Raw genomic sequence first — 115,343 nt, 5'->3', positions numbered from 1 at the left:
GAGTTTGCTAAGAACAGTGTCTTCCAAGGTGTCAAAATAAGCATGAGGAACAGTAAACCCATGCGATGATATTCTAGATTTTAATTTAGACTGATGAAAAATGTTTTCTTCTAAATTACTAAAATATCCTTCGGGAGTTTTAAATCCTGATGCTTTGTTTTTATGTAAATCGTTTAACTTCATTTGTGTTTTAGACTTTCTAAACTGTTAAAGGTTTAATCGTTAGATAAATACTCTTCAATTTTTTTTACCGCCAGATGGTAGGAGGCTTTCAGAGCTCCTTCGCTGGTGTCTAATATATCAGACATGTCTTTGTACTTAATATCCTGAAAATAGCGCATATTAAAAACCAATTGTTGCTTTTGGGGTAACCTGGCAATGGCCTTTTGTAATTTTAATTGTATGTCGCTACCTTCAAAATAAATATCGCTTGTTAAATTATTTATAGCCAGTTCCTGTACTTCTTCATTCGATATTTGTAGCCGTTTTGCTTTCTTATTTAAAAATGTAATTGCTTCGTTGGTGGCTATGCGGTACATCCAGGAAAAAATTTTACTGTCTCCTTTAAATGTATTTATATTTTTATAGACTTTTAGAAATGTATTTTGTAGTACATCGTCTGTGTCCTCGTGAGATTTTACAATGCTTCTAATATGCCAGTATAACCGCTCTTTGTGTAAACTGATGAGTTCTCGAAAAGCAGATTCTTTAGTTACACCAGATTGTAACTGCTTTAAAAGTTGAGGTTCATCAATCATGTAAACAATTTAATTGTTAGACTGTAAAAGGTAGGAAAAGTTTAATTGCGATTTAAAATTTTTTTTATAATAATGCTAAAAGCGTTAAGATGAAAGGTTGTTTTTTATCGATTAAACGCTTGTTTTATTGTGGGTTAGGATTTTTTAGTATATGTTTAAGGTATGTAACCTACTAAAATTCACAATGTCCCCATAATGAATTCCATGAAAAAGGCTAAACAGTATTATGTTTAGCTTTTTTTATGTAGAGGTCTTTCTATGGTTTTATTCAAAACTTTGCATGGCTACTAGCTTTTTATAAGCACCATCTTTTTGTAAGAGTTCCTCATGTGTACCTTGTTCTACAATTTCGCCTTTTTGCATTACAACAATACTGTCAGCATTCTGAATCGTTGATAATCTGTGCGCGATAACTATAGATGTTCGGTTTTTCATCATGTTTTCCAAAGCACTTTGTACCAATCGTTCGCTTTCTGTATCCAGAGCAGAGGTGGCTTCGTCTAAAATCATGATAGGTGGATTTTTAAGTACGGCTCGAGCAATACTTAATCGTTGTTTTTGTCCTCCCGATAATTTGTTTCCTGAATCCCCGATATTGGTGTCAATACCCTTGGGGAGGTCTTTAACAAATTCCCAGGCATTAGCTATTTTTAGGGCTTCAATAATGTCTTTATCACTGGCGTCTTCTTTACCTAAAAGGATATTTTGTTTTATGGTGTCATTAAATAGTATGGAGTCCTGAGTAACAAGTCCCATAAGGCGGCGAAGCGATTGCTTTGTTAAATTACGGATGTCTTCACCATCGATAGAAATTTGTCCGTCTGTTACATCGTAAAATCGCGTAACTAAATTAGCGATTGTACTTTTACCACTACCGGATTGTCCTACCAAAGCCACACTTTTTCCTTTAGGTACGGTTAATGAAAATTGTTTTAAAACAAGATCGTCTTCGTATTTAAACGATACATTTTCCAAAGAAATTGCAGTGTTAAAATCAGTTTTGGTTATCGCGTCAGGTTTGTCTTTTAAAGGTGATTCTGTATTGAGAATTTCCAAAACCCGTTCGGCAGCAGCATTTCCTTTTTTTACTCCGTAACTCGCTTTACTTATAGCTTTGGCCGGAGTAAGAATATTATAAGCCAGTCCCATGTAAACTATGAATAAACCTGCTTCTAAAGAGTTTTCATTTAACACCATTTGACCTCCATACCATAATAAAATGGAAATAACAGTAATCCCTAAGAATTCACTTGTTGGCGACGCTAAATTCTGTCTGTTTAACAAGGTGTTGGAGTAGTTATAATATCTGGTAGTGGAAGCTCTGAATTTATTGCTGAAAATAGGTTCGGATGTAAATCCTTTAATAACTTTTAAACTACCAAGAGTTTCTTCGACTACAGATAAAAAGTAGCCTTGTTCTCGTTGAACGCGATCAGATTTTTTCTTTAGAGATTTTCCTATAAGAGAAATGATAAACCCACTCAGCGGGATAAAAATGAAAACAAAAATCGTAAGTTTTACACTAATTAAGAACATGGCAATTATTGTAAACACAATCATTAATGGTTCTCTTACAATAAGTTCTAATATCGATAAAAAAGAGGTTTGTATTTCCTGAACATCGCTGGAAATTCTTGCAATACTGTCTCCTTTTCGTTTTTCAGAGAAAAAAGAAAGCGGAAGTTCCAGATATTTGTCGTACAAGGTATCTCTTATATCTTTAAGAACGCCATTTCTTAAAAAGGTAATAAAATACATGGCCAGATAGTTAAAGAAGTTTTTTAATAAAAACATACTTACAACCAAAATAACCATAAAAATAAGGACATCGTCGTGTCCCTGACTTGCCTTTTGAGTTACAAAATAATTTAAATAATCTTCGGCGTAATCTTTTATACCAGCCAATCCGTTCCAAACCGGCTTTGTATTAATCTGTTTTGTTTTATCGAACAAAACATTTAGCATAGGGAATAAAGATACCATTGCTAAAGTGCCGAAAAGTGCGTAAAAAATATTACATATAATATTTAGAATCGCATAACCTTTGTAAGGTTTTGCGAATCTAAATACTTGTTTAAAATAGTTCATTAACTAAGTTTCATGTCTTTAATAATAGATTCTATTTTAGTTTCCAGAATCTGTTGTGCTGCGTCAAAATTTCCGGTAGAATCTAAAGTTGTATTTACACTAATGTAAAATTTAATTTTAGGCTCTGTACCACTCGGTCTCAATGCAACTTGTGTGCCATCTTCGGTGTAATAAATAATTACATTCGATTTTGGAATATCTATTGTTGTCTCTGTACCTTCAACCAGATTTTTGGCAACAGAAGATTGGTAATCTTCAACTTTAATTACTTTAGAGCCTCCAATTTCGGTCATCGGGTTTTCGCGGGCGTCAACCATCATCTGGTTTATCTCCTGAGCGCCTTCTATACCTTTTTTAGTTAAAGAAATTAAACGTTCTTTATATAAGCCGTGGGCTACATACAGGTTTAATAATTCCTGGTAAAATGAACTACCATTGGCTTTGGCTTGAGCAGCTATTTCGCAAGCTAAAAGGGTAGAGGTTACGGCGTCTTTATCGCGAACAAAATCACCAACCATGAAACCAAAACTTTCTTCTCCTCCTCCAACAAAGTCTTGTTCAGGGAAGTCTTTTATCATTTTAGCAATCCATTTAAAGCCGGTAAGTCCAATTTTGTAGTCTACATTATAAGCTTTAGCCAGCTGGTGCATCATAGGTGTTGAAACTATGGTAGATGCAATAAATTCATTGCCTTTTAGTTTGTCTTTAGCTTTCCATTGTTTTAATAGAAAATCGGTCATTAATAACATGGTTTGATTTCCGTTAAGTAAAATCATGTTATTATCTAAATCGCGCACAGCGATTCCTAAACGGTCACTGTCAGGGTCCGTACCAATTACGATGTCTGCCTGAGTGTCTTCAGCAAGATCTAAAGCCATTTTTAGAGCTTCCGGTTCTTCCGGGTTAGGCGATTTTACAGTCGGGAAATCACCATTAGGTGTTTCCTGTTCTTTTACTATATGAACATGTTTGTATCCGGCACGCTTTAAAGTTTCCGGAATGGTTGTAATTGAGGTACCGTGTAATGGTGTAAATACTATTTTTAAACCGTCCCTGGCTTCATCTGTTGTAAAAGATCCGGTTTTTACAGAGGCGTTTACAAAGGCATCGTCGACTTCTTTTCCAATAAGATGGATTAAATCATCGTTTTCTTCAAATTTAATTTCAGAATAGTCTAAAGCGTCAATTTCTTTTATGATTTCTCCGTCTTGAGGCGGAACTAATTGACCACCGTCCTGCCAGTATACTTTGTATCCGTTGTATTCCGGTGGGTTATGAGACGCTGTTAAAACAATACCACAATGACACTCTAAATGTTTTAAGGCAAAAGATAATTCTGGTGTAGGGCGTAAGTCTTCAAAAAGATATACTTCTATATTATTAGCAGAAAATACATTGGCTACCACTTTTGCTAAGCTTTTACTATTGTGTCGGCAATCGTAAGCTATTGCAACTTTAATGGTTTCGTTAGGGAAACTTTTATGAAGGTAATTGCTTAAGCCCTGCGTGTTTTTACCTAAGGTGTATTTATTGATTCTGTTGGTTCCTATGCCCATTACACCGCGCATTCCTCCGGTCCCAAACTCAAGGTCTTTATAAAAACTCTCTTTTAATTCGGTAGGATTACTGGCTATTAAATCTTTAATATGTGTTTTTGTGTCTTCGTCGAACGTTTCTGTTAACCAGGTGTTTACACGTTCTAATAGTTGTGGTTCAATGTTAATCATATCTTAGTGTTAATATCGTGAACAAAAATAAGGAATTCGTATAAAGTTAAGGATTAATCCCACGTTAAATTCCTGTGTGTTAATTTAAATTGAGTGTGCTTTTTACAGCGTATCTGTTTCGATCTGGTTTCGATCTTAAAATCAATTCCCCTAAAAATCCGGCAACAAAAAATTGCGTTCCAATGATCATAGTTGCGAGGGCAATAAAAAATTCGGGACGTTCTGTAATTAAGCGACCTTTAGGGTTGATGAATAATTTATCGATACCAAGATACGTGGCGAATCCAAAGCCGATAGCCAGCATTAAAAAACCTAAAGCGCCAAAGAGGTGCATAGGTCTTTTGCCAAATCTGGATAAAAACCAAATGGTAATTAAATCAAGAAAACCATGAATAAAACGGTCCATCCCAAACTTGGTAATACCATATTTTCTGGCCTGGTGTTGGACAACTTTCTCTCCAATATTACTAAAACCGGCATTTTTAGCCAGAACCGGAATGTAGCGGTGCATTTCGCCGTTTACATCGATATGTTTTATAACTTCATTTTTGTAAGCTTTTAGCCCGCAGTTAAAGTCATTCAGTTTTACTCCCGAAGTTTTTCTCGCCGCCCAGTTAAACAGTTTAGACGGTAGGTTTTTAGAAATTACCGAATCGTACCGTTTCTTCTTCCAGCCCGAAACCATATCAAATTGGTCGTTTACAATCATGTTATACAGTTCTGGAATTTCTTCCGGATTGTCTTGTAAATCGGCATCCATGGTTATAACAACATCGCCTTCGGCCTGAGCAAAACCAGCGTGTAAGGCCTGAGATTTTCCAAAGTTTTTTATAAAACGTATACCTTTTACCTCGGGATGTTTTTCGGAAAGTTTAGAAATCAGTTTCCAGGAATTATCAGTGCTACCATCATCTATAAAAATGATTTCATAAGAAAAACGATTGGAATGCATAACACCGGCAATCCAATCGTAAAGTTCATTTAATGATTCGTGTTCGTTGAGTAGTGGTATGACTACTGATATATTCATCTATGGAATTTAAATTTTAAAACGTCAAAAATACTATAATTAATTAGCTTCCGGGTCGTTTTTTTTCAATATGAATGCAATTATAAGGCCTATTACAGCATAAAACACTAGTTGCATGGCTAAAGATTTAGCTTGATTTAAGAGATCAAATTGATTTTGATTTCGAATATCGGCTATAGCTTTATCTATAGCTTCCTGAGGCGTACCAAAATTTTCCATCATTTTGGTGGTTTTTATAATAACCTGCTCCTGTAAAAAATCGGCAGCATCAGGGTCTATATAATTAAAAAGAATAATGCTTACCACAGAACTAATTAAAACGCCTATTACAACGGTTTTAAAGTAAGCCGTAAAAGCTTCTTTGAAACTGATAAAGCCTTGTGATAATTTTTTTGTTTTAACGATGGAGATAATTCCAAAAATTAAAATAACGATAAATAGCCCTATACCAACTCCCATGCTGGTTAACCATTCTAAATTAATGACATAAGCCAGAATTGTAACAGAAGACAATAATAAAGCCAAATAAATACCGTAGGTAACAGCAATTGATTTTGAAGAATTTTCCATAATTTGTGATTAGTTTTTAAGTTTAGTACTGTTAGTAAACAAATATAGGAAAAGGTTACAAAAATAAGTTGGAATAAAAATCAAAAAAAAATTGCGTGATAATAAAAAATGCGTAAATTTGCAGTCTCAAAATTTGATAAGATTAAAACGCATTAGTGATGAAAAAAGATATACATCCAGAAAATTATAGAGTAGTAGCATTTAAAGACATGTCTAACGACGATGTATTTTTAACAAAATCTACTGCTAATACAAATGAAACTTTAGAAGTTGATGGTGTTGAGTATCCTTTAATTAAAATGGAGATTTCAAGAACATCACACCCGTTTTACACAGGTAAATCTAAATTAATCGATACTGCAGGTCGTATTGATAAATTCAAAAACAAATACGCTAAATTCAAGAAGTAATTTAGTTACAATATATTTTATCAAAGCCTTTCATCTAATGAAAGGCTTTTTTATTTTTACTCAAAATTTCAATCATGAACTACATTCTTTTTGATGGCCCTTCTCGTAATAGTTTGTTGCCATTTACGTATACAAGACCTGTTGCAGATCTTAGAATTGGTATACTAACCATTCGCGAAAAATGGGAAAATTATTTGGGATATACCACGACGACCATAACGGAAGATTATTTAGCAGAGAAATACCCTATGGTGGAAATGGATGAGAATGTAATGATTAATGCTTCATTTTTACCGAATTACGAATTAGTAGAACTGGTTAAAGGTCTTGAAGCCAATCAGGCAATTTTTAAGGATGATGAGGTGATTGCTTTTTTTGCTACGGAGAATCAGGATGATATTAATTTTGAGGACTATGAGGCTATTGAATTTGATGATGATGTAATAAAAATAGAACACACCTGGGATATTTTTTCAAAAAATGGAGAAGCTATTCAGGAAGATTTCGATCTGTTAACTAAAGGAAGAACGTCCCAACCTATTCCTTCAACAGTAAATACTATTGCTGCCGATAATATTTTTATTGAAGAAGGCGCTGAATTGCATTTTGTGAATTTAAATGCTTCGAATGGCCCAATTTATATAGGAAAGGACTCGCTAATAATGGAAGGTACTTCTATTCGAGGCCCTTTAGCGCTGTGCGATAATGCTATTGTTAAAATGGGAGCAAAAATTTATGGCCCGACTACAATAGGTCCGTTTTGTAAAGTAGGGGGTGAGGTGAACAATGCTGTTATGTTTGCAAACTCCAATAAAGGACATGAGGGCTATCTTGGGAATTCTGTGTTAGGAGAATGGTGTAATCTGGGAGCAGATACTAATAATTCTAACCTTAAAAATAATTATGCAGAAGTAAGACTTTGGAGTTACGAAACCGAAAGCTTTGCTAAAACAGGCTTACAGTTTTGTGGATTAATGATGGGAGACCACAGTAAATGCGGAATAAACACCATGTTTAATACGGGGACAGTCGTAGGGGTAAGTGCTAATATTTTTGGCTCTGGCTATCCAAGAAATTTTGTACCTAGTTTTAGCTGGGGTGGAAGTAGTGGTTTTACAACTTACTTGCCAAAAAAAGTTTTTGAGGTGGCCGAAGTTGTAATGAAAAGACGTCAAATAGAGCTTACTGATACAGATAAGGCTATTCTGGAGCATGTCTTTGAAGAAACAAAAAAGTACAGACGCGATTAAGTTATCTTAATTTCTTAACCTGTTTTAATTCTAATAAGTTGATGGGGTTTATGCCAAGATTAGAAACGTTTTTTCTGGTAAACCTCACAACTTCATCATAAAAAAGTGGAACAACCGGCGTTTTAGAAATAACCAGAGAATCCATTTTACGATATAGTTGAGCTCTTACTTCAGGGTTGCTTTCTGTAAAAGATTGCTCATACCAGGAATCAAATTGCTCATTTTTAAAATGAGAATAATTAGGACCGTTTGGCGCAAAATTTTTGCTGTAAAACAATGAAAGATAATTTTGAGCATCGGGATAATCTGCTACCCAACTTGCCCGAAACAAATCCAGTTTACCATTGGCTTTGGCGTCTTTTAGAGCCGAGGGCGGAATAACATTTATGTTCACCAGTAACCCTGTTTTTTGAAGTTCACGTTGAATATACTCACAAAAACTTAAATAGTTGCTGGTTGTGGTTATGGTTATTTCAGGAGATTGGTTTCCACTTTCCTGTTTATATTGCTGGATTAAGGCTTTTGCTTTCTCTGGGTTATAATTGAAGCCGATACTTGCGTTATAGCCCGGTAATCCTTTGGGAATAAATCCGCCATGAGCAGGAATGCCTATACCGTTGCGCAAATATATCATCATTTTTTTTCGGTCGAAACCATAATTTATAGCTTGTCGTAATATTTCAGATTGTATTACCTGTTGCTCAGAATCCATAAAAAAAGATAGGTATTCTGTGTTTAAATAGGGGCCACGGATTATGTTTACTTCATTGGTATACTGTGATCTTAATTCTCCGTTTGCTGTTAAAATTTCGTCTTTGTACGAGGCATCCAAACCAGAAACAAAATCGATATTACCTTGAGCAAATTGTAAAAATTCACTTTGTTTGTCGGGTAGAAATGTAATGGCCACCGCTTCAAGATATGGTAAAGTTGTACCATCTTTGTCTTTTTCAAAATACATCTTGTTTTTTCTAAAGACTAATTTTATGTTTTCTTCCCAGCGTTTAAAATAAAAGGGACCTGTTCCAATAGGATGAGATCTAAAGTCGGTCCCGTAGTTTTCCACAATTTCCTTTGGTACTACCGAGCAGTATTTCATGGTGAGTAAGCCTAAAAAGGCGGGGAAAGGCTGCTTTAATGTTATAGAAAATACGCTATCGTTAACAGCTTTAAATGTTTCGACTTTATTTAAAACCCAACGGCCGGGAGAACCTAATTTTTTGTCTAAAAGCCGGTTTAAACTAAATTCAAAGTCATGTGCCAATACTGTTCTGGTACTGTCTTTTCCGAAAAGTTTGTGTTTGTGGAACCAAACATCATTCCGTAATGTAAAATCATAAGTCAAACCATCATCCGAAATTTTCCAGGATTTAGCAATACATGGCTGCACCTGCATACTATCGTTCATTTGTACTAAACCGTTAAAAAGTTGGTTTGTAGCCCAGATATCTGAAATGTCTTTAGAAAAAGCAGGGTCTAAAGAACCAATATTTTTGTGTTCGTTATAGCGGAAAACCAAATGATCTTTTTGCTTTGCCTGGTTAGAATTACAGGAGTGTAATAAAACAAAACCGATACAAAGGGAGAGAATTCGATACATGGATTTATAAAGGGCATTTAAATAACTCATATGGTAATTCGGGATATATTTGGCTTATACACTTTCAAAAATAAGGGTATTATGTTGTTTTACATGGTGTATTTTTTAATTTCTTCTCTTTTATAACGGGTAGAATATTTAATAGCTTAGGTATTAGGATGCTTTTAACGAATAACACGTTGGTTTTTTGTAAATTTGCAGCGTTTTTAGAATATCAACTATGAATCGACAAAAAGTAGCATTTTATACCCTGGGTTGTAAGTTAAATTTTTCCGAAACTTCTACAATAGCAAGAAGTTTTAAGGATGAGGGATTTGACCGCGTAGATTTTTCTGAACCTGCAGATATTTATGTAATAAATACCTGTTCGGTAACAGACAATGCCGATAAGCGATTTAAAACTATTGTGAAGCAGGCGCAAAAAGTAAATCCGGATGCTTTTGTTGCGGCGGTAGGGTGTTATGCGCAATTAAAGCCACAGGAACTGGCAGATGTCGATGGAGTAGATTTGGTATTAGGAGCTACCGAGAAGTTTAAAATTACAGATTACATCAACGATTTATCTAAAAACGATTTTGGAGAAGTACATTCCTGTGAAATAGAGGAAGCCGATTTTTATGTAGGTAGCTATTCTATTGGTGATCGTACCAGAGCTTTTTTAAAAGTACAGGATGGCTGCGATTATAAATGTACCTATTGCACCATTCCGTTGGCACGAGGTATTTCCAGAAGCGATACTTTGGAAAATGTGCTTAAAAATGCCAAGGAAATCTCTGAACAAAATATTAAAGAGATTGTTCTTACCGGAGTTAATATTGGCGATTATGGTAAAGGAGAGTTTGGAAATAAGAAGCATGAGCATACTTTTTTCGAATTGGTTCAGGCTTTGGATCAGGTAGATGGTATAGAGCGTTTAAGAATCTCTTCAATAGAGCCGAATTTACTTAAAAACGAAACGATAGATTTTGTGTCTCAAAGTAGGACTTTTGTACCTCATTTTCATATACCCTTACAAAGTGGTAGTAATACTATTTTAAAAGCTATGAGACGCCGTTATCTAAAGGAATTGTATGTAGACAGGGTAACTCGAATTAAAGAAGTTATGCCTCACGCTTGTATTGGAGTTGATGTGATTGTAGGATTTCCGGGTGAGACAGATGAATTGTTTCTAGAGACCTACCAATTTTTGGCAGATCTGGATATTTCGTATTTACATGTGTTTACATATTCTGAGAGAGATAATACTCTGGCTGCTAATATGGACGGTGAAATCCCTAAAAATGTAAGATCTAAGCGGAGCAAAATGCTTCGAGGGCTTTCAGCTAAGAAGCGTCGTGCATTTTATGAAAGTCAGCTTGGCTCAAGAAGAACTGTATTGTTTGAAGGTGAGAACAAAGAAGGGTATATTCACGGATTTACAGAAAATTATGTGAAAGTAAAAGCGCCATGGAATCCGGAATTGGTAAATACTTTACACGAGGTAGACTTAACAGGGATAGATGAAGATGGTTTAGTACGTTTTGAGGTTATATCTGTAGAAGCAGAATAGGATTTTACATTAATTACATAAACATAAAAAAAGCTGATTCGATTTAAGAATCAGCTTTTTTTGTGTTAAACTGTAGTAGATGGTTATCTTGTATAGGTTTCTGTAATTACGCCGTCCAGAGTTATGTTGTATTCTATTACCAACGTATCTTCTGTTAATTCGGTAATTTTAATATACATGGTTTCCATATCCTTGTAGGCACCTTGCCAGTCTATAGTTAAAACACCTTCGTTGATTTCGTAGGTTGCCTCTCTGATTATATCCTCACCATTATCTCCATATCCGATATAGGTGAATTCAGCAAGGTTTTCAGCATTAAAATTAATTACATAATTTTCAGGAGATCCAAAGTCTACGCCATTGTATGTACTGGCAACACCATGCCATTCTCCAACTAAGGTAGGTTCTTCTTTTACTGTTTCTTCAGTCGTGCTATCATCATCACTAGAACAGGAGGTAATGAAAAGCATCGATAAAACAAATAAGCAGGTTAGTTTCAAGGTTTTCATAATATTTAAGTTTTAAATTGTTCATTTGGGTTGAAGTAAATATAGAAAACAAATCTAAATAATCGTTAAAAAGTTTAATTTTTTCGATGAAATGCATTTATTGGAAAGTTTGATACTCAGTTTAATACTCAGTTTAATACAGTGTTTTTTACGTGTACTAAAAAGAGAAATACTACGGAAAGAATAGAAGAATTTGAGATTTTATATGAATATAGAAGGAAAAAAAGCAGGAAATAAAAGGAAGGTGAAGTTAATAATTGGCAAAAAAAAACCGCTGATAGTCAGCGGCTGTATATTTATATTCTAACTCCAATAGGGAGCAGACTCTTATATTGCCTGTTTTTTCGAATAAATTTAGCTACGTCCGGACTGGTTGGAACTACACTTAAGTTGCGTTCTTCAATAATTTCGAATACTGCACTTAAAAATTCTTCCTTAAATTCACTGGAAGTTATGGTTTCCGGAATTATGAGCTTAGTTAAAAATATCTTTCGTTCTTGTAAAGAGTATTCAATTATTGCTAATTCATCATTAACTTTGTACTCGAATTGACGTAAAAAATCGTTGTCTATTACTTCTGCGGTTTCAATCATGATTATCTTTATTAACGAATGAGGAAGTGAAAATAGGGTTAACTATTTCATATTATTATATGTTATAAATTTACGAAAATTTTCAAAAAAAATGAAACGTTTTAACAATTTAATGGCTTATGAATCAGGAAATCATTCATGTCTATTTTATGCCGGGAATGGCAGCAAATCCAAGTATTTTCGAATATATTAAATTACCGGAAAGGCGGTTTAAAATACACTGGTTAGAATGGCGAATTCCAAAGGCTGATGATACGCTGGAAAGTTATGCCAAAACCATGTGTCTTGAAATAAAAGAAAAGCAGGTAGTGTTGGTCGGCGTATCTTTTGGAGGTATACTGGTTCAGGAAATGAGCAAATATATAGACGTTAGAAAAGTTATAATTATATCCAGTGTTAAAACCAGAAATGAACTGCCCAGACGCATGAAGCTGGCTAAAGCAACCAAAGCCTATAAGTTAGTGCCTACTCAGTTATTAGGGGATATAGAATTGCTTGCTAAATATGCCTTTGGAGAAACCGCTACAAAACGTGTCGATCTTTATAAGAAATATTTGTCTGTTAACGATAAGTGGTATCTCGATTGGGCTATAGAGCAGATTATCTGCTGGACACAGGAGGAGCCTTTGCCTAATACCATTCATATACATGGCGATAAAGATGCTGTTTTTCCACATCAGTATGTAAAAGATTGTATTACAATTAAAGGCGGTACGCACGTCATGATAATTAATAAATTTAAGTGGTTTAATGAAAACCTCCCTAAATTAATTTTAGATGAAAATATGGCTTAAAATTTGATGCACATTTAGTACATTTAACCAAAAACTTATTAAATATGAAGCGCATCCAAAAGGGACTAGTGTTTGTGGGATTATTAAGTTTATCGGCATTATTTATTAATGCAGTGCAAAACCCTCAAACCAATGAGAATTTCGAGAAACAATTAATAAACGATTATAATGTTTATGCTTTGCAAATACCGGAGCATTTAGAGTTTGCTGGCGAGGCATTACCATTAAACGATCCGGATATTCATGAACGTATGGATCGGGAATTACTGGTAAATACCTATTGGCAGTCTAATGGTTTGTTATTGTTTAAAAGAGCGCATAAATATTTCCCTGTTATCGAACCAATTTTGAAAAAACACGGAATTCCGGATGATTTTAAATATCTGGCTGTTATAGAAAGTGGTTTAACAAATGCTGTGTCTCCTGCCGGTGCAAGAGGTGTTTGGCAAATTATGAGTGCTACAGGCAAAGAATACGGGTTAGAGGTTAATGATAATGTGGATGAAAGATACCATCTAGAAAAAGCCACAGAAGCGGCTTGTGAGTATTTTAAAAAGTCTAAAGAAGAATTTGGTTCTTGGACCTTAACAGCAGCGGCCTATAATGCAGGTAATGCAGGGGTTAAAAAACAGCTGGAGCGTCAAAAAGTGAGCGATTATTACGATTTACTTTTAGGTGAGGAAACCGGAAGATATGTGTTTAGAATTGTGGCTTTAAAAGAGATTTTAAACAATCCGTTAAAATATGGATTTAATTTTAGAGATAAGGATTTATACAAAAATATACCTACTTACAGTGTAAAGGTCGATACAGCAGTGACCGATTTTGCTGATTTCGCCAAAGGTTTTGGTATCAATTATAAGGTACTAAAGATTCACAATCCATGGTTGCGTGAGTCGTTTCTGAATAATAAATCCAGAAAATTATACGAAATTGAAATTCCTAAAGATGGATACTACAATTAGTAGTGTTTTAAATAAAATAAAAAAAAAGGCCGGTAAGAGAATTACCGGCCTTTTTTATGATATAGTGCTGTATTAAAAAATATCGTTTAACACTTTAGCTAATCGAATACCTCCTTTTTGCAATTGTGTTCTTACCGTTTTAAAGTGGTCGTAAGAATAACGATAACCCAGATTATCTTCGTTTTTAACGTCTTTATATAAACTCATGGCCAGCGTATGCGATTCGTTTACCCAATCGACAACCGAGCCAGATTCAATACTCTTAATCTGTTCTTTAGATAAAGCATCCGCATTAAGAGCCAGTTCTGTATAAGCCATATCGAACGAATTAATCATATCACTGTCCCAAACCCGGTGTAAATTTGTGTTTTTCCCCATCCATTTTACCTTTATATCATTTCCGCCTTTATCATCCGCTAAACCTGCATGCATCGGCTGGTGTATGTCACCTATTAAATGGATTAGTAGTTTCAGATAAAATGCTTTGTCGGCATCGGTAGCGGTTTTGTCTTGAATTACAGCAATACAATGGTTAATTCCTGTTACAATATCGCCTTCCGGATTTTTTGTGGAGGCTTCGTAAGTCTGGTCTGCTTCCATGTTTACATAATGCCATGCGTAAAACTCAGCATAACGTTTATCCGCTTTTATTTCATCGGCATAGGTTGATACAAAGGCCAGAGTATGATTTTTAAGTAGTTTTTTAATGGCGCGTTTTGTGCTTCCTTTAAGGTAGCTGTCTGCTATTTTTCCAACAACACGATGTCCGGTAGGGCCCCATTCTGGTGATGGTTTTACATTGGCTTGTATCGAAAATGTCATTAAAAAAACAAGTATAAGAATGGCTGTAGATTTTAACTTCATTGGTTTTTGTTCTGGTTATTTTTTACGTTTATTTTTTTTATTGTAGTTTTTGTCGCCTCTGGTTTTAGGCTTTTTGTATTTTTTAGCGATTTCCCTGCGATAAGAACCACCCAGATTTTCTTTTTTATTTTTGTCTTTCTTTTCATGAAAAGCAGGGCCGGGCACATCTTCAGTACTACGTTTAATCGGGTTGTTCCGCTCTTTTATTTTTACACGTTCTTCTTCCAGTAATTCTGTTGAAATTTCAACATCTTCCGGAAACTCGTTTAGAGGAATTTCCATTTGCATTAATTTCTCAATGCGTTCCAGGGCGTCCTGCTCCTTTTCAGTAGAAAACAAAATAGTATGTCCTTTGCGTTCTGCACGACCTGTTCGTCCGATACGGTGAATATAATTTTCAGGGAAATCTGGAGTGTCGAAATTTATAACATGAGACACGTTATCTATATCCAATCCACGAGCCATAACATCGGTGGCAACCAGAATACGATTAAAGCCATTTCTAAATTGTTCGATACTACGAAGTCGGTAATTTTGCGTTTTATTAGAGTGGATTACGCAGCTTTCTTCACTAAACGTTTCGTCCAGAGCTTCAAAAAGACGATCGGCCATTTTCTTTAAACCAACAAAAATAATCACTTTGTTAAAGGTGTCTTTGTCTTGAAGTAAAGTATTTAGAAGGTTGACTTTGGTATGGAAGTTAGGAACATCGTAGCGCTCCTGTAAGATATTTTCCAGCGGTGTACCGGAAACAGCTATCGAAACACGCTCTGGAGAAATGAAAAAGTCGGTTATAAGTTCGTCTACATCCTGAGTCATCGTAGCGGAAAACATAATATTCTGGCGACGTTCCGGCAAAATGTCGAAGATGTTTATAAGCTGATGTCTGAATCCTAAATCGAGCATGACATCAACTTCATCGATTACCAGTTTTTGTATGGATTTCAACTGTAAAACTCTGCTTACGGCTAAATCGTACAAGCGCCCCGGGGTTGCTACTAAAATGTCGAGTCCCTGAGCGACTTGCTGTTTTTGTGTATTAATATTTGTACCCCCGTATACACCCAAAACGCGAGTGTTTATGTACTTTGAAAGTTTTTCGATTTCGTCTACAACCTGTACAACAAGTTCCCGTGTAGGTACCAGAATAAGTACTCGAGGATTGTCCTGCTTTGAAAATTTTAAATTTTTAAGAATAGGCAGCATATAAGCAAAGGTTTTACCAGTACCAGTCTGTGCTATTCCTACAACATCTTTTCCCGAACTAACCACATTAAAAGCTTCCGCTTGAATTGGCGTTGGTGTAGTGAAGTTTAAATCTTCTAGGGCGTTGTATAGCGGAGTGTTTAAATTAAGATCTTGAAAAGTCACGTTTTGTAATTTAATTTGCAAAGTTAAAGTTATTATTCCTTTTAAACTAAATGCTTAGGGTCTATTTCAATACTGTACACGGCATTAAAAGATTCTCCGGCTTTTAAAGTCTGAATACCTTCTTTTTTAGTAAAATCCTGATCGTGATCTTCGCTGTCTGCTATTCCTATCCAGGGTTCTATACATACATAATCGGCATGTGGTTTTGCCCAGATGCCAAGAAACGGAAATCCGGGAAAATCGACGGTTAAAATAGTACCAGATGTGTTGCTTTTTAAACTTACTTTTCGCGATTTTAAATCTTTAAATACCAGTGCGTCTTTGTTAAATAAGTCGTAATGTAAATCAATCTTATTTCGGTTTATAATTGAAAAGGATTCAGACTTAATCAATCCATTATCCATATTTATTAAATAGGATTCCGACGTTTCGTTATGTTCGAATTCCAAATAATAATCGGAGTAAGATTCGCCTTCAACTAGGGGGCATTTAAAAGCAGGGTGACCACCTACCGAAAAATACATGGTTTTATCATCTAAATTTTTTACCGTATGGTTTATGCTTATGCGATTATCTTTTAAGGTAAAACTTATTATAAATTCAAATTTATAGGGATAAATCTCCAAAAGTTCCTGATTGTATTTCAGACTAAATACCAGCTCGTTTTCTGATTTTGATACCAATTTAACATCCGAATTACGACGTGTAAAACCGTGTTTCGGGATGTTATAAGGTTTACCTTCAATAATAACCTGGTCGTTTTTTAAAGAACCAATTACAGGAAACAGGTTGGGTGCATAGCTGCCCCATACATTGGGATTGGCATCCCACATAAATTGTAAACTGTTTTTAACGCTGCTAATTTCGCATAATTCTGCGCCGGTTTCATTAACCACAATCTTTAGAAGATTATTTTGAATACTGTACATGAAAAAAGATTTAAACTATACTACAAAAGTCTTACTTTTTTAAAGAAACTAGCTAACTTTGCAGCGAAAATTCACAGCATTGCGGGTTACAACAACAAAACGTATAGACAATCTTGAACAGTTTAAACATCAGCTATTAGCCTGGAGTTTGCAGTTTGAAGAGGTTGTCTGGATGGATTCCAATCAACATCAATCGTCCTATTCCAGTTTCGATGCCATACTGGCGGTAGATGCCTTTACCAGTATACAGACCGATTATTTTGAAGCTTTTGAAAAATTAAAGGATTATCAGCAAACCACTGCCGATTGGATATTTGGGTACTTAACTTACGATGTGAAAAACGGACTGGAACAGCTTAAATCTGAAAATTTCGATGGGCTTGAGTTTCCCGATTTATTTTTCTTTCAGCCCAAAAGGTTGTTTTTATTTAAGGGAAATCAGGTGGAAATTCAATATTTAAATATGGTTGATGACGAAATGGAAACCGATTTTGAATCTATTTGTAATTCAGAACCGGAATACCAAACTGCTTCTAATCCTATAAAAATAAAGTTGCGGATTCATAAAGATGAATATTTTCAAAAAGTAAATGCTATGTTGGGGCATATACATCGTGGCGATATTTATGAGGCTAATTTTTGTCAGGAATTCTATGCAGAAGAGGCAGACATAAATCCACTGGAGACCTATAAAAAGTTAAATAATGTATCTAAACCACCTTTTGCAACATTTTTAAAGCAGGGCGATAAGTATGTATTATCGGCTTCGCCAGAACGCTACATAAAAAAAACAGGGCAGGATATAATATCTCAGCCTATAAAAGGGACAGCAAAACGGGCCGAAAACCCTGAGGAAGACAACAGGTTGAAACATAATCTGGAGCACAATATGAAAGAGCGAAGCGAAAATATAATGATTGTGGATCTGGTAAGAAACGATTTGTCTAAAACCGCAATCAGGGGAAGTGTCAAAGTAGATGAATTATGTAAAGTATATACCTTTCCTCAGGTACATCAAATGATTTCAACTGTAAGTTCTCAAATTTTAAAAGAAACGAACCCCATAGATGTTTTGAAAACTACTTTCCCTATGGGGAGTATGACCGGTGCACCAAAACTATCAGCAATGAAAATCATTGAAGATCTGGAAGAAACCAAGCGCGGATTGTATTCTGGTACCGTAGGGTATTTTACTCCTGATGCTGACTTCGATTTTAATGTTGTTATAAGAAGTATTTTATACAATGCATCTAAGCAATACGTTTCTTATTCTGTAGGTGGAGCTATAACGGCAAAAAGCGACCCTTTGGGAGAATATGAGGAATGTCTGATTAAAGCCAAAGCCATGCGCGATGTTTTAGAGGCTTAAATAATGTGTTTTCTGAAACGCTTTTTTACGTTAACCAAAATGTTCTCTATGCGGCTTACCTCAATCTTTTTAATTCGGGAAATATCTTCGAAAGGCAAATTCGCAAAAACATATAAATCGACAACATTCGAAATTCGTATTGGTAACCAGCCATAGAACTTGCTTACAATTTGTCTGTTTTTAGATGGTTTGTCAGTTTTTAGTTCCAGAGCATTCATGATTTTTGCATTATTTTCATCAAAAACAAACACATCGCTTTCCTGTTTATTTTGTTTGTATGATATGTCGTCAAGTTCATCCAACATTACGAAATCCATGTCGCCGTCTATAGTGTAAGGCTCTTCGAGTCGATCCAGTTCTTCCTGTAATAGACTATTTGTGCTAATGGTATTTTGATGATGGCCTTCTTTTATAAACAGCTCTTCAAGATAAATGTCTACAATTCTAAATAATTTTATTTTTAAATCATGAGTGGGCATGTCTATATCGTAGCCCTTTTCGTAAAGTCGGATTATGCAATCGTCTATAACGCCATTGGAATGGTATAAATTTTTAGGCAAAATACCTACAGATTCTCCTATGTGCAGACGGTGTTTAACATAGGGTTGCAGACTTGGAATAATATGGAGTAGTTTTTTATTGAAGGCAGATTGAAGGTCTTTTTCTGAGTGTGTTTTTGAGGTTTCCATATGCGAAAAATTTAGAAGTCTACTGTCTTAAAGATACTAAATTTAATCGTGTAAAAATGTTAATTAATTAGATTTAATAGCCTGTAAGGGCGCTTAAAACACATATAAATAAATTATATTTGAAGCATGTTAGACCGCTTAGATAAACATATAAAAGAGGAACTTTCGTTTCTTGATGGAAAGAAATTATTAGTTGCCATTTCTGGGGGAATTGATAGCGTTGTACTGATGCACGCCTGCCATGAATTAGGACTAAATATTGCTCTGGCCCATTGCAATTTTAATTTAAGAGGAGAAGAAAGTGATACTGATGAAGCTTTTTTAATTGATCTGGCCGATGAATTAAATCTCGAGATCTTTATAGAGCGTTTCGATACCGAAGTCTATGCAGAAACATCAAAACAATCCATTCAGATGGCTGCCAGAGCCTTAAGATATCAGTGGTTCGATGAGTTGGTTACGCTGTTGAAATTCGATTATGTCCTTGTTGCACACCATGCAGACGATAATCTGGAAACCTTTTTAATTAACTTAATTCGCGGGACAGGACTTGATGGGCTAACAGGTATTCCTCAGGTTAATAATTATATTGTTAGACCGTTGTTGCCGTTTTCAAGAGCTGAAATTCAAAATTATGCTAAGGCAAACAATCTACAATGGCGAGAGGATAGCAGTAATAGCTCAACCAAGTATTTAAGAAATAAATTACGACATGATGTAATTCCGGAATTAAAGCAAATTAATGCCGGGCTGCTCAAAAACTTTAGTACAACGCAACAGCATTTAAATCATTCAAAAACCTTGGTGGATGATTATATGGCTCATATTTCTAAAGCGGTTATTTCAAAAAAGGAAGATACTGTGGTAGTAAATATTCCTAAGTTATTGAATTACCCAAATACCAAGGCTTGTTTATACGAATTATTAAAACAGTATAATTTCACAGCCTGGGAGGATATTTATAATTTATTACAGGCTCAATCGGGGAAACAGGTGTTCTCGGAAACGCATCAGATTTTAAAAGACCGAGATGTTTTAATTGTTAAGTCAAATACCTTAAACCCTGAAAATTCAGAAACAGATTTCATCATTCCTGTTGAATCTAAGGTTTTTAATGCGCCATTTGGAATAGTTTCTTTTAAAACTGTTGAGTCTCTTGAAGATACAGATTCTGATAAAATATTTGTAGATCAGGATAAACTGAAATTTCCACTCGCATTAAGAATATGGGAGCAAGGCGATGTGTTTTATCCATTTGGAATGCGTGGTAAAAAGAAGTTGAGTAAATATTTAAAAGACGAGAAAGTTTCGGTTTATGATAAAGAAGATGTTTGGGTATTAACCTCCGATAATGATATTGTTTGGGTTATTGGTCGACGATCTGATAACCGATTTAAAGTAACTACAGAAACAAAATCTATACTAGAAATTTCTATAGAATAATTGATTTTTAAGTGTGTTTTTTCATTAAGGAAAACTTGAAATTTAATTTTAAGTGCTTTTATTTTAGTTAGTTAGTTGGTTTTTCTTACTTTTAAGTAAACTAACCACCATGTTAAAGAAAGTTTTTGGTAGTTCTGTATTTGGAGTAGACGCCACAACCATAACTGTTGAGGTTAATGTAGACTCAGGAATAGGCTATCATTTAGTAGGACTTCCAGACAATGCTATTAAGGAGAGTAATTTTAGAATTGCTGCTGCTCTGCAAAATAATGGTTATAAAATTCCTGGTAAGAAAATAATAATTAATATGTCTCCGGCCGATTTACGTAAGGAGGGTTCTGCTTACGATCTCACTTTGGCCATTGGTATACTTGCTGCAACCAAACAAATACCAGCAGAGGGTCTCGAGGATTATGTAATTATGGGAGAGCTGTCATTAGATGGCACTTTACAACCTATTAAAGGCGCTTTGCCAATAGCCTTAAAAGCTCGAGAGGAAGGATTTAAAGGTTTTATTCTACCCGAAGAGAATGCCCGGGAAGCGGCTATAGTAAATAATCTTAAAGTTTATGGCGTGACTTCTATACAGCAGGTTATTGATTTTTTTAAATCGGGAACACCTCTGGAAGAAACAGTTATCAATACCCGGGAGGAATTTTATAAACATCTGGATTTTCCAGAATTCGATTTTGCCGATGTAAAAGGGCAAGAAAGTATTAAACGCTGTATGGAGATTGCCGCCGCAGGAGGGCATAATATTATTTTAATTGGGCCGCCAGGTTCAGGAAAAACAATGTTGGCTAAACGACTACCGTCCATATTACCACCTATGACCTTACATGAAGCTTTGGAAACAACAAAAATACATTCGGTAGTTGGTCGTGTAAAATCGAATACGGGTTTAATGTCTCAACGCCCGTTTAGAAGTCCACATCATACCATTTCCAATGTTGCTTTGGTAGGAGGAGGCAGTTACCCGCAGCCCGGGGAAATATCCTTATCGCATAACGGGGTTTTGTTTTTAGATGAATTACCCGAGTTTAAACGCGATGTGCTTGAAGTGATGCGACAACCTCTGGAAGATCGTGAAGTAACTATTTCAAGAGCTAAATTCACGGTAACTTATCCCAGTAGTTTTATGCTGGTTGCCAGTATGAATCCGAGTCCGAGTGGTTATTTTAACGATCCCGATGCTCCTGTAACATCTTCTCCGGCAGAAATGCAACGCTATTTAGGGAAAATTTCGGGGCCTTTATTAGATCGAATAGATATTCATATTGAAGTTACTCCAGTGCCTTTCGAGAAATTATCAGAGGAACGCACAGGTGAAGCTTCTGTAGAAATCAGAAAGCGGGTATCTCATGCGAGATCTATCCAAACCGACCGGTTTAAAGATTATGATAATCTCCATTATAATGCCCAAATGGGGAGTAAGCATATCAGAACGTTTTGCAAATTAGACGCAGGGTCTTTACAATTATTAAAGACTGCAATGGAACGTTTAAATTTATCGGCCAGAGCCTACGATCGTATTTTAAAAGTGGCCAGAACCATAGCCGATCTGGAAAATGAAAGCGATATACAAGGACACCATATAAGCGAAGCGATTCAGTACAGAAGTCTGGACCGTGAGGGCTGGTTAGGATAAAATATTAAAACAAAGTAAAACCAATAAAAACCAATACAAATGAAAAAACTAGCATTAATTTTATTAGGGGTGTTAATAGGTGTGATTGCTTCGCATTTATTTAAGCCAGAAACTACAAATGAGGTTGTAACCCCTGTCGTTCCAGAAAAAAATATGGAAGAACAAGACAATCTTTTTACCATGGAAGTTCCCGAAAAATGGCCAATAGATACTATAAGCGTAAAAGATGCTGAAAAATTTTGCAATCTTTATAAAAATCCAGGAAAACTAGGAGATTTAGAAGGGAAACCTAATAACAGATCTGTATGGTTTTCAACAGACACTTTATTGGAGTACATTGTTTATGCGCAAGAACAATCTAAAAAAGCAGATAATAATATGGGGCCTATGACGGGATTACGTATTTATTTTGCGGCCTATCCGGAAAACTACAAGGATAAGGAAAAAGCGGGATATAATACAGTTTTTCTGGCGCCAACCTATCATGCTTCAGAGTCTAAAAGCAGTGTAATATCAACGAATGCAATTTTAAAAGAAGCAGATATTTTAGGAACACCTCCTTTAAACGAAGGATCTATAGGCAACCCTCCAGGAGCAGTGTATCCCAATAATTAGGATATTTATTAATACATGATAGATTTTTTACTTTCTAATTATAGTTTAATTACTAAATCGGTAGAGTTATTTGCTTTTTTGGCAGGTTTTGTTATGTTAAAAAAATTTAAACACACCCCTGTAGTATTTTTTATTTTCTTCTTACTCTATACTATAGTTGTTGAAAATGTTGGGAGTTACATGGGCAGTGTTTTTCTTGAAGGCGGGATTCTTGAAAATTACACCTATCTAAAAAAATATCCTTTCCATAAGAATTATTGGTGGTTTGGCATTTTCTGGACTATAGGTAGTGTACTCTTCTGGTCGTATTTTTATCAGAAAATAATAACGAATACTTTATATACTAAAGTTTTGAATGTTAGTACATATATATTTATACTTTGTGTAAGTGTTTATACTTTATTTCATATTAACGCATTTTTTAATACGGTTTTAATTTTTAATAAATTACTGGGGTCTATAATTATTTTAATGGCTATTGTGTTTTATTTTCTGGATGTACTGCAAAGTGATAATATTTTAACTTTTTATAAGTCTATTTACTTTTACATAAGTATGGCCTTGTTCCTTTGGTGGATTATAACCAACCCTCCTTATTTTTATGAACAAATATCAGTAGTTAATAATACTGAATTAAGAAAGATATTGTCGTTAATACGTTTGTTCTCCAATATTTTTATGTACTCTACTTTTGGTATAGCCTTGTTGTTGTGTAAGTCCGAAAAACCTTTGTATCAATGATGTTTAGTATAATACAAGATACAGAAATGGAAACCTATTTGGTTACCGATGCTCAGAGGTATTTAATTATTTATATGATTAGTATTTTGGTAGTGGTAACAGGGCTTGTTATTTTGTTTTTTCTTGTCTTTCAAAAGCGAAAGAATAAACTTTTGTTAGATCGTGTTAAACAGAAACAGTTGTTTGAAGAAGAGCTGGCCCAAACGCAAATAGAGATTCAGGAGCAGACCTTAAAAAATATAGGGCAGGATTTGCACGATAATGTGGGGCAATTACTATCGGTTGCCAATATGCAATTAAGTATGTTGTCTAAACAGGTGTCGTCGGATTTGGAAGAAACTTTTATTGAAACTAAGGGCATAGTAAAAGAAAGCCTGCGTGAGGTCAGAGCCTTGTCCAAGTCATTAAACAGCGATGTTATTGTGCATCGCGGGTTTCAGGAATCTGTGAGTAATGAAGTAGCGCGTCTTAATAAACTTGGGATTATTGAAGCTGAATTGACGGTTGAAGGTGATGCTGAACTATTTCAAAAAACAAAAGACAGTATTATACTTTTCAGAATTGTGCAGGAGTTTTTTTCGAATACAATAAAGTATTCCGAAGCGTCTCATTTAAATGTCTCCATTCAGTATTTTCCAGAATATATGGAAGTAAAGGTTAATGACGACGGGATAGGATTTGATAAAAATGAAATAGAACAGGGGGCAGGTTTAATTAATATGGAAAGCAGAGCAGCGCTTATTAACTCCGAATTAAAACTGTATTCAAAGCCAAAAGAAGGTGTGCATTTGGAGATAAAATATCCGTATCGGGATAAAGAACTGTTATAAACAAGCGTTCCAAAGGGCATCTTCAGGTAACGGCGCAGTAATGTTTAATTCGTCTTTAGAAACCGGGTGTATAAATGTAATATGTCTGGCATGTAAATGTATGCTTGCATCCTTGTTACTGCGATCGGCGCCGTATTTTAAATCACCTTTAATGATGCAGCCAATATTGGAGAGCTGACTTCTGATTTGATGATGTCTTCCGGTTTCCAGGTTAATTTCTAAAAGAAAATATCGTTCCAACGATTTTAATAATTCATAATGCAGTATGGCCTTTTTGCTATCGGGCACTTCTTTACTGTAGGCAGTAGATTTGTTGTTTTTAGGATTTTTTTTCAGCCAGTTTACTAAAGTGTCCTTTACTTTTGGAGGTTTAGTATTCACCAAAGCCCAATAGGTTTTCTGTACGTCTTTTTTAGCAAACATTGTGTTTAAGCGCGATAAGGCTTTCGATGTTTTAGCAAAAATAACCAGACCGGTTGTTGGCCGATCTAATCGGTGTACCACCCCTAAATAGACATTTCCGGGTTTATTATATTTTTCTTTAATATATTCTTTAACGACTTCACTTAAGGGCTGGTCTCCGGTTTTATCTCCCTGAACTATATCTCCGGCCCTTTTATTGATTACAATAAGGTGATTGTCTTCAAAAAGTATCTGTAAGTTCGACTTGGTCGACAAAACTTTAGACATGATGAATTATTAAAGAAATTAAATTTAAGAACAAAGTGCGGTTTTAATACTGTTCAGAATCGTTAGGGAAATCCCGGGTTTTTACATCGTCTACATATTGAGATATAGCAGAAGTCATATCTTCAAATAAATTCATATAGCGACGTAAAAATCGAGGGTGAAATTCGTGAGTCATACCCAGCATGTCATGAACAACTACCACCTGACCATCTACACCGTTTCCTGCTCCAATACCTATAACCGGAATGTTCACACTTTCGGCTACTTCTTTTGCTAATTTGGCAGGAATTTTTTCCAGTACGATTGCAAAACAACCAGCCTTTTCCAACATTAAAGCGTCTTCCTTAAGTTTTTTAGCTTCTTCTTCCTCTTTTGCTCTTACTGTATAAGTTCCGAATTTGTAGATAGACTGAGGTGTTAGACCTAAATGTCCCATAACAGGAATACCAGCATTTAGAATACGTTTAATCGATTCTTTTATTTCTTTACCACCTTCAAGTTTAACAGCATGCCCACCACTTTCTTTCATAATTCTGATAGCCGAACGCAGGGCCTCTTTGGGATCACTTTGGTAGGTTCCAAAAGGTAAATCTACAACAACTAAAGCACGATCTATACCGCGAACTACAGAAGATGCATGATATATCATTTGGTCTAAAGTTATAGGTAACGTCGTTTCGTGGCCTGCCATAACATTACTGGCAGAATCTCCTACTAAAATAACATCCACTCCAGCACCATCAACAATTTTAGCCATGGTGTAGTCGTACGCTGTAAGCATCGAAATTTTTTCCCCTTTAGTTTTCATGTCGATAAGGGTCTTTACCGTAATTCTTTTGTAATCGTTTTTAGCTACAGACATACCTATTATGTTTTTAATTGTAGAGTAATATTTTCTTATCACAAAAGTAACAAGATTAGTTGTATTGTTAAACTTTTGTGAGATTTAGATGTAAATGATTAAGTATTATTATTTTAGACGAAAAACTAACCTTATGATACGAATTTTACTTTTGTTAGCATTATTGATAACAAATTCAGTTAAAGCTCAGGCTTTAGATGAAAAAGCTGCAGTAAAAGCAGCAGTAGATACTTTTTTTGACGGATTTCACAAAGGAGATACCACAACTATGCGAACGGTTTTAAACTCTGAAGTGAAATTATTTACAGTATTTAAAAACAAAGCCAGCGAAGACGAACTGGTTACAGGTACCGTTGAGGATATGCTAAAAGGCATTGCTCAAAAACCTGCCGGCCAGAAATGGGATGAGCGTTTACTGGATTACGACATCAAAATCGATGGAAGTATGGCAAATGTCTGGACACCGTACGAGTTTTATTATAATGATGCCTTTTTACACTGCGGTGTGAATTCTTTTCAGTTATTTAAGGAAAATGACAAATGGAAAATTGTTTTTATAATGGATACCAGACGTCTTACAGGCTGCGATAACCACCAGTAAATTAACAATCGGATAAATGGACACCAATAGCCAGACCCCCTTCTGAGGTTTCTTTGTATTTGGAATTCATGTCTTTGGCAGTTTCCCACATGGTAGAAACCACTTTGTCTAAAGGTACTTTTACATTATTAGGATCGGTTTCCAAAGCTAACTCCGCAGCATTTATGGCCTTAATGGCTCCCATAGAATTGCGTTCTATACACGGAATTTGGACTAAACCTCCAATTGGGTCGCATGTTAATCCCAGATGATGTTCCATCGCGATTTCCGCTGCTACAACAACCTGTTCTGGTGTGCCTCCTAAAAGTTCGCATAAGGCGCCTGCCGCCATAGCAGATGATACGCCTATTTCTGCCTGACAGCCTCCCATAGCAGCCGAAATTGTTGCTCCTTTTTTAAAGATACTGCCAATTTCTCCTGCTACCAGTAGAAAACGTTTTATATGTTCAAAATCGGCATCATGATTTTCGATTACCAAATAATACATTAAAACAGCAGGAATAACGCCGGCACTTCCATTTGTAGGGGCAGTTACTACGCGCCCTAAAGATGCATTTACTTCATTTACAGCTAATGCAAAACAGCTTACCCACTTTAAAATCTGACGAAACTTTACTTCGGTTTTACGAATAATCTGCATCCATTCCTCTGCATTACTGTAAGGTAAATCGCCTTTTAATTTTTGATGCATGTCAAAAGCACGGCGGCGTACATTTAAGCCGCCAGGCAAATTGCCTTCGGTATGGCATCCTGTATACATGCATTCGAGCATCGTGGTCCATATGCGGTTTAATTCAAAATCAATCGTTTCAACGTCTCTTAATGACTTTTCATTTTCAAGAACCAGTTCTGAAATTGAAAGGTCTAATTGCTTGCATTTTTCAAGTAATTGCGTTCCGTTTTCAACAGGGTAAGGCAGCGTGCAATAAAATATTTTTTTATTGGCTTTAGCAGATTTACGTTCTTCTTTTACCACAAAGCCTCCGCCAATAGAATAAAATGTAGACTTGCTCTTTCGTCCGTTTATAGTAGCAGAGAACGTTAGTCCGTTAGAATGAAATGGCAGGAATTTTTTATTGAAAACAATATCTGTTTCCGGGGTAAAAGCAATAGGTGTTTCATTGTTAAAATGAAGCGTTTTACTGGTTTTAATATCGCTAATAATTTCGTTAATGGATTCGGTAGGAACGCGTTCAGGATCAGCGCCGCTAAGGCCAAGCATAATAGCCAGATCAGTGGCATGTCCTTTCCCTGTTAGTGATAGTGAACCGTAAAGATCTACTGTTATTTTTTCGACTTTACTAAATTTTCCGGAAGCTTTTAATTCTGAAATCCAGCGTTCGGCAGCACGCCACGGACCTAAAGTGTGAGAACTGGATGGGCCAACGCCTATCTTTAACATGTCAAAAACTGAAATACACTCCATTTACGAAAACGATTTAAACGGGGGCTAATATACAAGAACTTTCTTGGGGATTTCAGTTAAAGAGAACGAAATTGAATGTTTTTTTATGGCATGTAACTGGAAAGTTTTAGGCTAAAAAGCTTCACCAATTCTGAAATTAATACTCCAGTCGTCTTTACCGACAGCGCCATCTAAACCAATATTAAATTTTACTTTTTTAAAGGCACGATAACGATAACCAACACCAACACCCGGATAAGCTTTCCAGTCAAAATCTTCGTTGTCAGATCCATAAAGGGTTGCTAAGCCAGCAAAACCAACAAGACCCATTTTATCGTTAAAATTATAGCGGTATTCACCTTGTAATGCGATGACTCCATCTCCGCGGTATTTCCCTTCACTATATCCTCGAATATCTTTGTTCCCGATAGTTTTTTGTTGTTGGAATGCAATATCGCCAAGACCGAAAGTTCCAGAAAAGCGTGCAGCTAATACATCTTTAGCACTTCTCATAGGAAAGTAGGTGTTGTATTCTGTAGTTAGTTTTTGAGCTTTATCTTCGTTGCCAAACCAGGTAGGAAAGGTTATAAATTTTATAATAGAATTGATGCCTTTAGTAGGGTAGTATACGGCATCTCTGGTGTCGTACAGTACATTAAATTCGATGCCATTGGTTTGAGTAATATCTCGAGGTTGAATTTCGTCTTCATAAACAGTGTCATAATGAGCATAAGTATAAGTTAAACCACCAAATAAGTGATTTATGATTTTCCGTTGAACGCCTGCGCTTACAACTGTAATTTTTGTGCCATAATCGTAAAATCCAGGTGAATCATAATCATCCATATAAAATTGTGAATTGTTATCACCAGTTACTGCAAATAGTTTTGCTCGCCAGGAATCTTCTTTAAAATACCATTTGTTAAAGAAAGCTATAAAATAAGATTTGTTGGTAGTGTAAACGGCAGAAACTCCTGAAATAGATTTTGGAGAAACCATGTCGTCCTGGTTTGTTTTATACATCATCATGGGGATAGCTCCAAACATAAATTCAAGATTTCTGTTGTAGCTTAAAAATGGCATAATACTAAAATCTACTTTTTTTTGAGGAATTGAATCCTGTTTTATCTGAGCGTAAGTACTGAAGATACAACATAGAGCGAGGCTGGTAATGAGTAAAGAATTTTTCATAAGTCTTTAAGGGTCTGTAAGGTACTGTTAATATACCATGAATTTTGCAAATACCGAAGGTTTGAATTAGATTTTATATGGTTAGACTATATTTTTATAATAATGGTTAAGTTGATTTTTTGCTCTGACAGCTTGTCAGTATAAAATGTGTTGGCACAATGATTGAAATAGGTAAAGGGAAATTAAAACAAATTCAACACATTAAAATATATAGTGATTATGAGTAAAATTATTGGAATCGATTTAGGGACAACTAACTCTTGCGTATCTGTAATGGAAGGTAACGAGCCAGTTGTAATTCCTAACGCAGAAGGTAAGCGTACAACTCCATCGGTAATTGCTTTTGTAGAAGGCGGAGAGATAAAAGTTGGAGACCCGGCAAAAAGACAAGCAGTAACTAACCCAACAAAAACGGTTTATTCTATTAAGCGTTTTATGGGGAATAAATATTCTGAATCTCAAAAAGAAGCAGAACGCGTACCATATAAAGTAGTAAAAGGAGATAACGATACGCCTCGTGTAGATATCGATGGACGTTTATATACTCCTCAAGAATTATCAGCAATGATTCTTCAAAAAATGAAGAAAACAGCTGAAGATTACTTAGGACAGGATGTAAGCGAAGCTGTAATTACAGTTCCTGCTTATTTTAACGATAGTCAACGCCAGGCAACTAAAGAAGCTGGTGAAATTGCAGGTTTAAAAGTACGTCGTATTATTAACGAACCTACTGCTGCAGCTTTAGCTTATGGTTTAGATAAAAAAGGTACAGATCAAAAGATTGTAGTATTCGACTTTGGTGGAGGTACTCATGACGTGTCTATCCTTGAATTAGGAGATGGTGTATTCGAAGTATTATCTACAGATGGAGATACGCACCTAGGGGGTGACGATGTAGATGAGAAAATCATCAACTGGTTAGCAGACGAGTTTAAATCTGAAGAGGATATCGATTTACGTAAAGACCCAATGGCTTTACAACGTTTAAAAGAAGCTGCTGAAAAGGCTAAGATTGAATTGTCATCTTCTGCTCAAACAGAAATTAATTTACCTTATGTAACTGCTACAGCTACTGGTCCTAAGCACTTAGTACGTACATTAACACGTTCTAAATTCGAGCAATTAATCGACGATTTAGTAAAACGTACTATCGAGCCATGTAAAACAGCATTAAAATCTGCTGGATTATCTATTAACGATATCGACGAGGTAATTTTAGTAGGTGGTTCTACACGTATTCCAGCAGTACAATCGGCAGTAGAGAAATTCTTTGGAAAAGCGCCTAGCAAAGGAGTTAACCCAGATGAGGTTGTATCTTTAGGGGCAGGTATCCAGGGAGGTGTATTAACGGGAGATGTAAAAGACGTATTATTATTAGATGTTACGCCATTATCTTTAGGTATCGAAACTATGGGTAATGTAATGACTAAGCTTATCGAAGCTAATACAACAATTCCTACTAAGAAATCACAGGTATTCTCAACAGCGGCAGATAATCAGCCATCTGTAGAGATTCATGTGTTACAAGGAGAGCGTGCTATGGCAGGTGATAACAAAACTATTGGTCGTTTCCACTTAGATGGTATTCCACCAGCAAAAAGAGGAACACCTCAAATTGAAGTAACGTTTGATATCGATGCGAATGGTATTATCCATGTAACAGCTACAGATAAAGCGACTAACAAAACTCAGGATATTCGTATTGAAGCATCTTCTGGTTTAACCGAAGAGGAAATCCAAAAAATGAAAGCTGATGCTGAAGCTAATGCAGAAGCAGATAAAGTAGCAAAAGAAAAAGCAGACAAGTTAAATGCTGCTGATGCAATGATTTTCCAAACAGAAAGTCAGCTTAAAGAGTTTGGAGACAAATTATCAGACGAGAAGAAGCAACCTATTGAAGCAGCTTTAGAAGAGCTTAAAAAAGCTTACGAAACTAAAGATGTTGCAGTAATCGATCCGGCTTTAGAAAAAATTAATGAAGCCTGGAAAGTCGCTAGCGAAGAAATGTACAAAGCGCAGGCAGAGGCTCAACAAGGCGGAGACGCTCCAGGACCGGATGCAAGCAGCAACGGACAAGGAAACGAAAGCAGCGATGTTGAAGACGTAGACTTCGAAGAAGTAAAATAATCTGAATTCAATTTAGTATATTTAAAAGGCAGCCTGGGCTGCCTTTTTTTTTGTTTTACAGGGTTTTGATTTTAGAGAAGAATCTTATTTTAGTATTAGTAATTTGAAAGAAAGATATGAATCCGGAAGTAGACTTATATTTTATTCAGGGCTGTATGCGCTGTGAGCTTGGAGCGACTCCTGAATGTAAAATTAATAACTGGAAGCAGGAAATGAGTGTGTTAAGGCATCATATTTTGGAATGTGGGCTAACAGAAACTTTAAAATGGAGTGTTCCCTGTTATACTTATAATGGAAAAAATATTCTTTTGTTAAGTGCTTTTAAGGCTTATTGTTCAATAAATTTTTTTAAAGGTGCTTTGTTAAAGGATGCACACAATTTGCTTGAAAAACAGGGAGAAAATACTCAGGTAACACGCGTTCTAAAGTTTAGAAATATTAAAGATGTGGAGTCGGTTTTAGATGTTTTAAAACAGTATATTTTTGAGGCTATAGAAATTGAGCGAGCAGGGGTAGAAGCAAAGAAAAATGTAAAAGAGGAAACAATTCCGCTTGAACTTCAGGAGGTATTTAATTCAGATCAGGATTTTAAAACTGCTTTTTATAATCTAACGCCGGGAAGACAGCGCGGCTATTTGTTGCATTTTAATTCGGCTAAACAATCAAAAACCAGAAGTTCCAGGATAGAGAAATATAAGGGAACAATACTTAAAGGCTTAGGTATACATGATGAGTACAGAAATCAGAAAAAATAACAAAATGAATTGAGTTTTGTTAAACTCAAGTGAGAAGTAAATTCATAAAAAAAGAGAGCAATTCAGCTCTCTTTTTTGTGTATGTTATTCTTTTGTTTAAGATTCGGTAGGTTTCTCCGTTTTTTCAATGGTAATGGTAAGTTCCTGTTCAGCTTCGTCTAAGTCCATTTTTATAGTATCACCTTCGTGAATCTTTGCAGTAATAATTTCTTCTGCTAAAGCGTCTTCAATATACTTTTGAATAGCACGCTTTAAAGGTCTTGCTCCGTATTGTTTATCGAATCCTTTATCGGCGATAAAGTTAGTGGCTTTATCAGTTAATTTAAGGTCGTAACCAAGGTCTTTAATACGAGTCAATAGCTTTTCTAACTCTATCTTGATAATCTTATTTAAGTCTTCTCTTTCAAGCGTGTTAAATACTATAACATCGTCAATACGGTTTAAGAATTCAGGGGCAAAAGCTTTCTTTAAAGCATTTTCTATAACACTTCTTGCATTAGCATCTTCCTGAGCTTTTTGTGAAGCTGTACCAAAACCAATTCCTGTACCGAAATCTTTTAATTTGCGAGCTCCGATGTTAGAGGTCATAATGATTATGGTATTTCTAAAATCGATTTTACGACCTAAACTGTCAGTTAAATAACCATCGTCCAATACCTGAAGCAGCATATTAAATACATCTGGATGCGCTTTTTCGATTTCATCAAGAAGTACTACTGCATAAGGTTTACGACGAATTTTTTCGGTTAATTGTCCACCTTCTTCATAACCAACGTACCCCGGAGGTGCACCAACTAATCTTGAAATGGCAAATTTCTCCATGTATTCACTCATGTCTATTCTAACTAACGCATCTTCGCTGTCGAAAAGTTGTTTTGCTAAAACTTTTGCCAACTGTGTTTTACCAACTCCTGTTTGTCCTAAAAAGATAAACGATCCAATTGGTTTGTTAGGGTCTTTTAGTCCGGCACGGTTACGTTGTATGGCTTTTACTACTTTAGCAACAGCTTCATCCTGACCAATAACTTTGCCTTTAATAAGTTCAGGTAACTGAGCCAGTTTATTGCTTTCGGTTTGTGCAATTCTATTAACCGGAATACCGGTCATCATGGAAACTACATCAGCTACATTGTCTTCGGTAACAACTTCACGGTGTTGTTTGGTTTCTTCTTCCCATTTTTCCTGAGCAATGGCAAGTTCTTTTTCCAATCGTTTTTCGTCGTCCCTTAGTTTTGCGGCTTCTTCGTATTTCTGCTTTTTAACTACCGATGTTTTGGTTTCTTTTACCTTCTCAAGTTCTTTTTCAAGTTCAATTATTTGCTTAGGAACATTGATGTTGGTAATATGTACACGAGATCCGGCTTCATCTAAAGCGTCGATGGCTTTGTCCGGAAGAAAACGATCTGTCATATAACGGTTCGTTAATTTTACACAGGCTTCAATGGCTTCCGGCGTATAATCTACGTTATGATGATTTTCGTATTTATCTTTTATATTGTTTAAAATTTCAATAGTTTCTTCTACCGTTGTAGGTTCAACTATAACCTTTTGAAAACGGCGTTCTAAGGCGCCATCTTTTTCAATATACTGTCTGTATTCGTCTAAAGTTGTGGCACCGACACATTGAATTTCTCCACGTGCTAAAGCAGGTTTAAACATGTTTGAAGCGTCTAAACTTCCTGTAGCTCCACCGGCACCAACTATGGTGTGAATTTCATCGATGAATAAAATGATATCGTCATTTTTTTCCAGTTCGTTCATTACTGCTTTCATGCGTTCTTCAAACTGTCCGCGATATTTTGTTCCGGCCACTAAACTGGCCAGATCCAGGGTAACCACGCGTTTGTTGAATAGAATTCTGGAAACCTTGCGTTTAACAATTCTGTTCGCTAAACCTTCTGCTATAGCCGATTTACCAACACCTGGCTCTCCAATTAATAGCGGGTTATTTTTTTTGCGTCGGCTTAAAATTTGAGATACGCGTTCAATTTCTTTTTCGCGTCCAACAACCGGGTCTAATTTACCTTCTTCGGCCATAGCGGTTAAGTCACGCCCGAAATTATCTAAAACCGGAGTTTTAGATTTTTTGTTTGATTTTCCGGTTGGGGAATTGAACAAATTATCCTTTGTAGCATCGTCGTCGCTACCACTGTCGTCTTGAAACGATTCAGCTTTAGGCTCTATATAATTATCGTCGTTTGTAATCATAAATTTGAATTGTTCTTTAACGTTATCGTAATCTACTCTAAGTTTGTTTAAAAGCTTAGTTGTAGGGTCGTTTTCATTCCTTAAAATACATAACAGTAGGTGCGCTGTATTAATGGAATTACTTTGGAATAATTTGGCTTCTAAAAAGGTTGTTTTTAAAGCCCGTTCTGCTTGTCTTGTAAGATGCAAATTCTTTTTTTCGTTAGAAGTTGCTGTTAATGTTGGGTTTGCGGGGCTTAATATTTCTACTTTACGTCTTAAATGATTTAAATCGATATCTAAGGCATGCAATATATTTATAGCCTTCCCATGACCGTCTCTTAAAAGTCCTAACATAAGGTGTTCGGTACCTATAAAGTCATGGCCCAAGCGTAGTGCCTCTTCCTTACTGTAAGCAATTACATCTTTTACTCTTGGTGAAAAATTATCATCCATAAATTAAATCCTTTCTGCATTAAAATTACTAAAACATATTACTAAAGTCAAAAAGTGTACCTTAAATTATATGATTTATGCTAATAGAAACAAAAACTTTTTTAAATCAAAATAAATAGAAGCTTACTTATTAACTAAAACAGGCATGGTAATTGTTAATAAAAAGTGTTAAAATACTGGTTAAAACGCCTGCTATGACTGGCGAAATGGTTATATTAGCACGATTTGAAATATACAAGATAATTAAAATATTTAATAGATGGCGGAAGGAGAAAAGCTTATTCCAATTAATATTGAAGATGAAATGAAAACGGCCTATATCGACTATTCCATGTCGGTCATAGTGTCACGTGCTCTTCCAGATGTTAGAGATGGTTTAAAACCTGTGCACAGACGTGTTTTATTCGGGATGCACGAATTGGGAGTTAAGGCAAATTCAGCTTATAAAAAATCAGCAAGAATTGTAGGAGAGGTGCTTGGAAAGTACCACCCTCACGGTGATTCGTCGGTTTACGATACCATGGTGCGTATGGCCCAGGATTGGAGTCTGCGTTATATGCTGGTAGACGGGCAAGGAAACTTCGGGTCTATAGATGGAGACAGTCCTGCGGCAATGCGTTATACGGAAGCTCGTATGCGTAAAATTTCTGAGGACATGTTGGCAGATATCGATAAGGAAACCGTAGACCATAAATTAAATTTCGATGATACTTTACAGGAGCCTACAGTGCTTCCTACTCGTATTCCCGGATTACTTGTAAACGGAGCTTCTGGTATTGCTGTAGGTATGGCAACCAATATGGCGCCTCATAATCTTGGAGAAGTTGTAGATGGGACCATTGCTTATATCGATAATACCGATATTGAAATTGATGATCTAATAAAACACATTAAAGCGCCGGATTTTCCAACAGGAGGAACTATTTATGGTTACGATGGTGTAAAAGAAGCGTTCCATACAGGACGTGGCCGTATTGTTATGCGTGCCAAAGCCAATATCGAAGAAGTTAACGGAAGAGAATGTATTATAGTTAACGAGATTCCTTATCAGGTTAATAAGGCAGAAATGATTAAAAAAACTGCCGATTTAGTTAATGAGAAGAAGTTAGACGGCATTTCGACTATCAGAGACGAATCAGATAGAAAAGGAATGCGTATAGTTTACGTTTTAAAGCGTGACGCCATTCCTAACATTGTTTTAAATAAACTATTCAAGTATACGCAATTACAAACATCTTTCAGTGTAAATAATATTGCGCTAGTAAACGGACGTCCGGAATTATTAAACTTAAAAGATTTAATTCATCATTTCGTAGAGCACAGACATGAAGTCGTAGTAAGACGTACAACATACGAATTACGTAAAGCAGAAGAGCGTGCTCATATCTTGGAAGGATTAATTATCGCTTCAGATAATATTGATGAAGTAATTGCCATTATTAGAGCATCTTCTAATGCTGATGAAGCAAGAGAAAGGTTAATAGAGCGTTTCAAATTATCAGAGATTCAGGCCAAGGCTATTGTCGAAATGCGTTTACGACAATTAACAGGTCTGGAACAGGATAAACTGCGCTCTGAATATGAGGAAATAATGAAAACCATAGAAGACTTAAAGGATATCCTTGATAAAAAGGAGCGTCGTATGGACATTATTAAGGAAGAGCTTCTTGTTGTTAAAGAAAAATATGGAGATGAACGTCGTTCTATTATTGAATATGCTGGTGGCGATTTAAGTATAGAGGATATGATTCCGGATGAGAAAGTTGTCATTACAATTTCGCATGCAGGTTATATTAAACGTACATCACTTTCGGAGTATAAAACTCAGAATAGAGGAGGAGTTGGTCAAAAAGCTTCAACGACACGAAATGAAGATTTCTTAGAGCATTTATTTGTGGGGACTAACCATCAGTATATGCTGTTCTTTACTCAAAAAGGAAAATGTTTCTGGATGCGTGTATATGAAGTGCCGGAAGGTACCAAAACATCTAAAGGAAGAGCTATTCAGAACTTGATTAATATTGAGCAGGACGATAAGGTAATGGCCTTTATCTGTACTCAGGATCTTAAGGACGAAGCCTATATTAACAGTCATTACGTAATTATGGCTACTAAAAACGGCCAGGTTAAGAAAACCGCTTTAGAACAATATTCACGTCCTAGAACCAACGGTATTAATGCCATTACTATTAAAGAAGATGACGAGCTTTTAGAAGCAAAATTAACGACCGGAAACAGTCAGGTAATGTTAGCCTTAAAATCTGGTAAAGCGATTCGATTTGAGGAAGCTAAAACGCGACCAATGGGAAGAAGTGCTTCCGGAGTTCGTGGTATTACACTTGCTGATGATACTGATGAGGTTATTGGTATGATTGCTATCGAGAATCCGCAGGAAGAATCGGTGCTTGTAGTTTCTGAAAATGGTTACGGTAAGCGTACGTATATAGATGATCCTGAGGATGGTGAACCTGTATATCGTGTTACGAATAGAGGAGGAAAAGGTGTGAAAACCATCTCTATTACAGAAAAAACCGGTAAATTAGTAGCTATTAAGAGTGTATCGGATGCCGATGACTTAATGATTATTAACAAATCCGGGATTGCTATTAGAATTGCTGTTGAAGATTTACGTGTTATGGGACGTGCAACTCAGGGTGTGAGGCTTATAAATTTAAAGAAAGGCGACTCAATTGCGGCTGTGGCAAAAGTAATGCATGAAGAAGATTCGGTAGAAATCGAAGATTTGGAAAATGCTTCAGAAGAGCAAACAGGAGATACCTCAGTAGAAAATAACAACCAAGAAAACAATTAAAAACGTTTAAACTTAATTTGATTACAATGAAAAAACAAGTTATAGTTGCTTTAGCATTATCCGCTACAGCGTTTTCCTATGCTCAGAAAAAGGAATTAAGAGCTGCAGAAAAGGCGATTAAAAGTAATAACTACGCCGAGGCAAAAGCAGCTTTAAATCAAGTGGAACCGATGTTATCTTCTATAGATGACAAGTATAAATCTCAGTATTATTTATTAAAGGCTGAAGCGCTTTATGCTAATGGAGCCGGAAGTACAGACGATGTAAATAAGGCTATCGAGAGTTTAGCATTAGCTGAAGCTGGAAATAAAGATGAGGTTGCTGTATTGAAAGAAAATATGCAAAACACCTATTTGCAAAAGGCGAATAACGATTTTAAAGATAAAAATTACGCTGCTGCAAATACTGAGTTCGAACAATTGTACCGCATAATGCCACAGGATACAACATATTTGTATTACGCTGCGATTAGTGCTGTAAGCGATCAGGATTACGAATCGGCTTTAGAGCATTACATTAAATTAGAAGATTTAGGGTATACCGGAATCGAAAAACAATTTTACGCTACAAATGTAGAGACAGGCGAAGAAGAGATAATGAGTAAATCTCAAAGAGATTTATATGTTAAAGCGAAATCGCATACTAAGCCGGGAGAGCGTGTTACCGAAAGTAAGCAACCTGAAATTACTAAAAATATAGCTTTAATTTATGTGTCTTTAGGAAAAAAGGACGAGGCTTTGGCAGCTGTTAAAAAAGCACGTTCTGCGAATCCTGAAAATGTTGATTTAATTTTAACTGAAGCTAATTTATACTTAGAGTTAGAAGAAACTGATAAATTTAAATCCTTAATGGAAGAAGCTGTTATAAAGCAGCCAGACAATCCAAATTTATACTATAACATTGGAGTTATTTCTTTAAAGAATAAAGATTTTGAAGCAGCTAGAACAGCTTTTAATAAAACTTTACAATTAAAGCCAGACTATTCTGATGCGGTATTAAACCTTTCAACTACATATATTGATGAAGGAAATGCATTAATAAGTGAAATGAACAGTTTAGGTAACAGTGCTGCCGATAACAAGCGTTACGATGAGTTACGTGCAAAGAAAACAGATTTATTTAATCAAGGTGCACAGGTATTAGAAGATTTTATCGCTAAGAACCCTAATCCGGACACAAATGTGTATCAGCAATTAATTAATATTTACAATGCTTTAGGAGAAAGTGCTAAGGCAAAAGCTGTACAAGCTAAATTAAATGCAGCAAATTAATTAGTTTATACAATATGTTTAAAATCCTGAGCTTAGTCTCAGGATTTTTTTTTGTCCAGATGTTAACTGGTTCAGAGGCTTGGAAAGGGATGGTTACTAGACAGCAAACATGGATACTTCTTTTATAAATAGAGATTATCAGAGCTCTTAAAATTCCAGTAGGGGACTAAGTAGTAGTAAAGTTACCTTTTCTTAATAAATGCCATTATAGCTGTTTTATAGCTGAACCATAATTGTGGCTGTAAAATTATATCACTTAGGTTAATTGCTTAACAGCGTACTTATTTCAATTTTGTATATAGTTTAGATGTATTGTTTTTGTGGATTTAAATGACCGTTATTTGATGTTTGGCTTTATGTTTCAGAAAAGTATATCAATTAAAAAAGCCGCATATTATGCGGCTTTTTTAGTGTTTTATTCTGTTTATTTAATTCTGAGAATCTTCTTCAGCAGGAGCAACAACTTCATCTTTAAGTATAATGAATTTAGAGCGTCTGTTTGCCTGATGTTGTTCTTTAGTACATTTTACACCATTAGAACATTCGTTAACCAATTGAGTCTCTCCATATCCGATCGCGCTTTCAATTCTGCTTGCATCAATACCTCTGGATAAGATATAGTCTCTTGTAGATTTAGCTCGTTTATCGGATAAGCTTAAGTTATAATCGTCTGCACCTCGGCTATCCGTATGAGATTCGATTTTAATAACCATATTAGGATGCTCTCTCATAACACTTACAATGTTTTCTAACTCATAAGCAGCATCGGTTCTTATATCCCATTTATCAAAGTCGAAGTAAATAGGGTTAAGTACAATTTCGTCTTCGATAATAAGTGGTATTAAATTAAGATCTGCAATAATTTCAAAGCCATTATCAACAGAAGTGTTAATGTCTTTTAGGTCATCTTTATAATCGGCTTTGCTTCCTAAAACGTGGTAAGCTCGGTTACATTTAACTTTAAATGAATATAAACCGTCATCACCTGTCATTCGTGATTCAATAATTTTACCTGTATTATCAATCAATTGTACAGTAGCAAAAGATAAAGGTGTCATAAACCTTGCATCGCGTACAGTTCCTTTAATAATCTGAGAACAAATTTCGAAACTGTAAATGTCGTCGCTTCCCATTCCGCCTTCACGGTTAGAGGAGAAGTAACCGATACCTTTATCTGGATCTATAGTATAGGCAAAGTCATCGTAACCACTATTAAATGGTGCACCAAGGTTTTCAATTGAAGTTCCTCCTTGTAATACATCCGATTTAAAAATATCTAAGAAACCTAGGTTAATGTGGCTGTCTGATGAAAAGTATAGCGTGTTATCGCTATCTACATACGGGAACATTTCTTTTCCTTCTGTATTTACTGCAGCGCCCAAATTTACAGGGAATCCGTAATTGTCTTCACCTAAAATAGCAACCTTATAAAGGTCAGTTTGTCCAAATCCACCTTCTCGGTCTGAAACAAAGTATAATGTTTTTTCATCCGGACTTAAAGCAGGGTGTCCAGTTGAGTAATTCGGGTCGTTAATAGGAACTTCTTTTATGTCCTGCCAGGTACTGTCTATTAAAGTAGCCTTGTAGATCATTAAATGAGATGTCCCTTCGCGATTCGCTTTAAGTTTATTGCGTTTGCTTAAAAAATCTCGTGTAAAATACAGGGTTTTACCATCTTTAGTAATTGCTACACTGGCTTCGTGGAATTTAGTGTTAATATCGTTTCCTTTAATATAGTTCGGGTAACTATAGTTTAACATTTCTTCCCCGTCGTTAGGAGGGGTAACTTCAGATTGGTAAATATCTAAATACGGTTGGCCGTTCCAAACATATAATTCATCTCTGTTTTTTTTAGAAGTAGAGGCGAAGTAAAAAATACTGTCTTTAAGTACACCTCCAAAATCTGAATTTTTAGTGTTAATAGGTAAGTTGTTGATTTGAACGTAAACACTATCTGTGTTTTTCAATTTTTCGTATAAAGCTACATTAGCAAAGTCATCTCCTTTTATACGGTCTTCGTCTGCCTGAAGTTCGTTGAATTTTTCTAAATACACGATGGCCTCTTCATAATTTCCTAAACTACGAAGTGTTTGTGCATATTTATAATAATAAATCGGGTCGATAGCATCGTATTTCTGAATCGCCATATCGTACCATACCGCGGCTTGTTCAGAATTAGAATTATTGTAATAACAATCTCCTAATCGGGTTAATACGTGTTCGCTACTGTCTCCTTTTTTTACCGCTTCTTCATACAAATCGCTAGCTTTTAAGTAAGCGTAGTTTTTGTAGAACTTATCTGCTACTTTTTTCTGCGCGAACATAAAAGTAGTAGATAAAGCGAATATTGCGAATATAAATTTTGTCTTCATAGTAGTAGTTATTAGAAATATCTAGGGGATTTAATACGTCTTTCTTTAAATAGTTCGAACATTAATAAAAGTTCATGAGTACCACTTTGGTAGTGTCTTATTTCCGAATTTATTGGGAATTCGTAGGCATACCCAATTCGAAGTTGTTTAGAAACCTGGAAGTCTACAATACCACCTAAGGCATGTGTTCCTCTGAAACTGTAATCTACTTGGTCGTCTTCAAGGTCGTTACCATCAACTCCCGGATTATGTCTGAATCCGGCACCTACCCATAATTTATCATAGAACAGGAAGTTTGCTGTTAAATCGTAAGACAAGGGAGCTCCGTTTGTAGCTTTAATTAAAAATGCAGGTTTAAACTTGGTGTAATCTCCTAAATCGAATACGTATCCTCCGGTAAAGTAGTAGCTTACACGTTCTAAAGCTTCGTATTCTTCTGTATTATAATCTGTTTTTAAAATTCGCGGTGTCGATAAACCTAAATACCATCTTTCAGAATGCCAGTAAACTCCGGCACCGAAATTAGGTGCCCAACGGTCTTCAATTCCATAAATTACAGGATCGTTCGGATTGTTTAATCGGAAATCCTGATCTAAACTGTATTGCGTAAATCCGGCATTTAAACCAAAGGCCAATTTAGATTTTTCACCTGTATTAATGGTGTATGAAAAACTAGCGTATAAATAATTGAAGTTTTCAGGTCCCAGCTGATCATGTATAAATGAGCCTCCAATTCCTATTTTTTCATTATTTAATGGCGAATGAACAGATAGGGTCTGGGTCGTTGGAGCACCATCTATACCAACCCATTGGCTTCTGTGTAAACCCACTATACTTAAGGTCTCTCTACTCCCTGTATAGGCAGGGTTGATAGAGATTGTATTATACATATATTGGGTAAACTGAGGTAACTGCTGAGCAATCCCGACCGTACAACTCAATAATGCAATAGCTACTATGTTATATTTCAAAATTTTCATAGGTTAAAGTTTTATTTGGTTCCTAAGTAAAGTGGACCTGTTTTAGGTTTCAATCCGCTATTTTTAAATGTTACAATATAATAGTATGTTCCTGTTGGTAAATGGTCTGAACCTCCAAAGGCTTTTTTGTCGTTTTGACCATTCCAATTGTTTTGGTAGTTCTCAGATTTGAATACCAAAGCACCCCAACGGTTATAAATTTCAACCGCGATATCTCCGTATCCACAAGACTCAATTCCGGTAATGGTAAAGTACTCATTGTATTGGTCACCATTAGGTGTTACCGCATCAGAGATTTGAGGGTCACAAGGAGGAATTACACAATCATCATTTAAGCTTATAGTTACTACAGTTTCATTAAGACATCCTGTAGCTTCTTTGAATCTGAATACATAGTCACCAAGTTCCGCGCCTAACGGATCGAAAGTGCTTCCGGTTAAGGTAGCGTCTCCAGCTTCAACAACCCAAGTACCATCTGTCGAACCTTCTAAATAACTATCTAAATTAATATCTCCACCTTCAACACACTTATCGTCTGATAATTCAACTGGTAATTGCTGAACATTTACATTAATGGTTTGAGTGAATACTGTTGTGTTACCACAAGCATCTGAAACTGTCCAGTCTCTTATTACCTGGTAGTTTTCGTTATCTGCACCCGTAGAGGTGTTAATCTCGTTGTAAACTACAGTTAAATCAGCAGAACAATTGTCTGTAAAACTTAATGTTGGCTGATCTGGAATTGCAGCACAATTCACTGTTATTTCTGTATCAAAATCACCATCCAGGGTAGGAGCGGTTTCGTCTGCTACAGTAATGATTTGCGATACTTCTGAAGTATTACCACAAGCATCTGTAAAGGTCCATGTCCTTGTAATGATACTGCTACAACCATCAATTTCGTTTACAGAATCAACGCCTGTAGCTGTAATCTCAGCACCACAGTTATCAGTTGCAGTTAAATCTATCATTTCAGGTACACTTTCAATACATTCTACAGTAACATCTGCCGGAGCTGTTGCTGTTGGTGCTACATCGTCAATTACCATAATAACTTGTGTAACATCAGTGATGTTTCCAGCAGCATCTTCGAAAGTCCATGTTCTGGTAATCGTAATGTTACAAGAATCGGCATCGTTTACTGTTTCAGATCCTGAAGCTGTAATTGTTCCTGAACAGTTGTCTGTAGCTGTTAATTCTGTTAATGCAGGAACATCATCAATACAAGCTACTGTAATATCTTCAGGAGTAGAATCTGCTACTGGAGCTGTGATATCTTGAACAGTAATGGTTTGAGAAACTTCAGTTGTGTTACCACAAGCGTCAGTAAATGTCCATGTTCTTGTAATTACAGTTTCATCAGTTGTGTCGTCGATTGTTTCAACACCTGCAGAAGTAATAGTTCCGGCACAGTTGTCTGTAGCAGTTAAATCAGCTAAAGCCGGAACATCATCCATACATTCTAAAGTTAAATCTTCAACTGTAGTATCCACTACCGGAGCTTCATCGTCGTTTACTGTGATTACCTGAGTAACTTCGGTAGAATTTCCTGAGTTGTCTGTGAATACCCAGTTACGAGTTATTACCTGGTGACAATCGTCTATAGTTTCGATAGTTTCAGTTCCACTGGCAGTTATTGTTCCGGCACAGTTGTCTGTAGCTGTTAAATCAGCTAAAGCAGGAACATCATCAATACAATCTAAAGTTAAGTCTTCAACAGTAGTATCTACTACCGGAGCAGAATTGTCTTGTACAGTTATAGTCTGACTAACTTCAGCTGTATTACCACAGTCATCAGTGAATATCCAGGTTCTTACAATTGTAATATTGGTAGGATCTGCATCATCAACCGTTTCAATACCTTCAGAAGTTATTGTTCCGGCACAGTTGTCTGTAGCAGTTAAATCGGCTAAAGCAGGAACATCATCAAAACATTCTAAAGCTAAGTCTTCAGGAGCATTGTCTGGTACCGGAGCTTCATCATCATTAACTGTGATTACCTGAGTAACCTCGGTAGTATTTCCAGAGTTGTCTGTGAATACCCAGTTGCGAGTGATTACCTGGTGACAGTCATCTATAGTTTCGATAGTTTCAGTTCCACTGGCAGTAATTGTTCCGGCACAGTTGTCTGTAGCGGTTAAATCAGCTAAAGCAGGAACATCATCAATACAATCTAAAGTTAAGTCTTCAACAGTAGTATCAACTATTGGAGCAGTAGCATCTTGAACTGTTATTGTTTGAGTCGCTTCAGTTGTATTACCACAAGCATCGGTAAATGTCCATGTTCTAGTTATAATAACATTAGTCGGATCTGAATTGTCTTCAGTATCTATACCTGATACAGTAATATCGCCAGCACAAATATCAGTTGCTGTTAAGTCAGTCATTGCAGGAACATCACTCATACACTCTACAGTAACATCAGCAGGGATATTAGTTGGTAATTCAGGAGCAATGTCGTCTATTATAGTGATAGTTGCAGTAGTTGATGTTGCATTTCCACAGTTGTCAGTTACAGTAAATGTTACAGTTACTGCGTTGTCTGCTCCACAAACTCCATCTAAAGAAGTCATATCAAAATCGTTGCTCCAGCTTAAAGCCACAGAACATTGGTCTGATGCAGTGGCACCCCCGTTGGTAGTTAACCAGTCAGTTAATTCTGTTCCGGAAGTTGCATCACATTCGAATACGATGTCTGTTGGTTCTTGCGTTATTTGTGGACCTGTTACATCTATAATGGTATATGTAGCAGAAGTAGTCGAAACATTTCCACAAGCATCTGTTGCTGTAAAAATTACTTCGATTGGGTTACCACAATCTAATAGATTTGGATCGTAGTTATTGGTCCAGGTAACATCAGAACAATTATCCTCAGCTAAAGCACCTCCCTGAATAACTACCCAGGCATCAATGGTAACAGGGTTTCTTTCTTCTCCATTACAATAGTAAACTATATCCTGAGCAGGAGAAGTAATTGTTGGTCCTGTTTCATCTTTTACAGTTATGATTTGAACGGCTTCAGAAGTATTTCCACAAGTATCTGTGAACGTCCACGTTCTGGTTACTACAACATTACAATTATCAGTGTCATCTATACTATCTACAGGAGTAGCTGTAATTGAATCTCCACAGTTATCTGTAGCAGTTAAATTAATCATTGCAGGTAGATCTGCAGAACAATCTATCGTAATATCGGCAGGTACGTCTGGTAATGTCGGTGCAGTAGTATCTATTACGTTAATTGTTTGCGATACTTCGGCAGTATTTCCACAAGGATCTGTAAATGTCCATGTTCTTGTTACCACAACATTACAAGGATCTGTGTTGTTAACTGAATCAACTCCAGTTGCCACAATGTCTCCGCCACAGTTATCTGTAGCAGTTAGATCAATCATTGCAGGAATATCGTCTATACATTCTACAGTAACGTCAGCTGGGGCTGAAGGAACTGTAGGAGCTACGGTATCAGTTACTGTAATAGATGCTGTTGTTGTAACTGCATTTCCACAGTTATCTGTTGCAGTAAAAGTAACTGTAATAGCTCCAGAAGCACCACAAGCACCGTTAATTAAGTTTGCATTGAAATCGTTAGTCCAGGTTACAGTGTCAGAACAATAGTCTTCGGCCATAGCGCCTCCGCTGCTGTCTAACCAATTCTGAAGATCTGAACCATTGGTGTTTTCACAATCGATACTGATATCCTGCGGTTCAGTTGTTATTACTGGAGCAGTAGTATCAATTATAGTATATGTTGCAGTTGTAGAAGTTGAATTTCCACAAGCATCTGTTGCTGTAAAAGTTACAGGTATTGGATCGCCACAAGCTGTAAGATCAGCATCGTAATCGTTTGTCCAAGTAAGATTAGTTCCTGAACAATTGTCTTCGGCAATAGCACCTCCGTAAATTGTTATCCAAGCTTCAATTGCTGCAGGGTTCGTACGTTCGTTACCTGTACAATAGTATACTATGTCTTGGGCAGGAGTCGTGAACACTGGAGGGACATCATCCATAATAGTGATGGTCTGTGTTGCAGTACTTGAATTTCCACAAGCATCTGTAAATGTCCATGTTCTTGTTATAATTTCACTACAACTGTCTCCTGGTGTGATATCATCCACACCTGTAGCAGTTACTGTACCCCCACAATTATCAATTGCCGATAATTCTATAGTTGTTGGTAAATTGTCTAAACAGTCAACTGTAATATTAGCCGGGGCAGCAGGTGCAACCGGAGCTGTAGTGTCTATTACATTAATAGTTTGAGTAGCTACAGTAGTATTGTTACAAGCATCTGTAAACGTCCATGTTCTTGTTACTATTACGTTACAAGGATTATCATTATTTACAGAATCAACTCCTGTAACAGTAATATCTCCTAAACAATTATCTGTAGCAGTTAAATCTGTCATTGCTGGTAAATCAGAGATACATTCAACTGTAACATCAGCTGGAGCTGCAGATGCAACAGGTGCAGTATTATCAATAACATTTATAGTTTGAGAAATTTCTGTTGGGTTTCCACAAGGATCTGTAAACGTCCATGTGCGTGTTATAATTACATTACAAGGGTCTGTATTGTCTACAGAGTCAATACCTGTGGCATTGATATCTCCAGAACAGCTGTCTGTGGCAGTTAGGGTTTCCGCTGTAGGTACGTCTGTAATACATTCTACTGTAATATCAGCTGGAGCAGCAGGTGCAACCGGAGCTGTAGTATCTGTAATAGTTAATGTTGCTGTTGTTGTTGTTGGGTTACCACAAGAGTCTGTAGCTGTAAAGGTTACAGTAGCAGAACCACTATTACCACAAGTAGGAGTAATACCAGCATAATCGTTTGTCCATTCAATGATTTCAGAACAATTGTCGGTTGCTAAAGCACCACCGTTATTGTCTAACCAATCCTGAATTCCAGTAGTGTCACCACATTCAAAAGAGGCATCCTGAGCATCTACTACATCTGGGCCTGTATTATCTCTAATTTCAACGCTTACCATAAACGAAGAGGAGTTGTCACATGCGTCAGTAGCAGTAAAGGTTACATCTACTAAAGATGAACAGTCTGTTAGGTCTTCTTCATTAAAGTCATTAGACCAAGTAACTTCAGAACAATTATCAGTGGCATCAGTATTAGCATTGATTAAGAACCACTGTTCAAGAACACTACTTTTTTCAAGTCCGTCACATTCTATAATTAAGTTTATAGGAGTTCCTGTAATTACTGGAGGAGTAGTGTCTACAATTGTTATAACCTGAGAAATACTATCTGCATTACCACAATCATCGGTAAACGTCCATGTTCTTGTTACTGTAACATTACAAGGGTCTGCATTGTTTGTAGTTTCGGTAAGCACTCCTGTGATAGGACCTGATCCTGGACAATTATCTGTAGCTGTTAAAGTAGGGATTAAAGGTAAAGCATCCGAACATTCTATAGTTACGTCAGCAGGTGCATTAGGAACTGTAGGCGCAGTGTTATCTTCTAAGGTAATAATCTGTGTTGCAGTTGCAGTATTATTACAGTCGTTTTCTACAGTAAATGTTCTTGTAATAGTTACAGGGCATGTTCCTGATTGCACATCAGAATAGCTTATGCTAGAAAAACCAGTAGCAGTTCCACCACCACCTTGTGCATTTTCTAAATCAGATAACGTGATAGAGACTGGTGTGGTGCTAAAAGCTAAGTCTAAAGCTACAGAGGTATCACAGGCTTCAATAGCGTAAGCGGCAGGAGCAGTGATTGTTGGTAAGGCATCGTCATCACGTTCAATAGTGAAACTTGAAACGGTATCGCAACCAGTAGTAGTGTCTGTTATAGTCACAGTATAATTTCCTGTGGCTAATCCGGTGATATCTTCTGTTGTTGCTCCGGTACTCCACACATAAGAGTAATTTCCTGAACCACCTGTTACGGTTAAATCAATAGCGCCGTCATTACCAGGAGTACAAGATGCATCTGTTATGTTGGAACTAATATTTAAAACATCGTGAATAACAACAGTAATTGGCACTCTGTTAGGGCTGATACAATCAGGGCCAGAACCTTCGGCAACATAATAAGTAAATGTTCCAGGGGTATCCGTATTTGGAGTTAATGAGGTTTGTCCGGTTGTTGATGGATTATTATCTGTATAAAAATATAATATTAATGAAGGATCGCTGGCTGTAGCTGTTAAAGGTACGGCAGCGGCATTTAAACAGTATTCAACTGGCGTAGGAGATACTGTTGGAGTAGATGACAATGAATCTACGTGTAAAGTGAATTCTAAAGCACAGGTTCCTGCTCCCGGAGGAATAGCATAGTATGTAATTTCTCCTGTAGTTGCAGGGAATGGATTTAGAATATTATATTCAATTGAACTGGCTGTTAATGGGAATTCGTTATAGAATCTTGTTCCAGGAGGGAAATCTCCGCTTACCTGAGATACAGGAATAGAGCTTCCAGAATAATTACAGAAGTAATATTCGTTACTTGTAACTGCACCACAGTTATCAATAATATATTGATCAGCATCAATTGTAGTTTCTAATGGCGCGGGGATAAATGTGTTTACACAAGTGGTTGCAGAATAATCTACACCTGTTATAAAGGTTTTATTGAAATCTATACCAGAAGTAAGTCCTGTTCCAGAGATGTTACCATCCATAGAAATTAAGTCGGCACAGTCTACGGCTAAAATAGAACAGTCGGTAGTTGCAGAAACAGTAAAGGTTAAATCGGCAATTAGATTGTCCGTTCTATTGGTTTGAGTAACGTTGTTTAGATCCCATAAGATAGAGTTTGTTGCTGCATCATAATAAGGAGCTGTATTTGCGGTATATGGAGGATATCCGGTATAAGTAATAGCTACATTATTATATGTCGTGTTAAAAGGTACCGGGATAGAAAGCATGGTATTTGTAGATGCTTCTTCTCCAAAGTTTTTAACTTCTACTTTATAAGTAATGTCCTGACCTGGTAAAACACTAGTTGCTCCCGCACCAGCTGGAGTTCCATCTATACTTACTATTTCAACTTCTGCTTCAATTTCAGGTTCTGGCGCTAAGAAGGCCATTGTTAAGTTGTAAATAATATAGGAGTCTTGTAAAGCACTATATCTGAATAATACCTTTTCCTGATTTTGATCTACCAGAGTATTATTCCCGTTTGGCAAATGGAACATAACTAAATCCATACCCGTGTTATTCCATAATGAAGGATTCCTTGGGCTGCCTGTAGTCGCAATAGACGAGTTAAAGAAGTTGTTTTGTGTACCGGCAGCCTGACCACCATGGGCTAGTCTTTGGAACGCACTGTCCGGAAATGGTATCGGGTTATTAGCGACGTCGGGAGCTTCTCCTTTATACATTTCGAAATAGTCGAAATCTAAACTAAAATCCCCTTCACCAGCCATTAAACCAAAGTTTACATCGATATTACCAGCCTGAGTTTTGTTCAATTCAGAAACATCAAGGGTGATATATGAATAGGAAGGAATTCTACCTAATTGATACGCATAGCCATCGAAAACACTAATGTTTCTACGCTTCATTTCAGAATTTTCGTAAACAACAACCATACTCCAGCCCCCAAAATAACCGGTATTACCACCTAAACCTTCTAAAAGGGCTAAGTCCGCAACAGTATAGGCTCCTGGACCGTTAGTTTTAACAAAATCAGTTACATCTGCATAGGCGGAAAACATATTTGCATATTCGCCTTGAGGGTATAAAATATTGTCTGCAGAAGCAGTAACGGCTTGATAACTGCCTGAAGGCCCTTTAATATAGGCTGTTCTTTTATTGAAGTTTTTTGTTACACCATCTTTAGTAACTGTAAACTGATCATCTAATTCAGAGCGTCCTGTCCAGTACAATCCTGCATATAAAATATTACCACAGGTAGATGCTGTACCGTCTTCCAGAAGAAACTCTAAAGTCGCTTCGGATGAGTTTAAGGTATTAGGATCGTTATCAACATCTACATAGATCATCGGGTCCGAATCCGTTACATCGTTTTCATACGTCTCTAAAGTTAAATTCGTATTCCCTATGATTGCGAAATTACCTCTAACGTTATACACAGTTTGACCGGTAGACGCTGAGGCTCTTGGCGTAAAAGGTTTTATAACCTGGCTATATCCATAGAAACTAACAAATAGTAGCAAGAAAGCCAATATTGGTAATTTCCTTCTGTTTTTATACGCCTTAGATGGGGTAGGGTAAAGTTTTTTCATTTCAAAATCGATTAAGTTAACCTAATACTGTTTTATGATGGATTAACAACTTTATTAATAGTTATTTGTGGGTCTTTAAAAATCACGAATGCCTGCACGCGTTGTACAAGCATTTTAAACAATGTATTTGAATTGTTTATCTCTGTTATAATTTCGCTTTTAAGCTTCCTGGGATATGATTGTGTTTTTGGGAATGCAAAAAAATGAAGAGGATTCTTGTTAGAGAGAAACTCCCGATAATTTAATGCATAGATGATATTGTACAGATGTGAACACACCCGATCTGGGAATAAAAAAGCGTAATTTTTCACCATATATTTATTGATTAATTATAAATAATGTTTTAAAGTATGAATTCAGAAAAATTTCAAATACAGCTTACAGCATGGCTTGTGGTTAGAAGCAATGTTATAAGGCGTTTACTAAAAATATTGAGGGAAAGTGCTGGTTTACAGCAATTAATATTTTAATATTTGAAATTAGACTTGGGATCATAATCTTATACATTATAAATACAAATCAACTTACATAGTTTGACTTTTGAAAATTTAAATGTTAAAGGACTTATAAAATCGACAAAGTGATTGTTAAATGTTGTTAAACGTTAAAATATGTTTTTGGTCGAGTAAAAATTGATGATTTTTGATATTTAATATTTTTTTGTTAACAAGTCTTTTGTTACTTTTTAATGTAAAATATTGTAAATTAGATAGTTGTGTTTTGTTGTTTTAAGTTTGTTAATAATTTTTATTTATGAAGTCAATAATTTTAGTTAGACATGGAAAGTCTTCATGGGAGTACGATGTAAGTGATACTTTTAGACCGTTAAAAAATGTAGGAATTTCCAACACAAAAAAAGTTGTGAAAAAATTTCAGGAGGTCTCAAACATAGTTCCGGAAGCTGTGTTTAGCAGTCATGCTAAACGCGCATTGGATACGGCCAGAATTTTTGTTGAAAATAGTAAAATAAAACTTCCGGAAATACAGATAAAGGAACAATTATATGATTTTGGAGGAAGCCAGTTAGTGCATTTTATAAAGGGGTTGGATGATAATATTGATACTGTACTTATTTTTGGCCATAATAATGCATTTACCAATTTTGCGAATGCATATGGAAGTGAAACGATAGTCAATGTGCCAACCAGTGGACTTGTGCATATTGATGTGGAAATTGATTGTTGGAGTTCGTTGCAAACTGGTATAACTATTCTTACGCTGTTTCCAAAGTATTTGGATTAAAATTAATGGAGTACCTCGGATTATTTAAACTATTTATAATAATTTTAAAAGGCTATTAAAAAGTAAAAGCAATATATTTGTGAGTGTTAAAAAATTGCTTTTATGACAATAGAACAGAAGCTTAGTAATAGTTATGTAAACAGGGAAGTTAGTTGGTTACAGTTTAATGCAAGGGTGCTTCAGGAAGCCGAAGATAAAAATGTACCGTTAATTGAGCGCCTTCGGTTTTTAGGTATTTTTTCCAATAATTTAGATGAATTTTTTAAAGTACGATATGCAACGGTAAAGCGTATAGATCAGGCCGGTAAAGCAGGTAAGAGCGAATTGGGTGGCGTAAAAGCGAGCGAATTATTAGAAGAGATAACTCAAATTGTAATTAAACAACAATCTGATAGTCTCGAAATTTTAGATGCTATTCAGAAAGAGCTTGAAAGAGAAAAGATTTTTATAATTAATGAAACTCAAATCAAGCCATCTCAGCATAAATTTATAAAGCAATATTTTCTTGAAAAGGTTAGTCCTGCCTTAGTGACTATCATTTTAAACGATCTTGTTAAATTACCATTGTTAAAAGATAGTGCGGCTTATCTGGCCGTAAAAATGGTAATGAATACTAATAAAAATCAGTATGCTTTAATCGAAATTTCCAAAAACATGGATCGTTTCGTGGTGTTGCCGCAGGAAGGTGATAACGATTATATAATTATGCTGGATGATTTACTTCGCTATTGCCTAAACGATATTTTTAATATTTTTAATTACAAGTCTGTTTCAGCTCATATGATTAAAATTACCCGTGATGGTGAGCTGGATTTTGACAGTGATCTTTCGAAAAGTTTTATAGATAAAATATCGGATAGTGTAAAGCACAGACAGATTGGCGAACCTGTTCGTTTTGTATACGACAAGACTATTGAAGAAGAAACGCTTCATTATTTATTAAGAAAGATGAATATCGAACCTTCCGATAGTATCATTCCCGGCGGGAGGTATCATAATCGAAGAGATTATATGGGCTTCCCCAGTTTAGGAAGAACCGATTTGTTATACGACAAAATTACGCCACTTCCAGTAAAGGGGCTTAGTTTGGAAACCAGTATTTTTTCGGCAATAGCCAAAAAGGATTATTTGTTATATGCCCCGTATCAGACCTTTTCTTATATCGTTAAATTTTTACGTGAAGCGGCTCTGGATCCACAGGTTAAGACTATAAAAATTACTATTTATCGACTAGCTGAAATTTCTCATATCGCCAGTTCATTAATTAATGCTGCTAAGAATGGAAAAGGGGTGACGGTTTCTATAGAACTTCAGGCTCGGTTCGATGAACAAGCGAATATAGAATATGCCGAGCAAATGGAGTTAGAGGGGATTAATCTTATTTTTGGAGTTCAGGGTTTAAAAGTGCATAGTAAAATGTGTGTTATTGAGCGTGAAGAAGGAAGGAGAATTAATCGTTACGGATTTATAAGTACAGGAAACTTTAATGAGTCGACAGCCAGGATTTATACCGATTATACATTATTCACAGCCAATCAGAAAATTTTAAAAGATATTAATAAAGTATTCAGCTTTTTTGAAACAAATTATTTAATTTTCAAGTATAAACATATTATTACCTCTCCGCATTATACCGAACGTGCATTGTATAAATTAATAGATGCCGAAATAGTAAATGTAAAACAGGGAAAACCGGCGTATATCAGGCTTAAAATTAATAGTATTTCCAGCTATAAAATGGTAGATAAATTATATGAAGCCAGTAGAGCCGGAGTGAAAATTCAGATGATAGTAAGAGGCTTGTGCTGTTTGGTTCCGGGTATTCCGGGAATGAGTGAAAATATTGAAGTTATAAGCATTGTTGATAAATTTTTAGAGCATACCAGACTATATATTTTTGGAAATGCAGGCGAACCAAAAGTGTACATTTCTTCGGCAGATTTAATGACAAGGAATATCGAAAATCGGGTAGAAGTAACCTGTCCAATTTACGATGAGAATATTAAGGCCGAATTAATAGATACCTTTAATATCTGTTGGAGCGACAATGTAAAAGCACGTATTATAGACGAAAATCAAACGAACCAATATAGACGGAATAATAAACCAAAGGTAAGGTCTCAGTTTGCGACTTATGAGTATTACCTGAATAAGCTAAAAGAGTAATATGCTTAACATAAAAAAATATGCAGCAATCGATATTGGGTCTAACGCCGTAAGATTGCTGATATCCAATATAATCGAGGAAAAAGGTAAACCAACCCGGTTTAAAAAAAGTTCGTTAGTACGGGTGCCTATACGATTAGGGGCAGATGTGTTTGTGCATGAAAAAATTTCCAAACAAAACACCGAGCGTATGGTTGATACCATGATGGCGTTTAAGTTACTTATGAAATCGCATAAAGTTGTAATGTACAAAGCCTGTGCGACCTCGGCAATGCGTGAAGCCAAAAATGGACCTCAGGTTGTAAAGCAGATTTTAGATAAGTCGAATATTAAGATCGATATTATTGAAGGCGAAGAGGAGGCGGCTATTATTGCAGCTACCGATTTAAATTCTTATATCGATAAGAATAAAACCTATCTGTATGTCGATGTTGGTGGGGGTAGTACAGAGTTTACTGTTATAGATCAGGGCGTGACCAAAGTGTCCAGGTCGTTTAAAATTGGTACGGTGAGGCTGTTAAATGATATGGTTAAAAAGGAAACCTGGGAAGAGCTTGAGTTATGGATAAAAGAGCACACTTCAGATTACGAAAAAATAGCGTTGCTGGGGTCAGGAGGGAACATAAACAAAATATTTAAAGTCTCTGGTAAAGCCATGGGCAAACCTTTAACCTTCTTTTATCTGACGTCTTATTACAATATGCTTCAAACCTATTCTTACGAAGAAAGAATTAGTGAATTAGATTTAAATCAGGACCGGGCAGACGTAATTATACCGGCAACACGCATCTATCTTTCGGCTATGAAATGGAGTGGAGCAAAGGATATTTATGTGCCAAAAATAGGATTAAGTGACGGGATTATAAAAAGTTTATATTACGAAACGGTGTCAAGTAAAACGCTAGAATAAATCGAATATTTCTACCGTTTGTCCTATTTATACTACACTCATCTAATATTTAGTTTTAAGTAAAATTTTTAATTTTATTTTAGATATTAATTTTTGCAATATGAAAAAATCTACGCTATTAATTTTAACCCTACTTATTTCTGCAACCAGTTTCGCTCAATTCGATTTATTCGGAGTTCGGGCGGGTATGAATATCTCCAATTTAGACTTTGAATCTGAAGTTCCAAGCGGAAATACCCATAGAAACGGATTTATGATTGGCTTTTTGGCGCAATATGGGGTTTCCGAACATTTTTCTATAAGCCCGGAGGTTCAGTTTTCTGCTGAAGGTGCGAAAGATAAAGACTTAAGATTAGATTATATTAATGTTCCTGTTTTAGCAAAATATTTGTTTAACGAGCGTTTGGCTTTTGGTGTTGGTCCTCAAATGGGAATAAAAGTACACGAATACGAAGATGGCTATAAAAACCTGATGTTTTCGGGTGTTGCCAGTCTTGAATATCTGGTTTTAGACGACTTTTTTATAGATGTACGATATTCTTATGGTTTTACCAATGTTTTTGATGACGACCAGTTTTATGAAGCTAAAAACAGTAATATTCAAATAGGAATAGGTATTAAAGTATTTTAATCAGAAACTAACGGTTTGGAATAAGAGAGCAAGAATTCAATAGTTGAGTTCTGGCTTTTTTGTACAATAAAATTAGCGTTTTAAATACTCCTGAAGCCAGTATGCCGACTTTTTAAAAGTGCGTTTTTGGGTGTTATGGTCGTTGTGTATTAATCCGAATCTTGGGGAGAACCCTTCGGCCCATTCAAAATTATCTACCAGTGTCCAATTAAAATATCCTTTAATATTTATGCCTTTACCTAAAGCTTTCTGAGTGACTTTTAAAGTGTTTTTTATGTATTTAATACGTTCTTTGTCTTTAATTTTTCCATGTATTATCTCATCATCCAGACAAATGCCAGATTCTGTAATATAAATAGAATGCACATCTTTGTAGGTATTGAATTGTTTTAACATTTTATACAAGCCTTTAGGGAAAACTTCCATACCCATATTGTTTGTTTTTACGTTGCGTTTGGAAGCGGGAATTTCTCCGGCATGAAGTATTAATGGAAATATGCGATGTTCGGCAACTACTCTGAAATAATATTGAACGCCAATAAAATCGAAATTGAAAATCATTTTATTTTCATCTCCAGCCATAAAATATTTTTCTATGCGTTTTAACCCGGGAATGGCTTTATATGGATATCCCAATCCTAATGCAGGTTCTATGAAAAAGCGGTTAAGTAAAGAGTCTATTCGTTTTGCAGCCCTAACATTTAGAATCTGACGATTTTTAGGAGTAACGTAAGAGCAGGAATAGGTTGTGCCAATAATTGCTTTAGGAAGGTTTTTTCTGATGATTCTTCCGCCTTCAGCCTGGCAAAGGGTTGCATGATGTGCTGCAGGAAGAAAATTTTTAAGGCCTTTTTTTCCTGGTGCATGTATGCCCATAAAATAACCTAAACCAATAAAACTCATAGGTTCGTTTAAAACCATCCAGTACTTTACCTGTTTAAATTCTTTGGTGCAAAAATCCACGTAACTACTAAACCAATCTATGATGTTACGATTGGTCCAGCCACCCTGGTCTTCCAGTTTTTGAGGTAAATCCCAATGGTATAAGGTTATCCAGGGGTCTAATTTATGTTCTAAACAACATTGAATTACCTCATGGTAAAATGTAACACCTTCTCGGTTTATCCGACCTTCTCCATCGGGGAAAATTCTGGACCAGGATATAGAAAATCTAAAAGCGTTTAAGTGTAATGCTTTAGCACTTTTAATGTCTTCTTTATAGTTGTGATAAAAATCTGTTGCGATATTTCCATTTCCTTTCTTGAATACTTTGCGATTGGTAAATGTATCCCAGATCGAAGGTCCTTTACCGTAACTATTATAAGCGCCTTCAGTCTGGTAAGAGGAATTTGCGACACCCCAGGTAAAATCTTCAGGGAAATTAGAGCGCTTAATTGTTTTCATGTTTAGTAAATTTGTATCAAATTACATTCTACAGTTAAATTGCATGTAATACTTAGGTAAACCTTGTGTTAAACTGTTGTTTTAAGTGTTTAAACTCTAATTCGTTATGACAATTCAGGATTTAGTCGGGCATTATACCATTATAGGTACAAATCAAAATGCAGATCAAGTAAATTATCGAGGAACCTTAAGCTTAACTCTTGATGTTAATAATAGGATTGCTGCAAAGTGGCTAATTCATAATGAGCAGGAACAGTTTGGAACAGGCTTTTTTAAAGATGACATTCTTGTAATTAATTTTCATTATTTAGGAGGAGATCAGCATGTGTTTCGCGGCGTTGTGGTGTATCGCTGTATTTCTAAGGATGTTCTGGATGGATTTTGGTCGGAAGATTTTGGAGATCCATTGTTCTTAGGAGGCGAGCGTTGCTTTCGAATTAAGGAGTAATATTGTATTAAATTTTTCTTGAATTAAAATCATTTTAACTTCATATAAGTTATTCAGAATGAGAATAACTTTTTGTAGTATTGAAAATGTTTATAGTAAAATAAAAACAATCAATTTCATTTATCAGTTTTAGGTTTTGTTTCGGGATACATTTGTCTCACCAATATTCTAAAATAAATAACTTTTAAATGAAAAACATTTTACAATTAAGTGTGCTAGTTGCCTTAGGTGTGTTGACATCGGCTTGTCAGGGCAAAAAGGAAGATCACACTACCGATGCTAATTCTGGAGCAACCAAAACAAAATCAGAGAAAAAAGCAACGACAAATCAGGATTGGTGGCCAAACCAGTTAAACCTGGATATATTGCGTCAAAATTCAGAATTGTCAAATCCTATGCAAGAGGATTTCAATTATATTGAAGCATTCAATAGTTTAGATTACCCTGCTTTAAAAGAAGATATCCGAAAGGTGTTAACTGAATCTCAGGATTGGTGGCCGGCAGATTTCGGACATTATGGAGGATTATTTATTAGAATGGCATGGCATAGTGCCGGAACCTACAGAAGTGCAGATGGCCGTGGCGGTTCTCGTTCAGGTCAGCAACGTTTTGCCCCACTTAACAGTTGGCCGGATAACGCTAATTTAGATAAAGCCAGACGTTTAATCTGGCCTATTAAACAAAAGTACGGTAACAAAATTTCCTGGGCAGATTTAATGGTGTTAACAGGAAATGTGGCTTTAGAAGATATGGGCTTCGAAACCTTTGGTTTTGCCGGAGGAAGAGAAGATACCTGGGAACCTGAAAAGGATGTGTACTGGGGAGCAGAAAAGACCTGGTTAAGCGATGAAAAACGTTATTCGGGCGACCGTGAGTTAGAGAATCCGTTAGCAGCGGTTCAAATGGGATTAATCTATGTAAATCCTGAAGGACCAAACGGTGTGCCGGATCCGCTTCTTGCAGCTGATGATATTCGTGCAACATTTGGTAGAATGGGAATGAATGAAGAGGAAACTGTAGCTTTAATTGCAGGAGGACATACTTTAGGAAAAGCACACGGTGCTGGAGATGCCAAGCATGTAGGAGCAGATCCGGAAGCGGCTGCTATTGAAGAGCAGGGGTTTGGCTGGAAGAGCGATTACAAATCAGGAAAAGGAGCCGATGCTATTACTTCAGGTTTAGAAGTAACCTGGACGCCAACTCCAACACACTGGAGTCATATGTTCTTCTTTAGTTTATTTGAAAACGAATGGGAACTTACAAAAAGCCCTGCAGGTGCACACCAATGGGTAGCAAAAGGAGAGCCTAAAATGATGGTTCCAGATGCTTATGAAGAAGGTAAAATGCATAAGCCAACGATGTTTACTACAGATTTATCTTTAAGAATGGATCCGAGTTTCGAGAAAATCTCCAGACGTTTTTACGAAAATCCAGAGTTGTTTAACGAAGCTTTTGCACGTGCCTGGTTTAAATTAACACACAGAGATATGGGACCTAAAACAACATATTTAGGCCCTGAAGCACCTAGCGAAGATTTAATCTGGCAGGATCCGATTCCAGCTGTAAATCACCAGTTAATTAATGCGAGTGATATAGCAAATCTTAAAACTCAAATTTTAAATTCAGGTTTGTCTATTTCTGAAGTTGTAACTACAGCTTGGGCTTCGGCTTCAACTTATAGAGGTTCGGATAGACGAGGTGGCGCGAATGGAGCGAGAATTCGTTTGGCTCCGCAAAAAGACTGGGAAGTAAATAATCCTGCACAATTAGCTAAAGTATTAGGTGTTTTAGAAGGGATTCAGGCAGATTTTAATGCAAAATCAGGAGCTAAAAAAGTGTCAATGGCTGATTTAATTGTACTTGCAGGTGCAGCAGGGGTAGAGCAAGCGGCTTCTAATGCTGGATACAAAGTAAGTGTGCCTTTTACTCCAGGACGTATGGATGCTACTCAGGAACAAACAGACATAGAGTCTTTTGGATTGTTAGAGCCAATGGCCGATGGATTTAGAAACTATTTAAAAACACAATACACAATTCCTACTGAAGAGTTGTTAGTGGATAAAGCACAATTATTAACCCTTACAGCGCCGGAAATGACTGTTCTAGTGGGTGGTATGCGTTCTTTAGGAGCTAATTACAACGGTTCTCAGGATGGTGTTTTTAACTCAAATACGAATGAATTGTCTAATGATTTCTTTGTAAATCTTTTAGATATGGGTACTGAGTGGAATGCGTCTTCAGATACTAAAGAAGCATTTGAAGGTAAGGATAGAAAAACTGGAGAAGTTAAATACACGGCAACGCGTGCTGATTTAATTTTCGGATCAAATTCTGAGTTACGAGCTTTGGCTGAATTATATGCGAGTGACGATGCAAAAGCCCAGTTTGTTCATGATTTCGTAGCAGCGTGGGATAAAGTGATGAAACTTGACAGATTCGATTTAATTTATAAGTAGTTTTTATTTTTTGATAGATCAACATGAGCAGTGTTGATGTTTTACAGCCAGACTTTTAGTCTGGCTGTTTTTTTTTTTTTTTTGTATTACTTGTTATTTTCTAATTCCATAATCAAGTTGCCTATTAAAGCGGTCCAGCCGGTCTGGTGTGCAGCACCCAGGCCTTTTCCTGTATCTCCGTCGAAAAATTCATAAAACAGGTGTAAATTTTTAAAATGTTCATTCGTTTCATATACCTTGTTGTGGTCGTCTGAATGGTATTGAAATTTACCATCGGAGTTGCGTTCAAAAAGTTTTATCAGGCGTTTACTGAGTTCGTTGGCAATCTGGTTTAAATTTAGTTTATTACCAGAGCCCGTTGGGAATTCGTGGGTGTAAGTGTCTTTGTAAAACTCGTGGTATTTACGTAGGGATTGTATAATCATGTAGTTTAGAGGCAGCCAGATTGGCCCTCGCCAGTTAGAATTACCTCCAAACATATTGGATTGACTTTCTCCAGGTTCGTACTGAATTTGATGGTGCCCATGGTAAAGGAAGACGAACGGATGTTTTTCGTGATATTTTGAAAGCGAACGTATACCGTAATCCGAAAGGAACTCATTTTCATCCAGTAAGTGTTTTAAAATATGATCCAATCGGTAATCGCGCATTACAGAAAACAAATAATTGCCCTCTGCGTTGGTTTCTTCAATCTTGTAAATTAAAGAGGCTAAATCTGGTCGTGTTTTTACTATTTCAACAGCTCTAGCCTTGAATTCTTTTAACTGGTCGAAGAGTTCTTTATTAATGACATCTACAGCAAACATTGGGATTATTCCAACTAAAGAACGCACTTTTAGTCTGTCTGTAGCTCCGGATTCCATTTCAATAACATCGTAGTAAAAATTATCTTCATCGTCCCAGAGCGAGATGTCTTTTTTTCCAATATGGTGCATGGCCCAGGCTATATTCAAGAAGTGTCGGAAAAACTTAGACGCAGCCTCTTCGTAAGCATTGTTTTTTCTTGCCAGTTCTAGCGACATCCGTAGCATATTTAAGGTAAACATAGCCATCCAGCTGGTCGCATCGGCCTGTTGCATTCTTGTTATGCCCGGCGGCATATGGTTGCGGTCGAATACACCAATATTATCCAGGCCAAGAAAGCCACCCTCAAATAAGTCGGTGCCATTCTGGTCTTTCTGGTTGACCCACCAGGTGAAATTAATAAGGAGTTTCTGGAACGCTTTTTCCAGAAAATCCACATCACCTTGCCCGTATCTTTTTTTGTCTTTTTCATACACATTCCATACTGCCCAGGAATGCACGGGAGGGTTTACGTCGCTGAAATTCCATTCATAGGCAGGAATTTGTCCGTTGGGATGCATATAATTTTCCCGAAGGACGAGCAGGAGCTGTTCTTTAGCAAAATAAGGGTCTACTTCAACAAAAGATGCCATGTGGAAAGCCAGATCCCAGGCGGCATACCATGGGTATTCCCATTTGTCGGGCATGGAAATGATATGTCTGTTTGTTAGATGTTGCCAGCTATAATTTCTGGGGTTATTTCTATGCGGCGTCGTTTCGCCAGGTCCGCCAAAAAGCCATTTAAAAACATCGTAATAATAAAATTGTTTGGTCCATAACAAACCAGCAAAAGCACTTTTTACTATATCTTGATGCGGTTTAGATATGTGTTTACTTACAATGTCGTTATAAAAGGCCTTACAGTCTTTTTTTCGTAAATCGAAAATAGATTCAAAATCAGAAAAGGGCTGTTCTTTTTTACTTTTGCTTAGTCTGACCCTAATCGATTTTTCCTGTCCGGCAGCCAGAGTAAAATGATGCCAGATGGCGAGTTTAGAGCCGGTTTTTTCCGGATTAATAGTGTATTTACCTGAAACAATATAGTCGTTTATCCCGTCTTTTACATATTTAACATTATTTTCAGTATTGTAAATAAGAGCGTTATTGGTTTCGTTTTCACAGAAGAGCTGATTTCCGCCTTCATGGTAGAAAAAGTAACGTCCATTTCGGGTGCTTCTTGCTTCAACAGAGTCCTTCGACATGGGTTTCATGTTGGGTCTCGAGAAGTTAGTATTGTGTTTCCAGAAATTCCGGTACCACAAATGTGGAAGCACATGAATTGAAGCTGTTTTAGGAGCGCGATTAACAATTGTAATTTTCATTAAAATGTCATCGACATCTGCTTTGGCATATTCTATATAACAATCAAAATAGGCATCGTCGTCAAAGCAGGAAGTGTCTAAAATTTCATATTCACTTTCTTCTCGACTGCGTTTGTTTTTCTGGAGCAATTCGGAGTAAGGAAATGCATTTTGAGGGTATTTATACAGGTATTTGCAGTAAGAATGCGTAGGCGAAGAGGCTAGGTGGTAATAGAGTTCTTTGACATCTTCCCCATGATTTCCTTCATTGTTTGTAAGCCCGAAAAGGCGTTCTTTTAAAATGGGGTCTTTACCATTCCAAAAGGCTGGTGCCAGACAAAGAATCTGTCGGGCATCGCAGAATCCGGCAATACCTTCTTCTCCCCAGCGATATGCATTACTTCTTGCTTTATCGTGCGAAACAAATTCCCATGCATCTCCGTTTTCACTGTAATCTTCACGCACGGTGCCCCATTGTCTTTCGGCTAAATAAGGTCCCCAGTTTTTCCAGTTTTTATAGGGGTCAAATATCGATAATCGATCTAATTCATGAATATTATGTGTCATATATTCCTTAAGATTTATTTTGAGCCAGGTTGTTTTTTTAGTACGTCATCCAAAAAACAACCTAAAGTTCAATTTAATAAATTATGTGTTCTGTCATGATAAAATCACATAACTGTTGTATAAAAATAAAACTTATTTAAACAGATTGGAGGCTTTGGGTAAAGTATTGTTTAATTGGTAGTTAATTAGTTGTGAATTTGTTATTTGTTTAAAATTAAAGACTGAAATTGATTGAAATGGAAAATAGATTTTGTGTTTTTGTGAAATCTTCGGTTGCATTTAGTTGTTGGTATTGTAAATTAATACTTGATTTTTTGTTTTTGATGTTTCTCAATAAAGACAGATGAAATATCTATTGAAATTATTCAGTAAAGATTATTGCTATGGAGACGGAAAGGACCTGGAGTTGATAGCTTATTTTTAGTATTAATAAATTGTAAATAAAAATTTAAATTAACAGCACAGAGCAGGATAGATTATTTGAGTTTAATTAATATATTTGGAATTTGAAAACGTTTTCGTAAGTCGATTCGGTAAAAATTCATATAAAAAACAACTAATTACTATATTTAGAAAAGTTAAACCATGAGTCAAAGAACATTAAAAATATTCCCGACATTACTGATTTGTCTATTCTGGGTGACGAGTTTTGCTCAGGAAAATAAAATTATTACCGGAAAAATAAAAGATGAATCAGGAAAAGAGCTTTCAGGAGTCATTATTATAGAAAAAGGGACTAATAATGGCGTGCTTTCAGATACTAAAGGTAATTTTTCCATAGAAGTAAATGAAGGCAGTATCTTAGTGTTTTCATCAGCAGGATTAAAACCAGAGGAAAAAACAGTTGGAGATGCAAAACGTATTGAATTAACTATGCATGAAGATAAAAAGGCATTAGAAAAAGCTGTTATCGTAAATTATGGAGGATCTAATGAGTGAAATTTACGTATGACAAAAAGTTAATTTTTATAAATTATAATATCATTTTAATGGTACTCTGAAGTTTTTTAGAGTACCATTTTTTTTGAAGATATACTAATGAAATCTAAGATTATTTGGTAGTTTACAAACAAAGAGACAACTAAAAGTTATTTTATGATTTTTATGTATAGTTAAAAAGAAATCACTATGATTATAGACAGCCATCAACACTTCTGGGTTTATAATGAACAAAAACACGACTGGATAGATGATACTATGTCTGCAATTAGGCGCAATTTTCTTCCGGAAGACTTAAAAGCTATTTATGAGGCTGAAGGTATTGATGGTTGTGTTGCTGTACAGGCCGATCAAACACCTGAAGAGACTGATTTTCTATTACAGCTTTCGCAAAAGCATAATTTTATTAAAGGAGTAGTAGGCTGGCTTGATTTAAGAGCTGAAAATCTGGAAGCACAACTGTCTAAATATGAAGGGAAAGAAAAATTAAAAGGTTTCCGTCATGTAGTTCAGGGAGAACCCGATCATAATTTTTTATTGCGTCCTGAGTTTTTAAAGGGGATTTCCCTCCTGGACAAACATAATTACACGTACGATATTTTAATATTTCCTCATCAGTTGGGAGCAGCTCTTGAGTTTATAAGGCGATTTCCAAAGCAGAAATTTGTAATCGATCATATAGCCAAACCGTATATTAAAGATGGTTTTTTTGATGGCTGGGCGGCCTTGATTCGGGAAATCGGCAAACATGAAAATGTATTCTGTAAACTGTCCGGAATGGTTACAGAAGCCGATTATAAGACCTGGACTCCAGAGCAAATTAATCCTTATATGGATGTGGTTTTGGAAGCGTTTGGTACGGAGCGTTTGTTATTCGGTTCCGACTGGCCTGTATGTCTAGTGGCCGGAAATTATTCAGAAATAAAAACTTTAACAACTAACTATATAGCAAAATTAACACCAGTGGAACAAGCAAAAATTATGGGTGAAAATGCTATGCAATTTTATAATCTTTAAAACTATGGATTTAAATTTAAAAGATAAAGTGGTAGTGGTAACAGGAGCTGCCGGTATCGAAGGCAGTATAGGGAAAACCATTGTAGATGCCTTGGCAAATGAAGGCGCTATTCCTGTGCTTGTTTGTAGAAACGATCGCGGATTTGCGTACGAGAAACAATTGCAGGATAGAGGCATTGATTCGGTGTTTTATAAAACTGATATGTCCGATCCCGCTCAGGTTGAAGCCACGGCAAAAAAGATAGGCGAGAAATATGGTCGGATTGATGCACTTATTAATAATGTGGGCGTAAATGATGGGGCTGGTCTGGACGCGTCGGTAGAGGACTTTATGAAGTCTATAAAACTTAACTTGACAAGTTTTTTTGCCATGACTAAGTTTTGCTTGCCACTTCTTAAAAAAGTAAACGGGAATATTTTAAATATTGGTTCTAAAGTAAGTTTAACAGGACAAGGGGGGACTTCTGGATACGCGGCCTCTAAAGGGGGCGTACTCGGTTTAACCCGAGAATGGGCCGTTGATTTACTGGAAGATCAGATTCGTGTTAATGCTATAATTATTGCAGAAAGCTGGACGCCTGCTTACGATACATGGATTAAAACCCTTGAAGACGGAGAGGAGCGTTTACAATCTATAGTCGATAAAATTCCTCTAGAAAAGCGCATGACGACGCCACAGGAAATAGCGGACACCTGCTTGTTTACAATTTCTGAAAAATCGTCGCATACCACTGGTCAGTATATTTTTGTAGATGGTGGTTATACGCATCTTGATCGGGCGATTTCTTAAAACTTAACTTATGAACAAACTAACTACCAAACCAAAATTAGTCGATAAAACCATTCTATTACCATTTATATTAGTCACCAGTTTATTTGCGCTTTGGGGCTTTGCAAATGATATTACAAACCCTATGGTTTCTGCATTTAAAAAAGTACTGGAGCTGGACAATTTTAAGGCTTCTCTGGTACAAATGGCCTTTTACGGCGGGTATTTTACTATGGCCTTACCTGCTGCAATATTTGTAAATAAGTATTCTTATAAAAAAGGCGTGTTATTAGGGCTTGTTTTATATGCTTTAGGTGCTTTATTATTTTATCCTGCGGCTGCTTTTGAGGCTTTTGGATTTTTTCTCGCCGCCTTGTATATTTTAACCTTTGGCTTAGCCTTTTTAGAAACTACGGCTAATCCGTATATCTTATCTATGGGAGATGAAGCAACCGCTACTCAACGTCTTAATCTGGCACAGGCTTTTAATCCCATAGGAGCCTTAGGAGGTTTAATTATTGCTCAGAAGTTTATCCTGGGGTCTTTGCAGTCGGATGATTTAAATGCGGACGGAACCTCTGTGTTTGAGACCATGAATGAATCCGGAAAAGCTTTAATTCGTACTGCCGATTTACAGGTTATCAGAAATCCGTATGTGTTATTAGGTCTCGTGGTTATTGGATTTTTTGTTATGATTGCAGTTGTTAAAATGCCTCAAAATAAAGATCAGGAAACAAAAGTAAATATCTCAGAATCCATAAAACGCTTATTTCATTCCAAAAAGTTTGTATGGGGAGTAATCGCTCAGGCGTTTTATGTGGGCGCACAGATTATGTGCTGGACCTATTTGTATCAATATGCCGAATCTATAGGCATCGATAATCAATCGGCAGTCACCTATGGAATCAGTGCTTTAGTCATTTTCCTTGTAGGAAGATGGGTAGGTACGGCATCATTAAAATATGTACAAAGCGGACAATTATTATATATCTTTTCTTTAGGTGCTTTAGTGTGTACTTTAATTACCATATTTATTCCAGGAATGATTGGATTATATGCTTTAGTAGGGATCTCCTTTTTTATGTCCATCATGTTTCCAACCATTTATGGAATCGCACTGGAAGGACAGGGCGAAGATGCTAAGTTTGGAGCTGCATTTTTGGTTATGGCTATAGTTGGCGGCGCATTAATGCCTACGTTACAAGGATTGATTCTAGATTTAGGAGGCTTAGGCTATACCGATGTGAAAATTTTAGGTGTTCCAGAGGTGAATTTTTCGTATATTTTACCGGCAGCCTGCTTTATTGTAATAGGCTATTATGGTATTATGGTTTATAAAAAGAATTTTTAAATATGAAGAGTAAACGGTATTACCTCGCTTGCGATTTAAAAGACGATCCGGAGTTATTTGAAACGTATAAAGACTTTCATAAAAATGTATGGCCGGAAATATTAGAAAGTATTAAGGCTTCGGGAATCGAACAGATGGAAATATTTAATATTGGAAATCGCCTTTTTATGGTTATGGAAGTTAACGATTCTTTTTCTTTTGAATCGAAGGCTGAAAGCGATGCAGAAAACGATAAGGTTCAGGAATGGGAAGCATTAATGTGGACTTTTCAGCAACAATTACCTTGGGCAAAGCCAGGAGAAAAATGGATGTTGATGGATTCCATTTTTAAACTTTAGAATTGAAGCTTAAAAATATTATAAAAAGTAAAAACGCCAGATAGCAAACTAAGTTGTATCTGGCGTTTTAGAATAAAAAGAAAGAAAATTATAATTGTTTTTTTTAAGCTTGTTTAGAAAACTTTTTCTGGTAAATTTTACTGAATACAAGGAATAATACGCCACATAATAACCAGGCAGGTAAAGTTAAAAATGAAAGGAATACATTAAACTGAACCGAGATAAAATAGAATATTCCAAAACTGATAATCCAGGACCAGAATACCGCCGGATTAAATTTAATTCCGGTTTTTTCAGCAAAGAATTTTTGTATTCCGAATTTCTCTCCAAAGAAATATTCAAATACGATTATAGCACCTACAGGAGCAAGGATAAAGCCATACAAGGCAACAAAACCTAATAATTTCATGGCAAATGCTGGGAATAGTCCAGCTAGAGTAGCCACAGTTCCCGCGATAATGGTTACCCAGAATGTAGACACTTTAGGGATTATAGCCTGGAATGCTAAACCTGCTCTGTAAATTGTTGGGTTAGCGGTAGTCCATCCGGCCAGTATTACAGCAATGATTCCGAAAACACCAATGGCATTATAGGCTAAGGGCCCCGGAGCAACACTAGGTGCTTCACCACCAGCTAAGATAGCCTGAGCTTCCGGCGATTTTAGATAAACGGCATATAATAGCGCTGCAGCAATCCACGCCATATAATGGCCTACATACATACCTGCAGCGGTAGTCCAGGCAGCTCTTGGGCGTTTAGCAAAGCGGAATACCGATAAATCAGACATACCCACGTGCATGGCAGCATTAGCAAACCAGGACCAGATTACCACATGCCAGAAGGTGTATTTTACCTGTCCCGGGAACGGATCAGAACCTTCTCCCCAGATATTCCAGAAGTCTGAAAAACTAGTTACTTCTAGTTGAGATAAAGCTACAACACCACAGGCCAGAAACGCCAGTACAATTATAGGTGACATCCAGTTTGCGGCTTTAGTAACCGTTTCGTAGCCTTTGGCAGCTATCATAGAAATTACCGCTCCAATGACTAGTACAATTACAATCCAGGTAATACCATTTGGCATGGTGTCCGTTAACTTTGGCATTTCCATATTAAACGGAATTCCGACGGCCGTGGCAGAAACGGTTATCATAGACCCGGCAAGAAAACAGAAGAGTACACCGTTGGCTAAATTGTACAGTACTACAAGATTTTTACCACATATTTTTTCTAAGTGGTAATATAAGGTTAAACGGAATTTTACGGCAATCTGAGCTGTTAAAAAACGCCAGCTTAAAACCGCCAGGAAATTTCCTATTAGTAGTCCGATAATAAGATCGAAGGCACTTACTCCGGTAGTTAAAAACAGAGGTCCGATAACAAATTCTGTACCTGCAGCATGCTCTCCGGCATACATGCCAAGAAAGTTTTTCCAGGATTTTAATCTGGATTGTGGTACGGGCTCTCTTTCAAATTCTCCTCCCGCAGTAGTTTCTAAAACGTCTTCTTCAATACTTATTTGTGTCATTTGTTCAGTTAGCATGTTTTAATTAAAGGTTGTGAGTATTAATATTAAATAAGATGTTGCGGAAGGTCGGTTACACGCTCGCAACATAATTGCTCCATAATTTGTTGTAGTTGTACTTTTAAAAGCGACATGGTATGGTCGCCACCTTTGGCTCCAAGTGCCGCCGTGCCGTACATAAAGGTTCTGCCCATAAAGGTGAATTTAGCACCGCTGGCCATGGCTCGGGCAATATCCGGCCCTGATCGTAATCCACTGTCGACCATAACTTCAATTTGATCGCCATACGTGTCTGCTATAGATTTTAAAGGTTTGATTGTAGATTCTCCGGCATCCAATTGTCGCCCGCCATGATTGGATACGATAATACCGTCTAAACCTAATTTTATGGCTTGTTCGGTATCTTCCAGAGATGCAACACCTTTTAATACCAGTTTGCCTTTCCACATATCGCGTATCGGTTTTATTTTTTCTGCATTTAAGCGCCCGGAAAAAGTCTGGTCCATAAATTTACCAAGTTGCTTCAGGTCTAATCCTTTAGGCATATAAGGTTTAAGCGTTTCAAAATTTGGTTGACCGTGTTTCAGAGTTTGTAAAGCCCAATTTGGTTTTCCTAAAATCTGCATGATATTCTGAACGCTCATTTTCGGGGGCATAGCCAATCCATTTCGTATATCTCGTGGTCGAAATCCAAAGGTAGGGACGTCGCATAAAATAACAAGTACAGGGCATTCTGCAGCAGCTGCACGATTAATAATATCGTCTCTTAATCGGTTTTCTGCCGGGTGATACAGTTGAAACCAGGCTTTTCCTTCCGTAAGTTCGCTTATGCGTTCTATGCTGCTCGTCGTAACAGTACTAAGTATAAAAGGCAGATTGTGTTTAAATGCTGCCTTAGCCAGAATTTCAGGTGAATTCGGCCACATTAAACCTTGCAGTCCAACTGGAGCCACACCAACCGGAGCATCGTATTCTACTCCAAATAGTTTGGTCTTAATGCTAGACTGGTCGTATTCTTTGATGTATTGTGGTTTTAACTGAACATCGCGAAGTTCAGTCGTGTTTCTGTGTAAATTAATATCTTCATTACAGCCACCATCCAGATATTCGAAAGCAAAGCGGGGAATATTTTGTTTGGCTTTATTTCGTAAATCTTCTATAGCTGGGTATCGGGTGTCGAATGTTAGGGCCATATTTTTAAGGGGTCAGTTAGTTAATTATTAGCTCAGGAATTTTTTTCTTAAATCTTCAACCTGGTTGTCGTCTATAGGTACCATATTACCCAAAGAAGCTCCTAAAACTATCGATTTTGCACTAAACTCGGCCACTTCTAAATAATCGAAAGTTTGCAATAGTTTATCTCCGGTAATAATTACAGAATCGTTTTCTACGATTAAAGCTGTGGAACAGTTTTCCATGATAATAGAATTGTTATTGGCTTTAAAATGCGAACCGTATTCTATGGCAGGAATATCTTGCAGGAAGATCCAGCTTTCCGGAATGGTACGTACGTTTAAGTAGGTTTTTGTTATCCCAAAAGCCATTAAATATGGAGATTGGGTCATGATTATGGAGTTAATCTTAGGGTTACGTTTGTAAATTTCCTGATGTAACCAGGTCGCTCTACTCGGATTTTTCCCAGGTTCCCGTTTACCATCTTTTATTTGAACAATATCTTCCATATCCATGTCCCAGCGGTTTACATCTGTAGGCGTAATCAGAAAATCGTTGCCTTTCCAGCGCATGGAAACCGTGCCGTAGGAGCTGATCATAAGACCTTGCTGACATGAACGTTGAACAATTTTACAAATTTCCAAACGTTTTTCAACTTCGTCCGATGGGTGCGTGGTATTGTCTTGAACTGGTATAGTTTGTTTTACCTGAGCTTCGAATGTATCAATCTGCTCATCACTTAAATAGTTAGGCGTACCAATCTGTGTGCCGTATAAAATGGTACGTGCGCAGAATTCCAAAGTTTCAAACCGTTCGAAAGCATCGGTTAAATCGCTGCCCCCTAATACTGTTCCATGGTTTTCCATAATAACAGCTTTATAGCCTTTCTTGAATTCTTCAGCAATAACATCTCCTAAAGTACTGCTTCCTGGTAATTCGTATTTGGCATAACCAATAGGACCACAAATGTGTTTGGCCTGTGAAATAACATTAGTATTCGGTATTTTTCTGACTATACTGAATGATACTAGTGCAGGAGGGTGGGCGTGAATTACAGATTTAATATCCGGACGACATTCGTAAATGGCTTTATGGAAAGGAAATTCTGAAGATGGTTTATGCTTACCCACTATGGTGCCATCTTTCTTAACACATACAATATCCGATGGTCTTAAAGAGCCTTTGTCTACTGCTGAAGGCGTTACCCAGATATGTCCATCATCATCTATAATCGATATGTTTCCACCGGAAGTAGTGGTCATGCCGCGTTTATAAATTCTACTGATTATAGTAGTAATCTGATCTCTTGGATGTTCTAATTTTTTGTTTTTCGACATGCCTTTGGTACTTAAAGGTTAATATTTTATTCTGATACAATTACATTAAAAACAGGTGTTTTATTGAATTAACTAATAATAAAGGGCACATGTTTTTTTAAAGCGTAATTGTGTTTTAAGAATTTTGAGTTTAGTTTAACATCTGAGATTGAAATGGCTGCACCTAAGGCCGACCCTAAAGATGAGGTGGTCGTGCGTAATTTCATGTCTCTAAGGTAATGCGAGAGTAAATTTATATACACATCGTTGGCTGTAAATCCGCCGTCTATATATAGTTTTTTAATTTTTGTAGCGCCTTTGGCTATTTCTATGCTTTTTACCTGTAACAGGACAATTTCAAGCATTAAATGATGATACGCTGTTTCGAAACATTTGTATGGTAACGTATTAAAATCAATGTCTTCTGTATTTAACGCATCGGCTGAATCTAAATTAAAAATCGGTTTAAAGTTTTCTGTAATTTTAGTATACATTTCGTAATCAAAAATTACGGTTTTATGGTAATCATCGAAAACGCGATAATGCCTTGCTAATTTCTGAACATTCTGGCGGTAAAAATTACCTAAGAAAATACGAGACGATTTAACAGCTTTACCATTAATACGCATATAATTAATACAGCCTTCTTTAATGTCGTTTTCGCTTAGCTGACCATCGAAAAACGGATTTAATGAGATGCTCCAGGTTCCTGTCGATACCAATAAAAACGGTTTTTTTATGCTTCTTACATACGGTAATAATGCCGAAGAACTATCGTGAATGCCTACACCAATTTTTATGCGTTTCCCATTATAATTCATGTTTATACTGGTTTCTGTAGAAACAATAGGAGGTAGTATTTTGTGTAGCTCTTCTTTATAAACCCAGCTGTGGTAATCTTTTATCTGATAATTCCACAGTGCAGTATGGCAACCAATGCTGGTGTATTCGCTTAAAGGAATACCCGTAAAGATGTAACTTAAATATTGAGGAAAATGTAAACTGTATTTTATTTTTTTAAAGACGTCAGGTTTGTAGTGTTTAAGCCAGTATAACTGCATTCCTGAGTTTAGCATTCCGGAATTGGAAGAGCCTGTTTCCTGAGAAAAGGTGAGTTCCGGTCCGTATTTGTCGTAAAACGAATCGATACACTCTTGGTCCATGGGTTTGGTGTAATTGTATAATGGGGTTAACACCTTGCCTTCGGCATCCAGATGTACAAAACTGGCACCGTAAGTTGAAAAATTTATGGCTTTAACTTTATAGTCTTTGTTTTCAAGAATTTTGTGAAATAAATCCTTTAACCATTCCTGTAAAGCTGGAAGATTTTCGGTTGGATAACCGTCTTCGTCTTTAATTTCTTCAAATCGGGTATATGCTCTGTATACTTCCTTGAAATCTTTATCGAATAAAAAGAATTTTTTGTTGGTTTTTCCTATGTCAAATACTGCGGTTACAACTTTTTTCATTAGTTAGTCATTTAGGTTAGTTATAATCCGGTTGCTATGGTATATTTTCCGCGTTCTTCAATTAAAGTTTCTCTAAGGTTCAGGCCTCTATAAGTAGCTAAAGGGTTTAAAGCACCTCCAGATTGTAATCTTGCCTGAGCAATTAAAGGTCTGACATCGGTACGATAAGCCTGTTGTAAAATTTCCTGACAAGCTACGACATCGTGAGCCAGCTGTGCTTCTTTTAAAGCCGTTTGGTTAACAAGCAGTGCTTTAGCATAAGCTTCTTGTATAGCTTCTAAAGATTGAATTAAATCTTCAAGAGGATCTTTAATATTATGGCTTGCATCAATCATCCAGGATAATTGTGGGTTTTGCGGATTGTTTTGCATACCGTAAACCAGTTCATTAAAAATTAAGAACAGGGCATAAGGTTTAACGCTTCCAACAGTGATATCGTCGTCTCCGTATTTGCTGTCGTTAAAGTGGAACCCTCCCAGTTTGCCTTTTAACATTAAGGTAGATACAATTTGCTCGATGTTAGTATTCGGTAAATGATGTCCTAAGTCAACCAGCGTGTATGCCTTGTCTCCACAGGCATTTGCCAGCATAAAAGATGTACCCCAATCCTGAATAACCGTACTGTAAAAGTTAGGCTCGTAAGGTTTGTATTCAATAAACATTTTCCAGTCGTCCGGAAGGGTTTTGTATATTGATTTTAAACTGTTTTCCGTATGTGTTAATGCCGATTGGAAATTATGCTGTCCAGGAAAATTTGATCCGTCTGCCAACCATACCGTTAAACTTTTAGAGCCTAATTGTTCTCCAATTGTTATTACTTCCTGGTTGTGGGCAATGGCCTGAGCTCTTACAGCTTCATCAGAATTGCATAAAGAGCCGTATTTATAAGTTTCTTTTGCATCTGGTTGGTCTTGGAAGGTATTTGAGTTTACAGCATCAAATTTTAAATTCAGGGCATTAGCCTGTTCTTTAATGGCTGTGTAATCTTCCGGTACATCCCATGGAATGTGTAACGAAACAGCTCCAGCTGTTTGTGTAAGGGCATGGATTAAACCAACATCGTCTAATTTTTGAGATAAATTTGAAGGTTCACCATAAAACGAAAAACGCCCGAAACGTGTTCCTCCGGCACCAAGAGCCCAACTGGGAATAGCCACTTGAAATTTGGCTAAATCGGCTACAATACTATTTGTGTCTATATTTTTTTTAGCCAATGTGCTACCTAAAAAATCGTATTGATTTTGATGATCTTCTATGGATTTTTTATTGAAATCGGCTATGTGAGATTGTGATAATTTCATAAGATTTGATTTTTAATGAAACCTTTCAGGGACAAGAACCCTGAAAGGATATACATAACTAACAAACTAAAAAACAAATTAAATAGTAAACTAACAATAAACTAATTAAAATGTAACTTGATTACTTTTGATTAACGTACAAAAGCATTTGCCATTCCGCCATCGACATTGATAATGTTTCCGGTAGATTTATCTAATATTGCAACTAAAGAGAATACTCCGTTAGCAATATCTTCTGGATAAATAATTTCATTTAATAAATTACGCTTAGCGTAATGAGCAGGTAATTCTTCTACAGTAATACCATAAGCTTTAGCGCGTCCTTCGGCCCATTCGCCTTCCCAGATTTTACTACCAACGATAACGCCATCCGGATTAACCGTGTTAACGCGTATTTTATCTCCGGCAAGTTCTGCGGCAAGTAGTCTGGACATGTGTTGTTGAGCAGCTTTAGCCGTACCATATCCCACATTATTTGGACCCGATACCAAACCGTTTTTGCTGGCGATATTAATAATATCTCCTCCTAAATGTTGTTTTCTTATAATACCAACAGCCTGCTTGGCCAGCTCGAATTGGCCTTTTACCAGAACATTTTGTAAAATATCCCAGTCTGCTTCTGTAGTTTCGGCAAGTGGTTTTGAAATCGCCAACCCTGCACTGTGTACTATAATGTCTACCCCTCCAAATTCTAAACACGCCTTTTTTAGTGCTTCAGAAATAGAGTCGGTTTTTGTAACGTCGCATACCGCATAAGCAGCAACATCTCTTTTATAAGTAGAAACAGCTTCTTTCAGTCGGTCTTCAGAAATATCACTTAAAACCACATTAGCACCTTCAGCAGCCAGCTTATCTGCTATAGCCTTACCAATACCTCCGCCGGCACCTGTAATAAATGCTACTTTTCTTGAAAGCGGTTGCTCTTTTGGCATACGTTGTAATTTAGCCTCTTCCAGTAACCAGTATTCTATATCGAAAGCCTCTTGTCTTGGTAAAGAGGTGTATTCTGAAATAGCTTCAGCACCACGCATAACATTTATGGCGTTAATATAAAATTCGCTGGCTACACGTGTGGTTTGTTTGTTTTTTGCAAAACTGAACATTCCTACACCAGGGTAGATAATTATTACCGGATTTGGATCGCGCATCGCCGGACTGTTATCTCTTTTACAGGTGTTGTAATAGTCAGCGTATTCCTGTCTGTACTGCTCAAAAGCAGGTTCCAGTTTTTTAAGAACTTCAGCTGTGTCTGTAACATCTTCACTAGGATCTAACGTTAATACTAAAGGTTGAATTTTAGTACGTAAAAAGTGATCCGGGCAAGACGTTCCCATAGGAGCTAAGCGCTCCAGGTCGTTACTGTTAATGTATTCCATGACCACATCGCTGTCGGAGAAATGACCGATCATACGATTTTCAGAAGAACAAAGTCCGCGTAATAAAGGCATTAATTGAGCAGCTTTTTCTAATCGCTCTTCTTTTGGTAAGCTTGATACTTTTTGTCCTCCAAAAACGCTGCCTTTTTCGGCGATTTTTTGTTCAATATATTCTGAAGCTCTTTCGATAACTTCCAGACTGTTAACATAACATTCGTAAGAAGTATCACCCCAGGTAAATAAACCGTGACTTCCTAATACAATACCCCTGATTCCCGGGTTCTCGGCTAAGCATTTTTCCAGTTGTAAGCCTAAATCGAATCCAGGACGCTGCCATGGCACCCAGCCCATAGTATCTCCCCAGATTTCTTTTGTTACTTTTTCGCTGTCTTTAGCTGCAGCGACAGCAATAAGGGCATCGGGGTGTAAGTGGTCTATATGTTTAAATGGTAGTAAACCATGTAAAGGCGTATCAATAGATGGCGCTTTACTGTCTAAATCGTAAATACAGTGGTTAAACAGTCCAACCATACGATCTTCATCTTCCAGACCGCCATAGACATTTTTTAAATTGCGTAATCTTTTGGTGTAAAGACCTGCAATTCCGGCGCGGGTTAATGTTCCGATATCTCCTCCGGAACCTTTTACCCACATAACTTCTACATGATCTCCGGTTAAGGGGTCTTTTTCGATTGTTTTACAACTTGTATTACCTCCGCCATAATTTGTAATTCTTAAATCGGCTCCTAAAATATTAGAACGATATAAAAATAAAGCAACCTGATCGTCTCCTAATTCGGCCGCTTTTTCATTGTCCCAAAGGTAATCTACGTGGTTAAATTGTTTAACAAGATTATCCATATTTGTGTTTTAAAATTAATTTGTGTTTGTAAAACTAAATGATGAGATAAATTAATCTGTCCTGTACTATACCGTTTTCGTTAAAAAAAATATTTAATACTTATATTGTAATTAATAAATCAGAATTGTTAGTAAATTGCACAATCAATAAAAATGCCCTAAGAAAATAAAGAAAATTGTTTTTTACCGATGATTGATTTTATTAAGATTGACGAAACCTCAAGAAAACCAAAATATAAGCAGATTGTAGATGCCATAATCTATAATATTTCAACAGGAACTTTAAAAGTAGACGACAAAATTCCTTCTATAAATAGCTTTAGTGAAGACTATTATTTATCGCGCGACACTGTAGAAAAGGCCTATAGTGTATTAAAGGAGCGTAAAATAATTTCATCTATAAGAGGAAAAGGGTATTATATAACGCGTACCAAGTTAATTTCTAAAATTAATATTCTGTTTTTAGTAAATAAACTAAGTTCTTATAAAATGCGTATTTACAATTCGTTTGTAGATAGCATCGGGGGGAATTCTCATGTGGATCTGTTTATTTACCATTGCGATGAGTCTTTGTTTTTAAATTTAATGGATAAAAGCCTTGGGGCCTACGATTATTATGTAGTAATGCCTCATTTTAAGACAGACGATTTAAAACACGTAAGCTTTACCGAAAAAATTTTACAGTCTATAAGTCAGATTCCTAAGGATAAACTTATCATTATGGATAATAATAACAATAAAATTAATAAGACTTCGGGATCAATAGAGATTTATCAGGATTTTGAAAATGATATTTATGAAGCTTTAGAAGCAGGTTTGACTAAAATTAGAAAGTATAAAAAGATCTTTTTGATTTATCCAAATAAGACTGTTTACCCATATCCGAGACGAATTTTACACGGATTTCGAAAATTCTGTGTGAATTACGATATGACTTTCGAAATCATCGATGAGGTTTACGATGATATTATTTTAAAAGAAGGCGATTTATTTGTGATTATTGAGGAATCGGATCTGGTAAGTCTAATAAAGCAGATTAGAGAAAGCAGTTTAGAATTGGGGCAAAACATAGGAGTTATTTCTTATAACGAAACACCTTTAAAGGAATTATTGGGAATAACCGTGATATCGACCGATTTTAAAAAGATGGGGGAGCGGGCAGCTCAGATGATTTTAAATAAAGAAAAAGGTAGAATTAAGAATCCGTTTAACTTTATAGAACGAAAATCGCTTTAATTTTTAAGGAGTTTTAAATTTAGGGTTCATTAGAATAATTTCGAATGCGTTCATCTTAAGGTGTGTAGGTCTATTTGTGTCAATGGTGCTAAATAGAGGTATTCTAAGGAATAAAAATTATTCTAAAAATAATTGATTTTATATTGTGTAGTTAAGGAAAGCTATTTATATTTGCACAGCTTTTCAGAAAGGCACTTTCAGAATAGTAATATTCTTGAATGGTCGCGTAGCTCAGCTGGATAGAGCATCTGCCTTCTAAGCAGACGGTCACAGGTTCGAATCCTGTCGCGATCACTTTTTTACATTTCAAAAACTATTAAAACCCTGTAAAACTTATGATTTACAGGGTTTTATCTTTCTAGGACCTTTTGTTTTGACTCATATTATAAGGCATAAAATGTCAACAATTCGGTCAACAGTTTGAAAAACACAAAAAGTGTTGACCGAATTAAGACTTAAAATCCTTATTTTTAGGCTATTGATTTGATTTTCGTCTTAAAAAATGTTTAAACTAAAAGACGATTATTATGAGTACACGTTCAACGTTTAACCTTTTGTTTTGGGTTAATACTTCGCGAATTAAAAACAATGAAGTTTCACTTTATGCTAGAATTACTGTAGATGGTAAAAGAACCAACATTAGTTTAAATCGAAAAATTACACTTTCGTTATGGGATTCTAATAAAGGAAAGGCAAAAGGAAGTAACCAGGAGTCCAAAGCCTTGAATAAATATTTGGATCAGCTAAGAGCTAAAATTTATCAGTCTTATGAGGACTTAATCAGTGAGGAAAAATTAATTACCGCTCAACTTATAAAATCCAGATTCTTAGGAGAAGATAGAAACTTTAAAACACTTTTGGAATTGTTTGAATATCATAATGAGATTTCAAAAGAGAAATTGACTAGTCATACACTTAGACATTATAAAGTGACTCAAGGATATTTGAAAAAGTATCTTGATATTAAATTATCTACCACAGATATTAAACTGCGAGAATTAAGTTATGGGTTTATAGTAGATTTTGAATTTTTCCTTAAATCTTATCAGCCTGAAGACCATCAAAGAAAGATGGGACATAATACGGCCATGAAACATCTTCAACGACTGAGAAAGATGGTGACTATGGCTTATCATATGGAATGGATAGAGAAAGATCCCTTTGTTAGGTTTAGAACCTCTTTAGAGAATAAAAGGAGAGATTATTTGTCTAAAAGCGAGTTGGTTAGTTTGGAGAAGTTTAATTCATCAGTAGGTCGACTTAATTTAGTTAGAGATCTTTTCTTATTTAGCTGTTACACAGGAATCTCGTTTATTGATATTCATGATTTGACAGCAGAACACATTATGTTAGGAATTGATGGAAATGATTGGGTAATAAGCGAGCGTCAGAAGACTAGTACATCCATTAGAGTTCCATTATTGCCAAAAGCGAAAGTATTGGTGGAAAAATATAAAGAACATCCAAGAGTGATGAATTCTGGAGGAGTATTTCCAAAGATATCTAATCAAAAAGTCAATAGTTATTTAAAAGAGATAGCTGATTTATGTAAAATAAACAAGAATCTAACTTTTCATATAGCTCGGCATACGTTTGCTACGACGATTACCTTAAGTAATGGAGTACCTATTGAAACAGTTTCCAAACTATTAGGTCATACCAAAATTTCGACTACCCAAATTTACGCTAGAGTTTTAGATCAAAAGGTGAGCGAGGATATGGGAAAACTTAAAGAGGTATTATCAAATTAAAAAAAATGACAATGAATTATGTTTATTATAATACACAATTCTGTGGCTTACAGTTGTGTATTATAATAAACATACAAATCATTTATAGTTGTACCCGTTAAGCTTTCTTATATTAAGCTTAAATGAATCCCTAATTTAAATTTATAATTACTTTATTTTTTGACTGAATACATAAAGTAGACGATTTTATGCAAGAGAAGGTTGTGAATCTAAAGACCAAACAATTTTAGTCTATTGTCCAAAATTTTAAAATACTTCTCTTTCATTTCATTGGAAAGAAATGATATGTCTATTAGATTTTCCCATTTAGGAACTGTATTTTGCATTTCCTTTAGTATTATTGCTATTGTTTTTTCATTTAATAGCAAACGTTCTTTTGCGTAATAATCAATAAAATCTTCGGCCTTTAAATTACTTTTCTTTCCTTTTAGGGTTAAAGCAATTTCTTCCTCCGGATTTTTAATGGCTATGCTTGAATTTAAAAAGTCATATATAGGAGCTAACGTTGTTTTTCCATTTTTTGTTATTAATGAAAAGTTTTTCAAGTGCATATCTTCATTTCCAGAAACAAAACAAAAAAGGATTCGCTTGAAAAAATCAGCTTTTTCAATTGCAGGAAAGGAGCAAAATTCATCAATTACAGGAATTAACTTTTCCATTGAAAAACGATACTTCGTGTCTCTTGTGTTACCTGTTAATTGAGCAAAATCCTCGGTTGCGTATTTTTTACCCTTACCGTGTCGATCAAAACGTTTTATAAAGTAGGATAAGCTTCCATCTTTACCGTAAACCATACCATGAAAAGGAACTTCCAAACTAAAAGCCTTAGCCATTCGCATAGTTAAATCTTCATTTTCAGGTAGCTGAGGAAATAAGTCATTTTGAGGTTTTACAATGTATGTTCCAAATTGATCTACAATTTTAAACGCTTGGTCAACTACTGAAATCGATGCACTTAATTTAGGTTGTACTCCTTGAATAGATAATTTCTTTGCTCTATTAGCGGCTTCTTGCCTGAGCTCGGCTGCCGTAAATGGTAAATCATTCAAATGCGTTAGTTTAGGAGTTATCTTTCGAAGCCCTTTTTCACTGTATTTATTGTTTCCACATAATTCATATGTGATAGGACATCTATTCATTTTCTATCAGTTTGACTGTTACAGCACCTACTAAATCATTTCCAGTTGCAATGAGTTGAGAGAAATAGTCTTTTTTATCTATTTTGGCAATCTTTAATAAACCTTCTAGCATGACACCTTCGGGTAATAATCCTTCAAAAAAAGGAGGGAATGAAGTGTAGCTATATTTTTTATGGTCGATAGGCATGGTTAGAGAAATAGCCTCACCATCATAATTGTCATCATATTCAAAATAATAATTATTAGAAGAGTCTTCGGTTAACAATCCAGCTCTATTTCCATGTATCATAACAATTGCTTTTCTCATAGTGATTATTACTTGGTTAACGGACTCTTAAATTCAATTTTAATGTTCAAGACTTCTAGAACGGCTAAAAGGTTATTCCAACGAACAGTTTCTTTATTTTTTTCAATATCAAATACTGTTGTTTTACCTATACCCGCAAGGTTAGCCAATTCTAGTTGTGTAAGCCCTGCTTTTTTTCGATGGGCTTTTATTAAAGATCCTAAATCTAAATCATTCATTTTTTACTGTCTAAACAGTAAAAATACCTAATTATTGAGTGCTAAGCAATTATTGTTTGCAAAATTTTATTTTTTACCGTTATAGCGGTAAAATCAGCTGGAGAGATGTTAAATTTAAATAAATTAAGAGTGTTAATATACTTAATTGCCGTTATGGCGGTAAAAATTTAACAGAGTTATTTGAAAGGAAAAAATTGAGTATAGTCGAATTTTAGTTAAGACCTAATTTAAAAGTGTTAATTAAACTAGATCACTATTTTCGCTATTAATGATTCTGGTTGTTCCTATTATCCAATAGAGTTTCAAAATATATTTATAATTGTACTAAAATCCATGTTGTTTTTATTTTGATGTTTAATCGGATAAAATCCGATTAAATGTATTAATTATGATAACGTGTAAAAGTTCAAATGTCTTGATAAATTAGTTTATTAAATAAGTTAACTTAATAGCAAAAGCTAGTTATAGTGAGCTAATAAAATTGGGATAAGTTTAGCATATTCAAATTCCGTGAAACATCCATTATATTATACTTTTCATCAATACTTTGACTACATCATAATATTTACAGCATATGTTTATCAATCTCGGTCCTATCTAGCATGTGTATTATTCAATCAAATTCTCGATGTACTAAAAAGGACTATATTCAATCTTATTTAATTCTTTGTTAGTTAATTAAGTTTGTTTAAAAATTCAAATTAGTAAAATAATACAAGTTATATTTTGTTCTAGTTTACCCTTTTATAACTGTATTTTACCAATAGTTCAGAATTAAGTTTAGTTTGAGTTTAAGAGTATTCCCTTTGTTCATATTATGTATAATCATGAGTATATTAAAATCAGTTTATAGAATTCTTAGTTTTATAAATAAAAGTATAAATAGATCTGCTGTTAGTTTAAAATTGCAAATCGTATTCCAAGCTTATAGTAGCAAATACATTTTACTAATATTTAGATGTGTTTGGAGGAGTTAGGATTAATGAAAATGTTATTAAATTAATATGTTATAACTTTCCCTAAAAAAAGATTATTTAGAATTATAAAATAAGTTTTAAAAAATGGAATATAAACCTGATAGTAATAGGTATGATGGTATGGAGTATAGAAAGTGTGGAAATTCGGGGTTGAAACTTTCTGCAATATCATTAGGGTTGTGGCACAACTTTGGGCATTCAAATGATATAGATAAAATGGGATCCTTAATCAGGACTGCTTTTGATAAAGGAATTACGCATTTTGATTTAGCTAATAACTATGGTCCACCACCAGGTTCAGCTGAGGAGAATTTTGGGAGAATTTTAAAATATGATTTTAAATCCTATAGAGATGAAATGGTGATTTCTACAAAAGCAGGATATAAAATGTGGGAGGGACCGTATGGAGACTGGGGCTCCAAGAAATATTTAATTTCTAGCCTAGATCAAAGTTTAAAAAGGCTAAATCTAGATTATGTAGATATTTTCTATCATCATAGACCTGATCCAGATACACCCTTAGATGAAACTATGCGAGCTTTGGATTTAATAGTAAGACAGGGAAAAGCGCTTTATATTGGCATTTCAAATTACCGACCAAGAGAGGCTAGTGAAGCAATAAAAATGTTGAAGGATTTGGGAACACCTTGTATTATACATCAACCGAAATATTCGATGTTTGAAAGGTGGGTGGAAGATGGGCTTTTAGATTTGTTAGATAAAGAGCAAATAGGGTGTATCCCTTTTTCTCCATTAGCCCAAGGTTTGTTGACGGATAAATATTTAAAAGGAATTCCAAATGATTCAAGAGTAGTAACAAGTGGTCAGTTTTTAAAGTCAAATGATATTACGTCTGAAAAAATATATAAAATAGGTAAGTTAAATGAAATAGCTAAAATAAGAGGTCAAAAACTAGCTCATATGGCCTTGGCTTGGGTTCTGAAAGATAAAAGAGTGAGTTCTGTTTTAGTTGGAGCAAGCAAGCCACAGCAAATTTTAGACTCTATAGAGTCTCTTAAAAATACAAGTTTCTCCAATGAAGAGTTGACTGAAATTAATGAAATATTAATTAGTTGATTATTTTGACTATTGTGATTTTGATGTTTTTTGTTATGATTCCAATAGTGCTTGATTTGTATTTGCTTAAGGTTGCTAATCATCCGGCATCATTTTCAATAACTTTTAAGAGTTAATGGACTTCTCTTATCTTATCATATAATTTAAATCCACTAGGTATGGTTTTCAATCTTCGTCTTATTTAGCTAGGATTCTAAATGAAGGAATAATTTGATTGTAATTATTTTTTTTAATTTCGTGACTAATAATATAAATGTCTCAAACTATGAAAGAACTTTTTGAACAAATCAATGCTCAATTTGAAAGCTTTAGTGCAGATGCTAATGCACAAATTGAAAATGGAAATAAAGCAGCTGGCACCAGAGCACGTAAGGCTACTTTAGAAATTACCAAACTAATGAAAGAATTTCGTAAGGTGTCTTTAGAAGCATCTAAAAAATAATTGGTTATTCGTTAGAAATAAATCCCTTCAAAATTTGAGGGGATTTTTTGTTTATAGTTATTTTGAAATACTATCTATTTCGTTTTACCACTCACCATTAGTAGCTATATCTTTATAATTCTAATAATATTAGAGGAGTAATAAATAATCAATATCTGTACAAAGGTAAACTCGTAAAATACACCCATCAAAAGACTACGGCATAAAGCCAGACAAGCCATTGTCTTATTTATTCCGTTTCCTTTTGAGCTGAGATTTTAACTTCCGTTTGAGATTGCTCAAATATTGTTTAATCTAAATCTATAAGTTATGTATTTACACAATTTAAAACAGGATGACATCTTTGTTCCATCAGAATTGAAATCCTTAAAAGACCTGACGCAGATGGAATCCCGAAGAGGACTTGAGAATGTGATAATTTCAAATGGCAAAATTGTTAATGTAGTTTCAAATAGCTACGGACATATTCCTAATCAGTTATTCTTTAAGAAAGCTGAAGACATGTTAATTAATGCGCAACTAAATTATCATAAGCGCACAATCAATAAAAATGACAGGTCTTTTATAACTGACTTTATAATTGATGATAAAAATCAATTCACAGTTAAAAATGAAAAGGATTTAATTTTACCAATGCTTCGATTTACGAATTCTTACGATGGTAGTGAGAAAACTTCGGGTCATTTTGGATTTTATCGAAAAGTATGTTCAAATGGTTTACATGTTTCTCAAAGCCAGATTGAGTTCTCCATTAAACATAATAAAAATAACACACAGCTAATTATGCCTAAATTAAATAATTTGTTTGTGAAATTTCTTGATAATGAATTCTATGCTATAACCAGGAAGTTTGATAAAATGAGAAGTATTAAAATTATAGATACTAAAGCGTTTGTTAAGTCAATATTAGATACTACAAAATTATTTAAATATGAATGCAGTGATAAGAATACTGATCCTTGTAAAAAATCACGTGAAGTAATTGAAATATTGAATTATGAAGCTTTGTTGCTTAATGAAGAACCAAATTTATGGTTAGGATATAATGCATTTAATGCAGTATTGCATAATACTTTAAAAAAGACTTTTGGACAACAAGAACGACTTGATAGATCGCTTTTTGAAACGATATATGAACTGGCCTAAATGGTTCAAATGGTTTATCCAGTACCATAAACTGGATTTTTTTTTGTTTTTAGCTTGAAGATGATCAGAAAGAAATAGTATAAAATATAGAATGACAATAGCTCAGATTCTCTACTTATGAGCAGTGCCTAAATATGGGACGGGGTCAAATATTGTTAATACTATACTAGTAGTATTTCTATTATAAGGCTTGTAAAGAAGTATGTCAAATAGTTTTAGTGGCCTTTTTTATTTTCAAGTAAGAGATTTTTTTTCTAAGCTACTAGATGATTTTATTGTATTTAGGAATAAGATAAATTAATATGTCACATTTTTTATCCTTAAATATTAATACTTTTAGGTTTAATTCTTATCCATAGAATGTACCAGTCATCACGCAAGCAAATTAAATTGGTGAACAGAGGAAAAATCTTACTTAGAAAAAGATGTTATTAATGAAAATTTATTGAATTTAGTAGTGTCCTTAAAAGGGTAAGGCTACAAATAATTATTGTATGTAAATTTATAAAGAGTTGAATATATTCAGGTTATTTTTTGATGCCTTTAATCAATTATATTCGTTTTATTTTTTTTTCAATTTAATTGATGAGGGAAGACAAAAACGTTACTAAACTTTCTCAGGAAAATAATCATGTAAAGCGTTTTTGTCTTTTTCAATATCCATTATTACTATATTAAGTATTGATTTAATTTTTTTCTTTTGACCTTCAGTAAGGTTATCTGTCAAAGAAATCATAGGATTGTCTGGAGCTTTTATACTTATGGTGTCAATATTATCTTTAATGAAGTTTAAGGTCATCAAAAGTTTTCCATTTAACCCTAAAGGAATAACATTTGTTTCAAACGCTTTTATGGTTAATTCTTTAATTAAAATAGACTTTAAAGGTAATTCTAACTCTGTCTTTAATAGTTTGATTAGTTTAATGATATCTATTTTGTCGTTTTGATAATCTCCAAATTCTTCCTGTTTTTTTGGATTCATTTTCAATTTTCTACTTCCAATACATAAATCAGGGTTTTTATATAGGTTGTAATCATTTTTTCCCCTAATAAAATCAGTTCTTAGTACAGGAACAATGTCAATTGTTTCAATTTCGCCATCAATGTCAAAGATTAAACCTAATGAAACTTTTTGTTTACGAACCTCAACCAAATTAATATCCTTAAAGTTGTCTTTCAAGAAATAGTAAACCGTGTTGTACATATTATATTCGTTTTTAAAACTTGTTTTTTTAAACTGAATTCTAATATCTAAATCGGAAAGCCCACTAAGAGCTGTGCCTTGTTTAACAGAGCCTTGATTAGAGACTTTACCAAGTATATCATTACGAAATCTAAATTTAAGCTCGTTTTTTATTTTTTGCCCCGTAATCAAAACTTCTTTGTCTGTCTCATCTGTTTGATAAGAATCAATAGCAGAGACTAGATATTTAATTTCATCAGCTTCACCTAAAATTTCTTTACGAGAATTAAAAACAGAGAGGAATAGATTGATTAGGCTTGCATTTACTGCTCCAAGTATAGTTCCTAATATTCCTGCTAAAATTAACGACTGGAAATCGAATTTCAATTGAGGGTTTTTCTTTTGGTATTTAAGTTGTTTAGAGCTATTTGAAATTAGGCCGATAACTCCCCCAATAGCGGCTCCAAACTGTAAGTTTTTTTTACTAGAGTTCTTCATCCAATGTCTCTCCTATAGTGGCCAAATATGATTTTAAATCAATTGCAGGAACAGTGCCAATAGCTTGTTGTAAGTATCTGGTAAGTTGCATGAAAAATGTAACCATTGAATTCTCTTTTTTACTAAACTTAACCGTTTCTATTGACCTGTTTTCATAAAAATCAACAAATTTATCAAATCCTTTGTCCTCTATCTCCTTGTTGGGGGTGTAATCAACAACAAAGCATCCATAATCTGCAATGCACCCCATGTCAATACCACTTAATCCTTTTTGATTTGATAGATGGGATTTAATAGCCTTGTTATCATTTTTATGAGAAAACGAGTTTGTACTTGCAAGAATTCCTCCTACTATTTTTGTAAGTGGTCTAGGGTTATGTCTTAAGCCTGAATTTATCATATTAGTACTTGTACGTTTTAATTTTCTAACACTTTCTATCTTTTCAGCAGCATATTCTATGTATGTTTGGTTTTCTACATTTCCTTTTATATCTGGTTTTACTTCAAAGACAGCATAAACTCCTTCAGCAGGGATATAGTGAAACCCATTTTGTGAAAAAATAAAAGGAGTAAACCAATTGTCGTAAATAACAATGTCTATTTGTTGGCTAGTATTCCCTTCATGGTCAATAACTATAGCCTTATCCACACTGTATCTGTTTGGTAAATATTTTTGTAACCATTCAATCCAAGCATTTTCAAGAGCGTCTCCTTTAGAGCCAGGATGAGTTATATAATCTCTATTAGTATTTAATTGGGCTGTCATTTGACTCTGTAATCCTGCAAAAAGTTCATTTAAGGGTATTTTTTTACTCATAAGGCAATAGTTTTCTGTTGTCGTAAATATAAAATGTTGCTTGATTAAGTTTATCTGAAGAAACGCTTAAAATTAATAGTATGGGGTTTTTTAGATTAACACATGAAGATGACGCAATATTCGCCATTGCTGATAAATCAGTGTTGCTAAATTGTGTACTTCCGTTTGGGTGAGTGTGCCATTCCCCAATATAGTATTCTTTTTTGTTCTTGAATAGGGTTGAAAAAAATGTATTCATTCCTTCGGAATTTCTTTCAAAGTTATATCTGTTTCCTTTGTAACTTTCAGGGAGAATAAAATCTGTAATGAATAATGTGTTGAAATCATCCGAATACTTTCCGATTAAGAATCCTCCAAACTCATTTGGAAAATGTTGGATGCCTATTTGACTAATTTTTTCTAATAATTTATTATCTATAGTTAGTTCAACTTTTCTTTGTTTATTGTATAGTCTCAATACTTCACTATTTTTAAATTTGATGAATCACTTTCAATCACGAAATTGCTTTTTCTTATTCCTGTTTCGTATAAAGTATGGATATGTTTTATTGCCATTTGTGCCAATAACGATATGTCATTATAAGACGCTTTAAAGGTTGGATTCCAACAGCCTGTTGGGTTATATAAATCAGATGTATCGTTCTCTAAAACATTAGTAAACTGATTCATTACAAAGTTGTAGGCGTTAGGATAAAAAGCGCAGACCAATTCTTGAGCAAAGTTTGTAATGGATAGATTTATCAAATCACATTTCAATTTAAGAGTATCGAGGATATACATAAGGTCGTTGTCGGTAGTACAATCAAAAACCAAATCGTATTGATTGAGGTTTTCCTCAAAACTACTTTTTTCGCCTTGTTCTTTGTGGTATAGTTTTATGATTCCTTGAAAATAGTCTTTCTCAACTATGTTGGTTTCAACAAATGGAGAAATCGTACCTAGAATAATTTTTAATTCTTCTGTTTTATCTATTAATCCAATATTAAACTGATATTCAGACCGACATACATTTTCTGGTTCTTTGACGTCATAATCTGCAAAATCGATATATTTACAGCCGCATCTTGTGAGTGTTTTAGCGACCATGCTTCCTAATGCTCCTACTCCGATAATCAGTATTTTCTTTTCTGTGAAGCTTTGTGAGAACGAACCTCTTCCGAAAAAATACTTGTAAGAGGAATTCCTAGTAATACCCCAATTTATTTCTTCATCATTGCGAAATACAGTAATCCAACTACCTTTTGAATCAGGAACTCCAAGAATCGGAAAATTTCCAATTTCCAATAAAGCGACTTGCCAATGTATATTTACTTCATCAATTTTATACCCCAGAAAAACAGGGAACAATTTCCCTTTTTCTGTGATATTATTTTTTTGAAATTCTAGCAAAAAGTTTAAAAATGCTTGAGGTAGGTGGTCTTGTAAATCTATCCATTTAGTAAATATGAACTTTCCGTAAATAGCAGGTGGCACTTCTATAAATAAATAAGCACCATTATATGAGATGTCCATATTCTTGTAAAGATTGCTCCATTGGCAATCTAATTGTTCTCCATTTTTTCTAATGAAAGTTTGTATTAAATGGTTTGAAATTGAATGGCCTCTGTATACTCCGCTTTGAAGGGCGGTAATTGTTACATCTCCAAATTCCCCTTTTGCAAAACTGTGTCTTGTATCTGTAAACAGAAATGAGCGATACTGGTTGTTTATTAGTTTATCTTCAACTATGATATGTTCGTAATGATCGTCTTGGTCTTTATTTATGTAGTATTTAATGATCCAATTCTTCAAAGAATTGAAGTCATAATTTAGCTTTGATTTTAAAATGGTGCTATGAGATGTATGAATACATATTGCACCATTACTCATAACGTGCTTGTAGTTTATCAGATTCAAATTTTTAAATTTTATTGAATCTGTATCATAATTTTTTAAAGGATAACATTTGTATACTTCGACTTCAAATTCCAAAGAGTGTGATAATTTTTTGAAAGATATTTTAACTTTCCCTTTTATCAATATATCTTCTTCTACAAAATCATAAGCCTTTTCTACAAATGGAATATCGCTTATCAACATTTTAACATCATCCGAAAAGGCCATTTATCCGAATCTTTCAGTTTTTGGAGGTGTTGAATATGCTGCTGCTCCTGTTTTTATCCCGTAGCCACTGTTATTGCATGATTTGTCATCATCTTCAAAATCTTTATTAGTAGGGAAGTAGCCTTTGATATTATCGCTATGGTTATTAATTCTTTCGATAATAGTTTGCATTCTATTGGATAAATTGCTTTTTTCCCAACCTTCCAAGGTATCCATCAAATCATTGTTGCTATTTCCTGGGTCAATTAATTTGAAACCATCTTTTGTAATGTTGTCTTTTATGTATTCCATTACTTTCTCTAATTTTTCCCAGAGGTTACCTGAAATTTCTTTTTTGTCAAAGGCTTTTATGGTAATGAGTTCCAGTAAAAAGGATTTATATTCTTTACCATCGTTATTGTTCCATATTTTCAATAATCGAATAATCTTTCTTTCATTTTCTTTTGCTTTTATATGCTCAATTTGTGACTGTATACTAGTCTGTATGTAGGTGCTACAGGAAATTAGCCCATAGTTTCCGTTAACGAAGAGATTTAATTTACTGTCATCTGGATATTGGTCTTTATTAAGTTCTCTTCCTGGAACAATATCTAAGCTAATTACATCTCCATCTTCATCCTGGTCAAAAATTATCCCAATTGATACTTTTTGTTTTCTTATTATGGCAACTTCCTTATATTGATCTTGAAGAAAATCATAAAGGCTATCAAACATTTTATCTAGTGTATCGAAAGAATCCTTTTTAAAAGGTACAACCACGTCTAAATCAAATTTTGTATTTATCGCTGTATGTTTTTTAAATGAACCTGAATCAAATACAGTATAGATATTAGTTCCATAATGTGATTTTAATGATTCTTTTACCTCATTTCTTTTAGTCTTGAATTTGTCTACTAGATTTTGAACGTGGTTCATTCGATGTGTTTCCAGTACATTTTGTAGGTGTTCGTGGTTGTTTGTTGTCATCTTTGTAGTTATTTATTTTAAGAATTTACTGTCAATAATATTGCCAACAATTAAATTAATTGGTAATAAGTAGTTATTTAGAAATTTTAAGTGACAGGTTGTCATGTAGTAGGCGTTTTTGAAACTTATTGTTTATGATTGGTTTTTTTTAATGTAAAGGAGGAGGTATTGAGAAAGGTAAATTATTATACAATATTCACCAAAGTTAAACTCGTAAAATATTTGCTTTCAAATTTGTCTGCCTAAATAATCGGAACCCCCAAAGGTTCCCCCAATTTTTTACTCGAAAATTTGAGTCAAAATTTTATCTTCCGTTTGGTGCTTGCTCAAATATTGTTTAATCTAAAATTTAAGTATTATGACAACAAGAGCAAAAAGTACCAAGACAAATGCATCAAAAGCCGTAGTAAAAAAAGCTAAAGTTGATGCCTTAAGAATCGAGATTGTACATCTGGAAATTCAGAGGATTCAATCGGATCTTGATCAGCCCAGAAAAACATTCGATGAGAAACTTTTAATTGAATTAGCCGAAAGTATTAAAGCGCACGGGGTTCTTCAGCCCATTACCGTCCGTCCTTCAGGAGGTAATTATATCATCGTGATGGGGGAGCGCCGGTTCCGAGCTTCGAAATTGGCTGGATTGGAAACCATACCCTGTATGGTGAAAGAGTACTCAGGAAACGACATCATGGAAGTGCAGATCATTGAAAACCTACAACGTCAAGATGTAGAACCCACAGAAGAGGCAGAGGCAATAGCCTATTTAAGTGAAAAGTATGAGCTCTCGGAGATCGCCAGACGTTTAGGAAGAACCGACCATTTTATTCGTCAGCGATTAAAACTGGCGGGGCTTATTGAAGGATTTAAACATTTTGTGCGTTCTGGTGAGATGTCTTTAAAGCAGGCTGTTAAAGTTGGATTGTTTGAGCCACAGGAGCAGGCTTTGATGCTGGAATCCATAGGAGAAGATTTTAATGCTTATTTGATAGACCGATTAATACAGGAGCAGTCCTTTGATCTGGAACGAGCACCCTTTAATGTTGAGAATAAGAGTTTAATTGAGAATGTTGGGGCTTGTGTCACCTGTTCGTTTAATGCAGCAAATCAGGGTCATTTGTTTGAAGAGGGAAAAATGATTTGTACTAAGGCCATATGCTACGAGACGAAAAAGCGTAAAGTATTCACAAATCTTATAGAACAGGCTAAACAAGAGAATATTCTGTTAATCCCAGAAATAAGAAAGTATTGGGTGAGTGATCAGAATAACCAGTTGATAATTAGTGAGCTTGAAAAAAACGGTATTAAAGTCTATTTGTTAGATGATCTGGAGGTTATTGAGAAACCAGAGGAGCCGACTTTGGAACTACTTAAAGAAAAGTATAGACACTATGATTATACAGATGAAGAATTACAAGAGGATTTAGATGAAGCTCTCAAGGAGTATCAGGAGGAACATCAGACGTATAATTCGGCAATAGATAATGGTTTTGTGAAAGGTATTGTGTTTCATCCCGAAACATACCGCTATAAAGAATGCTATGCCATGATTAAAGATGTTGAGGCCAGTGATTCCAGTAGTCATGCTATTCCTGTTTCAGAACGAAAAATGGCCGACTGTACACCAGAAGAACAAATCATAAAGATTAAAGAACGTGAACAGCGTAAACAACATATTGAAAATAATAAGTTGTTTGAACAGGTTTCTTCAGAAATCAGAGAAGCCGGATATCTTGATTTGGATAAGGCATTATCTAAAGATGAGATGATTGCCATGACCATATCACTGTTTGAAAACAATGTGGGTTATATCCAACAGCAAAAGTATTATCTGGAGTTTTTCGGAAATACTTTAAAGATGAGTAAAGAAGAGATCTACAAGGACTTCAGAACACATTTCAAAAAAGAAATGTTTAATAAACTCATCAGGTTCTTACTAATTAAGCAAGTACATTTTGGAGAAAGTAATCATACCAATAACTTGACCAATATTGCTTTTTATCAGGCTATGAAGGGCTTTTATAAAGCTAAAATGGAAAGTACAGAACAGGAATTTGAAAAGGAGACTCAGACCAGAGCTGAACGCATACAGCAGCGCATCGTGAAACTGGAGCAGAAAGGTCAGGGTGCTGAGTAGTTTTTGTTGTCGAAAGAGAAATCAGTTGAGATACTGGTTTCTTTTTTTTGTATGCTTTTCATTGTTGTTTATAAATTACATTCCAGTACATTCCTTAAATGTTTTTCAAACTATTTAAGAAAAGCACTTCATGAAATAATCTTGGACACAGACTTAAAATAAAAAGTGATTATACTTTTATTGATTTTTTGATTTTAAGCCAGAGTCCGCTGCCACTGCGTCATCCAATTTAAACTTATACAAGAAGTAGAAATCATGTTTTGATTTTATTTATTAAGGAAGCCAGAAATGCCATTTTCTTGACGGCCATATCGGCAAAGTCTTCTCGTGACTTTGCTCGCTCTGTCCTAAAAATACCATCTCTGTCAAGCATTTTAAGGGGTTGGTAATGTTTGAGGCCTTTATTGGTTTTTGGTACAGCAAAAACCAGGCATAGCCTAAGTCGCTTCTATTATGAATTCTCATAACACCGCACGCTTAACTTTCCGTACACGCACGTCGTCATGGTTTTCATAAGAAGGCCTAAGGCTATAATGGAACTTGTAAAGACCAAGTAAATTTTATCAAAACTTAAGGTTTCTACTTCCTTGAAAACCTATGGACCTGCCTGACGGCAGGCAGGTTTTACTACGTCGCAGACACTCCTGAACTTTTGATAAAAGTCTTGACAAAACCCACCTCAAACATGGTCCTCTTTTAGAGAGAACTATACAAAGCACCCCTTAAAATTCTAGTTTAATTAAAATCAAAACAAGGGGTATTTATTAACCTTTTAAATTTTTTTATCATGAGTACAATTAAAAACAGAGTGCAGTTAATCGGTAACGTAGGGCAAGAGCCAACAATGACCATTTTAGAAGACGGAAAAAAGTTAGCCCGTATTTCATTGGCAACTAATGAGCACTACAATAATAAAAAGGGAGAAAAGCAAACCAATACCAGTTGGCACAATTTAGTAGCCTGGGGTAAAAAAGCAGACATTGTAGAAAAGTATGTGACAACAGGCAAAGAGATTGCCGTAGAGGGAAAATTAACTTCCAGAAGTTATGAGGATAAAGAAGGCATAAAGCGATATGTTACAGAAATCACCATTAATGAAATCCTGCTTTTAGGAACTTAGTTAAAAAAAGAGGGGAGCTTCATTTAGCCCCCTCTAATTCTCTTAAACCTTTTAACGCTTTAAATCCAAGCTTATGAAAACTAAAGTTAATGAAATCCAAATACGATACAAAGAAAATTTAAAAACATCTCAGATAATTAGTTGTTCTGAGGATGCAAATAATATAATATATGACAATTGGGATAAAGATACTATAGGAGTACATGAAACTTTTAAAATCTTACTCCTGAACAATTCCAATAAAGTGAAAGGCATTTTTGTCTTATCATCCGGAGGAATAACAGGAACGATAGTTGATATCAGAATTTTATTTGCTACCGTTTTAAAGTCACTAAGTACAGCTGTGATATTAGCACATAATCACCCCAGCGGAAAACTTAAACCAAGTGAAGCTGATAAACAGATTACTCGCAAAATAAATCAGGGTGCCAACTTTTTAGATATTAAAGTGCTGGATCATATTATTATAACTCCAAGTGGCGCTTACTACAGTTTTGCAGATAACGGAATTTTATAATTTTTTCATACAATGAGAATAAGACCTTTGGTGTTTCAAAGGTCTTTTTTTTTTGTAATTTATTAAACGAACTCAATATGAAATTGTCGTTTTAAAATTAAAAGACTTTTAAAATCATTTTGTTTAATCTTATATCAATACAATTAAGTACAAATCAATTTTTCTCTTTTCCTCTTATTATAATACCTTAATAAAGAGCGCTTAATAACTTGAAAATGTCATAATCTATCAATTGTTAAAGGGCGTTTGGAATTTTGTCCCTGCGGGACGAAATGGAATAGCAAGAGGGTAACGGGCTATACGCCCTGTTACTGGTAGTCACGCTCTGGAAACCCTTGTAAACAAAGGGATTGTAGTAGTATTGATTTTCGACTGTTATCTTGTTTTTAGAGTAAAACGGCGTTCATCACAGTAAAATCAACAAATTTTTAAAGTAAAAATGGATAAAGGTTACGAGAAAGAACAATTCACAACTATAAGTCTAAAGGTGTCTGTGGCTAGGCGCTATCGCATGTTTTGCAAAGAACAGCAACTCTCCTTATCTCTTAACCTGCTCAATATGATTGATTTTTTTAAAGCTAATGGCCTTACTCCAACTGATACACTTGAATCTCATTTAGGTAAAGTTGAAAGTGCTATAAAAAAACGAATCAATTCCCTGGTAGCTATCATTAGGGATATTGAAAGACATCAAACGGCTCCTACTTATGAGATGCTGCAATTATTATTTCAAGAGGCCACTGGAACTATGGAGAAGGCTAATTCAAATGATAATACTATTGCTGGGTTAAAAGTCTTGAAACAGCCACCGATATCCTTTGAGAAACATGATGCAATATTAGAAAAAATGAAAACTGCCCCAGTTGATGGATATACGCATTATAAAAATCAATACTTCCAGACACAACAGAAACTATTGGAACTAAAAGATCTTGTTACTGAAAGTCTGAATCAATCTACATATGTTAATCCGGCTTTCGGAAAAGGGTATGTGCGGATTGATATTACAAAAGAAGATTATACTCAATTAAAAAAACAAAGTAATGTACATGACTATAACAGCTCAGAAACTCGGAAGTAGTTATTTAGATAGTGCCTCTGATTTTGTTGCTTATTTAGAAAAGGAAAATAATTTTAAGACTCCAGAAGAAAGTAAGGAGTATTTTTTTAATCAGGAAAGGGATGATATTCTAAGCGCAGAAGTAATCACAGAAATAGATTCAAATACAAAAAAATTAGAGAAACATGAACCGAAGTTCTATTCAATTACTATCAATCCAAGTCAGAGGGAACAAGCTGTACTTAAGAATCATTCTGAAGAATTGAAAGCCTATACTCGTGAAGTTATGAAAGCTTATGCCCAATCTTTTCATCGGGAAATTGAAGGAAGAAAAGTGCAGGTTAATGATCTTAAATTTTATGCTAAAATTGAATATACAAGAACATATAAAGGAACTGATAAGGTCGTAAAAGAGAATCAACCTTATATCGCACGAATTGCAAAACTTCAAAATGATTCTAGAAAAATTAGCAGGGGAGAATTAAAAGGGAATATCAAAGCAATACAACTTGAAATTGAAAAGAATATACAAGCAGCTCCTCATAAGCAAAATGGAAAAATGATTGAGTCTGGTATGCCAAAGGCGGGTTCTCAATCCCATGTACATATTATTATGAGTCGAAAGGATAAATCCAATCGATATAGTATTTCTCCAGGAAGTAAGTATAAGGCTTCGACTGTAACTTTAAATGGAAAGGAAGTTAAACGTGGTTTTGACAGGGACAGCTTTTATCAAAAAGCAGAACTTCAGTTTGATAAACAATTTAATTATAATCGCCATTATGTGGAACAGTATAAGGCTCGTAAAACTTTATTGAAAACACCCGATCAGTATATGAAAAAATTATGGCAAATGAGTCCGAAACAACGTGCTATCGGATTTCAGATTTTAAAAGATGCAGGGATAAAAACTCTGATTCCAAAGGTGCCAACAAATCAGGCTCAAATTGCAGCTAAAATTGTTAAAGAACTTAAAAGAGGTGCGTGGAAAGCCCTTAGATCTGGATCTATTGAAATATGAGTACAACATGGATCGTATACATCGTATATTTTTTGATAGCGGTAATTTTTATTGCTATGACGCTGTATGTTTTTGTTTGGAATAAGGCAAATTACAAAGTGCATCCAAAGTATCGTATGAAGTTACATTTGATCTCAGGTAGCTTAAAAATTGATAATATCAGAAAAGGAGCTAGTATTATCGGAGCTGCAGGAAGCGGTAAGTCAGAAAGTGTAATTTACCAGTTTCTTTTACATTTTATACAAAATAAATTTTCTGGAATTGTACATGATTATAAAGATCTTGAATTAACCGAGATGGTTTACCCACTTTGTAAAGCATATAAAATTAAACTCTATACAATTGCTTTTGATACCATTTATTATAGAGTAAATCCAATAGCGCCAAATTATTTGCCGAGTGAAGAAAGTGTACATGAGGTGTCAAAGGTGCTTATGGAAAATTTATTAGAGCAGAACCTCTCAGAAGTAATGGGAAGTAATAAATTTTTTTCTGATGCAGTGGAAGGATTACTTTCAGGACTTATTTGGAACCTTAGAAGCTATTATCCTCACTATTGTACATTACCTCATTTAATAGCGCTATACCAATATCTGGATAAAGATGGTTTGGTTAAGTTTTTAAAAACAGATATCACTTCACAAGCCATGGCAAGTGCCTTTTTACATGGTGTGGATTCAGAAAAACAAACGGCAGGGGTGAGAAGTACGCTCTCTAATGCTTTTAAAAAAATAAGTTCTAGAAAGCTGTTTATGGCGCTTTCAAAAGATGAAGTACCTTTAAATATCAATGAAGAAAGCCATAAAGGGATAATAGTTATTTCAAATCACCCTAAATATGAGTCTACATTTGCACCGATTATTGCCATGGTGATGCATACAGTAGTAAAGCAAATGAGTGAGAGGAATCGAGAATCTGCTTTTATTCTTATGGAAGAAGCTCCAACAATTAAATTATTGCATATGCATCGAATACCTGCTACACTGCGTAGTTATGATATTACTACGGTATATGTGATGCAAGATAAAATACAAAATGATATGCTTTATGGAGATAAGGCCAGTCGGGCAATTATTAGTAATCTGTCTTATCAATTTTTTGGAAAAGCTAATGATCCAGATACTGCGAAATACTATGAAAGCTTTTTTGAAATCATAATCAAACCTACGAGATCTGTTACAAGTGGAAGTGGTTGGTCCTCCAATAGTAGGATAACTAAAGGAGAAAGGGAGGTTAGTAAGAGAAGAGCGAATGAATTTTTTAAACTTAAAACAGGGCAATTTGTGGCCTTTGCAGATGGGAAAGATAAAAAGGTACAATTCAGATTACTGGATATAAAAAAGAAAAGGCCACCTTTAGTTAAAGATTATACAGAAGAAGATTTAGATTTTAATTTTAAAAAGATTCATAGCGAAGTCAGAGGAATGTTTGAGTCAGATTCGTAGATTAGAATTTAAAATTGAGCTAAAGGTAATATGTAAAGAGGTTTCTTACTTGATTGTCATAATTTTAGTATATTTAAAGAGATATAATTTAACTACATATTATGGCAAAATTTGAAATTTATAAGGATAATGGCGGAGAATTCCGTTTTAGACTTAAAGCAAGTAATGGACAAAATATTCTGGCTAGTGAAGGGTATGCTGCTAAATCAGGTTGTACTAATGGTATTGAATCTGTAAAGAAGAATGCTCCAGATGAATCAAAATATGAACGTTTAGAATCTAAAAGCGGTAGTCCTTACTTTAATTTAAAAGCAGGAAATAATCAAGTGATTGGTACCAGTCAAATGTATTCATCTACCAGTGCCATGGAAAATGGCATACAATCCGTGAAAACAAACGCTCCTAGCGCAGAAGTAGAAGATTTGACATAAATTAATTATAAATCTTAGTTTTAAAGGCTACAAATTCTTGTAGTCTTTTTTATTCAATGATATTCTGTATTATATAATTATAAAAAGATTGTAACGAGATTTTTGTGGTTTTATACAACAATAGGAAAGATCACTTTGTAATATTTATACTCGTTTTATAATATCAATTGTGCTATCTGAATTAACGATAATTAAATGACCTTATATGAATTTAATAGACTGTCTGAAGGAGAAAAATTTAATCAGACATTTAATAAGGGATCTTTCATAGATTCGAAAGTAGAAGGAAGTTTTAGATATGCCCTATACGCCCTGGATATGTTTTTTGTTGAAATTAAATATAATAGCACTAAAAATAAATTTGAAGGTTTAAAGAGCTTTACAACAGGGGAGTTGCTTGATAAATATTCAGATATATAAAAAAAAAATTATAGGAATAAATAAATTATTCGGGGATGTTTTCCCCATATTTTTCTTCAAATTCTTGAAAAAGTAATTTTAAAGAGTATTTTTCATGTCTACAAATATTGTAAATAGTAGAAAAAGGTAAATCGTATCCACTTGAAGATTTTATCTTACTAATTGTCGATGATGAAAGGCCTACTAAGCTAGCATATACATTTTGAGACACATTTAGCCCTTCTTTATTTTTCGGTTGTCTTAAAAATTTATCAGAAATAAAATTGCATAAATGCTCATTTATTAGAGCATTTGCAGAGTTCAGTTTTTCTTTAGTTATTTTTTCGGACATTAAAATGAGTTATCATTTCAAATGAAATAAATATTAAAAAAATAACTGTTCGCTTTAGCGAATGATTAAAAAGAATTCGTATATTGAACCAGTAAAAATCAATGATTAAAAAAGATAGACTCAAATTAAAATAATTTAAAATCTCAAAATTAAAAATTGGTACTTTTTAAAAATGAGATAATTAGTAGATAGCTCACACCAATTGGTGTGAGCGTCCTAATTGCAGTTTAGACAAAATGCTTATATATTATTTTATAATAAATCTTAATTGATGCCTATTGAAAAAGATTAAAGGATACCAAGGTTTAAAAATTAGAAAAGCGCAATTTAATGTTGAGTTGACAGCGTATTTCTTGTTGTATCCTAAAAAGCCGAAGTGCCCTATATAAAACACATACTTTTTGTTGCAGGAGTGACGTCATGATGATCGTTAGCTAAATATTTAAGCTAATTCTGGTATGCGAAAACTTCTTTCTCCTGTAATTCACGATTTCACATAGTCATGGTATCCAGCCATGAAACAATATTCCCTAAGTATTAACTAAAGTCCTTACTCGGGTAAGGTGTGCTTTGTATTAATTTAAATAAAAACGCCTATGAATTAAAGATTTTGAATTAGTCTGAACAATATCTGGGTAGCTGTAATTCCATTTTAATTACGGATAAGGTATGTATTGGTTTACTACCCAGTTATTAAAAATTAAACTAGAGATTTAATTAATAATAAATAATAGCCTATGGAATAAACAGACCCAAATATTAAAGAAGAAAATGGATATGAAAAAGAACCCTCCATTCACCGTGGAAAGTACTTGGAGGGCAAATTCAATTAAAACAACGTTTAATTAAACCAACCCAAAATTATGAAAAATACCTTTTTTAACAAGGTAAGGATACAACTATTTTGTATCCTGCTAATAGTAATTTCTCTAAACTCAAATTTAGTTTTAGGGAATTTCAAACATACAAAGTTAAACTTTAGAGCCTTACAACAACAGATTAGTGGAAATGTTGTTGATAGTAATAATATGCCCATAGCAGGCGTAAATATTCAAATTAAAAATACCTCAAACGGAGCATATACTAATCAGGATGGTCACTTTACATTAATTGCAAAATCAACAGATGTCCTTGTTTTAAGTTATCTTGGTTTTGAAACACAAGAGATTTTAGTTGGGGCAAAGATTCAATTAACTATTGTCTTACAAGAAGATATTACGGCTTTAGATGCTGTTACGATTAATGCAGGATATTATTCCGTTTCAGAAAAACAACGTACTGGAAATATTGCTAAAATTGACACAAAGGTTATAGAAAAACAGCCTGTCAATAACCCTTTATCGGCAATGCAAGGCCATATGTCTGGAGTAAATATAGTGCAAAATACAGGCCTGCCAGGAGGAGGTTATTCTATTGATATACGTGGTAAAAATTTTATAAATAGTGGGACAGATCCTCTATATATTATAGATGGAGTTCCTTATGGTTCTGAATCATTAGGTTCAGTTTATATTTCTTCCGGCATTAATCGCGGAAATACCAATCCTTTAAACGCGATTAATCCAAATGATATTGAAAGTATAGAAGTTTTGAAAGATGCCGATGCAACTGCAATTTACGGTTCAAGAGCTGCAAATGGTGTTGTACTAATTACAACTAAAAAGGGAAAAAAAGGCCAAACAAAATTCAATTTAAACCTGAATAGTGGATTAGGACGTGTGTCTCATTTTTTAGATCTCCTAAATACAGAAGAATACTTGGCACTTAGAAGAGAAGGTATTACAAATGATGGTCGATTAGATCTACTTAATAATCCTGCTTATGACTTTATTTGGCCTGATTTGAAACTTTGGGATCAAAATAGGTATACAGATTGGCAGAAAAAACTTATTGGGGGTACAGCGTATAGAAATAATATGCAATTATCCGTTTCTGGAGGAGGAGAACAAACCCAATTTTTAATAAGTGGTTCACATCAAAATGAATCAACTGTATTCCCGGGTGATTCTAGATACAAAAAGACTTCGATTCATACTAATCTAAATCATCAATCAAAAAATCAAAAGTTTAAAGTTAATTTTTCTACTATTTATTCTAAAGAAGATAATAGGTTGCCAAGATTGGATTTAACTGGAGCAGCTTATACATTGGAACCCAATGCGCCTAAATTGTATGATGATAATGGTGAGCTTAATTGGGAAAATAATACTTTTGATAATCCATTAGCTTTATTAGAAGAAACCTATCAGGCTGATATTAATACAATTGTATTAAACGGTGGTGTGGCATATCAAATACTGCCTAGCTTGGGGGTTAAAGCTAATTTAGGGTACAATAACTATAATTTTGCTTCATATAGATTACTTCCTAATACTTCAAGAAATCCTCGATTTGGATTTACACCAGAAAGTTATTCTAATATTACAACAAATGACTCTGATCGAGAGTCATGGATCGTTGAGCCTCAAATTGATTGGAAAGAAAAATTTGGAAAATTAAATATTAAAGCTCTATTAGGAACTACTTTTCAAAGACAAACCATGGATCAATTAGTTTTGACTGCACGAGGTTTTCCTAATAATAGTTTAATGCAAAATCTCTCAGCGGCTAATACTATTCAAATAGATGAAGATAATGCCAGTACTTATTCCTACCAAGCTTTTTTTTGTCGTCTTAATTTTAATTGGGATGATAAGTATATATTGAATTTAACAGGTAGGAGAGATGGTTCTTCTCGGTTTGGTCCAGGAAGTCAGTTTGGTAATTTTGGAGCAGTTGGTGGAGCATGGATCTTTTCAGAAGAAGAATTTATTAAGAATACCGGTTTGCTCACTTTTGGAAAGTTAAGAGCTAGTTATGGGATAACAGGCAGTGATAATATAGGGGATTATAAGTTTCTTGATTCTTATAGTATAACAGGAAACGATTATAATGGAAATCTTTTACTTGAACCTACAGGGATTTATAACCCTGAATTTGCTTGGGAAGTTAATAATAAATTAGAGTTAGCATTCGAATTAGGATTTTTTAATAATCGCTTAACACTTAACTCTGTTTGGTATAGAAACCGTTCTTCAAATCAATTGATAGGTATTCCATTAGCCAGTACAACTGGTTTCTCTGAATTGACAGGTAACTTTGATGCAACTGTTGAAAATACAGGTTTAGAGTTTGATTTTAATTCAATCAATATAAGTAATGGAGATTTTAAATGGAATACCGTATTTAATCTAACCATCCCTAAAAATAGATTGTTAAAATTTCCCGATTTAGAATCTTCCACTTTTGCCAATCAATATATATTGGGAGAACCATTGAGTATAAAACGTTTGTTTCATGCTTTAGGAGTGGACTCAAGTACAGGAGTCTATCAGTTTGAAGATTATAATGAAGATGGAGTAATCAATAGCTCAGGAGATAGAAATTGGATCGAGGACTTTTCTCCTGAATTCTATGGGGGACTGGGGAATTCTATTAGTTATAAAAATCTAAGTTTAGATTTCTTTTTTCAATTTAAAAAACAACGGGCTTTCAATACAAAGAGTGTGCAAGTTGCTCCCGGTTACAGAAGAAATGTCCCGGTTAGTTTATTAAATCATTGGCAAAACCCAGGAGATACCTCTGAATATATGTTAGCGACAGGTGGCTTGAATTCTAGTTTATACCCAAGTATAAGTTATCAAACTATTAGTAGCGCAGCAGTTAGTGATGCTTCGTTTATTCGATTGAGGAATATCACATTAAATTTTAAAATACCCAAATCAGTACTACCTAATTTGGATCTTAATTTATACCTGCAGGGCCAAAACTTATTTACAATTACAGGATTTGATGGACCAGACCCTGAAATGTCTTCACTTATAATTTTACCGCCTTTACGTCAATTCACTATTGGTGCGCAAATTGGCTTCTAATTAAAAAACACACTGTATTATGAAAAATCTAAAAACCAACATAATTGAATTTATACCCCAAAATAATATTGGGAACTATTGCATTGAAAAAGTTATACCAATTACTCTCTTAGTCTTAAGTATTGTAGTTTTGAGTTGTAATGATTTTGTAGAGGTCGATCCTCCTGAAAAATTTCTAATATCAGAAACAGTATTTGATGATCCTGCAACAGTAGAATCTACTTTAGCTAATATCTATTATAAGATGAGGGAGCAAGGTTTAGTTTCAGGTCGATATGGTTTAAGTAGTATTATGGGGATATATAGTGATGAATTGGATTACTATTTATTCAATACAGAATATCAGGAATTCTATGCACATAGTGTTATGTCTTCAAATCAACTTGTCACAGGTTGGTGGAGTCATGCATATAATATTATTTATGCTTCGAATGATATTATTAGTGGAGTTAAAAATTCAAATGCATTAAGAGAGGAAGAACAGAATCTATTTTTAGGACAAGCTCTTTTTATTCGTGCATTTATGCATAGCTTATTGGTTAATCTTTATGGGGATATCCCATATATCGCTACTACTAATTATATCGAAAATAATATGGTAGCTCGTATCCCTGAAAATGTCGTTTATGACAATATAATTTATGACCTTGTTCAGGCAGTATCGCTGTTAGAAGGGACTCAACCTACAGGGGAACGCGTTATTCCAAGTCAGGCAACAGCTAAGGCTTTACTATCTCGAATGTACCTCTACACTAAACAATATGAACTAGCTGAACAAATAGCCAGTGAACTTATATCTAGTTTTAGTTTAGAACAAGATATAACAAAAGTGTTTTTAAAGGATTCTAGCGAAACGCTTTGGCAATTTAAGCCTAATGGTATTACAGATATGAATACTTATGAAGCAAATGAATTTGTTATTCAGGCTGTACCAGGCCAAACCTATGCATTAAGCTCCCAACTAGTAGATGAATTTGAATTGAATGATTTGAGGCTTTATCATTGGGTTGGTTCCAAGAGCAGCGAAGATGGATTAACAACTTTAATGTTTCCATATAAGTATAAGGCTATATTCTCAGAAACTAATGCTTTGGAATATTCTATTTTATTTAGATTGACAGAACAATATCTAATTCGTTCAGAATCTAGAGCAAATTTAGGGGATACTAGCGGATCTTTGGAGGATTTAAACATTATAAGAAAACGAGCGGGATTGGAAGATGTAACTATAATTTCTCAAGGAGATTTAATTGAGGCCATTTTGCATGAACGTCAAGTTGAATTGTTTACTGAATTTGGTCAACGCTGGTTTGATCTTAAACGTCTAGAAATGGCTGATAATATTCTAAGCCCAATCAAACAAAATTGGAAATCTACGGATGTGTTATTGCCAATTCCAGAATCTGAATTGGAACTAAATTCTAATTTAAGACCACAAAACCAGGGGTATTAAAACTTGTATAAATAATCACTAAAAGTAATAAGATGAGAGTTTATATAATTTTGTTTGTTCTGCTAAATTCTTTTTGCTCTTTAACTGCTAAGGAACTACAGGCTATTGATATAGGTGTGTCAAATAGTATTCATGAATCAGTTCCAAAGGATAAATTTTTAAAAGTTTGTTTGGATCAGCAGCAGCTATTGTTAGAATTACCATCATCTATGTTAAATACAGAAATGATTTTAGTAAATCATAGCGATGGTTATAAAGTTGAACAACAGAATATTATTTGGTCAAAGATTGAAAATCAGATTGTATTAGAGACTAAACATATACACTCTGTAAATGATTTTTTTATCCCCTTAGAAAACAATAAGTCTGCAGTTCGAAATATTTTGGGAGTTTTTCCAATTATTAAGGATAAAGGGAATAGTTCATCTTATTGGATTGATATTTCAGATGTGTTTTTAACTACTAATTTGAATTGGAGTTATAGTCAAGGGAGTTCAATTTTAAAAGATCTATCATTTATTAAACAGGCTTATAACTTAAAAGAAGAGGTGATAATTAGCACGGAATGCACTTTTATGGAACAACAACAAAAGGTTTCAAAGTCCATAGATTTTAGTATTTACTTGCTTCCAGAGGTAATGCAATCTAGAAAATTTGATTACCGGATGGGATTTGATGTAGAGGATAATACAACTTTTATTCGAAGTCAAACTAGTAATAGTAAGGCAAGTATAATTAAATGGCGTTTAATCAAGAAACATCCTAGTAAGCCACTTAGTGAACCTGTAGAGCCTATTGTGTTTTATTTATCTTCCGAGATACCTTATAAATGGAAATCCTATGTCAAAGCTGGTATTTTAGAATGGATTCCAGCATTTGAGGCTGCAGGTTTTAAAAATGCTATTGAGGTTAAAGACTCTTCTCCTAAGGATTCATTATTTAGTGTTAATTCCGTGAACTATTCAAAAGTGCTTTGGGGTAAGTATCGCGATGTAAGAGGGTATGAGGACATAGGAAGTGCTACAGTCACGAAGGTTATAGATAAAAGAACTGGAGAAATTTTAAAATCAGATATTATCTTTAATGCCACTCTTGAGTATCTATCAGATTCGTATTTTATTAGGTGTGCTCCTTTGGATTCCCGAACTCAGAATTATCCTTTTCCAGATGAACTCTTAGGTAGGTTAATTCAATCGGTGATAGCTCATGAGGCTGGGCACTCATTTGGGATTATGGATAGCAATTATGGAGAATCTACTTATAGAATTGAAGATATAAGGGATGAGAGTTGGTTGAGTAGTATGGGATTTACACCAAGTATTATGAACTATGATAGGCATAATTTTATTGCACAGCCAGAGGATAATCTTTCACCACATTTATTAATGCCAAAAGTAGGACCAGCGGATATATATAATATTCGTTGGGCTTATACACCTTTGTTTGATTCTAATTCAGACCTAGAGGATTTAGCTTTTATTGAAGAGTCAGTGCGGTTACAAGATTCAATTCCTTGGATTCGACTTAGTAAAAGCCGTCATGAAACCATTGGTCCTGGATCAACAAATGAAGTAGTTACAAATACTAATCCTATTAAAGGTTTTTCATTAGGTTTAAAGAATCTGGAAAGAGTTATATCTCTTATACCTTTGGTGCAGAGTGATACTAGAGACTTTGCTTTACAAGAAAGGTTATACCTTAAGTCAGTTGAATTATGGTATAAGCAATTGGAGTTTATGATATCTGTAATTGGAGGGTACAATGTGCAATACAAATCTGATAGGCAAGCAGGAAATATTTATACTCCAATTCTTGAAACTCAGCAAAAAGAGACCTTGACTCTTATACTTACTCAGATTTGTTCACCTCCTAATTGGCTTGTTAAACCAAATTGGAGAGCCAAATACACATATACAACGTATCCCGATGTTGTCTTAGAAAGGCAGGTAAAACTAGCTTTTGAATTAATTAAACCACAGCGACTGAAACGGATAGAATATTTAGAGAATAATTATGAGTTTAACGATTATTCTAGGTCTTACTTAGCAGAGATTAGTTCAAATCTATTTTCAGAATTGGATCTAGAAAATGTAGTGATTTCCTCAAGAAAGCAGGCTTTGCAACGTCAATTTATATTAAAGTTAGTTCAAGGTATAACTCAGGAAACACCTACTGTAATAGCTGATAAAAATTATATGAATTACAGTCAAAAGGCACAAAGTCTCTTTATGAGTGAAATATTATGGCTAAAAGATCGTATTTCTAAAAGTATTGTAGGAATAAAAGATGAATCCACATTAGGGCATTTAAAGTTAATTTTGAATGTAGTAGAGGAGTATTAGTTTAATGGAAGTAACTTTAAAGTAATTATGTCGCAATTCATAATTGCTGATTTGCTAATTTAAGAAACGGTGCTATTCATTCTGCACCGTTTCTGTTATTAAAAAGTAATTAAATGTTCTTATGTAACGGATTCAGTAAATTCTGATCAGCATAGACTTGAAATCCATTGTATTCACAAGGGATGACTCCCTCCATAGGGCAATCTGTACCTCCAGGAACTTGTTGTATCCCAGGAATAGAGGGATCGTCATAATATCCAGTTGTATTAACAGTATTAGATTCTGTGGCGAAAGCTAAACCTACAGCTAGAACCATTACAAAAATGGGCAAAATTGATTTTAAAACTTTAGTTTTCATAATATTAAAATTTAAATGATTAATGACCTACTCTTTTAACAGGTTTTCGATCTTTCCCCTGCAATCGCGCAATTGAATTTTTATGTTTTAGTAGTATAATGCCTAGTACAGAAAATAATATAAAGGTTAGGTTAAACAAGATGTGATTGGTCCAGCTTAAACTGGCAAGTACGCCTCCGCATGAACATGGAATATAGTTGCTAAAACTTAGAACCGTCAAGATGTATATAGTGAAAATACTCAGAGCGAAAAGACTGCTGTAAAATCCCAATAATTTATGTTTTATAGAAATTAGAGTTAGACCTATTAATAATTCTATTCCGGGAAGTAACCATAAAATTATATTTGAAAATGATGCTATATATGGGGATTTACTGAGTTGAGATTTAAAATGTTCGAAATTAATTAGTTTGGAAAGGGCAGTATATACAAATAGTAAAACCAATACATTCGATATCATTGCAAGAATATTATCCGAATATTTATGAAGCCATTTCATACCATTTGATTGTGTTTGATTAACAATGGTATAAAGTTAGCCAAGGCAAATGACCCCTAAGGGATTAAAATTGGTCTGTAAGGGATTAAATAAAATTTAGGGTAAAATAGAGCCTAAGAATTTAAACGAAGTACTTTTGGGCGGTAAGAATAATAGGAATAAAACTCTCTGGAGAAGTGAGAAGCCGTTTTAAACCCTACAGTTTTAGCTATTTCTTTAAAAGACATGTTAGTGTGTTCTACCAGTATATGAGATTTTTTGAGTCTTTCCGTTTTTAGAAATTGGAAAACGGTCATACCATAGAGCTCTTTAAATCCTTTTTTTAGTTTAAATTCATTAATACCAAAATTATGAGCCAGATCTTTTAAAGAAGGTAAGTCATCCTCTAAATTATCGATGATGTATTTACCAGCAACTCGAATGTTATCAATATCCTGAGAAGATAATACCTGTTTAATTGTTTGATTTTTCTTTCCTTTTGTATTAAGGGATTCGAGATTTAATTTTGAAGGGGCCTCCCTTTGAACTAAGTCAAAAGTAGTGAGTAATGTTAAGTTTTTGAGCCTATCGTTGTTTTGTAATTTCACGCCATAACATTGGGCATTAAATAATAAACCATTTTTTGTTTTAAAAGTCAGCTTAATTGTATTGTGAAAATTGAATTTAGAATTTACTGTGTTCCATGTTTCTATAGAGGTGTCGTGAAGTAATGTGTGAAAAGAAGTACTTAAAATTTCTGATGGTTCATAGCCTAAAAGCATTATTGATTTATGATCCACATCCAGAATTTTTTGATTCTCATCTAAGACAAAAACAATCTGAGTTATATGTTTATAGGCGTTTCTGAAATTTATGTAGCCTTCATGTAAAAAGGAATCTTTAATTTCTTCTGTAACCATGTTTACTAGCACAGAAAGTGCCTCTATTTCATCCTTTTTATCGGTGCGTTCTATTTGAAATGAAAAATTGCCGTTAGAAACTTCTAAAAGTTGGTTATATATATGTTCCAAGCGTATTTTGTCTTCTGGATTTAGCATTGTTTTTTTTATGTTACATAAATAAAATCTCTCTTATGAATCAACGTATTCGTTTAAAAAGCGTAGGGCATTAGTTTCATCTTTAAACACATTTATAGGTACGGAAGGGAGGCTACCTTTTATATAAATTTTAGAGTATACTTCAGAAATAGGGTTGTTAGAAATTAAGGCTAAAGCTTTAATTAGGACAAAACCATCTGTTGAGAAATAACGTTTGGCTAACATATCAAAATGTTTAACCCCTCGGATATCACAAAGGATTGGAAAGGCCTTTCCTTGTTGAAGTTTTAATCGGTCATCTCTCACCAATTTGGCTGCTTCAAGTTGTATTTCTACTCCATTTTTATATACAGAATAGAGTACCCCATCTTTTAGCCAAGTGGAGGCAAAATCATTTTCTAATTGCATTTAACTGGTACTTTTAAAGGTAATGAGGTTTTTAAATTACATTTTTTTTCAATAGGTAGGTTTAAAAAATGTAAGAAAACTCTAAAACATATCTGTAAGGGATTTTTTTTGGTCTATAAGGGATTATTTGGATTATTGGAGCATATGCATTGATACTGCTTAATTCCTTTTGGTTAGTTTACACTGCATTTTAATGTGATTTAGAATGAATACAGTCCAATAATTAATAATCCAAAAAAATCATATGGCAAAAATTAAAGCAAACAACTTTTTAGATATCGTTGATGAAGTATTTACTGATGCAACGAAACATGGCGTGATACATCTGTATGCCGATGGGGAATCCTTATCCGGACGGACCATCGGAATTAATAATAAATCTCTATTTCATTTTGGAACTACAGGGTATTTAGGCCTAGAGCAGGACGAGCGATTAAAACGTGCTGCAGTGGAAGCTATTTTACGTTATGGTACTCAGTTTCCTTTGTCTAAAACCTATGTATCGCATCCTTTGTATCAAAATTTAGAAGATAAAATGACAGAAATCTATGGTAATCCTGTGGTCATTACTAAGAACAGTACCTTGGGGCATATCGGAGTCATACCGAGTGTGGTTTCTGATTCCGATGCCATTATTTTAGATCACCAAGTACATTGGAGTGTTCAAAATGCAGCCAAAGTTTTAAAAACAAGAAGCGTTCCAATAGAAATGATTCGTCATAATAATTTAAATATGCTGGAGGATAAGATAAAAGCCTTGTCTTCTAAACATGAAAAAATATGGTATATGGCTGATGGTTTATATTCTATGTTTGGTGATGCTGCTCCAGTAAAGGAACTATTAGAATTAAGCAATAAATATCCTCAATTACATCTCTATTTTGACGACGTTCACGGAATGAGCTGGGCAGGAAAGCACGGTTCTGGATATGTGATGCAGGAACTAGGAGATTTACCAGAGCATGTTTTTGTGTTTGGTACACTAAGTAAAACTTTTGGTGCCAGTGGAGCAGTAATGACTTGTTCTAACAAAAAGATGCACAGTAAAATAAAAACATTTGGAGGACCTTTAACATTCTCGGCGCAATTGGAACCTGCCTCAGTTGCAGCTGCTATTGCGTCAGCAGAAATTCATTTGTCAGAAGAGATATATACTTTGCAGGGTGAATTACAACAGCGTATTCGTTTATTTAATGATTTACTTTTAGAAACGGATTTACCTCTGGTAGAGGTAAATAATTCTCCTGTGTTTTATATAGGAACAGGTATGCCTATTACCGGATATAATTTTGTTAACCGTTTAATAAAGGATGGCTTTTTTGTTAACCTGGGGCTGTTTCCGGCAGTTCCTGTGAAAAATACAGGGGTGAGAATTACGATTTCACGACATAATAGACCTGAAGAAATTAAAGCGCTTACAGAGGCTATGGAATATCATTTTCCAAAAGCTCTGGAAGCAACTCACACGACATCAAATAAAGTATTTAGTGCCTTTAATCTGAATAAAAGGAAAGATGATTCTATAGGAGTTAAAACCAGTCAAGGCCTTATGTTGGAATATGCTGAATCCATATCTGAACTAGACAGGACAGTTTGGGATGAACTCTTCGGAAATCAAGGGGTGTTTGATTATAAGGGATTAGAGTTTTTAGAAGAGACTTTCTGTAATGCTGATAACCCCGAATCGCATTGGAAGTTCTATTATTTTATTATCAGGGACCAATTGAATAAACCTGTATTGGCAAGCTATTTTACTTATGGACTTTGGAAAGAAGATATGCTGGCTCCAGAATCTGTTTCCAGAGAAATTGAGAAGTTAAGAGTAAATAATCCTCTGTATATGACGTCCTATGTCCTGAGTATGGGATCTCTGTTTACTGAAGGTGACCACTTATTTTTAGATACGTCTCACCCCTTATGGATAAATGCCTTACATCTTTTATTTAATGAGCTGGATATTTTGGACAGAATTTTGAAACCCTCCATGATTGTACTTCGGGATTTTAAAAAAGATGAAGTACTTAATGAGTTTTTTCATAATCATGGATTTTTTAAGGTATCTATGCCTGAATCAGCTTATATCTCTGATTTTAAATGGAAGGGAGTGGAACAATTCTATAAAAATTTAAGCTCCAGATCTAAACGGCATTTTAAGAAAGATGTATTGCCTTTCCAGTCTTATTTTAATGTGGAGGTCTTAACTCAAATTTCACTGGAACAACGTGATGAATTTAATGCCCTTTTTCAGCAAGTTAGAAGGAATAATCTGGGTTTAAATACTTTTGATTATCCACTTAGTCTAATAGATAATATGTCTGCACATCCTAACTGGGAATTTATAGTTCTAAATCTTAAGAAAGAACACGCTAAGGCAAATCACGACATCTGTGTTGGTGTTATGTTTTGTTATAAAAATGTAGCTAATACCTATGTTCCTGCTTTTATAGGTATGGATTATACCTATGTTAAAGATTTCCAAGTGTACCGTCAATTACTTTATCAAACTATAAAGCGAGCAGGTGAAATCGGCATGAGTCACATTGATTTTGGAATGACGGCTGCCTTTGAGAAGAAAAAACTGGGCGCACAAATATGTCCTAAGGTCGCTTACATGCAAGCCAAAGATAACTTTTCCATGGAATTGCTAGAGATGATGGGAAATAAGAAGTAATGCAAAAATTAAAATAATATGTAATTAATCATACCTAATCCCTCAAGGTATTTTAAAAGAATAGATTGGATGGATAAAAATTATGATCGCGTGGTCGTAGAGTTTCAGAATAAACTTTCTGAATTAAATACGGGTAAAACAAATAGTCTTAAAAATTTAAATGAAGGCATCCTTTTGTGTAATAATGCACTTTATCATTTAAAAAGCATTGTAGATAGGCGCGGTTTTAAAAGTATTGAAGAAGAAATCTATTTTTTTAAACGGATTAAGGTTGAACCATTAAGTGTACTGGTCTATTTGTCAGAAGTAAGATCCTGCCAATTGTTGATGCCTAAGGTTGGCAGGAATAATAAATTAGCATACCTGAAGAAAAGAATTGGAAGAATAAATAAGTTTTTTAACAGAAACTGGGATTTTGTACACTATATGGATCAGGAACTATGCTATCTTGATAAACAATATTTTACAAGATCCTATCAGGTATTCCCTTTGTATGCGTTACCGGAATCTTTATATCTGGACCCTAATTATTTTACATCTCATGATATGTTATGGGCCAGAATAAAAGGAATGAATCAATTTGTCTCCTATATTAAAAATCTAATGCGGGACATTGAATTACAAGATAAATCTTCACTGTCAAATGCGTCCTTACATAAATCTTTACAATGGACGTCTTCAAAGACCGCTTTGATAGAATTAATTTATGCTTTACATGAATCACAAGTGATTAATAATGGAACCGATGATTTAAAAGCTTTAGCTCAGATTTTTGAGCAACTATTTGAACTCCCCTTGGATAATATCTATAAAACTTATTCAGAAATCAAGGCTCGTAAAGGGATTAGGGCTAGATTTCTAGAAGAACTTACAGAGCGTTTTAATCGCAGAATGGATGGAGATGACGCTTTATAAGTATATTTTAATTATCAAATTAATCATGTAACTACGACGATATTACGTTTTTAGTTTTCTTCTTTATTAATAAGGTTATGTAATTGTTTTGTAAGTGTTTTATGGCTGATTAGACCTGCTGAAACAGCCTAAAATACATCAAATTTTATAATGTTAAAATTTGACGTAACTACGAACAGATTACGAATAAACCATATTAAAAACATTCAGCTTTGTTAAACGAAAGTCAAATCATGATAAAGCCACTCAAAAGTTATTTTAAGGGATGATTTAGGTGGCTTTATTTTTTAAAAACAAAGCAAATGGGAGTAAGAGTTATTACAACAGATGATCTTCGAGAATTTAAATTGGAATTACTTGAAGACTTAAAAGAATTACTAGTAAAAGAAACAGAGTATAAGGCCAAAAAATGGCTAAAATCTCCTGAAGTTCGGGAACTATTGGGTATATCTCCAGGAACATTACAAAACTTAAGAATAAATGGAACGCTGCCGTATTCCAAGGTTGGAGGTGTGTTGTATTATGATTATCAGGAAATTATAAAAGTGATTGAGAATAATAGAATCCATAACACGTTTTAAAAGTTTAAAGTGCTATGGAAGAGATGAATTATATAAAACATTTGAATGCTGTTTTTGCACTCTTTGCCAAAGACGGGCGTTTAAATCCTACCCATATAAGTTTGTATATCGCTCTGTTTCAACTCTGGAATTTATACCATTTTCCAAAGGAATTTTATATCAATCGGCAGGAGGTGATGAGTTTAGCCAAAATAGGATCTAAATCAACCTATCACCGATCCATAAAAGCCCTGTCGCTTTGGAGCTATTTAGTATATCATCCTTCAAAAAATAAATTTAAAGGCAGTCAAATTATGATGTTCAAATTTGGGACAAGTAGTGGACAAGAAGTAGACCCCATCTGTCCCAAAAATGGTACAAGAAGTGGACAAGAAGTGGTATCTAAAATAAAACATATACAAACAGGAATAAACATAGAAAATGAGAATAAACACGAACAATTACATTTTAATTCATTTTCTGAAAATCAAAAACGATATGGCAGTGTCCCATATCAGGACAACTTAAAAGTAAGTGCAAATAAAAATTATGATGAGCCACTATGAAATATATTCAACCACATATTATCATTGAAGGCAATCGCGAGTATTGTCTTGGTGATTTAAAAGGAAACAAGATTATTTATAATTTTGAAAGTATCTTAAACTATTTGACGGATAAGGGACAACAGGAATTTGGAACCATATTCAAAATCCATGATGAAGACCGAGATATTCTATTTAAACTTTGTAATTATATTATTCGGGATCAGGAGAATTGCAAACGTCTGGACATTGATATCAATAAAGGCATTTTACTAAGTGGACCTGTAGGTTGCGGTAAAACCAGTTTAATGAAATTACTCAGATGCATCGTTCCACATCAAAAACCGTATAAAATAATACCGGCTCGGAATGTTGTGTTTGGGTTTAATCATCTGGGGTATAAAACTATTGAAGATCACGGAAATAGTAATTATGTATGTTTTGATGATCTGGGAATTGAACCCCTGGGTAGACACTATGGGAAAGATTGTAATGTCATGGGGGAGATCATACTCTCGCGTTATGAATTGTATTTAAATCATAAAGTAAAGACGCATATTACAACCAATCTGAATGCCCAAGAACTAGAAGAACGTTATGGTAAACGCGTGCGATCAAGAATGCGGGAGTTGTTTAATTTAATTGCCTTTGAAACTACAACCAAAGATAAACGGCGTTAGGGGATGGGACTTTAAAGTGATTTAATGTACTGGTTGATTTCTTGAAAAATGGAAATCAAAATGCACTTAATAATCTTGCAAAGCTTTTTGTAAACTGTTTTCATAATTTTAGATTTAGATGATTTTTAATCCCCATAAGTATTGCTAATGCTACTGCCTGAATGTGTTTTTTATCTGCCAAGTACATAGATTCATCTTCACTACTGATAAAGCCAGTTTCTATTAGTATTGCTGGATATTGATTGAAGGATTGTGATAAAACACTGTATCTGGCTTTTTTTATCCCTCTGGATAAAAAGCCTAGTTGGAGTCTGAATTCATCTAATATGGATTGTGCTAAATTTTGGGAAACAGTAGTTTGTTGGCCTGTTTTTTTAGTCGTAAAAATCTCAATACCTCTGGCTCCTTTATGAGCTGAATTGCAGTGAATGGATATAAAAGCATCTGCTTTTAATGCAGAGGCTAATTTTCTTCGATCTGCTAGACTAATTAGTGTATCTGAATCTCTGGTCAGGTATAGGTCTAATTCGTTTTTAAAAAACATATTATTCCATTTTTTTAGTTCTAAAGCAATGTCTAAGGTGATGTCTTTTTCTTGCCGGTGTAATCCAAGGGCTCCAGGATCAATACCTCCATGTCCAGGATCAATAACTACAATTTTTTTTAAAGGATAAACCTGTGCATTTACCAAACAGATATTTAAGAGCATCAGAAGAAAACTGACGTTTTTTAGTTTGAATTTTAATTTTTTCATCACGTTTTTCATGTTTTAAGGCTTTGATAATCATACGTTTTATAGGCGTTTGTTTTTAATTGAAATCAAATCAAATCAAAAAATATTATTTATGTAAAATATTGATATTCAGTTGTTTAGATGTAAATATATTGTAATTTTATTTAAGCGATAATGGAATTAATTAAAATATTTTTTACATGAAAAAAGCAACGTATTTAGCAATGATGAGTCTTCTGGTTTCAGGCAATAGTTTTGCTCAGATAGGAGGGATTGAACAATCGGTTAATGATGTGTCTAATACTATTAGAACTATTTTTCCCATCATTTTAGGGGTCATATTCTTAATAGGCTTCCTTTTTAATGCCGGACATTTTTTTGGAGAGAATTCGGATTTGAAAAAAGGAATTACTCGCGTTTTGGTCTTTGTATTAATAGCAGGTGCCGTAGTAGGCATTTTTACTTACCTCATAGGTATAGTGGTGTAGTAATTAATAGCGAAGCAATGAAACAGTTCAAGGTTTATAAAGATATTAGAAAGCAGGCTTTGTTAATGGGATTACCATTAACATTATTCTCACTTTTGATAACCAGTATACTTTTATCTCTACTTGTTGTCATTTTCTCTTTCAGTATTATAACGTTGGTGGTTGTTATGGTTGGTAACCTTGGACTGTACATTGTTTTTACTCAAATGAGCAGGGGTACTTTTCGCGTGTCCTTTAAACGTCATTTTCCAAAAGAAATCAGTATTAAAAATATAAATGTAATCGATTATGAAACGATTGAACCTGATGAGCTATGACCCCATTTTAGATATCCAAAACCATATTGTATTTGCTAGTAATGGCAATATAATACTCTGTTTTGAATGTCTGCTACCCGAAATATATTCACTATCCGAATCTGATTTTGAAGCTTTACATAATATTTGGTTTCAGGCCTTTAAAAGCTTACCAGTCGGCACTATTGTTCATAAACAGGATTGCTATAAGAAAGGGCCCTATAACGGCAATAAGCTTCCTAACGACACCTTTTTAGAAAAGGCCACCTATAAACACTTTAATGGAAGGTCCTACCTGGAGCATCGATCATATGTGTTTTTTAGTCTGCCCCAAAATAAAACGATCTGCCATTCAAAGCATATAAACCCATTTAAGTCAATTCAACAAGGTATTTATAACGCCGTAGATAAACATGTTGAAACATTTATGTCAGCTGT

Annotated in this window: 93 protein-coding genes and 1 tRNA gene (2 of these 94 running past the window's edge); 51 read left to right on the top strand and 43 right to left on the bottom strand. The window is 34.9% G+C overall.

The window, feature by feature from the left end; translation table 11 throughout:
• From I3217_RS05615 to I3217_RS05590, 6 genes are all read right to left on the bottom strand, one after another.
• Positions 1-183, bottom strand: partial view of a hypothetical protein gene (locus I3217_RS05615; RefSeq protein WP_435048768.1) — the start only. 318 nt of this gene lie to the left of the window's left edge; 183 of the gene's 501 nt are visible here — the first part of the coding sequence; the start codon lies at positions 181-183; its stop codon lies beyond the left edge, outside the window.
• Between the two features lie 32 nt (positions 184-215).
• A complete protein-coding gene (locus tag I3217_RS05610) occupies positions 216-758 on the bottom strand; it encodes an RNA polymerase sigma factor (protein ID WP_435048767.1) in 543 nt (180 codons plus the stop codon).
• Positions 759-1,022: 264 nt separating this feature from the next.
• Positions 1,023-2,846, bottom strand: coding sequence for an ABC transporter ATP-binding protein (locus I3217_RS05605; RefSeq protein WP_435048766.1), 1,824 nt, complete (start codon positions 2,844-2,846; stop codon positions 1,023-1,025).
• Complete coding sequence (locus I3217_RS05600) at positions 2,846-4,573, bottom strand: phospho-sugar mutase (RefSeq protein ID WP_435048765.1); 1,728 nt, start codon at positions 4,571-4,573, stop codon at positions 2,846-2,848. The genes I3217_RS05605 and I3217_RS05600 overlap by 1 nt, the downstream gene beginning before the upstream one ends.
• A 79-nt stretch (positions 4,574-4,652) precedes the next feature.
• On the bottom strand, positions 4,653-5,603 hold the full coding sequence (locus I3217_RS05595; RefSeq protein WP_435048764.1) for a glycosyltransferase family 2 protein: 951 nt from the start codon (positions 5,601-5,603) through the stop codon (positions 4,653-4,655).
• Positions 5,604-5,642: 39 nt separating this feature from the next.
• Positions 5,643-6,173 carry a DUF4199 domain-containing protein gene (locus I3217_RS05590; protein WP_435048763.1) on the bottom strand — a complete coding sequence of 177 codons (531 nt, stop codon included), beginning with the start codon at positions 6,171-6,173 and terminating at the stop codon, positions 5,643-5,645.
• Between the two features lie 158 nt (positions 6,174-6,331).
• On the opposite strand from I3217_RS05590, the gene I3217_RS05585 reads away from it, so the two are divergent.
• Both I3217_RS05585 and I3217_RS05580 read left to right on the top strand, forming a co-directional pair.
• Positions 6,332-6,583 (top strand): type B 50S ribosomal protein L31, encoded by a 252-nt coding sequence (locus I3217_RS05585; RefSeq protein ID WP_435048762.1) that lies wholly within the window; start codon positions 6,332-6,334, stop codon positions 6,581-6,583.
• A 74-nt stretch (positions 6,584-6,657) separates the two neighbouring features.
• Entirely contained in the window at positions 6,658-7,833 is a 1,176-nt protein-coding gene (locus tag I3217_RS05580) for a GlmU family protein (RefSeq protein WP_435048761.1), read from the top strand.
• Between the two features lies 1 nt (position 7,834).
• Here the strand turns inward: I3217_RS05580 and I3217_RS05575 are convergent, their stop codons facing one another.
• Positions 7,835-9,433, bottom strand: coding sequence for an ABC transporter substrate-binding protein (locus tag I3217_RS05575; RefSeq protein WP_435048760.1), 1,599 nt, complete (start codon positions 9,431-9,433; stop codon positions 7,835-7,837).
• A gap of 220 nt (positions 9,434-9,653) precedes the next feature.
• Between I3217_RS05575 and mtaB the strand changes: the two genes are divergently transcribed.
• Positions 9,654-10,982 carry a tRNA (N(6)-L-threonylcarbamoyladenosine(37)-C(2))-methylthiotransferase MtaB gene (mtaB, locus tag I3217_RS05570; protein ID WP_435048759.1) on the top strand — a complete coding sequence of 443 codons (1,329 nt, stop codon included), beginning with the start codon at positions 9,654-9,656 and terminating at the stop codon, positions 10,980-10,982.
• An 83-nt stretch (positions 10,983-11,065) separates the two neighbouring features.
• On the opposite strand, the gene I3217_RS05565 is transcribed toward mtaB, so the two are convergent.
• Together I3217_RS05565 and I3217_RS05560 are read right to left on the bottom strand one after the other, a co-directional pair.
• Positions 11,066-11,491: a lipocalin family protein gene (locus I3217_RS05565; RefSeq protein ID WP_435048758.1), complete on the bottom strand. Its 426-nt coding sequence runs from the start codon at positions 11,489-11,491 to the stop codon at positions 11,066-11,068.
• A 296-nt stretch (positions 11,492-11,787) separates the two neighbouring features.
• On the bottom strand, positions 11,788-12,084 hold the full coding sequence (locus I3217_RS05560; RefSeq protein ID WP_435048757.1) for an N-acetyltransferase: 297 nt from the start codon (positions 12,082-12,084) through the stop codon (positions 11,788-11,790).
• Between the two features lie 119 nt (positions 12,085-12,203).
• Here I3217_RS05560 and I3217_RS05555 point away from each other — a divergent pair, with 119 nt between their 5' ends.
• Together I3217_RS05555 and I3217_RS05550 are read left to right on the top strand one after the other, a co-directional pair.
• Entirely contained in the window at positions 12,204-12,878 is a 675-nt protein-coding gene (locus I3217_RS05555; RefSeq protein WP_435048756.1) for an alpha/beta hydrolase, read from the top strand.
• A gap of 44 nt (positions 12,879-12,922) precedes the next feature.
• On the top strand, positions 12,923-13,843 hold the full coding sequence (locus I3217_RS05550) for a lytic transglycosylase domain-containing protein (protein ID WP_435048755.1): 921 nt from the start codon (positions 12,923-12,925) through the stop codon (positions 13,841-13,843).
• A gap of 72 nt (positions 13,844-13,915) precedes the next feature.
• Here I3217_RS05550 and I3217_RS05545 read toward each other — a convergent pair whose 3' ends face one another.
• The 3 genes from I3217_RS05545 to I3217_RS05535 are packed head-to-tail and all read right to left on the bottom strand — an operon-like array spanning position 13,916 to position 17,007.
• Positions 13,916-14,707, bottom strand: a complete 792-nt coding sequence (locus I3217_RS05545) for a S1/P1 nuclease (RefSeq protein ID WP_435048754.1) — start codon at positions 14,705-14,707, stop codon at positions 13,916-13,918.
• Positions 14,708-14,722: 15 nt separating this feature from the next.
• Complete coding sequence (locus I3217_RS05540) at positions 14,723-16,078, bottom strand: DEAD/DEAH box helicase (RefSeq protein WP_435048753.1); 1,356 nt, start codon at positions 16,076-16,078, stop codon at positions 14,723-14,725.
• Positions 16,079-16,119: 41 nt separating this feature from the next.
• Complete coding sequence (locus I3217_RS05535) at positions 16,120-17,007, bottom strand: aldose 1-epimerase family protein (protein WP_435048752.1); 888 nt, start codon at positions 17,005-17,007, stop codon at positions 16,120-16,122.
• Positions 17,008-17,086: 79 nt separating this feature from the next.
• Between I3217_RS05535 and pabB the strand changes: the two genes are divergently transcribed.
• Positions 17,087-18,376: an aminodeoxychorismate synthase component I gene (pabB, locus tag I3217_RS05530; RefSeq protein WP_435048803.1), complete on the top strand. Its 1,290-nt coding sequence runs from the start codon at positions 17,087-17,089 to the stop codon at positions 18,374-18,376.
• On the opposite strand, the gene I3217_RS05525 is transcribed toward pabB, so the two are convergent.
• Complete coding sequence (locus I3217_RS05525) at positions 18,373-19,065, bottom strand: hypothetical protein (RefSeq protein WP_435048751.1); 693 nt, start codon at positions 19,063-19,065, stop codon at positions 18,373-18,375. The genes pabB and I3217_RS05525 overlap by 4 nt on opposite strands.
• Before the next feature lie 126 nt (positions 19,066-19,191).
• Between I3217_RS05525 and tilS the strand changes: the two genes are divergently transcribed.
• The 5 genes from tilS (at position 19,192) to I3217_RS05500 (ending at position 24,342) form a co-directional block, all read left to right on the top strand.
• A complete protein-coding gene (tilS, locus tag I3217_RS05520; protein ID WP_435048750.1) occupies positions 19,192-20,508 on the top strand; it encodes a tRNA lysidine(34) synthetase TilS in 1,317 nt (438 codons plus the stop codon).
• 109 nt (positions 20,509-20,617) lie between these two features.
• A complete protein-coding gene (locus tag I3217_RS05515; RefSeq protein WP_435048749.1) occupies positions 20,618-22,156 on the top strand; it encodes a YifB family Mg chelatase-like AAA ATPase in 1,539 nt (512 codons plus the stop codon).
• 39 nt (positions 22,157-22,195) lie between these two features.
• On the top strand, positions 22,196-22,771 hold the full coding sequence (locus tag I3217_RS05510) for a hypothetical protein (RefSeq protein ID WP_435048748.1): 576 nt from the start codon (positions 22,196-22,198) through the stop codon (positions 22,769-22,771).
• Between the two features lie 15 nt (positions 22,772-22,786).
• Positions 22,787-23,512, top strand: coding sequence for a hypothetical protein (locus tag I3217_RS05505; protein WP_435048747.1), 726 nt, complete (start codon positions 22,787-22,789; stop codon positions 23,510-23,512).
• Entirely contained in the window at positions 23,509-24,342 is an 834-nt protein-coding gene (locus tag I3217_RS05500; RefSeq protein ID WP_435048746.1) for a sensor histidine kinase, read from the top strand. The genes I3217_RS05505 and I3217_RS05500 overlap by 4 nt, the downstream gene beginning before the upstream one ends.
• Here the strand turns inward: I3217_RS05500 and I3217_RS05495 are convergent.
• Positions 24,337-25,032: an RluA family pseudouridine synthase gene (locus I3217_RS05495; protein WP_435048745.1), complete on the bottom strand. Its 696-nt coding sequence runs from the start codon at positions 25,030-25,032 to the stop codon at positions 24,337-24,339. The two genes, I3217_RS05500 and I3217_RS05495, sit on opposite strands and share 6 nt — an antisense overlap.
• A 43-nt stretch (positions 25,033-25,075) precedes the next feature.
• Complete coding sequence (gene panB / locus I3217_RS05490) at positions 25,076-25,894, bottom strand: 3-methyl-2-oxobutanoate hydroxymethyltransferase (RefSeq protein ID WP_435048744.1); 819 nt, start codon at positions 25,892-25,894, stop codon at positions 25,076-25,078.
• A 133-nt stretch (positions 25,895-26,027) separates the two neighbouring features.
• Here panB and I3217_RS05485 point away from each other — a divergent pair, with 133 nt between their 5' ends.
• The gene (locus I3217_RS05485; RefSeq protein ID WP_435048743.1) at positions 26,028-26,495 is read left to right on the top strand and encodes a nuclear transport factor 2 family protein; all 468 of its coding nucleotides are present in this window, start codon (positions 26,028-26,030) and stop codon (positions 26,493-26,495) included.
• Position 26,496: 1 nt separating this feature from the next.
• On the opposite strand, the gene I3217_RS05480 is transcribed toward I3217_RS05485, so the two are convergent.
• Both I3217_RS05480 and I3217_RS05475 read right to left on the bottom strand, forming a co-directional pair.
• Positions 26,497-27,921 carry an L-serine ammonia-lyase gene (locus I3217_RS05480; protein WP_435048742.1) on the bottom strand — a complete coding sequence of 475 codons (1,425 nt, stop codon included), beginning with the start codon at positions 27,919-27,921 and terminating at the stop codon, positions 26,497-26,499.
• Between the two features lie 111 nt (positions 27,922-28,032).
• The gene (locus I3217_RS05475; protein WP_435048741.1) at positions 28,033-29,091 is read right to left on the bottom strand and encodes a BamA/TamA family outer membrane protein; all 1,059 of its coding nucleotides are present in this window, start codon (positions 29,089-29,091) and stop codon (positions 28,033-28,035) included.
• 219 nt (positions 29,092-29,310) lie between these two features.
• Between I3217_RS05475 and dnaK the strand changes: the two genes are divergently transcribed.
• Together dnaK and I3217_RS05465 are read left to right on the top strand one after the other, a co-directional pair.
• Positions 29,311-31,218: a molecular chaperone DnaK gene (dnaK, locus tag I3217_RS05470; RefSeq protein ID WP_435048740.1), complete on the top strand. Its 1,908-nt coding sequence runs from the start codon at positions 29,311-29,313 to the stop codon at positions 31,216-31,218.
• A 116-nt stretch (positions 31,219-31,334) separates the two neighbouring features.
• Positions 31,335-31,973 (top strand): YdeI/OmpD-associated family protein, encoded by a 639-nt coding sequence (locus I3217_RS05465; protein ID WP_435048739.1) that lies wholly within the window; start codon positions 31,335-31,337, stop codon positions 31,971-31,973.
• Between the two features lie 96 nt (positions 31,974-32,069).
• On the opposite strand, the gene I3217_RS05460 is transcribed toward I3217_RS05465, so the two are convergent.
• A complete protein-coding gene (locus tag I3217_RS05460) occupies positions 32,070-34,616 on the bottom strand; it encodes an ATP-dependent Clp protease ATP-binding subunit (protein WP_435048738.1) in 2,547 nt (848 codons plus the stop codon).
• Positions 34,617-34,875: 259 nt separating this feature from the next.
• On the opposite strand from I3217_RS05460, the gene gyrA reads away from it, so the two are divergent.
• Positions 34,876-37,428: a DNA gyrase subunit A gene (gene gyrA, locus I3217_RS05455; RefSeq protein ID WP_435048737.1), complete on the top strand. Its 2,553-nt coding sequence runs from the start codon at positions 34,876-34,878 to the stop codon at positions 37,426-37,428.
• Between the two features lie 26 nt (positions 37,429-37,454).
• Complete coding sequence (locus tag I3217_RS05450) at positions 37,455-38,699, top strand: tetratricopeptide repeat protein (protein WP_435048736.1); 1,245 nt, start codon at positions 37,455-37,457, stop codon at positions 38,697-38,699.
• A 428-nt stretch (positions 38,700-39,127) separates the two neighbouring features.
• Here I3217_RS05450 and I3217_RS05445 read toward each other — a convergent pair whose 3' ends face one another.
• Genes I3217_RS05445 through I3217_RS05435 form a run of 3 tightly spaced genes read right to left on the bottom strand, consistent with a single transcriptional unit; the run spans position 39,128 to position 50,264 of the window.
• Positions 39,128-41,071 carry an OmpA family protein gene (locus I3217_RS05445; protein WP_435048735.1) on the bottom strand — a complete coding sequence of 648 codons (1,944 nt, stop codon included), beginning with the start codon at positions 41,069-41,071 and terminating at the stop codon, positions 39,128-39,130.
• A gap of 11 nt (positions 41,072-41,082) precedes the next feature.
• The gene (locus I3217_RS05440) at positions 41,083-42,051 is read right to left on the bottom strand and encodes a PorP/SprF family type IX secretion system membrane protein (RefSeq protein ID WP_435048734.1); all 969 of its coding nucleotides are present in this window, start codon (positions 42,049-42,051) and stop codon (positions 41,083-41,085) included.
• Positions 42,052-42,062: 11 nt separating this feature from the next.
• Positions 42,063-50,264 (bottom strand): HYR-like domain-containing protein, encoded by an 8,202-nt coding sequence (locus I3217_RS05435; protein WP_435048733.1) that lies wholly within the window; start codon positions 50,262-50,264, stop codon positions 42,063-42,065.
• Between the two features lie 753 nt (positions 50,265-51,017).
• Here I3217_RS05435 and I3217_RS05430 point away from each other — a divergent pair.
• From I3217_RS05430 to I3217_RS05415, 4 genes are all read left to right on the top strand, one after another.
• On the top strand, positions 51,018-51,506 hold the full coding sequence (locus I3217_RS05430) for a SixA phosphatase family protein (protein ID WP_435048732.1): 489 nt from the start codon (positions 51,018-51,020) through the stop codon (positions 51,504-51,506).
• Between the two features lie 102 nt (positions 51,507-51,608).
• A complete protein-coding gene (ppk1, locus tag I3217_RS05425; RefSeq protein WP_435048731.1) occupies positions 51,609-53,672 on the top strand; it encodes a polyphosphate kinase 1 in 2,064 nt (687 codons plus the stop codon).
• Position 53,673: 1 nt separating this feature from the next.
• Positions 53,674-54,582 carry a Ppx/GppA phosphatase family protein gene (locus tag I3217_RS05420; RefSeq protein ID WP_435048730.1) on the top strand — a complete coding sequence of 303 codons (909 nt, stop codon included), beginning with the start codon at positions 53,674-53,676 and terminating at the stop codon, positions 54,580-54,582.
• Between the two features lie 100 nt (positions 54,583-54,682).
• Positions 54,683-55,213 carry a porin family protein gene (locus I3217_RS05415; RefSeq protein WP_435048729.1) on the top strand — a complete coding sequence of 177 codons (531 nt, stop codon included), beginning with the start codon at positions 54,683-54,685 and terminating at the stop codon, positions 55,211-55,213.
• A 72-nt stretch (positions 55,214-55,285) separates the two neighbouring features.
• Here the strand turns inward: I3217_RS05415 and I3217_RS05410 are convergent, their stop codons facing one another.
• The gene (locus I3217_RS05410) at positions 55,286-56,617 is read right to left on the bottom strand and encodes a GH1 family beta-glucosidase (protein ID WP_435048728.1); all 1,332 of its coding nucleotides are present in this window, start codon (positions 56,615-56,617) and stop codon (positions 55,286-55,288) included.
• Positions 56,618-56,723: 106 nt separating this feature from the next.
• Here I3217_RS05410 and I3217_RS05405 point away from each other — a divergent pair, with 106 nt between their 5' ends.
• The gene (locus tag I3217_RS05405) at positions 56,724-57,065 is read left to right on the top strand and encodes a hypothetical protein (protein ID WP_435048727.1); all 342 of its coding nucleotides are present in this window, start codon (positions 56,724-56,726) and stop codon (positions 57,063-57,065) included.
• A gap of 188 nt (positions 57,066-57,253) precedes the next feature.
• Positions 57,254-59,521: a catalase/peroxidase HPI gene (gene katG, locus I3217_RS05400; RefSeq protein ID WP_435048726.1), complete on the top strand. Its 2,268-nt coding sequence runs from the start codon at positions 57,254-57,256 to the stop codon at positions 59,519-59,521.
• A gap of 86 nt (positions 59,522-59,607) precedes the next feature.
• Here katG and I3217_RS05395 read toward each other — a convergent pair whose 3' ends face one another.
• Positions 59,608-62,232 (bottom strand): MGH1-like glycoside hydrolase domain-containing protein, encoded by a 2,625-nt coding sequence (locus I3217_RS05395; RefSeq protein WP_435048725.1) that lies wholly within the window; start codon positions 62,230-62,232, stop codon positions 59,608-59,610.
• A 585-nt stretch (positions 62,233-62,817) separates the two neighbouring features.
• Between I3217_RS05395 and I3217_RS05390 the strand changes: the two genes are divergently transcribed.
• The 5 genes from I3217_RS05390 to I3217_RS05370 all read left to right on the top strand — a co-directional run bounded on the left by I3217_RS05390 (position 62,818) and on the right by I3217_RS05370 (position 66,646).
• Positions 62,818-63,171 (top strand): carboxypeptidase-like regulatory domain-containing protein, encoded by a 354-nt coding sequence (locus I3217_RS05390; RefSeq protein ID WP_435048724.1) that lies wholly within the window; start codon positions 62,818-62,820, stop codon positions 63,169-63,171.
• Positions 63,172-63,360: 189 nt separating this feature from the next.
• The gene (locus I3217_RS05385; protein ID WP_435048723.1) at positions 63,361-64,188 is read left to right on the top strand and encodes an amidohydrolase family protein; all 828 of its coding nucleotides are present in this window, start codon (positions 63,361-63,363) and stop codon (positions 64,186-64,188) included.
• 4 nt (positions 64,189-64,192) lie between these two features.
• A complete protein-coding gene (locus I3217_RS05380; RefSeq protein ID WP_435048722.1) occupies positions 64,193-64,978 on the top strand; it encodes an SDR family oxidoreductase in 786 nt (261 codons plus the stop codon).
• A gap of 10 nt (positions 64,979-64,988) precedes the next feature.
• A complete protein-coding gene (fucP, locus tag I3217_RS05375) occupies positions 64,989-66,308 on the top strand; it encodes an L-fucose:H+ symporter permease (RefSeq protein WP_435048721.1) in 1,320 nt (439 codons plus the stop codon).
• A 2-nt stretch (positions 66,309-66,310) separates the two neighbouring features.
• Entirely contained in the window at positions 66,311-66,646 is a 336-nt protein-coding gene (locus I3217_RS05370) for an L-rhamnose mutarotase (RefSeq protein ID WP_435048720.1), read from the top strand.
• A gap of 103 nt (positions 66,647-66,749) precedes the next feature.
• Here I3217_RS05370 and I3217_RS05365 read toward each other — a convergent pair whose 3' ends face one another.
• The 6 genes from I3217_RS05365 to I3217_RS05340 all read right to left on the bottom strand — a co-directional run bounded on the left by I3217_RS05365 (position 66,750) and on the right by I3217_RS05340 (position 75,667).
• Positions 66,750-68,174, bottom strand: coding sequence for a purine-cytosine permease family protein (locus I3217_RS05365; RefSeq protein ID WP_435048802.1), 1,425 nt, complete (start codon positions 68,172-68,174; stop codon positions 66,750-66,752).
• 44 nt (positions 68,175-68,218) lie between these two features.
• Positions 68,219-69,364 carry an alpha-hydroxy acid oxidase gene (locus I3217_RS05360; protein ID WP_435048719.1) on the bottom strand — a complete coding sequence of 382 codons (1,146 nt, stop codon included), beginning with the start codon at positions 69,362-69,364 and terminating at the stop codon, positions 68,219-68,221.
• Between the two features lie 27 nt (positions 69,365-69,391).
• Complete coding sequence (locus I3217_RS05355; RefSeq protein WP_435048718.1) at positions 69,392-70,681, bottom strand: class II aldolase/adducin family protein; 1,290 nt, start codon at positions 70,679-70,681, stop codon at positions 69,392-69,394.
• Between the two features lie 68 nt (positions 70,682-70,749).
• A complete protein-coding gene (locus I3217_RS05350; RefSeq protein WP_435048717.1) occupies positions 70,750-72,129 on the bottom strand; it encodes an FGGY-family carbohydrate kinase in 1,380 nt (459 codons plus the stop codon).
• Positions 72,130-72,149: 20 nt separating this feature from the next.
• The gene (locus I3217_RS05345) at positions 72,150-73,430 is read right to left on the bottom strand and encodes a sugar isomerase (RefSeq protein ID WP_435048716.1); all 1,281 of its coding nucleotides are present in this window, start codon (positions 73,428-73,430) and stop codon (positions 72,150-72,152) included.
• A gap of 131 nt (positions 73,431-73,561) precedes the next feature.
• Positions 73,562-75,667, bottom strand: coding sequence for a bifunctional aldolase/short-chain dehydrogenase (locus tag I3217_RS05340; protein ID WP_435048715.1), 2,106 nt, complete (start codon positions 75,665-75,667; stop codon positions 73,562-73,564).
• Positions 75,668-75,856: 189 nt separating this feature from the next.
• On the opposite strand from I3217_RS05340, the gene I3217_RS05335 reads away from it, so the two are divergent.
• The 3 genes from I3217_RS05335 to I3217_RS05325 all read left to right on the top strand — a co-directional run bounded on the left by I3217_RS05335 (position 75,857) and on the right by I3217_RS05325 (position 78,654).
• Positions 75,857-76,903: a GntR family transcriptional regulator gene (locus I3217_RS05335; protein ID WP_435048714.1), complete on the top strand. Its 1,047-nt coding sequence runs from the start codon at positions 75,857-75,859 to the stop codon at positions 76,901-76,903.
• Between the two features lie 220 nt (positions 76,904-77,123).
• A tRNA-Arg gene (locus I3217_RS05330) sits at positions 77,124-77,197 on the top strand.
• Between the two features lie 233 nt (positions 77,198-77,430).
• The gene (locus tag I3217_RS05325) at positions 77,431-78,654 is read left to right on the top strand and encodes a site-specific integrase (RefSeq protein WP_435048713.1); all 1,224 of its coding nucleotides are present in this window, start codon (positions 77,431-77,433) and stop codon (positions 78,652-78,654) included.
• 209 nt (positions 78,655-78,863) lie between these two features.
• On the opposite strand, the gene I3217_RS05320 is transcribed toward I3217_RS05325, so the two are convergent.
• From I3217_RS05320 to I3217_RS05310, 3 genes are read right to left on the bottom strand one after another with little or no spacing between them, the layout of a single operon-like run.
• Positions 78,864-79,793, bottom strand: a complete 930-nt coding sequence (locus tag I3217_RS05320; RefSeq protein ID WP_435048712.1) for a HipA domain-containing protein — start codon at positions 79,791-79,793, stop codon at positions 78,864-78,866.
• The gene (locus tag I3217_RS05315) at positions 79,786-80,100 is read right to left on the bottom strand and encodes a HipA N-terminal domain-containing protein (RefSeq protein WP_435048711.1); all 315 of its coding nucleotides are present in this window, start codon (positions 80,098-80,100) and stop codon (positions 79,786-79,788) included. The genes I3217_RS05320 and I3217_RS05315 overlap by 8 nt, the downstream gene beginning before the upstream one ends.
• Before the next feature lie 8 nt (positions 80,101-80,108).
• Positions 80,109-80,318: a type II toxin-antitoxin system Y4mF family antitoxin gene (locus I3217_RS05310; protein WP_435048710.1), complete on the bottom strand. Its 210-nt coding sequence runs from the start codon at positions 80,316-80,318 to the stop codon at positions 80,109-80,111.
• A gap of 1,061 nt (positions 80,319-81,379) precedes the next feature.
• On the opposite strand from I3217_RS05310, the gene I3217_RS05305 reads away from it, so the two are divergent.
• From I3217_RS05305 to I3217_RS05295, 3 genes are all read left to right on the top strand, one after another.
• Positions 81,380-82,372, top strand: coding sequence for an aldo/keto reductase (locus I3217_RS05305; protein WP_435048709.1), 993 nt, complete (start codon positions 81,380-81,382; stop codon positions 82,370-82,372).
• A gap of 265 nt (positions 82,373-82,637) precedes the next feature.
• Positions 82,638-82,814 (top strand): histone H1, encoded by a 177-nt coding sequence (locus I3217_RS05300; RefSeq protein ID WP_435048708.1) that lies wholly within the window; start codon positions 82,638-82,640, stop codon positions 82,812-82,814.
• Positions 82,815-83,123: 309 nt separating this feature from the next.
• On the top strand, positions 83,124-83,960 hold the full coding sequence (locus tag I3217_RS05295; protein WP_435048707.1) for a DUF932 domain-containing protein: 837 nt from the start codon (positions 83,124-83,126) through the stop codon (positions 83,958-83,960).
• Positions 83,961-84,567: 607 nt separating this feature from the next.
• Here the strand turns inward: I3217_RS05295 and I3217_RS05290 are convergent.
• The 5 genes from I3217_RS05290 to I3217_RS05270 are packed head-to-tail and all read right to left on the bottom strand — an operon-like array spanning position 84,568 to position 89,527.
• On the bottom strand, positions 84,568-85,641 hold the full coding sequence (locus I3217_RS05290; protein ID WP_435048706.1) for a hypothetical protein: 1,074 nt from the start codon (positions 85,639-85,641) through the stop codon (positions 84,568-84,570).
• Positions 85,628-86,458: a DUF6602 domain-containing protein gene (locus tag I3217_RS05285; protein ID WP_435048705.1), complete on the bottom strand. Its 831-nt coding sequence runs from the start codon at positions 86,456-86,458 to the stop codon at positions 85,628-85,630. Before I3217_RS05285 ends, I3217_RS05290 begins: the two co-directional genes overlap by 14 nt.
• Positions 86,451-86,915, bottom strand: a complete 465-nt coding sequence (locus tag I3217_RS05280; protein WP_435048704.1) for a Mov34/MPN/PAD-1 family protein — start codon at positions 86,913-86,915, stop codon at positions 86,451-86,453. Before I3217_RS05280 ends, I3217_RS05285 begins: the two co-directional genes overlap by 8 nt.
• Positions 86,912-88,561: a ThiF family adenylyltransferase gene (locus I3217_RS05275; RefSeq protein WP_435048703.1), complete on the bottom strand. Its 1,650-nt coding sequence runs from the start codon at positions 88,559-88,561 to the stop codon at positions 86,912-86,914. The genes I3217_RS05280 and I3217_RS05275 overlap by 4 nt, the downstream gene beginning before the upstream one ends.
• Positions 88,562-89,527 (bottom strand): SMODS domain-containing nucleotidyltransferase, encoded by a 966-nt coding sequence (locus I3217_RS05270; RefSeq protein WP_435048702.1) that lies wholly within the window; start codon positions 89,525-89,527, stop codon positions 88,562-88,564.
• Between the two features lie 358 nt (positions 89,528-89,885).
• Between I3217_RS05270 and I3217_RS05265 the strand changes: the two genes are divergently transcribed.
• The 8 genes from I3217_RS05265 (at position 89,886) to I3217_RS05230 (ending at position 97,675) form a co-directional block, all read left to right on the top strand.
• Positions 89,886-91,661, top strand: coding sequence for a ParB/RepB/Spo0J family partition protein (locus tag I3217_RS05265; RefSeq protein WP_435048701.1), 1,776 nt, complete (start codon positions 89,886-89,888; stop codon positions 91,659-91,661).
• A 787-nt stretch (positions 91,662-92,448) separates the two neighbouring features.
• The gene (locus I3217_RS05260) at positions 92,449-92,781 is read left to right on the top strand and encodes a single-stranded DNA-binding protein (protein ID WP_435048700.1); all 333 of its coding nucleotides are present in this window, start codon (positions 92,449-92,451) and stop codon (positions 92,779-92,781) included.
• Between the two features lie 73 nt (positions 92,782-92,854).
• On the top strand, positions 92,855-93,298 hold the full coding sequence (locus I3217_RS05255; protein WP_435048699.1) for a JAB domain-containing protein: 444 nt from the start codon (positions 92,855-92,857) through the stop codon (positions 93,296-93,298).
• Positions 93,299-93,737: 439 nt separating this feature from the next.
• Positions 93,738-94,379, top strand: a complete 642-nt coding sequence (locus I3217_RS05250) for a BfmA/BtgA family mobilization protein (protein WP_435048698.1) — start codon at positions 93,738-93,740, stop codon at positions 94,377-94,379.
• Positions 94,342-95,379, top strand: a complete 1,038-nt coding sequence (gene mobB / locus I3217_RS05245; RefSeq protein WP_435048697.1) for a MobB family relaxase — start codon at positions 94,342-94,344, stop codon at positions 95,377-95,379. The genes I3217_RS05250 and mobB overlap by 38 nt, the downstream gene beginning before the upstream one ends.
• Positions 95,376-96,824, top strand: coding sequence for a type IV secretory system conjugative DNA transfer family protein (locus I3217_RS05240; RefSeq protein ID WP_435048696.1), 1,449 nt, complete (start codon positions 95,376-95,378; stop codon positions 96,822-96,824). The genes mobB and I3217_RS05240 overlap by 4 nt, the downstream gene beginning before the upstream one ends.
• A 101-nt stretch (positions 96,825-96,925) precedes the next feature.
• Positions 96,926-97,255: a YegP family protein gene (locus I3217_RS05235; protein WP_435048695.1), complete on the top strand. Its 330-nt coding sequence runs from the start codon at positions 96,926-96,928 to the stop codon at positions 97,253-97,255.
• Between the two features lie 195 nt (positions 97,256-97,450).
• Positions 97,451-97,675, top strand: a complete 225-nt coding sequence (locus I3217_RS05230) for a hypothetical protein (protein ID WP_435048694.1) — start codon at positions 97,451-97,453, stop codon at positions 97,673-97,675.
• Between the two features lie 25 nt (positions 97,676-97,700).
• On the opposite strand, the gene I3217_RS05225 is transcribed toward I3217_RS05230, so the two are convergent.
• Positions 97,701-98,006, bottom strand: a complete 306-nt coding sequence (locus tag I3217_RS05225; protein WP_435048693.1) for a hypothetical protein — start codon at positions 98,004-98,006, stop codon at positions 97,701-97,703.
• Positions 98,007-98,869: 863 nt separating this feature from the next.
• Here I3217_RS05225 and I3217_RS05220 point away from each other — a divergent pair.
• From I3217_RS05220 to I3217_RS05210, 3 genes are read left to right on the top strand one after another with little or no spacing between them, the layout of a single operon-like run.
• Positions 98,870-101,920 (top strand): SusC/RagA family TonB-linked outer membrane protein, encoded by a 3,051-nt coding sequence (locus tag I3217_RS05220; RefSeq protein WP_435048692.1) that lies wholly within the window; start codon positions 98,870-98,872, stop codon positions 101,918-101,920.
• A 19-nt stretch (positions 101,921-101,939) separates the two neighbouring features.
• Positions 101,940-103,373 carry a RagB/SusD family nutrient uptake outer membrane protein gene (locus I3217_RS05215; protein WP_435048691.1) on the top strand — a complete coding sequence of 478 codons (1,434 nt, stop codon included), beginning with the start codon at positions 101,940-101,942 and terminating at the stop codon, positions 103,371-103,373.
• A gap of 32 nt (positions 103,374-103,405) precedes the next feature.
• Positions 103,406-105,715, top strand: coding sequence for a zinc-dependent metalloprotease (locus I3217_RS05210; RefSeq protein WP_435048690.1), 2,310 nt, complete (start codon positions 103,406-103,408; stop codon positions 105,713-105,715).
• 109 nt (positions 105,716-105,824) lie between these two features.
• Here the strand turns inward: I3217_RS05210 and I3217_RS05205 are convergent, their stop codons facing one another.
• The 4 genes from I3217_RS05205 to I3217_RS05190 form a co-directional block, all read right to left on the bottom strand.
• Entirely contained in the window at positions 105,825-106,073 is a 249-nt protein-coding gene (locus tag I3217_RS05205; protein WP_435048689.1) for a DUF6520 family protein, read from the bottom strand.
• Positions 106,074-106,092: 19 nt separating this feature from the next.
• Entirely contained in the window at positions 106,093-106,533 is a 441-nt protein-coding gene (locus I3217_RS05200; protein ID WP_435048801.1) for a MauE/DoxX family redox-associated membrane protein, read from the bottom strand.
• A gap of 152 nt (positions 106,534-106,685) precedes the next feature.
• The gene (locus I3217_RS05195) at positions 106,686-107,609 is read right to left on the bottom strand and encodes a helix-turn-helix domain-containing protein (RefSeq protein ID WP_435048688.1); all 924 of its coding nucleotides are present in this window, start codon (positions 107,607-107,609) and stop codon (positions 106,686-106,688) included.
• Positions 107,610-107,642: 33 nt separating this feature from the next.
• Entirely contained in the window at positions 107,643-108,017 is a 375-nt protein-coding gene (locus tag I3217_RS05190) for a DUF7793 family protein (protein ID WP_435048687.1), read from the bottom strand.
• A gap of 244 nt (positions 108,018-108,261) precedes the next feature.
• On the opposite strand from I3217_RS05190, the gene I3217_RS05185 reads away from it, so the two are divergent.
• From I3217_RS05185 to I3217_RS05165, 5 genes are all read left to right on the top strand, one after another.
• Positions 108,262-110,688 carry an aminotransferase class I/II-fold pyridoxal phosphate-dependent enzyme gene (locus tag I3217_RS05185; RefSeq protein WP_435048686.1) on the top strand — a complete coding sequence of 809 codons (2,427 nt, stop codon included), beginning with the start codon at positions 108,262-108,264 and terminating at the stop codon, positions 110,686-110,688.
• Positions 110,689-110,757: 69 nt separating this feature from the next.
• The gene (locus I3217_RS05180) at positions 110,758-111,603 is read left to right on the top strand and encodes an RteC domain-containing protein (RefSeq protein ID WP_435048685.1); all 846 of its coding nucleotides are present in this window, start codon (positions 110,758-110,760) and stop codon (positions 111,601-111,603) included.
• Between the two features lie 302 nt (positions 111,604-111,905).
• Positions 111,906-112,184 (top strand): helix-turn-helix domain-containing protein, encoded by a 279-nt coding sequence (locus tag I3217_RS05175; RefSeq protein ID WP_435048684.1) that lies wholly within the window; start codon positions 111,906-111,908, stop codon positions 112,182-112,184.
• Between the two features lie 23 nt (positions 112,185-112,207).
• Complete coding sequence (locus tag I3217_RS05170; protein WP_435048683.1) at positions 112,208-112,729, top strand: hypothetical protein; 522 nt, start codon at positions 112,208-112,210, stop codon at positions 112,727-112,729.
• Positions 112,726-113,388 carry an ATPase gene (locus tag I3217_RS05165; protein ID WP_435048682.1) on the top strand — a complete coding sequence of 221 codons (663 nt, stop codon included), beginning with the start codon at positions 112,726-112,728 and terminating at the stop codon, positions 113,386-113,388. Before I3217_RS05170 ends, I3217_RS05165 begins: the two co-directional genes overlap by 4 nt.
• A 100-nt stretch (positions 113,389-113,488) precedes the next feature.
• On the opposite strand, the gene I3217_RS05160 is transcribed toward I3217_RS05165, so the two are convergent.
• Positions 113,489-114,154 carry an N-acetylmuramoyl-L-alanine amidase family protein gene (locus I3217_RS05160; protein ID WP_435048681.1) on the bottom strand — a complete coding sequence of 222 codons (666 nt, stop codon included), beginning with the start codon at positions 114,152-114,154 and terminating at the stop codon, positions 113,489-113,491.
• A gap of 167 nt (positions 114,155-114,321) precedes the next feature.
• On the opposite strand from I3217_RS05160, the gene I3217_RS05155 reads away from it, so the two are divergent.
• On the top strand, positions 114,322-114,609 hold the full coding sequence (locus I3217_RS05155; protein WP_435048680.1) for a hypothetical protein: 288 nt from the start codon (positions 114,322-114,324) through the stop codon (positions 114,607-114,609).
• Between the two features lie 288 nt (positions 114,610-114,897).
• Positions 114,898-115,343, top strand: the beginning of a protein-coding gene (locus I3217_RS05150; protein WP_435048679.1) for a TraG family conjugative transposon ATPase. Its footprint extends 1,960 nt past the window's final position; 446 of the gene's 2,406 nt are visible here — the first part of the coding sequence; its start codon is at positions 114,898-114,900; the stop codon falls past the right edge of the window.

The sequence above is a fragment of the Formosa sp. S-31 genome, from assembly GCF_051172795.1.
In the GTDB taxonomy this organism is placed as follows: domain Bacteria; phylum Bacteroidota; class Bacteroidia; order Flavobacteriales; family Flavobacteriaceae; genus Formosa.
Note: the sequence above shows the minus strand (reverse complement) of the source record. Positions and strands in the feature narration are given on the sequence as shown.

What these genes read in the sequence shown, in the direction of transcription:
- I3217_RS05320 (WP_435048712.1), bottom strand. Translation starts at nt 79,793, where the DNA reads ATGAATAGATGTCCTATCACATATGAATTATGTGGAAACAATAAATAC.
- mobB (WP_435048697.1), top strand. Translation starts at nt 94,342, where the DNA reads ATGTACATGACTATAACAGCTCAGAAACTCGGAAGTAGTTATTTAGAT.
- I3217_RS05235 (WP_435048695.1), top strand. Translation starts at nt 96,926, where the DNA reads ATGGCAAAATTTGAAATTTATAAGGATAATGGCGGAGAATTCCGTTTT.
- I3217_RS05315 (WP_435048711.1), bottom strand. Translation starts at nt 80,100, where the DNA reads ATGAGAAAAGCAATTGTTATGATACATGGAAATAGAGCTGGATTGTTA.
- I3217_RS05365 (WP_435048802.1), bottom strand. Translation starts at nt 68,174, where the DNA reads ATGACACAAATAAGTATTGAAGAAGACGTTTTAGAAACTACTGCGGGA.
- I3217_RS05560 (WP_435048757.1), bottom strand. Translation starts at nt 12,084, where the DNA reads ATGATTGAAACCGCAGAAGTAATAGACAACGATTTTTTACGTCAATTC.
- I3217_RS05475 (WP_435048741.1), bottom strand. Translation starts at nt 29,091, where the DNA reads ATGAAAAATTCTTTACTCATTACCAGCCTCGCTCTATGTTGTATCTTC.
- I3217_RS05385 (WP_435048723.1), top strand. Translation starts at nt 63,361, where the DNA reads ATGATTATAGACAGCCATCAACACTTCTGGGTTTATAATGAACAAAAA.
- I3217_RS05175 (WP_435048684.1), top strand. Translation starts at nt 111,906, where the DNA reads ATGGGAGTAAGAGTTATTACAACAGATGATCTTCGAGAATTTAAATTG.
- I3217_RS05345 (WP_435048716.1), bottom strand. Translation starts at nt 73,430, where the DNA reads ATGAAATTATCACAATCTCACATAGCCGATTTCAATAAAAAATCCATA.
- I3217_RS05340 (WP_435048715.1), bottom strand. Translation starts at nt 75,667, where the DNA reads ATGGATAATCTTGTTAAACAATTTAACCACGTAGATTACCTTTGGGAC.
- I3217_RS05575 (WP_435048760.1), bottom strand. Translation starts at nt 9,433, where the DNA reads ATGTATCGAATTCTCTCCCTTTGTATCGGTTTTGTTTTATTACACTCC.
- I3217_RS05290 (WP_435048706.1), bottom strand. Translation starts at nt 85,641, where the DNA reads ATGAAGAACTCTAGTAAAAAAAACTTACAGTTTGGAGCCGCTATTGGG.
- I3217_RS05190 (WP_435048687.1), bottom strand. Translation starts at nt 108,017, where the DNA reads ATGCAATTAGAAAATGATTTTGCCTCCACTTGGCTAAAAGATGGGGTA.
- I3217_RS05435 (WP_435048733.1), bottom strand. Translation starts at nt 50,264, where the DNA reads ATGAAAAAACTTTACCCTACCCCATCTAAGGCGTATAAAAACAGAAGG.
- I3217_RS05515 (WP_435048749.1), top strand. Translation starts at nt 20,618, where the DNA reads ATGTTAAAGAAAGTTTTTGGTAGTTCTGTATTTGGAGTAGACGCCACA.
- I3217_RS05585 (WP_435048762.1), top strand. Translation starts at nt 6,332, where the DNA reads ATGAAAAAAGATATACATCCAGAAAATTATAGAGTAGTAGCATTTAAA.
- I3217_RS05165 (WP_435048682.1), top strand. Translation starts at nt 112,726, where the DNA reads ATGAAATATATTCAACCACATATTATCATTGAAGGCAATCGCGAGTAT.
- I3217_RS05250 (WP_435048698.1), top strand. Translation starts at nt 93,738, where the DNA reads ATGGATAAAGGTTACGAGAAAGAACAATTCACAACTATAAGTCTAAAG.
- I3217_RS05220 (WP_435048692.1), top strand. Translation starts at nt 98,870, where the DNA reads ATGAAAAATACCTTTTTTAACAAGGTAAGGATACAACTATTTTGTATC.
- I3217_RS05270 (WP_435048702.1), bottom strand. Translation starts at nt 89,527, where the DNA reads ATGACAACAAACAACCACGAACACCTACAAAATGTACTGGAAACACAT.
- I3217_RS05505 (WP_435048747.1), top strand. Translation starts at nt 22,787, where the DNA reads ATGATAGATTTTTTACTTTCTAATTATAGTTTAATTACTAAATCGGTA.
- I3217_RS05350 (WP_435048717.1), bottom strand. Translation starts at nt 72,129, where the DNA reads ATGAAAAAAGTTGTAACCGCAGTATTTGACATAGGAAAAACCAACAAA.
- I3217_RS05590 (WP_435048763.1), bottom strand. Translation starts at nt 6,173, where the DNA reads ATGGAAAATTCTTCAAAATCAATTGCTGTTACCTACGGTATTTATTTG.
- I3217_RS05240 (WP_435048696.1), top strand. Translation starts at nt 95,376, where the DNA reads ATGAGTACAACATGGATCGTATACATCGTATATTTTTTGATAGCGGTA.
- I3217_RS05445 (WP_435048735.1), bottom strand. Translation starts at nt 41,071, where the DNA reads ATGAAGACAAAATTTATATTCGCAATATTCGCTTTATCTACTACTTTT.
- I3217_RS05510 (WP_435048748.1), top strand. Translation starts at nt 22,196, where the DNA reads ATGAAAAAACTAGCATTAATTTTATTAGGGGTGTTAATAGGTGTGATT.
- I3217_RS05525 (WP_435048751.1), bottom strand. Translation starts at nt 19,065, where the DNA reads ATGGAAACCTCAAAAACACACTCAGAAAAAGACCTTCAATCTGCCTTC.
- mtaB (WP_435048759.1), top strand. Translation starts at nt 9,654, where the DNA reads ATGAATCGACAAAAAGTAGCATTTTATACCCTGGGTTGTAAGTTAAAT.
- I3217_RS05500 (WP_435048746.1), top strand. Translation starts at nt 23,509, where the DNA reads ATGATGTTTAGTATAATACAAGATACAGAAATGGAAACCTATTTGGTT.
- I3217_RS05200 (WP_435048801.1), bottom strand. Translation starts at nt 106,533, where the DNA reads ATGATATCGAATGTATTGGTTTTACTATTTGTATATACTGCCCTTTCC.
- I3217_RS05565 (WP_435048758.1), bottom strand. Translation starts at nt 11,491, where the DNA reads ATGAAAACCTTGAAACTAACCTGCTTATTTGTTTTATCGATGCTTTTC.
- I3217_RS05430 (WP_435048732.1), top strand. Translation starts at nt 51,018, where the DNA reads ATGAAGTCAATAATTTTAGTTAGACATGGAAAGTCTTCATGGGAGTAC.
- I3217_RS05485 (WP_435048743.1), top strand. Translation starts at nt 26,028, where the DNA reads ATGATACGAATTTTACTTTTGTTAGCATTATTGATAACAAATTCAGTT.
- I3217_RS05185 (WP_435048686.1), top strand. Translation starts at nt 108,262, where the DNA reads ATGGCAAAAATTAAAGCAAACAACTTTTTAGATATCGTTGATGAAGTA.
- I3217_RS05450 (WP_435048736.1), top strand. Translation starts at nt 37,455, where the DNA reads ATGAAAAAACAAGTTATAGTTGCTTTAGCATTATCCGCTACAGCGTTT.
- I3217_RS05285 (WP_435048705.1), bottom strand. Translation starts at nt 86,458, where the DNA reads ATGAGTAAAAAAATACCCTTAAATGAACTTTTTGCAGGATTACAGAGT.
- I3217_RS05225 (WP_435048693.1), bottom strand. Translation starts at nt 98,006, where the DNA reads ATGTCCGAAAAAATAACTAAAGAAAAACTGAACTCTGCAAATGCTCTA.
- I3217_RS05610 (WP_435048767.1), bottom strand. Translation starts at nt 758, where the DNA reads ATGATTGATGAACCTCAACTTTTAAAGCAGTTACAATCTGGTGTAACT.
- katG (WP_435048726.1), top strand. Translation starts at nt 57,254, where the DNA reads ATGAAAAACATTTTACAATTAAGTGTGCTAGTTGCCTTAGGTGTGTTG.
- I3217_RS05170 (WP_435048683.1), top strand. Translation starts at nt 112,208, where the DNA reads ATGAATTATATAAAACATTTGAATGCTGTTTTTGCACTCTTTGCCAAA.
- I3217_RS05480 (WP_435048742.1), bottom strand. Translation starts at nt 27,921, where the DNA reads ATGGAGTGTATTTCAGTTTTTGACATGTTAAAGATAGGCGTTGGCCCA.
- I3217_RS05275 (WP_435048703.1), bottom strand. Translation starts at nt 88,561, where the DNA reads ATGGCCTTTTCGGATGATGTTAAAATGTTGATAAGCGATATTCCATTT.
- I3217_RS05440 (WP_435048734.1), bottom strand. Translation starts at nt 42,051, where the DNA reads ATGAAAATTTTGAAATATAACATAGTAGCTATTGCATTATTGAGTTGT.
- dnaK (WP_435048740.1), top strand. Translation starts at nt 29,311, where the DNA reads ATGAGTAAAATTATTGGAATCGATTTAGGGACAACTAACTCTTGCGTA.
- I3217_RS05555 (WP_435048756.1), top strand. Translation starts at nt 12,204, where the DNA reads ATGAATCAGGAAATCATTCATGTCTATTTTATGCCGGGAATGGCAGCA.
- I3217_RS05460 (WP_435048738.1), bottom strand. Translation starts at nt 34,616, where the DNA reads ATGGATGATAATTTTTCACCAAGAGTAAAAGATGTAATTGCTTACAGT.
- I3217_RS05465 (WP_435048739.1), top strand. Translation starts at nt 31,335, where the DNA reads ATGAATCCGGAAGTAGACTTATATTTTATTCAGGGCTGTATGCGCTGT.
- I3217_RS05405 (WP_435048727.1), top strand. Translation starts at nt 56,724, where the DNA reads ATGACAATTCAGGATTTAGTCGGGCATTATACCATTATAGGTACAAAT.
- I3217_RS05180 (WP_435048685.1), top strand. Translation starts at nt 110,758, where the DNA reads ATGGATAAAAATTATGATCGCGTGGTCGTAGAGTTTCAGAATAAACTT.
- I3217_RS05380 (WP_435048722.1), top strand. Translation starts at nt 64,193, where the DNA reads ATGGATTTAAATTTAAAAGATAAAGTGGTAGTGGTAACAGGAGCTGCC.
- fucP (WP_435048721.1), top strand. Translation starts at nt 64,989, where the DNA reads ATGAACAAACTAACTACCAAACCAAAATTAGTCGATAAAACCATTCTA.
- ppk1 (WP_435048731.1), top strand. Translation starts at nt 51,609, where the DNA reads ATGACAATAGAACAGAAGCTTAGTAATAGTTATGTAAACAGGGAAGTT.
- I3217_RS05360 (WP_435048719.1), bottom strand. Translation starts at nt 69,364, where the DNA reads ATGGCCCTAACATTCGACACCCGATACCCAGCTATAGAAGATTTACGA.
- gyrA (WP_435048737.1), top strand. Translation starts at nt 34,876, where the DNA reads ATGGCGGAAGGAGAAAAGCTTATTCCAATTAATATTGAAGATGAAATG.
- I3217_RS05390 (WP_435048724.1), top strand. Translation starts at nt 62,818, where the DNA reads ATGAGTCAAAGAACATTAAAAATATTCCCGACATTACTGATTTGTCTA.
- I3217_RS05195 (WP_435048688.1), bottom strand. Translation starts at nt 107,609, where the DNA reads ATGCTAAATCCAGAAGACAAAATACGCTTGGAACATATATATAACCAA.
- I3217_RS05545 (WP_435048754.1), bottom strand. Translation starts at nt 14,707, where the DNA reads ATGAAGTTAAAATCTACAGCCATTCTTATACTTGTTTTTTTAATGACA.
- I3217_RS05310 (WP_435048710.1), bottom strand. Translation starts at nt 80,318, where the DNA reads ATGAATGATTTAGATTTAGGATCTTTAATAAAAGCCCATCGAAAAAAA.
- I3217_RS05605 (WP_435048766.1), bottom strand. Translation starts at nt 2,846, where the DNA reads ATGAACTATTTTAAACAAGTATTTAGATTCGCAAAACCTTACAAAGGT.
- I3217_RS05535 (WP_435048752.1), bottom strand. Translation starts at nt 17,007, where the DNA reads ATGTACAGTATTCAAAATAATCTTCTAAAGATTGTGGTTAATGAAACC.
- I3217_RS05420 (WP_435048730.1), top strand. Translation starts at nt 53,674, where the DNA reads ATGCTTAACATAAAAAAATATGCAGCAATCGATATTGGGTCTAACGCC.
- panB (WP_435048744.1), bottom strand. Translation starts at nt 25,894, where the DNA reads ATGTCTGTAGCTAAAAACGATTACAAAAGAATTACGGTAAAGACCCTT.
- I3217_RS05600 (WP_435048765.1), bottom strand. Translation starts at nt 4,573, where the DNA reads ATGATTAACATTGAACCACAACTATTAGAACGTGTAAACACCTGGTTA.
- tilS (WP_435048750.1), top strand. Translation starts at nt 19,192, where the DNA reads ATGTTAGACCGCTTAGATAAACATATAAAAGAGGAACTTTCGTTTCTT.
- I3217_RS05335 (WP_435048714.1), top strand. Translation starts at nt 75,857, where the DNA reads ATGATTGATTTTATTAAGATTGACGAAACCTCAAGAAAACCAAAATAT.
- I3217_RS05265 (WP_435048701.1), top strand. Translation starts at nt 89,886, where the DNA reads ATGACAACAAGAGCAAAAAGTACCAAGACAAATGCATCAAAAGCCGTA.
- I3217_RS05210 (WP_435048690.1), top strand. Translation starts at nt 103,406, where the DNA reads ATGAGAGTTTATATAATTTTGTTTGTTCTGCTAAATTCTTTTTGCTCT.
- I3217_RS05495 (WP_435048745.1), bottom strand. Translation starts at nt 25,032, where the DNA reads ATGTCTAAAGTTTTGTCGACCAAGTCGAACTTACAGATACTTTTTGAA.
- I3217_RS05305 (WP_435048709.1), top strand. Translation starts at nt 81,380, where the DNA reads ATGGAATATAAACCTGATAGTAATAGGTATGATGGTATGGAGTATAGA.
- I3217_RS05160 (WP_435048681.1), bottom strand. Translation starts at nt 114,154, where the DNA reads ATGAAAAACGTGATGAAAAAATTAAAATTCAAACTAAAAAACGTCAGT.
- I3217_RS05155 (WP_435048680.1), top strand. Translation starts at nt 114,322, where the DNA reads ATGAAAAAAGCAACGTATTTAGCAATGATGAGTCTTCTGGTTTCAGGC.
- I3217_RS05370 (WP_435048720.1), top strand. Translation starts at nt 66,311, where the DNA reads ATGAAGAGTAAACGGTATTACCTCGCTTGCGATTTAAAAGACGATCCG.
- I3217_RS05410 (WP_435048728.1), bottom strand. Translation starts at nt 56,617, where the DNA reads ATGAAAACAATTAAGCGCTCTAATTTCCCTGAAGATTTTACCTGGGGT.
- I3217_RS05300 (WP_435048708.1), top strand. Translation starts at nt 82,638, where the DNA reads ATGAAAGAACTTTTTGAACAAATCAATGCTCAATTTGAAAGCTTTAGT.
- I3217_RS05205 (WP_435048689.1), bottom strand. Translation starts at nt 106,073, where the DNA reads ATGAAAACTAAAGTTTTAAAATCAATTTTGCCCATTTTTGTAATGGTT.
- I3217_RS05595 (WP_435048764.1), bottom strand. Translation starts at nt 5,603, where the DNA reads ATGAATATATCAGTAGTCATACCACTACTCAACGAACACGAATCATTA.
- I3217_RS05325 (WP_435048713.1), top strand. Translation starts at nt 77,431, where the DNA reads ATGAGTACACGTTCAACGTTTAACCTTTTGTTTTGGGTTAATACTTCG.
- I3217_RS05550 (WP_435048755.1), top strand. Translation starts at nt 12,923, where the DNA reads ATGAAGCGCATCCAAAAGGGACTAGTGTTTGTGGGATTATTAAGTTTA.
- I3217_RS05295 (WP_435048707.1), top strand. Translation starts at nt 83,124, where the DNA reads ATGTATTTACACAATTTAAAACAGGATGACATCTTTGTTCCATCAGAA.
- I3217_RS05260 (WP_435048700.1), top strand. Translation starts at nt 92,449, where the DNA reads ATGAGTACAATTAAAAACAGAGTGCAGTTAATCGGTAACGTAGGGCAA.
- I3217_RS05230 (WP_435048694.1), top strand. Translation starts at nt 97,451, where the DNA reads ATGACCTTATATGAATTTAATAGACTGTCTGAAGGAGAAAAATTTAAT.
- I3217_RS05355 (WP_435048718.1), bottom strand. Translation starts at nt 70,681, where the DNA reads ATGTCGAAAAACAAAAAATTAGAACATCCAAGAGATCAGATTACTACT.
- I3217_RS05415 (WP_435048729.1), top strand. Translation starts at nt 54,683, where the DNA reads ATGAAAAAATCTACGCTATTAATTTTAACCCTACTTATTTCTGCAACC.
- I3217_RS05395 (WP_435048725.1), bottom strand. Translation starts at nt 62,232, where the DNA reads ATGACACATAATATTCATGAATTAGATCGATTATCGATATTTGACCCC.
- I3217_RS05255 (WP_435048699.1), top strand. Translation starts at nt 92,855, where the DNA reads ATGAAAACTAAAGTTAATGAAATCCAAATACGATACAAAGAAAATTTA.
- I3217_RS05215 (WP_435048691.1), top strand. Translation starts at nt 101,940, where the DNA reads ATGAAAAATCTAAAAACCAACATAATTGAATTTATACCCCAAAATAAT.
- I3217_RS05580 (WP_435048761.1), top strand. Translation starts at nt 6,658, where the DNA reads ATGAACTACATTCTTTTTGATGGCCCTTCTCGTAATAGTTTGTTGCCA.